Origin of the sequence: Gluconacetobacter dulcium, assembly GCF_014174165.1 — a bacterium.
GTDB classification, from domain to species: domain Bacteria; phylum Pseudomonadota; class Alphaproteobacteria; order Acetobacterales; family Acetobacteraceae; genus Gluconacetobacter; species Gluconacetobacter dulcium.
Map to the genome: position 1 here is coordinate 167213 of NZ_JABEQN010000004.1, position 89198 is coordinate 256410.

At 63.0% G+C, this 89198-nt stretch carries 73 protein-coding genes and 2 pseudogenes (1 of these 75 cut by a window edge); 41 read left to right on the forward strand and 34 right to left on the reverse strand.

Annotated elements, in window-relative coordinates:
- From HLH25_RS04930 to HLH25_RS05000, 15 genes are all read left to right on the forward strand, one after another.
- A protein-coding gene (locus HLH25_RS04930) for a lytic murein transglycosylase (RefSeq protein WP_182973015.1) crosses the window boundary here: on the forward strand, nucleotides 1–404 show its 3' end. The gene continues 565 nt to the left of window position 1, outside the view; the window shows 404 of its 969 coding nt (coding positions 566–969); its start codon lies off the left edge, out of view; its stop codon occupies nucleotides 402–404.
- Entirely contained in the window at nucleotides 401–1273 is an 873-nt protein-coding gene (locus HLH25_RS04935; RefSeq protein ID WP_310889045.1) for a septal ring lytic transglycosylase RlpA family protein, read from the forward strand. Before HLH25_RS04930 ends, HLH25_RS04935 begins: the two co-directional genes overlap by 4 nt.
- Before the next feature lie 2 nt (nucleotides 1274–1275).
- Nucleotides 1276–2532 carry a D-alanyl-D-alanine carboxypeptidase family protein gene (locus HLH25_RS04940; protein WP_182973016.1) on the forward strand — a complete coding sequence of 419 codons (1257 nt, stop codon included), beginning with the start codon at nucleotides 1276–1278 and terminating at the stop codon, nucleotides 2530–2532.
- Between the two features lie 5 nt (nucleotides 2533–2537).
- A complete protein-coding gene (gene tmk, locus HLH25_RS04945) occupies nucleotides 2538–3173 on the forward strand; it encodes a dTMP kinase (RefSeq protein ID WP_182973017.1) in 636 nt (211 codons plus the stop codon).
- Nucleotides 3174–4151 carry a DNA polymerase III subunit delta' gene (locus HLH25_RS04950; RefSeq protein ID WP_182973018.1) on the forward strand — a complete coding sequence of 326 codons (978 nt, stop codon included), beginning with the start codon at nucleotides 3174–3176 and terminating at the stop codon, nucleotides 4149–4151.
- A complete protein-coding gene (gene metG, locus HLH25_RS04955) occupies nucleotides 4148–5686 on the forward strand; it encodes a methionine--tRNA ligase (protein ID WP_182973019.1) in 1539 nt (512 codons plus the stop codon). Before HLH25_RS04950 ends, metG begins: the two co-directional genes overlap by 4 nt.
- On the forward strand, nucleotides 5683–6486 hold the full coding sequence (locus HLH25_RS04960) for a TatD family hydrolase (protein ID WP_182973020.1): 804 nt from the start codon (nucleotides 5683–5685) through the stop codon (nucleotides 6484–6486). The genes metG and HLH25_RS04960 overlap by 4 nt, the downstream gene beginning before the upstream one ends.
- Before the next feature lie 3 nt (nucleotides 6487–6489).
- Nucleotides 6490–7293 carry an MBL fold metallo-hydrolase gene (locus tag HLH25_RS04965; RefSeq protein ID WP_182973021.1) on the forward strand — a complete coding sequence of 268 codons (804 nt, stop codon included), beginning with the start codon at nucleotides 6490–6492 and terminating at the stop codon, nucleotides 7291–7293.
- Nucleotides 7294–7666: 373 nt separating this feature from the next.
- Nucleotides 7667–9613: a PrkA family serine protein kinase gene (locus HLH25_RS04970; RefSeq protein ID WP_182973022.1), complete on the forward strand. Its 1947-nt coding sequence runs from the start codon at nucleotides 7667–7669 to the stop codon at nucleotides 9611–9613.
- Nucleotides 9614–9804: 191 nt separating this feature from the next.
- Entirely contained in the window at nucleotides 9805–11112 is a 1308-nt protein-coding gene (locus HLH25_RS04975; protein ID WP_182973023.1) for a YeaH/YhbH family protein, read from the forward strand.
- Nucleotides 11112–12671, forward strand: a complete 1560-nt coding sequence (locus tag HLH25_RS04980) for a SpoVR family protein (protein ID WP_182973024.1) — start codon at nucleotides 11112–11114, stop codon at nucleotides 12669–12671. The genes HLH25_RS04975 and HLH25_RS04980 overlap by 1 nt, the downstream gene beginning before the upstream one ends.
- Before the next feature lie 312 nt (nucleotides 12672–12983).
- Nucleotides 12984–14195, forward strand: a complete 1212-nt coding sequence (locus HLH25_RS04985) for an amine dehydrogenase large subunit (RefSeq protein ID WP_182973025.1) — start codon at nucleotides 12984–12986, stop codon at nucleotides 14193–14195.
- 24 nt (nucleotides 14196–14219) lie between these two features.
- Entirely contained in the window at nucleotides 14220–14792 is a 573-nt protein-coding gene (locus HLH25_RS04990) for a methylamine dehydrogenase light chain (RefSeq protein ID WP_182973026.1), read from the forward strand.
- The gene (locus tag HLH25_RS04995) at nucleotides 14789–15244 is read left to right on the forward strand and encodes a c-type cytochrome (RefSeq protein ID WP_182973027.1); all 456 of its coding nucleotides are present in this window, start codon (nucleotides 14789–14791) and stop codon (nucleotides 15242–15244) included. The genes HLH25_RS04990 and HLH25_RS04995 overlap by 4 nt, the downstream gene beginning before the upstream one ends.
- 205 nt (nucleotides 15245–15449) lie before the next feature.
- Nucleotides 15450–15872 carry a cystathionine beta-lyase gene (locus HLH25_RS05000; RefSeq protein ID WP_246401367.1) on the forward strand — a complete coding sequence of 141 codons (423 nt, stop codon included), beginning with the start codon at nucleotides 15450–15452 and terminating at the stop codon, nucleotides 15870–15872.
- Nucleotides 15873–15890: 18 nt separating this feature from the next.
- On the opposite strand, the gene HLH25_RS05005 is transcribed toward HLH25_RS05000, so the two are convergent.
- A complete protein-coding gene (locus HLH25_RS05005) occupies nucleotides 15891–16487 on the reverse strand; it encodes a nucleoside 2-deoxyribosyltransferase (RefSeq protein ID WP_182973029.1) in 597 nt (198 codons plus the stop codon).
- A 117-nt stretch (nucleotides 16488–16604) separates the two neighbouring features.
- Here HLH25_RS05005 and guaB point away from each other — a divergent pair, with 117 nt between their 5' ends.
- The 3 genes from guaB to HLH25_RS05020 all read left to right on the forward strand — a co-directional run bounded on the left by guaB (nucleotide 16605) and on the right by HLH25_RS05020 (nucleotide 21376).
- On the forward strand, nucleotides 16605–18107 hold the full coding sequence (gene guaB / locus HLH25_RS05010; RefSeq protein ID WP_182973030.1) for an IMP dehydrogenase: 1503 nt from the start codon (nucleotides 16605–16607) through the stop codon (nucleotides 18105–18107).
- A 38-nt stretch (nucleotides 18108–18145) separates the two neighbouring features.
- On the forward strand, nucleotides 18146–19438 hold the full coding sequence (locus HLH25_RS05015; protein WP_182973031.1) for an RsmB/NOP family class I SAM-dependent RNA methyltransferase: 1293 nt from the start codon (nucleotides 18146–18148) through the stop codon (nucleotides 19436–19438).
- Nucleotides 19439–19537: 99 nt separating this feature from the next.
- Nucleotides 19538–21376: a cation:proton antiporter gene (locus HLH25_RS05020; protein ID WP_182973032.1), complete on the forward strand. Its 1839-nt coding sequence runs from the start codon at nucleotides 19538–19540 to the stop codon at nucleotides 21374–21376.
- Nucleotides 21377–21468: 92 nt separating this feature from the next.
- Here the strand turns inward: HLH25_RS05020 and HLH25_RS05025 are convergent, their stop codons facing one another.
- A complete protein-coding gene (locus HLH25_RS05025) occupies nucleotides 21469–21927 on the reverse strand; it encodes a L,D-transpeptidase family protein (RefSeq protein ID WP_182973033.1) in 459 nt (152 codons plus the stop codon).
- A 258-nt stretch (nucleotides 21928–22185) separates the two neighbouring features.
- Here HLH25_RS05025 and HLH25_RS05030 point away from each other — a divergent pair, with 258 nt between their 5' ends.
- The 3 genes from HLH25_RS05030 to HLH25_RS05040 all read left to right on the forward strand — a co-directional run bounded on the left by HLH25_RS05030 (nucleotide 22186) and on the right by HLH25_RS05040 (nucleotide 25904).
- A complete protein-coding gene (locus HLH25_RS05030; RefSeq protein WP_182973034.1) occupies nucleotides 22186–22902 on the forward strand; it encodes a response regulator transcription factor in 717 nt (238 codons plus the stop codon).
- Between the two features lie 234 nt (nucleotides 22903–23136).
- Entirely contained in the window at nucleotides 23137–24480 is a 1344-nt protein-coding gene (locus tag HLH25_RS05035) for an AGE family epimerase/isomerase (protein WP_310889044.1), read from the forward strand.
- Between the two features lie 101 nt (nucleotides 24481–24581).
- Nucleotides 24582–25904 carry a glycosyltransferase family 4 protein gene (locus tag HLH25_RS05040; protein ID WP_182973095.1) on the forward strand — a complete coding sequence of 441 codons (1323 nt, stop codon included), beginning with the start codon at nucleotides 24582–24584 and terminating at the stop codon, nucleotides 25902–25904.
- 577 nt (nucleotides 25905–26481) lie between these two features.
- Here HLH25_RS05040 and HLH25_RS05045 read toward each other — a convergent pair.
- Nucleotides 26482–27939: a mannose-1-phosphate guanylyltransferase/mannose-6-phosphate isomerase gene (locus HLH25_RS05045; protein ID WP_182973035.1), complete on the reverse strand. Its 1458-nt coding sequence runs from the start codon at nucleotides 27937–27939 to the stop codon at nucleotides 26482–26484.
- Nucleotides 27940–28604: 665 nt separating this feature from the next.
- Here HLH25_RS05045 and HLH25_RS05050 point away from each other — a divergent pair.
- The 3 genes from HLH25_RS05050 to HLH25_RS05060 all read left to right on the forward strand — a co-directional run bounded on the left by HLH25_RS05050 (nucleotide 28605) and on the right by HLH25_RS05060 (nucleotide 34052).
- A complete protein-coding gene (locus HLH25_RS05050) occupies nucleotides 28605–30437 on the forward strand; it encodes a glycosyltransferase (protein WP_182973036.1) in 1833 nt (610 codons plus the stop codon).
- 61 nt (nucleotides 30438–30498) lie between these two features.
- Nucleotides 30499–32835, forward strand: a complete 2337-nt coding sequence (locus HLH25_RS05055; protein ID WP_182973037.1) for a glycosyltransferase — start codon at nucleotides 30499–30501, stop codon at nucleotides 32833–32835.
- 272 nt (nucleotides 32836–33107) lie between these two features.
- Complete coding sequence (locus HLH25_RS05060) at nucleotides 33108–34052, forward strand: hypothetical protein (protein WP_182973038.1); 945 nt, start codon at nucleotides 33108–33110, stop codon at nucleotides 34050–34052.
- 378 nt (nucleotides 34053–34430) lie between these two features.
- On the opposite strand, the gene HLH25_RS05065 is transcribed toward HLH25_RS05060, so the two are convergent.
- The 6 genes from HLH25_RS05065 to HLH25_RS05095 all read right to left on the reverse strand — a co-directional run bounded on the left by HLH25_RS05065 (nucleotide 34431) and on the right by HLH25_RS05095 (nucleotide 42123).
- Entirely contained in the window at nucleotides 34431–36134 is a 1704-nt protein-coding gene (locus HLH25_RS05065) for a pectate lyase family protein (RefSeq protein ID WP_182973039.1), read from the reverse strand.
- 964 nt (nucleotides 36135–37098) lie between these two features.
- Nucleotides 37099–37698 carry an ABC transporter ATP-binding protein gene (locus tag HLH25_RS05075; RefSeq protein ID WP_375288954.1) on the reverse strand — a complete coding sequence of 200 codons (600 nt, stop codon included), beginning with the start codon at nucleotides 37696–37698 and terminating at the stop codon, nucleotides 37099–37101.
- Between the two features lie 60 nt (nucleotides 37699–37758).
- On the reverse strand, nucleotides 37759–38565 hold the full coding sequence (locus HLH25_RS05080) for an ABC transporter permease (RefSeq protein ID WP_182973041.1): 807 nt from the start codon (nucleotides 38563–38565) through the stop codon (nucleotides 37759–37761).
- Nucleotides 38562–39752: a capsule biosynthesis protein gene (locus tag HLH25_RS05085; RefSeq protein WP_182973042.1), complete on the reverse strand. Its 1191-nt coding sequence runs from the start codon at nucleotides 39750–39752 to the stop codon at nucleotides 38562–38564. Before HLH25_RS05085 ends, HLH25_RS05080 begins: the two co-directional genes overlap by 4 nt.
- Nucleotides 39753–39829: 77 nt before the next feature.
- Nucleotides 39830–41128, reverse strand: a complete 1299-nt coding sequence (locus HLH25_RS05090; RefSeq protein WP_246401439.1) for a polysaccharide biosynthesis/export family protein — start codon at nucleotides 41126–41128, stop codon at nucleotides 39830–39832.
- Between the two features lie 179 nt (nucleotides 41129–41307).
- A complete protein-coding gene (locus HLH25_RS05095; protein WP_182973043.1) occupies nucleotides 41308–42123 on the reverse strand; it encodes an exodeoxyribonuclease III in 816 nt (271 codons plus the stop codon).
- Nucleotides 42124–42403: 280 nt separating this feature from the next.
- Here HLH25_RS05095 and uvrC point away from each other — a divergent pair, with 280 nt between their 5' ends.
- The 7 genes from uvrC to HLH25_RS05130 all read left to right on the forward strand — a co-directional run bounded on the left by uvrC (nucleotide 42404) and on the right by HLH25_RS05130 (nucleotide 49662).
- Nucleotides 42404–44284, forward strand: a complete 1881-nt coding sequence (gene uvrC / locus HLH25_RS05100; protein ID WP_182973044.1) for an excinuclease ABC subunit UvrC — start codon at nucleotides 42404–42406, stop codon at nucleotides 44282–44284.
- Nucleotides 44285–44383: 99 nt separating this feature from the next.
- Nucleotides 44384–44980: a CDP-diacylglycerol--glycerol-3-phosphate 3-phosphatidyltransferase gene (gene pgsA, locus HLH25_RS05105; RefSeq protein WP_182973045.1), complete on the forward strand. Its 597-nt coding sequence runs from the start codon at nucleotides 44384–44386 to the stop codon at nucleotides 44978–44980.
- A 92-nt stretch (nucleotides 44981–45072) separates the two neighbouring features.
- Nucleotides 45073–45606 (forward strand): hypothetical protein, encoded by a 534-nt coding sequence (locus HLH25_RS05110; protein ID WP_246401370.1) that lies wholly within the window; start codon nucleotides 45073–45075, stop codon nucleotides 45604–45606.
- A gap of 58 nt (nucleotides 45607–45664) precedes the next feature.
- Nucleotides 45665–45925: a MoaD/ThiS family protein gene (locus HLH25_RS05115; RefSeq protein ID WP_182973047.1), complete on the forward strand. Its 261-nt coding sequence runs from the start codon at nucleotides 45665–45667 to the stop codon at nucleotides 45923–45925.
- Nucleotides 45926–45928: 3 nt separating this feature from the next.
- Nucleotides 45929–46399 carry a molybdenum cofactor biosynthesis protein MoaE gene (locus HLH25_RS05120; RefSeq protein ID WP_182973048.1) on the forward strand — a complete coding sequence of 157 codons (471 nt, stop codon included), beginning with the start codon at nucleotides 45929–45931 and terminating at the stop codon, nucleotides 46397–46399.
- Between the two features lie 230 nt (nucleotides 46400–46629).
- Nucleotides 46630–48564, forward strand: a complete 1935-nt coding sequence (locus HLH25_RS05125; protein WP_182973049.1) for a ribonucleoside-diphosphate reductase subunit alpha — start codon at nucleotides 46630–46632, stop codon at nucleotides 48562–48564.
- 69 nt (nucleotides 48565–48633) lie between these two features.
- The gene (locus HLH25_RS05130; protein WP_182973050.1) at nucleotides 48634–49662 is read left to right on the forward strand and encodes a ribonucleotide-diphosphate reductase subunit beta; all 1029 of its coding nucleotides are present in this window, start codon (nucleotides 48634–48636) and stop codon (nucleotides 49660–49662) included.
- Between the two features lies 1 nt (nucleotide 49663).
- Here HLH25_RS05130 and HLH25_RS05135 read toward each other — a convergent pair whose 3' ends face one another.
- Entirely contained in the window at nucleotides 49664–50503 is an 840-nt protein-coding gene (locus HLH25_RS05135; protein WP_246401373.1) for a tRNA1(Val) (adenine(37)-N6)-methyltransferase, read from the reverse strand.
- A gap of 43 nt (nucleotides 50504–50546) precedes the next feature.
- Here HLH25_RS05135 and HLH25_RS05140 point away from each other — a divergent pair, with 43 nt between their 5' ends.
- Nucleotides 50547–51623, forward strand: a complete 1077-nt coding sequence (locus HLH25_RS05140; protein ID WP_246401376.1) for a polyprenyl synthetase family protein — start codon at nucleotides 50547–50549, stop codon at nucleotides 51621–51623.
- A gap of 137 nt (nucleotides 51624–51760) precedes the next feature.
- Here HLH25_RS05140 and HLH25_RS05145 read toward each other — a convergent pair whose 3' ends face one another.
- Both HLH25_RS05145 and HLH25_RS05150 read right to left on the reverse strand, forming a co-directional pair.
- On the reverse strand, nucleotides 51761–52585 hold the full coding sequence (locus HLH25_RS05145) for a glutamate racemase (protein WP_182973051.1): 825 nt from the start codon (nucleotides 52583–52585) through the stop codon (nucleotides 51761–51763).
- A gap of 10 nt (nucleotides 52586–52595) precedes the next feature.
- Nucleotides 52596–53354 (reverse strand): orotate phosphoribosyltransferase, encoded by a 759-nt coding sequence (locus HLH25_RS05150; protein ID WP_182973052.1) that lies wholly within the window; start codon nucleotides 53352–53354, stop codon nucleotides 52596–52598.
- A 233-nt stretch (nucleotides 53355–53587) separates the two neighbouring features.
- Between HLH25_RS05150 and HLH25_RS05155 the strand changes: the two genes are divergently transcribed.
- On the forward strand, nucleotides 53588–53827 hold the full coding sequence (locus HLH25_RS05155; protein WP_182973053.1) for a hypothetical protein: 240 nt from the start codon (nucleotides 53588–53590) through the stop codon (nucleotides 53825–53827).
- A 178-nt stretch (nucleotides 53828–54005) separates the two neighbouring features.
- On the opposite strand, the gene gltA is transcribed toward HLH25_RS05155, so the two are convergent.
- The 5 genes from gltA to HLH25_RS05180 form a co-directional block, all read right to left on the reverse strand.
- A complete protein-coding gene (gene gltA, locus HLH25_RS05160; protein ID WP_182973054.1) occupies nucleotides 54006–55304 on the reverse strand; it encodes a citrate synthase in 1299 nt (432 codons plus the stop codon).
- 188 nt (nucleotides 55305–55492) lie between these two features.
- Entirely contained in the window at nucleotides 55493–56050 is a 558-nt protein-coding gene (locus HLH25_RS05165; RefSeq protein ID WP_182973055.1) for a SixA phosphatase family protein, read from the reverse strand.
- A complete protein-coding gene (locus HLH25_RS05170; RefSeq protein ID WP_375272488.1) occupies nucleotides 56050–56394 on the reverse strand; it encodes a chorismate mutase in 345 nt (114 codons plus the stop codon). Before HLH25_RS05170 ends, HLH25_RS05165 begins: the two co-directional genes overlap by 1 nt.
- Before the next feature lie 43 nt (nucleotides 56395–56437).
- On the reverse strand, nucleotides 56438–57244 hold the full coding sequence (locus HLH25_RS05175; RefSeq protein WP_182973056.1) for a metallophosphoesterase: 807 nt from the start codon (nucleotides 57242–57244) through the stop codon (nucleotides 56438–56440).
- Nucleotides 57245–57371: 127 nt separating this feature from the next.
- Entirely contained in the window at nucleotides 57372–57683 is a 312-nt protein-coding gene (locus tag HLH25_RS05180; protein WP_182973100.1) for a hypothetical protein, read from the reverse strand.
- 169 nt (nucleotides 57684–57852) lie between these two features.
- On the opposite strand from HLH25_RS05180, the gene HLH25_RS05185 reads away from it, so the two are divergent.
- Complete coding sequence (locus HLH25_RS05185; RefSeq protein ID WP_182973057.1) at nucleotides 57853–59373, forward strand: acetyl-CoA hydrolase/transferase family protein; 1521 nt, start codon at nucleotides 57853–57855, stop codon at nucleotides 59371–59373.
- A gap of 288 nt (nucleotides 59374–59661) precedes the next feature.
- Here the strand turns inward: HLH25_RS05185 and HLH25_RS05190 are convergent, their stop codons facing one another.
- The 7 genes from HLH25_RS05190 to miaB form a co-directional block, all read right to left on the reverse strand.
- On the reverse strand, nucleotides 59662–64209 hold the full coding sequence (locus tag HLH25_RS05190; RefSeq protein WP_182973058.1) for an AAA family ATPase: 4548 nt from the start codon (nucleotides 64207–64209) through the stop codon (nucleotides 59662–59664).
- 16 nt (nucleotides 64210–64225) lie between these two features.
- Nucleotides 64226–64846 (reverse strand): thioredoxin domain-containing protein, encoded by a 621-nt coding sequence (locus tag HLH25_RS05195; protein WP_182973059.1) that lies wholly within the window; start codon nucleotides 64844–64846, stop codon nucleotides 64226–64228.
- 73 nt (nucleotides 64847–64919) lie between these two features.
- Nucleotides 64920–65858, reverse strand: a complete 939-nt coding sequence (gene panS / locus HLH25_RS05200) for a ketopantoate/pantoate/pantothenate transporter PanS (RefSeq protein ID WP_182973060.1) — start codon at nucleotides 65856–65858, stop codon at nucleotides 64920–64922.
- A gap of 5 nt (nucleotides 65859–65863) precedes the next feature.
- The gene (locus HLH25_RS05205) at nucleotides 65864–66799 is read right to left on the reverse strand and encodes a hemolysin family protein (protein WP_375272493.1); all 936 of its coding nucleotides are present in this window, start codon (nucleotides 66797–66799) and stop codon (nucleotides 65864–65866) included.
- Nucleotides 66796–67311 (reverse strand): rRNA maturation RNase YbeY, encoded by a 516-nt coding sequence (gene ybeY, locus HLH25_RS05210; protein ID WP_246401393.1) that lies wholly within the window; start codon nucleotides 67309–67311, stop codon nucleotides 66796–66798. Before ybeY ends, HLH25_RS05205 begins: the two co-directional genes overlap by 4 nt.
- 52 nt (nucleotides 67312–67363) lie before the next feature.
- A complete protein-coding gene (locus HLH25_RS05215) occupies nucleotides 67364–68452 on the reverse strand; it encodes a PhoH family protein (RefSeq protein WP_182973101.1) in 1089 nt (362 codons plus the stop codon).
- A gap of 83 nt (nucleotides 68453–68535) precedes the next feature.
- Complete coding sequence (gene miaB / locus HLH25_RS05220) at nucleotides 68536–69969, reverse strand: tRNA (N6-isopentenyl adenosine(37)-C2)-methylthiotransferase MiaB (RefSeq protein WP_182973063.1); 1434 nt, start codon at nucleotides 69967–69969, stop codon at nucleotides 68536–68538.
- Between the two features lie 496 nt (nucleotides 69970–70465).
- Here miaB and HLH25_RS05225 point away from each other — a divergent pair, with 496 nt between their 5' ends.
- The 4 genes from HLH25_RS05225 (at nucleotide 70466) to HLH25_RS05240 (ending at nucleotide 79081) form a co-directional block, all read left to right on the forward strand.
- A complete protein-coding gene (locus tag HLH25_RS05225; RefSeq protein ID WP_182973102.1) occupies nucleotides 70466–72355 on the forward strand; it encodes an autotransporter assembly complex protein TamA in 1890 nt (629 codons plus the stop codon).
- Entirely contained in the window at nucleotides 72355–76596 is a 4242-nt protein-coding gene (locus HLH25_RS05230) for a translocation/assembly module TamB domain-containing protein (RefSeq protein WP_182973064.1), read from the forward strand. Before HLH25_RS05225 ends, HLH25_RS05230 begins: the two co-directional genes overlap by 1 nt.
- Before the next feature lie 180 nt (nucleotides 76597–76776).
- A complete protein-coding gene (locus HLH25_RS05235) occupies nucleotides 76777–77943 on the forward strand; it encodes a nucleotide sugar dehydrogenase (RefSeq protein WP_182973065.1) in 1167 nt (388 codons plus the stop codon).
- Nucleotides 77944–78100: 157 nt separating this feature from the next.
- Nucleotides 78101–79081: a sterol desaturase family protein gene (locus HLH25_RS05240; RefSeq protein ID WP_182973066.1), complete on the forward strand. Its 981-nt coding sequence runs from the start codon at nucleotides 78101–78103 to the stop codon at nucleotides 79079–79081.
- A 57-nt stretch (nucleotides 79082–79138) separates the two neighbouring features.
- Here the strand turns inward: HLH25_RS05240 and HLH25_RS05245 are convergent, their stop codons facing one another.
- Entirely contained in the window at nucleotides 79139–79729 is a 591-nt protein-coding gene (locus HLH25_RS05245) for a CarD family transcriptional regulator (RefSeq protein ID WP_114727028.1), read from the reverse strand.
- Between the two features lie 168 nt (nucleotides 79730–79897).
- Entirely contained in the window at nucleotides 79898–80773 is an 876-nt protein-coding gene (locus HLH25_RS05250) for a bestrophin family protein (RefSeq protein ID WP_182973067.1), read from the reverse strand.
- Nucleotides 80774–81026: 253 nt separating this feature from the next.
- Between HLH25_RS05250 and HLH25_RS05255 the strand changes: the two are divergent.
- The 3 genes and pseudogenes from HLH25_RS05255 to HLH25_RS05265 all read left to right on the forward strand — a co-directional run.
- Nucleotides 81027–81281 (forward strand): annotated as a pseudogene (locus tag HLH25_RS05255) (S-(hydroxymethyl)glutathione dehydrogenase); the annotation flags it as partial.
- Nucleotides 81282–81283: 2 nt separating this feature from the next.
- Nucleotides 81284–82132, forward strand: a complete 849-nt coding sequence (gene fghA / locus HLH25_RS05260) for an S-formylglutathione hydrolase (RefSeq protein ID WP_182973068.1) — start codon at nucleotides 81284–81286, stop codon at nucleotides 82130–82132.
- Nucleotides 82133–82146: 14 nt separating this feature from the next.
- Nucleotides 82147–82944: a ribonuclease T2 family protein gene (locus HLH25_RS05265; RefSeq protein ID WP_182973069.1), complete on the forward strand. Its 798-nt coding sequence runs from the start codon at nucleotides 82147–82149 to the stop codon at nucleotides 82942–82944.
- Between the two features lie 73 nt (nucleotides 82945–83017).
- Here the strand turns inward: HLH25_RS05265 and HLH25_RS05270 are convergent, their stop codons facing one another.
- The 8 genes and pseudogenes from HLH25_RS05270 to HLH25_RS05305 form a co-directional block, all read right to left on the reverse strand.
- Nucleotides 83018–83437, reverse strand: a complete 420-nt coding sequence (locus HLH25_RS05270) for a secondary thiamine-phosphate synthase enzyme YjbQ (protein ID WP_182973070.1) — start codon at nucleotides 83435–83437, stop codon at nucleotides 83018–83020.
- A gap of 12 nt (nucleotides 83438–83449) precedes the next feature.
- Complete coding sequence (gene trpS, locus HLH25_RS05275) at nucleotides 83450–84445, reverse strand: tryptophan--tRNA ligase (RefSeq protein WP_182973071.1); 996 nt, start codon at nucleotides 84443–84445, stop codon at nucleotides 83450–83452.
- A gap of 65 nt (nucleotides 84446–84510) precedes the next feature.
- Nucleotides 84511–84987, reverse strand: coding sequence for a c-type cytochrome (locus HLH25_RS05280; protein WP_182973103.1), 477 nt, complete (start codon nucleotides 84985–84987; stop codon nucleotides 84511–84513).
- 23 nt (nucleotides 84988–85010) lie between these two features.
- Nucleotides 85011–85502 carry an FKBP-type peptidyl-prolyl cis-trans isomerase gene (locus HLH25_RS05285; RefSeq protein WP_182973072.1) on the reverse strand — a complete coding sequence of 164 codons (492 nt, stop codon included), beginning with the start codon at nucleotides 85500–85502 and terminating at the stop codon, nucleotides 85011–85013.
- 48 nt (nucleotides 85503–85550) lie between these two features.
- Nucleotides 85551–86780: an argininosuccinate synthase gene (locus HLH25_RS05290; protein WP_114727037.1), complete on the reverse strand. Its 1230-nt coding sequence runs from the start codon at nucleotides 86778–86780 to the stop codon at nucleotides 85551–85553.
- A 142-nt stretch (nucleotides 86781–86922) separates the two neighbouring features.
- Nucleotides 86923–88140 carry a 23S rRNA (adenine(2503)-C(2))-methyltransferase RlmN gene (gene rlmN / locus HLH25_RS05295; RefSeq protein WP_114727038.1) on the reverse strand — a complete coding sequence of 406 codons (1218 nt, stop codon included), beginning with the start codon at nucleotides 88138–88140 and terminating at the stop codon, nucleotides 86923–86925.
- 94 nt (nucleotides 88141–88234) lie between these two features.
- Nucleotides 88235–88978 (reverse strand): TlyA family RNA methyltransferase, encoded by a 744-nt coding sequence (locus HLH25_RS05300; protein WP_182973073.1) that lies wholly within the window; start codon nucleotides 88976–88978, stop codon nucleotides 88235–88237.
- A 15-nt stretch (nucleotides 88979–88993) separates the two neighbouring features.
- Nucleotides 88994–89198: pseudogene (locus tag HLH25_RS05305) on the reverse strand (1-deoxy-D-xylulose-5-phosphate synthase); the annotation flags it as partial.

The following is an 89198-nucleotide window of genomic DNA, read 5'->3' on the forward strand; positions in this document are numbered from 1 at the left end:
CCAGCGCCTATCTGCGGTATGCCGTCGATTTTACCGGCAACGGCCGCCGGGACATCTGGAACAGCGAACCCGACGTGATGGCCTCGATCGCCAATTATCTGGCCCGGTGCGGCTGGGTGGCCGGCGAGCCCTGGGGGCAGGAGATCACGGTGCCGGCGACGCTGGCGCAAGCCGAACTGGGGCGCGGCAATGTCCGTACCCTGGAGGACTGGATGGGGCAGGGCGTGCGCCGGGCGGATGGGCGGGCGTTTTCGCGCGCCGATATTCGCGGGGCGGTGATCCGCCCGGATGGGCCGGGGGGGGAAGCCTTCATGGTCTATCGCAACTTCTCCGTCATCCGGCGCTATAATCCTTCGGATTTCTACGCGCTGGCCGTCGGGCTGCTGGGGCGCGACGTGACGTGACGCGCGCGTGCCGTACCCTGCCCGCGACGCTGGCCGTGCTGGGGCTGGCGAGCTGTCATCGGGCCGAACCGCCGCTGCCGCCCGCGCACCCGCATTACGTGGTGGGCGCGCCCTATGAGATGGGCGGGGTGTGGCAATATCCGCGCGAGGATTTCGGCTATCGCCAGACCGGGCTGGCGGTAGCCGACCCCGACCAGACGCCGTACATCACCGCCGACGGCGAGCAGTACGATCCGCAATCCCTGACCGGCCGCCATGCCACCCTGCAACTGCCGGCGATCGTGACCGTGCGCAATATGGAGAACGGGCGGGAACTGACCATCCGCCTGAACGATCGTGGCCCGGAGGAACGCGGACGGCTGGTCGGCCTGACGCCCCGCGTCGCGGCCCTGCTGGGGATTGGTGCCAATCCGGTGCAGGTCGAGATCATCGGGCACGAGGCCGAGAACGAGCAACTGGCCGAGGCGTTGCCGGGCGGCCAGCATCTGGATGTCTCGGCCGCGCCGGTTGACCAGATTCGCGCGGAATCGCTCGATCGTCCGGGAAGTGGCGGGACGGTCGTCTCGGCGCCCGCTGGTGCGGTCGGGACCACCGATGTCTCGGCCCTGATGCGCGACCTGCCGCCTGACGTGCGGCAGGGATATGTTCAGGGCGGCATGTTGTGGGTCGATGCGGGAACGTTTTCCACCCAGCGTTACGCTCACGTCGCCGCCGCGCGGACCGGTGGGCGGGTGATCCCGGTGCAGGAGCGCGGGCGGGCACTCTGGAGGGTCCATGTGGGGCCATTCACGAATGTCGCCGGGGCGGACAGGGCGCTGGACCAGCTTTTGGGCGACGGAATGACCGGCGCCCGGATCGTCGTCGAATAAGGATGAACGTGCAAACCCGAAGGTTTCTTCTGGCCGGGACGGCCTCGTTGGCCGCTACCGGTTCTCTGGCGGCCGCCGCGCCGCGCCGGCATCATCCGCATGGCGCCGCCGGTGCCCCGTCCGCCGCGCAATCGGACGATGAATCCGGCCCGGATCAGGCCACGGCCCCCGCCGGGCCGCCGGCTGCCAGCCTGATCGGGCCGGTCGATACCCTCGCCCGCTGGGCCTGCATCGTCGATGTCACGACCGGTACGGTGCTGCTGGAGAAGGCGGCCGACGAACGCATGCCGCCGTCGTCGCTGACCAAGATGATGACGGCCTATATCGTCTTCGGCATGCTGAAATCGGGCCGGCTGAAGCTGGATCAGGCGCTCCCGGTCAGCGAGAAGGCCTGGCGCATGCAGGGTTCGAAGATGTTCGTGCCCCTCGGTGAGAGCATTCCGGTGCAGGATCTGATCCAGGGCATGGTCATCCAGTCCGGCAACGATGCGTGCATCGTGCTGGCGGAAGGTATTTCCGGCTCCGAGGAACAGTTCGTCGCCCTGATGAACGAAACCGCGGGCAAGATCGGGCTGACCAATTCGCACTTCATGAATGCGACCGGCTGGCCGGCCGACAACCACTATATGTCCGCCCGCGACGTGGCGACCGTGGCGGTGCGGCTGATCCGCGATTTTCCGGAATATTATCACTTCTTCTCGGAGAAGGATTTCCGCTTCAACAAGATATCGCAGGGCAACCGCAACGTACTGGTGGACAAGGGGCTGGCCGACGGGCTGAAGACCGGCCACACCGATGCCGGCGGGTTCGGGCTGTGTGCCAGCGCCGATCGGGGGGGCAACCGCGTGGTGCTGGCGCTGAACGGCATGCCGTCGAGCAATGCGCGCGCCCATGAGGGCGAGCGGCTGCTGGAATGGGCGTTCGCGAATTTCGAGAATGCGACGCTGTTCCGTCGGGGTGACGTGGTGGAGCAGGCAGCCGTCTGGCTGGGCACCCAGCCGACCGTGCCGCTGGTCGCGACCCGCGATGTGGTGATGACGCTGCCGCATGGGTGGCGCACCCGGGTGCATATCGGGGTGGATTATCAGGCGCCCGTCGCGGCGCCGGTGGCGGCGGGGCAGGTGCTGGGTGACCTGGTGCTGACGAATCCCGGCCTGCCGGACATCAGGATGCAGCTCGTGGCTGGGCAGGCCGTGCCGAGGCTGGGTCTGCTGGCGCGTGCCTCGACGGTGCTGGGCCAGAAACTGGGCCGGCACTGAGCGCGGTGCCGGGCCTGTTCATTACGTTCGAGGGCGGCGAAGGGGCCGGGAAATCCACCCAGGTCGGGCTGCTGGAGGCGCATCTGCGGGCCGGTGGCCATGATGTGGTGCGCACGCGCGAGCCGGGTGGCACGCCGGGGGCCGAGGCGTTGCGCGACTTCCTGCTGTTCGGCGGCCATGACCTGTCGCTGCGCGCCGAGATTCTGGCCCATTTCGCGGCGCGATGCGACCATGTGGACCGGCTGATCCGGCCGGCGCTGGCGCGTGGCGCGGTGGTGATCTGCGACCGGTTCGCGGATTCGACCATGGCTTATCAGGGATACGGGACCGGGCAGGGCGACCCGGCGACGATCGGGCTGATCGAGGTGCTGACCGGGCAGGTCGGGCTGACGCCGGACCTGACGCTGGTGCTGACGCTGAAGCGCGCGCGGGCCTTGCAGCGCCTGCATGCGCGGGGCGGCCGGGCTGACCGCTATGAAGCGGCGGATGAGGCGTTCCATGCCCGCGTGGCCGAGGGGTTTGCGGCGATCGCCGAGGCGCGGCCGGGGCGTTGCGTGTGCCTGGCCGCCGACCGGCCGGCGGAGGCGATCGCGGAAGAGGTTGCCCGACTGGTCGATGCGCGGCTGACGGGAGCCGCCTGAATGGCGGGCATTGCGCCACGGGACGGCCCGGAGCCGGTGGGGCATGACGATGCCCGCCGCGCGTTCGAGGAGGCATGGGGTGCCGGGCGGCTGCATCATGCCTGGCTGCTGACCGGCCCGGAAGGGATCGGCAAGGCGAGCTTCGCCTTCTGGATGGCGCGGGTGTTGCTGAAGGCGACGGCGGCGGACAGCACCGCCGCGCGGCGGATCGCGGCCGGCAGTCATGCCGACCTGCTCTATATCGCCCGTGGCATGGACGAGAAGCGCCAGCGGATGCGCGCCGAGATCGTGGCGGACGATGTGCGGCCGATCGGCCAGTTTCTGCACCGCACGGCCGCCGAGGACGGATGGCGCGTGGTGATCGTGGATGGCGCGGATTTCATGAATCGCAGCGCGGCCAATGCGATCCTGAAAATTCTCGAAGAGCCGCCGCCCCGCGCGATCCTGATCCTGACCTGCGCGGCGCCGGGCCGCCTGTTGCCGACCATCCGCAGCCGGTGCCGCACGCTGCGGCTGGAACCGTTGCAGCCGGAACGGATGCACGAGGTTCTGGCCCGCGTGGCGGCGGAGAGTGCGCCCGAAGAGATCGCGCGGGTGGCGCCGCTGGCCCATGGGTCGCCCGGTCGTGCCCTGGCGCTGCTGGCGGGAGACGGTGCCGTGCTGGGCGGGCTGGTGGCGCGCGTGCTCGAAACGCCGCCGGATGAAGGGGCGATGTACGAGATCGCCGAGAGCGTACTGAAGCGGGAAAATGGCTTTCCGGTCTTCTTCGATCTGTTGTGTGATGCCATATCGAAGCATGCGCGCGCCCTTGCCTTGCGCGAGGGGCGCGGCGGAGAACACGCGGACGGATCGCTGTCGGCGCGCCGCATGGCGGAGTTGTGGCGTCGGCTGACCGACCTTCGGGTCGAGACGGAACGGTTCAATCTGGATAAACAACAGGCCCTGCTGAGTGGCCTGACTTTGGTGAGTGGAAGATGACAGGGCGCTATTACGTCACGACACCGATCTATTATGTGAACGGGGCGCCGCATATCGGTCATGCCTATACCTCCGTCGCCGCCGACATCATGGCGCGCTTCAAGCGGCTGGCGGGCGATGATGTCTTCTTCCTGACCGGGACCGACGAGCATGGGCAGAAGGTGGAGCAGGCGGCGCAGGCCGCCGGCGTGGCGCCGATCGCTTTTGCCGATCAGGTTTCGGCCGATTTCCGCGCGATGTACGACGTGATGAATGTCTCGTACGATGATTTCATCCGCACGACGGAGCCCCGGCATATCGCCGGCGCCCAGGCATTGTGGGAGCGGATCGAGGCGAACGGGCATATCTATCTGGGCGCTTACGAAGGCTGGTACGCGCTGCGCGACGAGAGCTTCTATAACGAGGATGAACTGGTCACCCGCCCGGACGGCACGAAGGTGGCGCCGACGGGGGCGCCGGTCGAATGGGTGCGCGAGCCGTCCTACTTCTTCAAACTCTCGGAATTCGCCGATCGGCTGCTCGAACTGTACGAGACCCGGCCCGGCTTCATCGAACCCGCGTCGCGGCGCAATGAGGTGGCCAGTTTCGTGCGGCAGGGGCTGCGTGACCTGTCCATCAGCCGCACCAGCTTCCGCTGGGGCATTCCGGTGCCCGGCGATCCGGACCATGTGATGTATGTGTGGGTGGATGCGCTGGCTAACTACCTGTCGGCCATCGGCTTCCCCGATGTCGACAATCCCCGCGCCGGGTTCTGGCCCGCCAACCTGCATCTGGTCGGCAAGGATATCGTCCGCTTCCACGCGGTCTACTGGCCGGCGCTGCTGATGGCCGCCGGGCTGGACCTGCCGGATTGCGTGTTCTCGCATGGTTGGTGGACCATCGAGGGCGAGAAGATGAGCAAGTCGCTGGGCAACGTCGTGGACCCGCGCGACCTGGTTGCGCAGTTCGGCGTTGACCCGGTGCGATTCTTCCTGATGCGCGAAATGCCGTTCGGCGGCGATAGCGACCTCAGCCGGCGGGCCATCATCAACCGGCTGAATGTCGAACTGGCGAACGATCTGGGCAATCTGGCCCAGCGGACCCTGACGCAGGTGGCGCGCAATTGCGGCGGCGTGCTGCCCGCGCAGGGCGTGCGGACCGAGGCCGATGATGCGTTGCTGGCGCAGGCGGTACTGCTGCCCACGCTGATGCACGGCCATATCGACCGCCACGCCTTGACCGACGCGCTGGAGGATGTGTGGCGGGTAATCCGGGCCTGCAACGCCTATATCGACCATCAGGCCCCCTGGGCGCTGCGCAAGACCGACCCGGAGCGGATGGCGGTGGTGCTGCGTGTGCTGGTGGATGTGCTGCGCGTGATCGGCACCATGCTCCAGCCTTACATGCCCGGCAGCATGGGCGCGATGCTGACCCAGTTGGGCGCGGCGGAGGACGAGCGCGATTTCGCGTCTCTGGACCGGCCGCTGCCCGAGGGCCGTGTTCTTCCGGCGCCGCAGGGGGTTTTCCCGCGTTATGTGGAGGACGCGGCGCAATGAACGGGGCCGCGACCGGGCTGATCGATTCGCACTGTCATCTCGACCATTTCACCGATGATGAAATCCCGGACCTGCTGGACCGGGCGCGTGCGGCCGGGGTGGAGGGGATGGTGACGATCGGCACCCGCCTGTCGCGGGCGCAGCAGCAGAAGGATCTGACCCGCTTCGACCGGCCGGACGTGCGGGTGTGGTGCACGGTCGGCACCCATCCCGACCATGTCGAGGAATGCGATGTGACCGACGCCGACGGCATCGTCGCGCTGGCCGACGATCCGCGCGTGGTCGGGATCGGAGAGAGCGGGCTGGATTATTTCCATGGCGCCGAAGCCGTGCGTCCGTTGCAGCAGGCGCGCTTCCGCGCGCATATCGCGGCGGCGCGGCGGATGGACCTGCCGCTGGTGATCCATGCGCGCGAGGCGGATGAGGACGTTGCGGCGATCCTGCGTGAGGAGGTGGAAGCGCATGGGCGGTTCCGTTTCCTGCTGCATTGCTTCTCTTCCGGCCCCGATCTGGCGCGGGTGGCGCTGGAACTGGGCGGGTATATCAGTTTCTCGGGAATCCTGACCTTTCCGCGCTCCGACGTGCTGCGGGCGATTGCGCGCGATATTCCCAAGGACCGGCTGCTGGTCGAAACCGACTCGCCTTACCTGGCGCCGGTGCCGCGTCGCGGCAAGCGTAACGAACCGGCTCTGGTCGCCCATACCGCGCTGCGCCTGGCCGAAGAACATGGCCTGGCGCCCGAGCAACTGGCGGATGTGACCACGGAAAATTTCCACCGCCTGTTCAGCCGGGCGGCCTGAGCGATGGAACTGGTCGTCCTGGGATGTGGCGGGTCTGCCGGCGTGCCGATGATCGGCGGGCCGGATGGCCGGGGCGACTGGGGGCTATGCGATCCTTCGGAACCGCGCAATGTACGCAGTCGGGCGTCGGTCCTGCTGCGGGGTGATGACGGGCGGGCGGTGCTGATCGATACCGGCCCCGACCTGCGCGCGCAGTTGCTGGCGCAGGGCATCGACCGGTTCGATGCGATTCTCTACACCCATGCCCATTCCGACCATATCGCGGGGCTGGACGAGGTCCGGGCGATCAACTGGGCGATCGGCCGTCCTTTGCCGGTCATGGCCACGCCGTCCGTGCTGGCGGAGCTGGAAACGCGGTTTGCGTACGCTTTCCGTCCTTGGGTGCCGCCCGGTTTCTATCGGCCGGTCGTGGTGTCGCGGGAGGTGCATGCCGGCCAGACATACGACGTTGCGGGGCTGAGTCTGACATTGTTCGAGCAGATTCATGGCCGCACGCTCTCCTTGGGTGTGCGGTGCGGGACGATCGCCTATTCCACCGACGTGGCGGACCTGTCCGAAGAGGCGTTTGCCGTTCTGGAGGGAGTCGAGACCTGGCTGGTGGATTGTTACCAGCGATCGGGCCCGCACAATGCCCATGCCTGGCTGGACCAGGTGCTGGCGTGGCGCGAGCGCGTGGCGCCGCGCCGGATGATCCTGACGCATATGGGTACCGACATGGATTGGGCCTGGATGCGCGACAACCTGCCGGAGGGGGTGGAGGCGGCTTTCGACGGTCTGCGGGTGCCTTTTTCGCAGAGCCGTGCGTAGCCGCAACGCGTCGGATCGTTTCGAAAAACTCTTGCTGTCCGGATGCGTGTTTACGCAGCGCGCGCGATTTAGGTTGAATCCCGAATGCGGGGAGCGATAGCCTCGGCGATGACGGCCCGGGATTTCGCAGCGCGATACATGACTGCGATTCCACCATTGCCAGTCGCCCTTGTCTGGGGCGGCAGCGTGCCTATCTGCCTGTAAATGGGCAAGACAGCAAGGGGGATTGTGTATTGACCACCCGATTGCAGACCGAACGGAACTGACGGTTCTTCCCGCTCCGGGGGCGGCTCCCCGGAGGCAATGCCTATCCATGGTGCATGGCGTCCAGACGCAATGACGGGTTCTGGCGCCGGTTCGGAGACTCCCCAGGATGGTTTCTGATTTCAACGTGTTTTCTCTGGCGACTGCGATGCGCGATCAGCGTCGCGAAATCGAGATGAGCCTGTCTGACTATCTTGAAGCCTGCCGCACCGATCCGTCCTGCTACGCAACCGCGGCGGAGCGGATGCTGAAGGCGATCGGCGAACCCAGGAGCGTCGATACCTCGCGCGATCCACGCCTGTCGCGCATCTTCATGAACCGTACCCTGCGGATCTATCCGGCCTTCTCGGATTTCTACGGCATGGAGGAGACGATCGAGCAGATCGTGGGCTTCTTCCGCCATGCGGCGCAGGGATTGGAGGAGCGCAAGCAGATTCTGTATCTGCTCGGCCCCGTCGGAGGTGGCAAATCGTCCCTGGGCGAGCGGCTGAAGGCCCTGATGGAGAAGGAGCCGATCTATGTGCTGAAGGCCGGGCGGCATGTCAGCCCCGTCTTCGAAAGCCCGCTGGGCCTGTTCGACCCCGACCGCATGGGCGCGGCGCTGGAGGAACAATATGGCATTCCCCGCCGGCTGCTGGGCGGTGTCGCCAGCCCGTGGGCGCTGAAGCGACTGGAGGAGTTCGACGGCGACCTGTCGCGCTTTTCCGTCATCAAGGTTCATCCATCACGCCTGCGCCAGATCGCGATCGCGAAGACCGAACCCGGCGACGACAACAATCAGGACGTGTCGGCGCTGGTGGGCAAGGTCGATATCCGGCAGCTCGAACATTTCAGCCAGAACGATCCCGATGCCTACAGCTTCTCGGGCGGGTTGAACCGCGCGAACCAGGGGCTGCTGGAGTTCGTCGAGATGTTCAAGGCGCCGATCAAGATGCTGCACCCGCTGCTGACGGCGACGCAGGAGGGCAATTACGTCGGCACCGAGAATATCGGCAGCATTCCCTTTACCGGCGTGATCCTGGCCCATTCGAACGAAGCGGAGTGGCAGACCTTCCGCAACAACCGCACCAACGAGGCCTTTCTGGACCGTGTCTGCGTCATCAAGGTGCCTTATTGCCTGCGGGTAGCGGAGGAGACGAAGATTTACGAGAAGCTGGTGCAGTCCTCCAGCCTGGCGAATGCGCCCTGCGCGCCCAACACATTGGAAATGCTGGCGCGTTTCGCGGTCCTGTCGCGCCTGAAGCCTCATCCGAACTCCACCCAGTTCGCCAAGATGCGGGTCTATGACGGCGAGAACATCCGCGAGACCGACCCCAAGGCACGCACGATGCAGGAATATCGCGATGCCGCCGGGGTGGATGAGGGGATGGATGGCGTGTCCACGCGCTTCGCCTACAAGGTGCTGTCCGCGACCTTCAACCATGATTCGGCCGAGATTTCCGCCGATCCGGTGCATCTGATGTATGTGCTGGAACAGGCGGTGCGGCGCGAGCAGTTTCCGGCGGATATCGAGGCGCATTATCTGGCGACCCTGAAATCGGAACTGGCGGGGCGGTATGCCGAATTCCTGGGTCACGAGATCCAGAAGGCCTATCTGGAGAGCTATAACGATTACGGCCAGAACCTGTTCGACCGCTATCTGGATTACGCCGATGCCTGGATCGAGGATCAGGATTTCAAGGACCCCGATACCGGACAGATGCTCAATCGCGAGTTGCTGAACGCGGAACTGACCAAGATCGAGAAGCCCGCTGGGATCGCGAACCCCAAGGATTTCCGGAACGAGGTGGTGAAGTTCTCGCTGCGCGCGCGGGCCGGCAATGGCGGGCGCAACCCGTCCTGGACCTCCTACGAGAAGATCCGCGACGTGATCGAGAAACGGATGTTCAGCCAGGTCGAGGATCTGCTGCCGGTGATCAGTTTCGGCTCCAAGAAGGACGGCGAGACCGAGCGCAAGCATGACGAGTTCGTCGAGCGGATGGTCTCGCGCGGTTATACGGAACGTCAGGTCCGCCGGCTCGTTGAATGGTACATGCGGGTGAAGCAATCCGCCTGAGGCGCTGTTGCCAGGGTGCCGCTGACGGCTGGTTCTGCGCGCGGTTTCCATACCGCGCGGCGACCGGCCGGCAAGGCCGGCTCCGCTGCGAGGTGCGACAGCCCGCGCGGGTTCGGCCGCAGGTGGCCCGCTATCGACGCAGCATCAGCATTATTTTCGAAACAGCCTCTGAACGGGAATGGTGCCGGCCAGTGGATATCATTGACAGACGTCCCAATCCCCATGGGAAAAATCTCGAGAACCGGCGGCGGGTGCTGCAACGCGCCCGCTCGGCCGTGCAGACAGCCGTGCGGGATGCGGTGGCGCGCGGCAAGATCCGGGAAGTGGGGCAGGGCAATGCGATTTCGGTCCCGGCGGATGCGCTGCACGAACCTTCGCTGCATCGCGTCTTCTCCGAGGGCACGCGCGAGATCGTGCTGACCGGAAACCGCGAATTTTCGCGCGGCGACCGGCTGCAACGTCCTCCGGGCGGCGGTGGCGGCCAGGGGTCTGGGGCCGGGCAGGCTGGCGAGCAGGGGGGCGGTGAGGATTCCTTCCGCTTCGTGCTGAGCAGGGACGAGTTCCTCGATCTGTTTTTCGACGATCTGGAATTGCCCGACCTGCTCAAGCGCGAGATCTCGACCACCGAAAACGGCGTGCCTGCCCGTTCGGGCCTCAGTAATGAAGGCGCGCCGTCGCATCTGGATCTGGGGCGTACGATGCGGCGCTCGATCGCGCGGCGCCTGGGGCTGGGGCGGCCCAAGCCGGCCGAGTTGCTGGAGGTGGAGGAACGGATCGCGGCGCTGGAAGCCCTGCGTCCGGCTTCGCCCGAGGAACTGGAGGAGCTTGAGGGCCTGCGCGAGCGGCGCGGGATGCTGCGGCAGCGGCTGGCGCGGATTCCGTGGGTCGATCCGGTCGATCTGCGGTTCCGGCGCTACACCATCATGCCGCAGCCGGCGACGCGGGCGGTGATGTTCTGCATCATGGACGTTTCGGGCTCGATGACCGAACGGATGAAGGATCTGGCGAAGCAGTTCTTCCTGCTGCTGCATGTGTTTCTGGAGCGGCGGTACAAGAAGGTCGAAATCGTCTTCATCCGCCATGCCGAGAGTGCCGAGGAGGTGGATGAGGATACGTTCTTCCACGATCCGCGCACCGGCGGCACCATCGTCTCGTCGGCGCTGGAACTGATGCGCACCATCCAGCGGGAGCGTTTTCCGTCAGCGAACTGGAACATCTATGTCGCCCAGGCGTCCGACGGCGACAATGCGTCGTCCGATACCACGCGGACGGCCAGCCTGCTGCGGGACGATATCCTGCCGGCGGTGCAGTATTATGCCTATATCGAAATTACGGGTTCGGGGGCGGTGATCCGTGGCGAGACCGACCTGTGGCGCAGTTATCGCGCCATCGCCGATGAGAACGATCATCTCGCGATCCGCCAGGTGGGCGACCGCAAGGAGATTTTCCCGGTTTTCCGCGACCTGTTTTCCCGTCAGCGCGATACGGCGGAGGCTTGATGGATCAGATCATATCAGGAGGCGGCACGCCGGCGCGGTCCGGGGGGCTGCTTTATTCGGGCAATGACTGGAATTTCCAGACCATCCGCGATTGCTACGACGCGATCGAGGAGATCGCGCATGGCGAACTGGGGTTGGAAACCTATACCAACCGCGTGGAAATCATCACGTCCGAGCAGATGCTGGATGTCTACACCGCGCACGGCATGCCGGTGGGCTACAAGCACTGGTCGTTCGGCAAGCGCTTCATCGGGCACGAGAATGCCTATCGGCGCGGGCTGATGGGGCTGGCCTATGAGGTCGTCATCAATTCCGATCCCTGCATCAGCTACCTGATGGAGGAGAATTCGGCGACGATGCAGGCGCTGGTGATCGCGCATGCGGCGTTCGGCCATAATCATTTTTTCCGCAATAACAGGCTGTTCCGGGAATGGACGGACCCGTCCGACATTCTGGATTATCTGGAATTCGCGCGTGGCTACATCGCCCGCTGCGAGGAGCGGCACGGCCAGCGGGCGGTGGAGCGGGTGCTGGATGCCGCCCACGCCTTGCAGAACCAGGGGGTCAATCGCCATTCCGGCGCCCGCAAGCTCGACCTGAAGGCCGAGCAGCAGCGCGCGAAAGAGCGACGGGCTTATGAGGACAGCATCTTCAACGATCTGTGGCGGACGCTTCCCACCGAGGCCGGTGGCGCCGACGGGGCGGCCGAAGGAGGGGATGCGCGTCGCCTGCTGGGGCTGCCCGAGGAAAATCTGCTCTATTTCCTGGAAAAGAATGCGCCGCGCCTGGCCCCGTGGGAGCGGGAGATCATCCGTATCGTGCGGATGATCGCGCAATATTTCTATCCGCAGCCCCAGGTGAAGATGATGAACGAGGGCTGCGCGACCTGGGTGCATGTCTACATCATGCGGCGGTTGCACGAACTGGGGCGGATCGACGATGCGGCCTATCTGGAGGTTATCCATTCGACGTCGAACGTGATCAACCAGCCGGGTTTCGACATGGGGGGAGGGGCGTCTTTCAACCCCTATGCGCTGGGTTATGCGATGATGACCGATATCGTGCGCATCTGCACCGAGCCGACCGCCGAGGACCGGGCATGGTTCCCCGACATCGCGGGCAATGGGGATGCGATCGGCACGCTGCGGCATGCCTGGGCGGAATATCGGGATGAGAGCTTCATCCAGCAATTTCTCTCGCCCAGGGTGATCCGCGATTTCCGCATGTTCCGTCTCAGCGATGACACCGCCCAGCCTTATCTGCTGGTCGATGCCATTCATGACGAGGCCGGGTATCGGGAAATCCGCCGCAGTCTGGCGCGCGTCTACGATCCCGGCACGTTCTATACCGAGATCGAGATCGTCGACGTGGACCTGCTGGGCGACCGTACCCTGAAGCTGGAGCATCGCACCCGGGCCGGCCAGTTGCTTCAGGCCCGCGATGCGCGCCAGACGCTCGATTACCTCGCCGCGCTGTGGGGGTATGGTGTGGTGCTGAATGAGGTGGATGACCAGACGGGGGCGGTCCTTGCGACCCATACCGCCGGGCCGGCCCAATAGCGGGGCATGGAAAGACACGCGCCGATAATGACGCGGGCGCGTGTTTTTGTTCGAAAACATACAAATATGTCCGTTTTCCCGTGAAACGCATACGAATGTTTCATTGGTGTCAGAAAAACTGAAATGCACTTGCGGTTTTTCGAAAGGGGAAGACTAGCCCTCCAGGCGAAAAATTTGTATCGAAAGAACATCAAATCAGGCGGCAAGCGCGCTCCGCTTCCGTGCTTCCGAAACGCGATTCGGAGGATGGTGTGGCGAACAACAGGGTTGGCGGGATGAAGATGATATTTCCTTCGTGGGTCCGACGGTCGCATGTTGGCTGAGCGGCGGTGTCGCGTTGCGCGGCGGATTGCGCGCTCCCTGCTGGCCGCCACCGTTTTGACGGCGGTCTCGACGTTTACGCCGGCGCATGCCGCCGAACCGATCCTGCAGACGGAGGAGAGTGACGTCGTCACCCTGCCGCCCGGCGGCCCGCATCGGGTCCTGGTCGAGGATGGAGTCTATCGCCACAGCAAGGACGGGCGGGTCTATGTCGTGGACCTCGATACCGGCCGGCTGCTGGGAATGGTGCAGGCGGCCTATAATGCCAACATGGTGGCCGACCCGGCGGGCAAGGCGTTCTATGTTGCCGAGACGACGTGGGAACGTGGCAATCGCGGCAAGCGTCACGACATGCTGGCGGCCTATGATCCGCGTACGCTGGAGATGGTCGCGGATATCGATCTGCCGGGGCGCGCGCTGATCACGCCGAAGAAGCCGGACATGGCGATCGGTGCGGATGGACATTATGTCTATGTCTACGATTCCAGCCCGACCAATGCGGTCCATGTCTATGACACCGCCCTGAAATCGGTCGTGCGGACGGTGGACGTGCCGGGGTGCGGGCTGGTTTATCCATGGGGCAATACCGGATTTTCGTCGATCTGCGGTGATGGGTCTCTGGCGAACGTGCAGATGGACGCGAAGGGCAAGCCGACCCTGACGCGGACTCCGCCGTTTTTCGTGCCCGATCGCGATCCGGTCTTCGAACATAGTCCGGAGGTCGGGGCCAATGGCCATGTCTGGTTCATTTCCTACAGTGGCCTGATCTACGAGACGACTCTGGGTACGCAATCCAGCGTGGCCAAACCCTGGTCGATCCAGGAAGCCGCCGGCCTGAAGGCGGCATCGGATGCCCGTGCCCCGTTCGAGGTGACGTGGCGGCCGGGCGGATGGCAGCTCGCGGCGCTGCGGGCGCGCGATTCGCATCTGTTCGTGCTGATGCACAAGGGGACTTTCTGGACGCACAAGGAAGCCGGGTCCGAATTGTGGGAGCTGGATCTGAAGACGCACCGGCTGGTGCGGCGTATCCCGCTGGCAGCCCACAGCATGATGGTCGGCGTGACCCAGGATGCGCAGTCGCGCATCATGCTGACGGACGAGGCCGGCGATCTGGTGGTGCTGGACGGTGCCGATGGCAAGCCCGTGCGCAAGATCGGGGCATTGGGCGATGCGCTGATCTTTACGGCTGCCCCCGGAGAATGAGGCCCCGCGTGACGGAGAAACGATATGCCCAATCCTGAAAACAGGGGGGCCGTCGGCGTGGCGCGGAACGGCCTCGACACGATGGCCGAACGGCTTGCCCGCTATCTCGCCGGCCGGTCCTCCCGCCGGAGCGCGCTTGCCCGGCTGGGTGGGTGGGCCGCCGCGATTCCGGCTTTTCCTCTGCTGCCGGTCTGGCGGCGCGATGCCCGCGCGGCGGCTCCCGCCGCGCCGTCGCCCTTCGCGGCGAAGGCGCAGGTGAAGGACGACACGAAGTGCGATTACTGGCGCTATTGCGCCATCGACGGCAATTTGTGCACCACCTGCGGCGGCGGGGTTCATAGCTGCCCACCGGGAACGCATCCGTCGCCGACCTCGTGGATCGGGACGTGTTTCAACCCGCAGGACCGCCGCTCGTACCTGATCGCCTATCGCGATTGCTGCGGGCAGGATGCCTGCAACGAACAGAACTGCCTGGGCATGGATGGTGATCTGCCGACTTATCGTCCGCAGGCCAATAACGACATCATCTGGTGTTTCGGTACCGGTTCGTTGCTTTATAATTGTTCGACTGCCGTAATTGTGGGAACTGCCGAATGAAGAAGATTCTTACCCTGGCCCTGTTTCTGGGCGCCGCGAGCCCGGCTTTCGCCGCGCCGGATGGCCAGGCGCTGTACGGTGCCAATTGCGGCATCTGCCACCAGGGGGGCGGAGTCGGTGCGCCGGGCCAGTTTCCGCCGCTTGCGAATCGGATCGACAAGATCGTTTCGACGCCCGAAGGCAAGAAATACGTGACCGAAGTGCTGATGAACGGTCTGGCCGGTTCGATCGACGCCGCTGGTGCGACCTATGTCGGTTTCATGCCCAGCTTCAAAAGCCTGTCCGATGACGATGTCGCCGCGATTCTGACCTATCTGTCGTCGCTGGGCGGCACCAAGCCCGCGCCGGTTGTTTCCGCAGCCGATGTGGCGGCCGCGCGTGCGGCGCCGATGTCTTCGTCCGCCGTTGCGGCGGCGCGGAAAGACCTCAACGCGGCGCATCCGCTGCCGTAAGACACTGACCGGACATGCGCGTCGGCTACGATTCGACGCGCATGTCCCGCGCCGCGATGTTGGCGGCGATGAGGGCCGCACGACTCCGATGCCTGAAAATACATGCCGGGCTTTTCGCTGCGAGGCACGCTTGTCTGGCAGGCTGCGGGTTCAAATGATCTCCGGGCTACGCGGGCGTCTTGCCCGCCTCACGGGGGCGGCTCTGATGATTGCCGCCCTGGTTGGCCCCGTGCTGTCGGGCCGGGCCGCGCTGGCGCTGGACCAGGTGCGTACCACCTATCTGGAAAAATGCGGCGGTTGCCACGGGATCGAGGGGCTGTCGGGGCAGACCTATATTCCGACCCTGCGGGACCGAATCGGCACGTTGAGCTGCACACCGGAGGGACGGGCGTATCTGCTCACGGTGCCCGGCGTTTCGATGTCGCTGATCCGCGATGACGCGCTGATGGCGCAGGTGATGAATTTCGTCCTGTTCGACCTCGGTGGCCGCAGCACGCCGGCTGGCACGCGGCCTTTCACGGCGGAGGAGGTCCGCACCCAGCGCGGCCACCCGTTGAGCACCACCGATCTGCCGGCGGTGCGGGCCGGGGTGTGGGCGCGGGCGGTCGCCTGCGCCAACCACCGGTAACGGGCGGCTGCATGGCCGTCAGGGCAGGCGACGCGCCAGATCGGCGGCGGCGATGGCGAAAGCCTGGTAGAAATCATCATGCACGGCGACCGTGCCGCCGGAGAGGCGGATGAAGCCCTCGGTCATGCCGTTCTGCACCATGCCATCCGAATGGGCGAGAATGCCGTCCGCGTCTTCCATCGCCCCCGATCCGACCGGCGCATCCGGGGTGATGCGCGGGCGCAGGGTGTCGTTCCATGCCGCGATTCGGTAGGCGGCGACTTTCTCGGGATAAGGGCGGCCGTCGGTGGTGTAGCCGGCGAGGGGCTTGCCCTGTGCCATCATGTAGCCGATTTCCACCGCTGTCCCTGGGTCCATGTCCGCGGCCCGGCGGAAGGGGTCGAGGCAGAAGATGCCGCCGGCGCAACGATCCATCAGGGCGCGGTCGGCGGTTACGATCTTGAGGATCGTGTCCAGCCCCGGCGGTAGCGATTCGATGCCGGCCTGGCCGTCAAAAGGGGCGAGGCCCTCCAGCCCAGCCTCCCGGCATAGCGCGCGCAACCGGTCGAAAATGGCGACCGCGCCGGGGCGGAAGACCAGATCGCCGGCCAGATAGACGGTTCTGTTCGCTGTCATGCCGCTTCTGCTCTCCTTTTTCTTGCCACGATCCGATTCGCATCTTATGTGGAAGCGCCAACGGTCGGGTACCCGAGGCTCTGGGACCCCTGCAACGGTAGATGAGGTTCCAGCACGATGTCTTCCCCCAGCCATCCGCTTTCCGTGTCTCGTGTCGAAGAGCGCATTCGCGAGGCCCTGGCATTCGACGATGTTCTGGTTGTTCCCGCGGAATCGCGGGTGCTGCCGGGACAGACATCCACCGGCAGCCGGCTGACGCGCCGGATCGGCCTGAACATTCCGCTGATCTCCGCGGCGATGGATACGGTGACCGAGGATGCGATGGCCATCGCCATGGCCCAGCAGGGCGGCATGGGCGTAATCCACAAGAATCTCACGATCGACGAACAGGCCGAGCATGTGCGGCGTGTGAAGCGCTACGAATCGGGCATGGTCGTCAATCCGGTGACCGTGTGGCCGGACCAGACCCTGGCGGATGTCAACGCCATCATGACCCGTCATGGCATCAGTGGCCTGCCGGTGATCGAGCGTGAGACCAAGCGGCTGGTGGGCGTGCTGACCAATCGCGACGTGCGCTTCGCCACCGATCCGAACCAGCGGGTCGATGCACTGATGACGCGCGACAATCTCGTGACCGTTCGCGCCGATGTGGGCCGGGACGAGGCGCGCCAGCTTCTGCACCGCCGCCGGATCGAGAAACTGCTGGTGGTCGATGACGAGAATCGCTGCATCGGGCTGATCACCGTCAAGGACATGGAAAAGGCGGTGCTCTATCCGCTGGCCAACAAGGACGAGATGGGGCGCCTGCGCTGCGCGGCCGCGACCGGCGTGGGCGAGGATGGTTTCAACCGCGCCCGTGCGCTGATCGAGGCTGGCGTGGATGTCGTCGTGGTCGACACCGCGCATGGTCATTCGGCCGGCGTGATGGAGGCCGTGGCGCGGGTCAAGGCGTTTGACGACCGTATCCAGGTGGTCGCCGGCAATGTCGCGACGCCCGAGGCGGCCATCGCCCTGATCGAGGCGGGCGCCGATTGCGTGAAGGTCGGTATCGGTCCGGGGTCGATCTGCACCACCCGCGTCGTGGCCGGCGTGGGCGTGCCGCAGTTTACCGCGGTGATGGAGACGGCGGTGGCGTGCCATGAACGCGATATTCCGGTGATTGCCGATGGCGGCATCCGCACCTCGGGCGATATCGTCAAGGCGATCGGCGCCGGTGCCGATGTGGTGATGGTCGGCTCGCTGCTGGCCGGCACCGCCGAAGCGCCGGGTGAGGTGTTCCTGTATGAAGGGCGGTCGTATAAATCCTATCGCGGCATGGGCAGCCTCGGCGCCATGGCGCGCGGCTCGGCCGACCGCTATTTCCAGCAGGAAATCAAGGAAACCCACAAGATGGTCCCCGAGGGGATCGAAGGGCGCGTGGCCTTCAAGGGCGGGATGGATGCCGTGGTGCATCAGCTCGTCGGCGGGCTGCGGGCCGGCATGGGCTATACCGGCTCGGCAACGGTCGCCGATCTTCAGGTGCGCGCGCGCTTCCGCCGGATTACGGGGGCGGGCCTGCGCGAGAGCCATGTCCATGACGTGGCGATCACGCGCGAGGCGCCGAATTATCGGCGCGACTGACCCAACCCTGATCGCCATCTCCGACTGACAGGACGATTATGACGCCCAGCGCGCGGCTTGCTGCCGCCATTGATCTGCTGTCGGAGATGGAGGCGACGCCGCGTCGTCCCGCCGACGCCGTTGCCAACGCCTTCTTTCGCGAGCGCCGCTATATCGGCGGTGGGGACCGCCGCGCGGTGTCCGAGCGGGTCTGGACCGTGCTGCGGCACTGGCGCCATCTCGGCTGGTGGTTGGAGCAGGCGGGCGTGCCGGCCACGCCCCGCACGCGCCTGATCGCCGCGATGCAATTGCTGCCCCGGCCGGGTGAGGCGCCGGGGGTTCTGTTTGCGGGCGACCGGTACGGACCCGCGCCGCTGACAGCGGGCGAGCAGGAACTGGCGGCGCGACTGCGCGGCCAGGCGCTGGCCGATCCCGCAATGCCGCAGGCGGTCCGGCTGGAAGTGCCGGACTGGCTGCTGCCCCGGCTGGCGGAAACCTTCGGTACCGCGCTGGAGGCCGAGGTTTCCGCCCTGGCGGGCGAGGCAACGCTGGATCTGAGGGTCAATCTGCTGAAGACGACGCGCCAGGAAGCGGCGCGCCTGCTGGCGGAAGGGGGTATCCACGCCGAGGAAACGACCCTCTCTCCATGGGGGTTGCGCGTACCGGGGCGGCAGCCGGTAACGGCGACGGCGGCCTTCAAGGCGGGTCTGGTGGAAATTCAGGACGAAGGAAGTCAGATCGTCGTGGCGGCGGTCGATGCGCGGCCGGGCATGCGCGTGCTGGATTACTGCGCGGGTGCCGCCGGCAAGACGCTGGGCATGGCCATGACCATGGAGAATCGCGGCCACATCGTGGCGTGCGATGTCTCCGAGCCCAGGCTGGAGGGGGCGGTGCGCCGGTTGCGCCGGGCAGGGGTACATAATGCGGAACGGCATCTGCTGGTGCCGGGCGATCGCTGGGCACGGCGGCGGGCCGGCAGTTTCGATCGGGTGCTGGTCGATGCGCCCTGCACCGGAACCGGCACCTGGCGCCGTAATCCGGACGCGCGGCTGCGCCTGACGGAACGGGATCTGGAAGAACTGACGGCCAAGCAGGCCGAGATCCTCTCGACCGCCGCCACGCTGGTCCGGCCGGGCGGGAGGCTGATCTACGCCACCTGTTCGGTACTGCGCGAGGAAAATCAGGACCGGATCGCGTCGTTTCTGGCGTCGTCGCCGCAGTTTCGGCGTGCCGGACCCGAACCCGGCTGTGGCCTGCCCCCCGATCTGGCGCAGGACGGGATGATCGCGCTGTCGCCCCTGCGCCACGGCACGGACGGCTTTTTCGCGGCCATTCTGGAACGGGTCGCCTGAATTTCGGCGCCGCGTCCATGCGGCGTTCTATCCTGCTCACGCAGCACGACATATTCTGGTACCCTGCGGTTCTTCGAACCAATAGTCCGGGATAGGTGTATGCAGGAAAATCTGGCCATCGGGATCTTGTGCGTTCTGGGCGGTGGTATTGGTGCCCAGTGGATTGCGTGGCGGTTTCGCCTGCCTGCTATCGTCCTGCTGTTCACTCTGGGGCTGATCTATGGTCCCGGACTGAACCTGCTGCATCCGTCGGAGACGATCGGGCGCTATTTCCATCCGATGGTCTCCCTGGCCGTTGCCTTCATCGTGTTCGAGGGCGGGCTGGGGCTGGATTTCCGCCAGTGGCGCGCCGCGGGCGAGGGGGTGCTTCGCCTGACGGTGGTGGCGCTGCCAATCAATCTGGTCCTGGGGAGTCTGGCGGCCCATTTTGTCGGGCATCTCCATTGGGGCGCGTCCTGGCTGTTCGGCGCCATCATCGTGGTCACCGGGCCTACCGTGGTCCTGCCGCTGCTGCGCCATACCAAGCTGCGCCCCCGCGTGGCGGCCTTCCTGCGGTGGGAGGCGATCCTGAACGACCCGGTCGGGGCCATTCTGGCGACGTTTGTGCTGGAGTTCCTGATGATTCAGGGCAACCGGCATTCCGGAATGTTCGTTGCGGAAATCATACCGCACCTGCTGTTCGCCACCATGATGGGGCTGTGTTGCGGCGTCTTTCCGGCGGTGCTGGTGCGGTTTATGTCCCGGCGTGACCTGATCCCGGAAATTCTGCGGATTCCCATCATCCTGACCCTGGCGATGAGCGTGTTCGCCATCTGCAACTTCTTCATGGAAGGTGCGGGGCTGATGGCGGCTACCGTCTTCGGCATGGCGCTGGCGAACCTGCATGTGCTGGGCATGAGCGAATTGCGGCGCATCAAGGAATCGCTGGGCGTGCTGGTCGTGTCCTGCCTGTTCGTCATGCTGACGGCCGACCTGCATCGCGAGGTGCTGGCCCGCCTGTCGCTGCCGATCGTGGCCATGACCCTGACGGTATTGTTCGTGGTGCGGCCGGTCGGCATCCTGCTGTCCACCATGCGTTCGGGTCTGACGTGGCAGGAACGGCTGTTCGTCGGGTGGATCGCGCCGCGCGGTATCGTCGCCGCCGCCGTGGCGGGAGCCGCCGGCCTGCAACTGCGCGATGCCGGTTATCCCAGCGCGGACCTGGTGATGCCCGGTGTGTTCGCCCTGATCGCAACGACCATGATCCTGCATGGTTTTTCCCTGCGCCCGATTGCCCGTGCCCTGCGTCTGACCCTGTCGGACGATCCCACGCTGGCGATCGTGGGCGCGAGTGCCTGGTCCACCGACCTGGCGGGGGCGGTGCATCGTCTGGGCTGCCCGGTTGTGCTGGTGGATACCTACGCCGGCGCGCTGGCGGCGGCGGCGCGGGCGGGCATTCCGACCCTGCGGGCCGAGTTGCTGTCCGACGAAGGGATGGAGAGCCTGGAGGAACGCCCGGCCGACTATCTGATCGCCGCCACGCCGGATGCGATCTATAACGGACTGGTCTGCGCCCGGCTGGCCCCCGATTTCGGGCGCCAGCGCGTGTTTCAGGTCAGTCCCGGGGTGGCCCGGTTGGATCTCTATCGCGGGTTGAGCCGCGATTCGCGCGGGCGGGTCATGGGGGAGCCGGCGTGGAATTTCACTCTGTTTGAAACCTTGTTCGAACGCGGATGGCGTTTTCGCGCCATGCCTCCCGTTTCGGCACCCTCGGGCAGCGCACCCGCCGCGCCGTCGGGTTCGGCTGACGGGAACCGCCTGATGATCATGACCATACGCAAGGGGAGCGCGATCCTGGTCTGTTCGGCCGAGGACGCAACGCCGGTGGAACCGATGGCCGGAGACATCGGCGTGGTCATGGAGCCGCCTGCACCGCCGGAACAGACCGGGCAGGCATAGGAATGCGGTCGGGAATGCGTGCGGGCGGTGATCGCTCGCCAGCCCGCATTTTCAACCCGATTCATAAGTGACATGCCCGCGGCGAGATACCTTCAGGCGGGCGGAAGGACCTCGATTTCCGAGAGGCCGGCCGCCAGCAGGCGGCGCAAATCGGCCTCGGTCAGGGCGATGCAGCCTTCGGTCGGTTTCCGGTCAGGCGATTGCAGGTGCAGGAAGATCGCCGATCCACGGTCGGGGACCGGCGGCGAATCGTTGTAACCCAGGACGATCACGATATTGTAAACGTCGTCTTCACGCCACATGCGCTCATGGCGGGCGGGGTGTGGCAGTGTCACAGGACGGTTATAATCCGCATGGGTGGGGTCGTCGCACCAGCCGTCATTGGGTGCCAGCGGTTCGATGGGAAGAGAACTGGCGGGTGCGGAGACCCGGTCCGCGCGATAGAGAATCCGCCGTAGCGTCAGCAGGCCGACCGGAGTGGCATGATCGCCTTCCTGCTTGTGGACGCGGACGCCGGCCGCACCGATGACGGCCGGAATTTCCTCGCCCATGCAATGCAGACGTGCACCGTGCCCTGTATTCGTTTTTAGTAACGTGCGTATCATGAATCGCTCCAACCTGGATCGCTTTTTGCTCTGAATCGGTTCTAAACTGTCGGGCCTGTGGTCTGGATATGGCGACGTGACCGGAATGGTGAGTATGGTGTCATGTCGGCTGACCCGGATGCTGCCGTTTCCATCCCGGGAATGATATAGGATAAGGATGCAGGCCCCGCGTGAATGGGGTTTGGTCAAAATAAAGAGGGTTCGATGGCAGGTGCGCGTCCCATTCTGATAGTGGATGACGATCAGACGTTACGTCATATGCTCGTCGAACAATTGCAGCTGGAGGGAGAATTCCAGGCGATCGAGGCCGAATCGGTGGCCGATGCCTGGGAAAAGCTGAACGCACCCGGCGCCCGATTCGATGCCATCATTCTGGATGTGTCTCTGCCCGACGGCGACGGTCGCGATTTCTGTGCCGAGCTGCGGCGGCAGGGAAAGCGGATACCGATCATCATCCTGACCGGTTCCGACGAAGAGACGGACGTGGTGCGCGGGCTTGATGCCGGCGCGAACGACTATGTCGCCAAGCCGTTCCGCATCGCCGAGCTACTGGCCCGCCTGCGTGCTCAGATGCGCATCTTCGAAAACAGCGAGGATGCTGTTTTCTCGATCGGGCCTTATGTCTTCCGTCCCTCGGCCAAGCTGTTGCAGGAGCCTGCCCGCAACCGCCGCATCCGCCTGACGGAGAAGGAAGCGGCGATCCTGAAGTTCCTCTATCGTGCCGGTACGCGCCCGGTGCCTCGTCAGGTTCTACTGAACGAGGTGTGGGGTTATAACGCGGCAGTCACCACCCATACGCTGGAAACGCACATCTACCGGCTGCGGCAGAAAATCGAACCCGATCCGACGAATGCGTCGCTGCTGGTGACCGAGGGCGGTGGGTATCGTCTCGATCCGGAAGGGGGGCTGCGCGCCTCCTGATTGTCTGCTTGTGTAGCGTCGGAAAGGCTTTTTGGCGCATGCGGGTCTGGCCCTCGCGGAGAGGGCCATCTGTTTTTCTGTTTTGAGACCGTCTTCATGTGATTAGGTGATGCCATCTAACCACAGAGTGTGGGGGCGATCGGCGCCCCTGGATCGCCTTCGTCATGCCGGGGCCATTCCTGGGTCTGCCCTGGCCCGAACCCCGTGCGATCGTCTGCGGCGTGTGAAGGTGTCGTGAACGCCGCGACCGTGGGTTGCGATGTGATCGTCCATGGCGTCGACTGCCCGCTTGTAATAAAGGGTTCCGTTAAATTCCTGCGGAAAGATGATCGTGCTCACGAATCTCGTTTTGGGACGCCGGAAAACGCCCGGGGCGGGAAGATCGAGGTGCGCTCCATGAGCAGGCGGGCAGAGAATGATGCACCGTTGCCGTATGCACTCGTGGCAAGGTGGCATGAATGGCTGGTGACCCAGGCCTTGCCCTTATGGAGCGAGCGCGGATTCGACCCTCGGCGACGGCTTTATCATGAGCGGCTGACATGGAGTGGCACGGCTGCTCCATTGCCTCAACTCAGGTTGATGGTGCAGGCGCGGCAGGTCGCGGTCTACTGCCGGGCAGGGTTGGACGGGCTGTACGATCATTCGGCCCCGGCGCTTGATCATGCATTGCTTTGCCTGGATACCGTCGAGCGACTTTACCGACACGCTGATGGTGGGACGGGCTGGGTCTTCTCGCTGGCGCCGGATGGCACGCCAGCCAGCGGCGTGCGTGATCTTTACGCCCATGCCTTCATCCTGTTCGCCTATGCCTGGGCCTACCGCCTGACCGGTGCCCCGCGCTATCGGCGGATTGCCCGTGAAACGGCGGAGGAAATCTGGCAATTATTTGCCTTGGATGAGGGTTTCCGCGACTGTGTGCCCTCGACAAATGCCGTACGTCGCCAGAATCCGCACATGCACCTGCTGGAAGCCTGTCTGGCCTTGTTCGAGGCAACAGATGAGGGTTTTTATCTTGATCAGGCGGAGCGTCTGGTGACCCTGGCATCTTGTCGGTTCATGGATCCCCGTTCAGGCGCGGTGCTTGAGGAATTCGATGCAGCCTGGGTCCCGCTTGAGCCAGCGGGACGTAATCGCGTCGAGCCAGGGCATCTGTTCGAATGGGCATGGTTACTGGGCGAATATCGCAGGCTGGCACCTGACACGCAGGCGGAGGACCATCTGCATGCAATGGCCGAACGGTTGTTTGCCTTCGGAAGCACAGAAGGGTGCGCGCCAGATACGGGCCTTGTCTATGACGCCATGACGGAGGACGGCGTGGTGTCCGCGCATTCAACGCGCATCTGGCCACAGACCGAACTTCTGCGCCTGCTCTGTCGGCGCCGCAAGGAGGCAGGGGAGGGAGGAGAGGCGCTGCTGTCTTCCATCAGTGAGCTTTTTTTTGCGCGCTATGCGCCTGCGCAACTTGCTGGTGGATGGATTGATCGTCTTGATGAGGGGCTGGTCCCGATGGTGGACCATATGCCGGCCAGTTCACTCTACCATATCTATGGCGCGGCGAGAGAGATTGTCTGTGCGTGACGATTTGCTGAGAAACGTGGGGCCGCCCCACTGTTTTTGACAGCAGACGATTTTTTGTAGATTCAACTGTTTAATTCGTGAGACTTCTTTTTTGTGAGGCAATGTTGGCTCGAGATTTTCCTCTTCATGTCGGTGTGGATGGGTTCAATCTGGCGCTCCCGCGTGGAACGGGCATTGCAACCTATGCGCGGACACTGACGCATTGCCTCAAGGCGATGGGGTGTACCGTGGATGTCGTCTATGGCATGGACATTTCGCCTCACATGTCAGCTGATCTGCGCGAAGTCATGTTCTTCGATATTCTGGGTCAGACCGCGACGAAGAAGGCTTCCAAATCCATCATCCCGCGTTGGGTACGGAATTTCGTAGCCGATAAGGTTACGGGGGCGCCTAAAGCGGTCGAGGTACCCATGAGTGGTCGGGTCGAGGCGCGTGGATTTGCTCAAAGGTTGCCGGCGTTCGACCGGGTGTTGAATGTGCAGAATCTCTATGACGTTGCTGGTCGGCACTTTCGCTCGACGGGTCGTTTCATGACGATCTCCGTTCCCCAACCTCCGGCGATCATGCACTGGACCTATCCTCTGCCGATCCGGATCAAAGGCGCGCGAAATATCTATACTATTCACGACCTTGTGCCACTGAGACTGCCCCAGACGACGCTCGACAACAAAAAATTCCATTTCGAATTGATCAGCAAGATCGTGCAGAGTGCAGATGCGATTTGCACTGTGTCTGAGGCGTCCAGAAAGGAAATTTTGTCGTTTTTTCCAGAGGTGGAAAGTCGACTGCATAATACATATCAGTCATTCGAGCCGAATACGTCGATTGATGCTTCGCGTGAAGAGGGTATTAATCGAGAAATCAGGGAATTGTTCGGATTGCAGCCGGGGGAGTTCTTTTTGTTTTTTGGCTCTCTGGAGCCGAAGAAAAATATCGGCCGTCTGATCGAAGCATTCCTTATGGCACGGACAGAGCGCAAACTCGTCATTGTCGGGGCCATGAGTTGGAAGGCGGATGACGAGCTTCGCTTTTTGGAGCGCGGGATCGCAGCAGGACGTATTCAGAAACTGGAATATCTGCCTGCGCCGCTTCTCGGCGCATTGATCCGTGGAGCACGCGCGGTTCTTTTTCCGTCGCTCTCTGAAGGTTTTGGGCTGCCCGTGCTGGAAGCTCTGTCCTGGGGAACGCCGGTGATGACCTCGCGCGAAGGGGCATTGCCCGAAGTCGCTGGAGAAGCGGCCTTGTTTGTCGATGCATATGACCCGTCTTCTATCTGCGCGGGGATCGAGGAACTCGACAGCAACGATGTACTGCGCGCCAGCCTGAGAGAACGGGGACCAAGGCAGGCCGCATGTTTCGATATGAAAAAATACGAAGAACGGTTACGGGAAATGTACCTATCCGTTGTTCCTCTTGAAAATTGACGCTGTTGACGTCTCTGCCCGGTGGAAGAGACTTCATGTCGGATGTGACGCGAATATGGACGGGCAAGTTGCCAGCGGTGCGACGTCGATGGTCTCCGACTTGTGGGGCTGACCGGAAAACGCGGCTTGCCGGCGATCCGATGCACCCAGCCCCATCAAGGCCGCTTCCGCTTCGTGCTTCGAATGGCCTTACCGCTGCGCGGCACTCTCGCTTAGCAGCCCACGTTTTCGGCCAGACTTCAGGTGGCGTGGCGCATTGGTACCGAAGCAGTATGCCCGGAACGGGGTGAGTCGATGGACGCGAACGGGGGAACTCGAGAAGGCTCACATAAAAGCCTACGCGCAGATCTCACCCAGTGTCTTATTGACCAGATATTGGCGGCGAGTGGTGGTGCGCCCCCGACCCTTGCATCTACGCAGCCATCCTTGGGCGTATTTCTCTCGAAATAGGCGTCGCTTACGGCTTGCGCCATGTATGTTCATGGCAACGTTGGTGTGAGGCGAGAGTTCGACCCATCTGTGGAGCGGACCTATTGGCGGCATCCGTGCCAACAGGCCCGCATCCATTCAGACGACGTTATGCCCGGGCGTAGACGTCTTCGATGCGCACGATATCGTCTTCACCCAGATAGGGGCCGGACTGGACCTCGATCAGCGTCAACGGAATCCGGCCGGGATTTTCCAGGCGATGGACGGCACCGAGCGGCAGATAGACGCTTTCATTCTCGCGCACCATGATCAGGTCGGCATCGCGGGTAACCATAGCGGTGCCGGCGACCACAACCCAATGCTCGGCACGGTGGAAGTGCTTCTGGAGCGAAAGCTTCTGGCCGGGATCGACCGAGATGCGCTTGACCTGGAAGCGATCACCCTGGATCAGGCTTTCATAGAAGCCCCAGGGCCGATAAACCCGATTATGGCTCAGTGCCTCGGGACGCCCGGCTGCCGTGAGGCGGGCGACCATCTTCTTCACGTCCTGCGCCCGGTCGCGATGCGACACCATAACGGCGTCCTTCGTCACCACGACGATCAGATCTTCGACGCCCGTGACTGTCGCGACGATGCCGTCTGACCGGACATAGCAATTCTTTGCGCCATCGAGAAAAACATCTCCCGAGGTTGCGTTGCCGTCCGCGTCTTTCGGGGTCAGTTCCCACAGGGCATCCCAACTACCGATATCCGACCAGCCGAAATCCCCAGGCACGACCGCTGCTTTTTTGGTGCGTTCGGCAACGGCATAGTCAATTGAAATGTCGGGAGATTGGGCGAAATGCTCCACGGAAAGACGCACGAAGTCCGAATCGGTTGTCCGCTCCGAGACTGCATTCCTGACCGAGGAATAAACCAGTGGCTCGAACGCCTCGATTTCTTTGAGCAGGGTGCTGGCACGGGCTACGAACATGCCGGAATTCCACAGATAATGTTCGTCGCGGATTAATTCCGCCGCCTGCTCTCGGTCCGGCTTTTCCATGAACTTCGCGGCACGATAGGCGCCGGGCACCTCGGCGAGTTCACTGCCGCGCTCGATATAGCCGTAGCCGGTTTCCGGCTTTGTTGGCTTCATGCCGAAGGTAACGATATAATCCTGACGGGCAGCATCGACTGCCACGGCGAGTGCGGCATTCAAGGCCGATTGGTCCTTGATCGCGGCATCCGCCGCCATGACCCACATGACTGCCTCTGGGTTTTCCTCCGCGATCAAAAGCGCAGCAGCGGCGATCGCAGGCGCGGAATTTCGCCCCATCGGCTCCAGCACAATGCGGGCATCGGTGATGCCCACTTCACGTAACTGTTCAGCGATAATGAAACGATGATCCGCATTGCACACGATGACCGGGCGCCCAAATCCAGGCTGCTCGCCACGAAGAGCTGTTTCCTGCAATAGCGTTTTATCTGAAAGTAAAGGCCAAAACTGTTTCGGAAAACTTCCGCGCGATACCGGCCAAAGGCGGCTGCCCGATCCACCGGACAGGATAACCGGGACGACTGTTCGATTGTTTATTGCCGCATTAGGTGTATAATCAGACGGTTTCATTTGCGGTTACGTGCTCCGATTAGACATAATTGTTTGATCTCCTAATCAAAAGAGATTGCCTTGAACAGGCATAAAATCGTGTGAATGCCGATTTTCAAAGGTCTATCTTGCTTGAGTGTGGCAAATATTGCGGCCTCATATGCGCAAATAGCTATCTATCTGGCCGATCGTTAGGTGCAGAGAAGTCCTGCCATATTCGGGCTCGAAGCGTGAGACGGGTCAAGGGTCATATCCGAATATGAGATTTAAAGATTATCAGAGCCCGTTTGGAAATGTCGGGTGGTGAACGAGGGCGACCAGCGAGAGGCGCGTCCATCGCGTGCATGCCGAAGCCCAGCGGCCCTGATGGTCATTGCTGTCGAGGCGCAGGAAATGCGCGTCGCATCGGTTGCCTCTTAAATCTTTCTGAGAAATTCGTGTCTCTTTCGAGGCGGGGAGCCTATCAGACTGTTCTTTTTTTCAAGGCCGTAGTCTGCAATGGCGGGATTCGGGGACGTGAAAAAATCAGGAGTGACATGGACGTGCCATCTTTTATTCGTGATAATGGAGGAAGCAAAAAGACAGGTTTCGAGATCAGGATTGGCGGTGGCAGGGACGAGAGAAGGTTATGATGCAGATTTACTTCGGCGCTGACATCTCCAACATCTTCCTGAAACTCGAATTGAGTGGAAAACGATATCGTGGGTAGTGACGTGAAGAAATTTCAAAGAAAAATTTGGTTCGATGTCTCTGATCTTCTTGGTTATTTTCCCGACAATCGGACTCCTACAGGGATCCAGCGGGTTCAGATCAGTATTATCCAGTCGCTTCTCTCGGGAAGCGAGGGCGAGAAAATAGCGCTCTGTCAATTCCTCGAGGACGAGAATGGGTGGTTTTTAGTCGATCCCGACCGCTTTGTGAAGGTATCTACGCTCAGCTTGATGGGCTCAGACGCGCGGGATCTGGTGTGGCGTCGGGAGGTATCGATGCTACGACAGGAAGCGATGGCAGAAAGGATCGACGCTTTTCCGCTGAGGTCTGTTCTGATTAATATCGGTACATCCTGGTGGCTTCCCAATTACTTCATGCATATCCGTGAGGCAAAAAAGAAGAGCGATATTTATTATATTCCTTTCATTCATGATGTGATTCCCGCGGTTGCGCCACGTTTTTGTGCGCATGCACTCGTGCATGAATTCATTGATTGGTTTATGGGCGTCGTACAGCATTCGGACCGATATTTCGCCGTCTCGGAAGCAAGCAAAAAGGATTTTCTGGCGCTTGCAACGGAACTGAATGCGGGCATTCCCTCCGCTGATGTGCGCGTCGTGCACCTTGCCGCCGAAAAGAAAACTGTTTCCGTGCCAACCGCTGCGGCCACCAGCCTTTTCAGGCGAGAGGGAATTGAACCTGGGAAATTCGTTTTCTTTGTTTCGACCGTTGAATCGCGCAAGAATCAGGCCGGAGCACTGGATGCCTGGCAAAACCTGATTCGTAACAACCCGAAGCTGCCGATTCCCAAGTTGGTCATCGTTGGCAAACGCGGTTTCGAGAGTCATTTTTTCCTGGAGAAACTCGCCACATTTATCGAGGCCGAAAAACATATCGTCTATATCGAGAGTGTCAGCGATGACGAACTCGCAGCGCTCTATTCATCCTGCCTTTTTACGATCTATCCGAGCTATTATGAGGGTTGGGGACTGCCAATCACGGAATCGCTCGGTTACGGGAAGGTCTGTGTTACTGCGGACAACTCCTCGCTACCGGAAGCGGGGCAAGGATTGACTGTCACTTATCGCACCGGATCAAATCACGATTTCGAAGAAAAGCTTCTTTCTTTAATCAAGGACAGGGGCCATCTATCCGCGTTGGAACAACGCATTGCGGAAAATTTTCAGTCTCGTCACTGGGAGACGATCGCCCAGGAGGTCTTGGCATTCGCCCACGCCGTCCAGGAAGGGGCGCAGCAGACCAAGAAGATCGCTCCCGTGCTTGAGGCTGCCTATTATCCGCTCAATCGTAACAGACAGTTAAAGATTTCAAGTGATCTCACTTCCGCAGAAGTGCTGCGTGACGGTTCGGGCTGGCATCGTCTTGAGGATTTCGGCAGTTGGACACGAGGCACAGGCGCACGCCTGACCTTCACCGTGGCGCAACCATGCAACCGGATTGCGATCCAACTCAAGGGAATTCCATCGTCTCACTGCGAAGTAACGGTTTCAGCCAATCTGGCTGGATCTTCCACGAAGCTTCGCCTCAATCCAGATGAGGAAGCATGGTGTTTCCTCGACTTTGATGGGGATATTGCAGGAAAAAATCTAAACATAGACGTTTATTCTCGTGAAGTGGAAACGACTACCAATCCAGAGACAGGTCATTCTCGTGTCATTTCGGCGGGCGTGTGTGGTGTGTACCTTTTTGACAAGACCAATGCCAATGCACGGACCGATTTTATCGAGGCAAAGCTTTTCGATCTTCTGAAATACAAGAAGGTAAAAAAACTGCTTTGCACCCAATAAGTCTCACGAAAAAATTATTCGAAGGGACGTAAATGTGGGATCGATACAAGGTTGGCGAGACATGAAAGAGATTAGGCGCGAAGAGATCGTAAGTACTTTGCTGCGATTTCGGGCAGGGAAATTCTACAAATCGGGCGGTGTCTGGGTATCCAAAGCTCTATCTCGGACAATGAAGGGAGGCAATGCTGCGCGGGATAAGGCGGACTGGGACGCTGCGGCTCGGCATTTCAGGGAAGCTGTGGCGATCGATGGAACGATCCCGCATATCTGGATTCAACTCGGGCATGCGTTGAACGAGCTCGGCGATCATAAGCAGGGGCTTGAGGCTTACCGAACAGCCCTCTTGCTCGATCCTTCAAAGGGCGAATGTTACCTGCACATTGGACGCCGGCTGGCGGAGGATGGGGATGTCGAAAAGGCGATAGAGGCCTACAAATCGGCCCTTCCGTTTGAAGATGTGTCGGCTTCCGCAGAACAGGAAATCATCGCTCTACGTCCATCTTTTGCTGCATTCCTGCGGCAGAAAGAGACAGTAAAGGCGATCGCGGCTGACATTCGCCCCGGCACGGTGGAAGCGCGATACAAGATTGCTTCGGAGGAGGCGACTCTCTGTTTTGACGTCAGTGATCTGATTGCGCATTTTCGGCATAACAAATTTCCGACTGGCATTCAGCGTGTTCAAATTGAGGTCGTGGCAGAAGCTGTGGCGACTTGTGCCGATCGCGTTGAGATTTTTTTCTTCGTCGATGGCGTCGAGCATTTCATTGATGTTGATCATCCAACATTCACCTTGCTGGCAACGCTATGCAAAAATGATGATCAGGAGGCTTGGACGGCGGCACGAGACGGATTTTTTGCGCGTATTCCATTTTCACAGCCTTATTTACCCCCACATGGCGCGATAGTTGTGAATCTTGGTACATCGTGGTGGATGTACAATTATTTTCTTGCGATACGTAATCTCAAGCGCGAGCGCGATATTACTTTCGTTCCCTATGTTCATGATCTTATTCCCGCAATAAAACCTCAATATTGTGTAGAAGGCGTGACAATTGACTACAATACATGGCTCGTAGGCGTATTTTTTCATGCTGATGCTTTTATTACCAACTCAACGTCGACGACACGCGATCTGATTTATGCCGCGCGCGTCATGGGCCATCCATTGAACGAGCGGAATGTCGCGACGATCCCTCTTAGTGCGCGTTTTTCCGGGGATGATGAGGGGCGCGCGCTTCCGAGTGAGGCGCTTATCAGAAGGTGGGGCCTACAGGCTGAAGGTTATGTTCTATTCGTCTCGACGATCGAGGCGCGTAAGAACCACGAAGCTGCATTCCTGGCCTGGCAGGCGCTTCTGCAAAAAAATGGTGCGGACGCGGTTCCTCCACTCGTGTGTGTCGGAAAATTCGGCTGGCTAAATGATCGGGCTATGTCCGTCATTGCGGCTGACCCTTCACTCAGCAGCAAGATCGTCTTTATTCAACGGGCGAGCGATCTTGAGCTTAAAAGCCTTTATAGATTGAGTCTTTTCACCGTCTATCCGAGTCATTACGAAGGGTGGGGATTGCCGATTACGGAATCTCTCTCTTATGGGCGCGTGCCGTTGGTCGCGGATAACTCTTCCCTGGTGGAGGCTGCGGCCGGGTATGGCGTGGTATTTGAGAGCGGCAACGTCACCGATTTTGTTGAGAAGGCAGAGAAGTTGCTCTTCGATACGAAATTCCGGGCGGAACGGGAGCGGCAGATCACCGAGCATTATCATCTGACGACCTGGCGGACGATGACGCATGAGATCGTCGCTTTTTCGGATAGCGTAAAGACCAGTAAAGGGTCGCTTTACGAGGGTTTTCCCAAGCTTCTTGGTGGGCGCTATGTCCCACTCAATCTACATCGTGACCGCAGTATCTGGCGCGGCATTGCCAGCGGTGAGATGTATCGTGTCGGCGAGGGGTGGCTCTGGCCCGATCCGAGCGGCTGCCGCATCAAGCCTGGTTCGGCACAGCTCTGTATTCCGAATCTTGGATTCCCCATTGCGCGTATCTTCCTGCACATGCGCGGACTGGGTTCAAAGTCATCGACTTTTTCGATCCACACCCAATCGGGGCTTGTTTTTTCCAGCACGATGAATGCGGGGCAGGGTATGTGGGCAGTGTTCGATGTGGAAGTCGACAGGGAAGGCTGCGTGTGTTTCGATATTCGCTCTGCCGACTACGAAGCTATTGTGATGGATCACGGCGGCAGCCCCAAGCGCTATGCAGCCGGGATCTCGGTCTTGGGTTTCTGTGTCTCTAACAAAGATGATCATCGTGACAGGCTCGATTTTCTCGAGGCTGCGGCGAATAATAAAGTCGAGTATGTCGGTGCGTTTGCGAAGAATTGCACTCAGCACTGGACCTGACTGGTTCGTGATCATATTTCATGGTTCCGTACGTTTGCTCTCGCTGTAGTTTGTGGCAGCGAGAGCAAACTCTTTTAGGTGATTTTCTCTGGTATTCGTTATCTGCGTCGTGAGGAACCTATGCGATCTCGCCGCTTTGTTAGCTAATTCGTGCATCCTTGCGGAAACAATCCACAAACATTGTTTTCCTTTTTCTATTTAAAGATATTAAGAAATTTGATAGAAGGCTAATTGATTAGAAATCCGAAGAATGTGGATATTGGTGATTTGCTATGGTGAACATAAGAAATTTTTTTGATAAAGCCCACGAGGATGCTGTGGCGGTGGCTTATATGTCGATATTGGGACGTCAGCCAGAAAGCGAAGATATTATCAGAGACAACGCACGCGAGGGGAAAAGCATTAAAAACATCATAGATGAATTGAAATCGAGTAATGAATATAAATACAACAAAAAAATGTCTCTTATGGATGAGATAATAAAAGTAAAAAAAGAAAATATTTCTAAAATTGTAACGACTGAAAGAGCGCAAGATGATGTTATAATGGTGCAGACATCAGATAATGTAAGATATTCTAAAATTCTTAATGTCTCATCGAAATATAACGAAGAGTATTGTTACAAACATAAAATAAATTATCAGAAATACAAGGGAATATGTAAAGGGGTTCATCCTCATCACGCCACATTTAATAGAATATTTATGCTGAAAGAAATAGTTGATAGGGGATTTTCCGGGTGGGTTTGTTATGTTGATGCTGATGCTATTGTTCGAAACAATTCATTCTCTTTGAAAGAAAATCTTTCCGCATTGAGAAAAAAAAATAAACACATGTGGCTACATTCTGTATTTAATGTTGGGGAAGATAATTACAACTGGTGGGATATTAATGCCGGATGTTTTGCGATAGACCTTTCTTTTGGGATTTGTAAGGAAATAATCAATGTGTGGTATGAAATATATAGTAATCTATACAGTATAAAAGAATATGAAGCTGCAACACGGTGGGATGATATTATTGATGATCAGATTAGTTTTCAGCACATATTAAAAATATTTGATGTCGAAGTTTTTTGTGAAATTGGAAAAATGCAAGACGAATTTTTTTTCCAAGCTTTAAGATCGGTTTCACATGATGTTTCTCCCGAGGCGGAATTGCTCATGAGAATGACGCGTTTAGAAGAAGAAGGACGAAGAATTTTTGGTGATTGCTAGAGTTCGTCCACATTAATCTGGCTCATACCCTGCGCCGGTGAAGAAGTTGGCGCACTCGGTCGGCGTGAGGCGTCGAGCACTGATCCGAGGGCGTCCTAAGGGCCGTGATGATTCGCCATTTCGATCGGATTGAATTCGGCCCTGTAGGGCGGCAGGAACAGCATGGATGCCCCGGACTGCTCGACTCCGCGGCGCGTCCGCGCGGTAACGTTCACCACGCAAGGCGCGACCACGCCGTCGGGTCATCTTCGTTGATGAACACCAGCCGCTTCGGGGCGAAATCAGATTGCGACTATCAACGGCTTGTCCAAGACGGATGAGGTCCATAGAAGCGACCCATGAAATTCTTGACTGTTCCTTCAATGTGTATTCTTGCTTCTACCAAGCTGGGATAAATCGCTGTATTCCCCGCGCATCATAAAAGATGACGCACCCTATCGAACCCGGAAGATTACCGCATCTGCTCTTGTCAGTCGTCCATGCTCCGGTCGTTGTCAAAGCAATCGTCGGATTTGAAATAGGATTTCCAAGAGTAAGCTTTACTGGGTTTCCGTTACGTTGGCTGAAACTGAATGCCGCGTTGTCACTTCCCCCCGCCCCGGAGTTATCAGGACCTGGAGCGATCACAGACTCTTGCTTACTGTCCGGAATCATATAAACGTGAGATCCAATCGCTACGCCGCCAAAAGCTGCGCCCCACTTCTGGAGACTTTGTGTGATTCCATGGGTTGCGCCGCTGCGATTATTTGTAAAGTTGTTACCTATAAGCGTAATCTTTGGGACGTTTGAGGTTGTAATGAGTCCAAACCCGTGGTCACCTTGATTCCCGTTCTGACGGAACAGCGTTCCAACATATGATTGGGACATATTAGAGTTATCATCAAAAACACCATTGATGAGTGCATTAAAAATTGTTCCGCCAGTGAAGAGAAGTTGCCCTCTTACTCCTTGATCGATCTGAATGTTGTTCGTATGCGATGACGCAACCCAGCCGCCCGAAAAATTGATATAGAGGTCGCCATCTTGGCTCAACTTATCATTGACCTCAACACCGGCACCTTTTTTTGAACTGTCGATGCTACACATGGGACCAAAGAAAAATTCACGGTTCGTTGCGGGAGTGAATGCATTATCGATCAAGACATTAATGCCGTTACCGATAATATCGGTGCCCCCGTCGCAGTCAAAACCGCCGAAACCACCACCAATGTGAACTCCGATCTTTGGTGTGACACCAGTATCTGTCGGTGCTACTTTCCACGCCATGAAGCCAAGATCGGCAGATCCCAAGGGACCGCCATTGATTTGAACGGCTTCATTTTGCGCAACTGCGTAATTGTGACCATAACTCATAACGTGATCAATCTGGTCAAACCATACGCCGTTCCATAAATATCCATTGCCTTCCTGGCCATCCAAAATAATATTTCCAATTACTGACCTGCTTATGCCGCGTAGGTGCAACCCTGCTCCGGTTGTCATCTTCGTATTCGATGCAATTCTGAAATCATGAATATACCAATTATTTTGTGGGTTCTTTCCGTCTCCAATTTTCATTAAATCTATATTTTTACGTTCTCCTGTGTATAAGAATGTGGTTGAGTAGGGGCCAGAGCCGTGCAGAGTAATGTGCGCTGCTTGGCTATTCTCCGGATTGGAGACGGTACTTTTGAATACGCACACCCCCGGAGGCGCTTCTAGTTCTACATTCGCAGGCGTATTGCCTGCTACATTTGTTGCATTGGCAAGCCACGCATTAATTGCAACTGTATCATCACTAACGCCGTCGCATTTCGCGCCATATGATAGAAGCGAAATTTTGCAATTTATATTGACACCGGTCGCTTTGTTCCCTTGTGTTATAGGGTTGCAGGTATGATTTTCATTACTTAGATTTTCAGTCCTGCGCGCCGTCTGCCTTATTGTGTGGCCTTTAGAAGCAAAATGTTCTGGGGACGGCTGATCCTTGGTTTCTCTGTCGAATGGCGGCGTTCTGGCGCAATTCACCAATGCGCCGCAATTAGACGAGCGCGCAATGGCGGGTGAAAATACCAAAGCAAGAACGGCGAGAAGACGTATCATCAATAAGTCCTCCTATTCACTAAGAGTCCGGTCGAGATCATTTTGAACAATTTCAGAGTCTTATGAACGGGACGTGCCGCGTCCACCAAGTTCACAACAAATAAAACTCAGTGATTTCAAGGCGCAGTGAAAGCTCCCATGACCGTAAGCGATTGAAATATCGTAGAAAGATCTCGGCCAGACACTAACCGTTGCCCGGCATCCGGCTGGAACAGCTAACGAAACATCAATCGCTCAGGCCGTCCATGTTCACGCCGACAACTCTCCTAGCCGTTGCGGGGCATACCGGGCTGTAAGAAAAGCTTACACCACTTGCGCTTCTCGATGCCTTGGTTAGGCCCTGTTACAGCTGGAGGGTTATTCCTATATATCGGGAATAACTGAAAGCAATGTGACGCAGATTTTCACCGACACAGCCTGGGCAATTGGGGAGCCGCTGATCGGAGCGGCGGCCGCGCAGCAAGACCCCACCGAAGGATTTGCGGCGGACGATTTAGGCGGTGTTCTGGTGTCATTAGAATGGTGCGAAATGGCGCAACATCCCTATGGAACTGGGCCCATAGCGGCTGACGGTGCAGTTGTTCATCCGCTGGACCAAATGAGGAGTCTAGGAACGCCTGTTCGCCCGGGAGCATATTTGAGCCATGGGAGCGCGACCAGCGATCCCGCCCAAGCGTAGAGACGATGCCGCTAGCTGCCATAACGAGTTTATCGCAACCGGCAATCTGGTGGAAAACTTCTAGGCCCGTCTGAAGGAATGGCAGGCCGCCGCAATGCGATACGAAAAGACCGCCGCCTTGTTCCTCGCCATTCTTCACCTCGCCGCAGCCGCAGATTGGATCAAATCTAGAACGGCGTAGGCATGCTTCATTCTATTCTGTGCGGATATATTAAAAATATATATTATGGATTTCTCGGATTTTCATGGTGATCTGTACGAGTGACAGTTCTATCTAATATTATTCTAAAGGTTATTGTACATGTCCACACCTTCCTGTACGCTAGTACAGATAGTCATCTTGCCACCTTGTAAAACCATACTGTGATCACAGACGTCTTTTATGTAGTCCATACTATGAGAAACGATTACAAGAGCCCGATCTTGGCGCTTTTCAAAAAGCTCTCGGCGGCAGCGTTCCGTAAAGCGTGCATCGCCGACCATGATGACTTCGTCAATCAGATAGCAGTCGAACTCGATCGCAATGGATAGCGCGAAGGCAAGTCGGGCTTTCATGCCTGATGAATAGTTTTTCACCGGTTCGCGAAGATGTTGACCCAATTCCGCGAAATCGTCCACGAAACGACGCATCTCGTCGTAATTGCGATTATAGATGCGTGCGATGAACCTCAGATTATCCAGTCCGCTCAGGCTCCCTTGGAATGCGCCTGAAAATGCTAGTGGCCAGGAGACGGACATGTCCACTTCGACCCGTCCTGATGTCGGCACGTCGACGCCGCCGATAATCCGCAGCAATGTTGATTTGCCAGCTCCATTATGCCCCAGAATGCCCCATTTTTCGCTGCGTTGAATGGTACAATTCACACCGTTCAGCACGCGCTTCATGCCAGACGATGTGTGGAAGTCCTTGACGATGTCGACGCATCTTATCATGGCTTGGTGACTTTACCCTGTGATTTCCAGATGCTTTCTGACGCCTGCGGTCAGGAATATGCCGATAAGCAGCATCAGGGCAGTGCTCCAGGTATCGTAGAAAAGATCGTACCTAACGCTGGCTTCTATCCCGAACTCGCCGCCTCGGATCATCTCCACGTTGTTGGCCATAGGAGAAAGCATCAAGATCCATTGGTAACGGAGCGGAAGCCAGGCGACCATAACGAACGCTCCGCTCATCGGGAGCGATAGATAACCGAAGACGGTCACGGTTTTTTCGACAAGATCGGACATTTCGCTTAACGAGGCGGCCAGTAGGGCGGTCGCGAAAGAGAAAACGCATTGATAGGAGATGCCTAGTAAGAGGAGGCCGTAATCTTTTGGCGGGTTCATGTAGCCCAAGCCGATGGCACCCATCATGACGATGCCGCCGGCCATAATTGTTCCGATAATTTCCAGAAACGAGCGTGCCGTGATGACGTCGAAAGGTGTTACCTGTCGATGGAAAAAGAGGCTGCCATTGGACTCATACGCCTTGACGGCACGCCCCATGCAATGCCGCCACATCGTCAGGGGAATATAGCCTGTGACCACCATAGCTGTCATGGCCAGACCATGCTCGCGCGCCGGCCGGATAGCCGTCCATACGATTGCCACGCCGGCACAAAAAAGAATTGGTTCTCCGATCACCCAGAGGAAACCCAAATTTTCGCGCCCGTAGCGAGTGTGCAGTTCCCGAAGGATGAGCGCATGAATGACCTTGTATTGAATAACGAAGCAGGAGAGCAGCGTATCGCGTCGCTGAGGTTGTGGCGTCATGTGATCCTGTGCTCCCTCGCGCCCGCAATCAGAAGCCGCCCCATGATATAAGCGCCGTAGAAAGAGACGAGAGAAATTGCCATCACTTCGAGGGTAGGCGGATATGCGGGATAATCAGGCTTGTCTGGGCGGGAGACTTCTTCCAGGAAGACCATTTGATGGTCTGCTCGGGCCTTGGCGCTTTGCAGGGATGCCACCTCTGACGCCAATACCTGCTGCAGGATCTGCCGCTGGATGGTCAGGTTGTCAAACTCGGTCAGTGTCGGCACCAGGGAATGGGTATCACCCGTCAGCCGGGCGGATGCGGTGTTCAGTTGTTTGCGCAGGATATTGATCTGCTGCTCGTAGACGGCGATGGACGGACTGTCGGGCGACGTCTGGCGGGTCTGGTCCAGGCGCATCTGCGTGGCGGTGAGCAGCGATTGCAGCGCGTATTGCGTGGAAACCAGGGGCTCGCTCTGCTTCTCCGGGTCGATCATCGCGCTGGTATTGCGGAAGGCTGCAAGGCGGGTTTGCAGGTCGCGGATCTGGTCGAGCGTTGTATCGACCTCTCGCTGTGCGGCATCCACCAGATTCGCGCGCTGCCGGCGGTTGATCTCGTTCACCAGGTCTTCTGCGGCCGCGATGAGCGCCTTGGCAATGCGCTGTGAATCCTCCGCGCTGAAGGTGCGGACGGTCAGGACAGACAGGGAAGTCTCTGCATCGATCTGTGCCTTAACGTGTTTCTTGTAGTATTTGTAGAAGCTTTCCAGATCGCGCCGCGAATACCAGTTGGGGAAGCGGGACATGAAATCTGCGCTCGGGTGCGAGAAGACCTGGGCCAGTCCGTCTTTGTGGAGCAGGAGTGCCATGGCGTCACGCGACATGAGATAGTCTTGCACGGCGAACGTATCATCGCTGGTGACGGACTCATTCATGCCGGTTTGCATCATCATGGAAAGCGGCGCACTCCCCATGCTGTGTTCGCCGCGCACCATGAAATGGGATTCGGAAATATATTGCGGGCTGGCGATAAGGGTCAGATAGAGAAAGAGGAAAATATTCGGAACGATAACAGTTAAAAAAAGTCCGGACCCGATCTTGTTTCTTACAAAAGCAAAGCCGGCCGCAAGCGGCGCTGCCGCATGGGCCGGCTGGGATGCGGGCGCTAAGGCTAATGAAGGGTGTTCTTGAAACTCATCTGACATCGAAAGACTTTCCTGCTCCAACCTCGATCGAAAAACTGCACATATCCTGTTTCGTTGCGGGCATCCTGGCTTATGCGCTAGCGCGCCACCATGTAGCCGGCCGTAATGCCCGGTTGGATGATCGTGCTGATAAGGCCGAACAGTTTGTAGAAATTATTCGCCTTCGCGTTGGAGTAATACAGCATGTCCTTGTCTCTCATGGCGAAATGCTGCCCCAGGAAATAATTGCCCGGATTCATCATGTCGATTTGGTACACGATCGGCGTGACCGGCTTGCCTTCGGCCACAGGAAGACCCAGCCGCCTCACGACGTCGTTGTCTTCATAGCGCAGAAGGAAAATACCGTTGGGATCGGACTGCTGGTCCAGAGGGCCTCCCGTCCTGGCAAGGGCTTCGGACAAGGAGAGTTCAGGTACCGCAAACGGGACCTCCGACACCTTGCCGGTGGCACCGAAAACGGTAAAGGTTCTGGGTTTGTAGATAACCTCGATCCGGTCGCCGGGATGAATCTCGATGTTCTGCGACGGGTCGTTTTCCGGAACGCTCATCGCCACGCGCGCCACGTGGTTGCCTCGCGTCAACTGGATGATGGAATCCTCCGGCGGATGGGGACTGCCCTGCGCCAGGGCGATGACATCCATGAGACGCTCGCGCGCGGGGGTGAGGAATACGCGTCCAGGGCGGGTGACGTTTCCATAGACGATGGCGGAGTTGGTCACGCTCTCTGCGACATGGACGACGACCTGAGGCGCCTGCGATTTTCGCGCTAATGCCTGGCGTATTGTCGCGGCCGCCTGATCCACCGTCTGTCCTGCCACATGCAGCGTGCCTGCATAGGGGACGGTGACGGTTCCTTCTGCACTGACCTTCAGTGGCGGCAGATTGCTGAGCATGGCCTTGGCGCCCTGAGAGTCCTGCCCGGTGCCGCCGGACGACAGGATGCTGCCGGTATTCTGGGTAGTTGTAGAGCCGCCCGCCATGGCGGCGGCCATCGATGTGCCGCTGGCATTGCTTCCACCGCCGCCGAACAGGCCATTACCGATTTCATAGATCGAAATCTGAATCGTATCACCGGGGCCGATCATGTCGTTGCTCGTCGGCCGATCGGTTATTTTGTCCAGAGACGAAAGGGGGGCGGGGGAATCGCTGGCAAGAATCGTCAGGAGATCGGAACTGATCTGTACGAGACCGAACCCCAACTTGTTTTTCTGCGGGTCTTTTTGAGCGCTGAGGAACTGTGATTCCGTGGGGCCGCTGCTTGGCAGGGAACTGCAACCGGACAGAAAGATCAGGCCACTCGCCAGCACGCCGGATACCTGCGCTGCCATACGGTATGTGGCGGTGCCGGCACGCAGGCGGGAGTGTTGAGGAATCATATGAACCACGCGACATACCACCAAGAAAAATTTGTCTCTGGTCAGACTGCCAAAGCTCTATGTCAAAGGTTGGACAGATTGACAAGAAAGTGCTCGGGCACACATCGGCTCGTGCCGATAGTCGGTCTGAAGGGGGGGAGATCGCTTCCGATCCCTATACTTGCGGTGCCCGCGCGCCTTCAATCTCGGAAATCAACCACGACCGGAACATGATCCGACGTTGTCGGCCAGTCACGTGCGTCTCGCAGCACCGTCATGTCGACGAGGCGATCCGTGAGGTCGGGTGTGACCCAGATATGGTCCAGGCGGCGTCCGCGGTTGGATGCTTTCCAGTCCCGGTTGCGATAGGACCACCACGTATAGAGTTTTTCCTGCGGCGGCACGAAATGCCGCATCGCATCGACGAAGCCGTTTTCCTGCCACGCCAGGAGCCGGCTGGTCTCCGGCGGTGTATGGCTGACCACGGTCAGCAATTGCCTGTGGCTCCAGACATCCTGTTCAAGCGGGGCGATGTTCAGGTCGCCGACCAGAATGGTCCGGCGGTTGGGCCGGTTGGCGAACCATGTCGTTGCCTCGTCCACGAACGCCAGCTTGTGCGCGAATTTCGGGTTGGCATCCGGGTCGGGAATGTCGCCGCCGGCCGGGACATAGAAATTGTGCAGTTCGACCGCTTCGCCATCAAGGGGGAAGGATGCCGCGATATGCCGGCAATCACTCCGCGCGCACCAGTCAGGTGTATCGTCGAGCGACGTCAACTGCACGCGCGAGAGGATCGCGACGCCGTTATAGGATTTCATACCGCGATAAAGGACGTGGGCGTATCCAAGGTCGCGCACCGCATCGGCCGGGAACAGATCGTCCGGAACCTTGGTTTCCTGCAGGCAGATAATGTCGGGTCGGAGAGCCTCGCCGAGCCGGGCGAGCAGGGGCAGCCGAAGGCGGAGCGAATTGATATTCCATGTGACGATGCGCATATCGGTGACATTGCCCATCATGCTCAGGCTGACAAGAGCGATTCCCGTTCTGACGAATAGAATGGAATCGCATGAAAGGTGACCGGGTTGGCGATGCGGAAGTTTGGTTCATGGGGAGACGAGCGATCCTCGGCTTTTGGGCGGATCGGAATAAATTTATAATAATCAGAGAGTTATTTTTCTGTGCTGCTTTTTTATGCAATCCAAGTCGGGGGCAGGAAAACCGCCCGTCCCACGATTCTGCCCGTGCCTGCTCCACAGACTTATCCACATGATCGGTGGATGAATGGGAAACGGCTTGATGGACGGTGAGGCGGTCGGCGCCCCGCGCATCCGGGGCGTCGAAGCGATCCAGCAGGCGTTGCAGACCATGCCGCTCTCGCCCGGTGTCTATCGCATGATCGGCGAGAAGGGAGAGGTACTGTACGTCGGCAAGGCGCGACTGCTGAAGCGGCGGGTGACATCGTACACGCACCTGGGCAAGCTGCCCGAGCGGCTGCGGCGGATGGTGTCCGAGACGGTGACGATGGAGATCGTCACCACGCATACCGAGGCCGAGGCGCTGCTGCTGGAAGCCAATTATATCAAGCGCATGAAGCCGCGCTTCAATATCCTGCTGCGCGACGACAAGAGCTATCCGTGGATCATGATGAGCGATGGCGATGCGTTTCCGCAGATCGCGAAACATCGTGGCAAGCTGGTCAAGGGCGCCTCCTATTGGGGGCCGTTTGCCTCGGCCTGGGCGGTCAACCAGACGCTGAACCTGCTCCAGCGCGTGTTCCTGCTGCGGTCGTGCTCGGACGCCGTGTTCAACGCACGCACGCGGCCTTGCCTGCTATTTCAGATCAAGCGCTGCTCGGCGCCCTGCGTCGGGCGCATCGAGCAGGCGGATTATGCCCATCTGGTGGAGCAGGCGCGGGCCTTTCTGTCCGGCCAGCGCAACGGCCTGCGCGATGAACTGGTTCGGGAGATGGAGGAGGCGGCGGCCAGCCTGGCGTTCGAGCGCGCGGCCACCATTCGCGACCGCATTCGCGGATTCGCGGCGATGCAGGATTCGTCGGTCATCAATCCCGCGTCGCTGGACGATGCGGATATTGTGGCGATCGCCCAGGTGGCGGGACAATCCTGCATTCAGGTCTTTTTCATCCGCGGCGGCCGCAACAACGGCAATCGCGCCTTCTTTCCCATCCATGCCCGTGACGAGGCGCCGGGCGATGTGCTGGGTGCGTTCCTGTCGCAATTCTATGACGACAAGCCGCCGCCGGCGCAGATCCTGCTGAACTGCGAGATCGCGGAACACGATCTGATGGCCGACGCGCTGGGTATCAAGCGTGGCCGCAAGGTCGAGATCCTCGTGCCGCAACGGGGTGAGAAGCGTGCGGTCGTCGAGCATGCGGAGACGAACGCGCGCGAGGCGATGGAACGCAAGATGGCCGAAAGCACGGCCCAGGCGAAGCTGCTGGACGGCGTGGCGGACCTGTTCGGGCTCGATACCGCGCCGCGCCGGATCGAGATCTACGACAACAGCCATATTATGGGTAGCAATGCCTATGGTGTCATGGTGGTGGCCGGGCCGGAAGGATTCGACCGCCGGAGTTACCGCAAGTTCGCGATTCGCGGGCCGATCACGCCGGGGGACGATTTTGCGATGATGCGCGAGGTGCTGGAGCGCCGCTTCAGCCGCGCCCTGCGCGAGCGCGAGGCGGAAGGAGGCGTGGCCGACTGGCCGGATATCGTCCTGATCGACGGCGGAGCAGGCCAGTATTCCGCGGTGCGGACGATCCTGGATGAACTCGGCGTGTCGGACGTGACGCTTGTGGCGATCGCCAAGGGACCCGATCGGGATGCTGGACGGGAATGGTTCCATGTGGCCGACCGTCCGGCCTTCCAACTGCCACTACGCGATCCGGTACTATATTATCTACAGCGGCTGCGTGACGAATCTCACCGTTTCGCCATTTCCACCCATCGCGCCGGCCGGTCCAAGGCACTGGTGAAGTCCGAACTCGACGAGATTCCGGGCGTTGGCGCGGCGCGCAAGCGCGCGCTGCTCAACCAGTTCGGTTCGGCGCGTGGGGTAAGGCAGGCGGGACTGGCCGAACTCGAGGCGACGCCGGGGATCAACCGCGAGACCGCGCGTGTCGTCTATGGCCATTTCCACCCCGGCTGGAGCGGCGCATAGCGCCTATGACCGACGTTGAGGCAGGTGTGAGCGTTTTCTTCATCAGACCGGCGTGAAGTACCGTTCCTGTTCGCCATGTCTTGTTGTACGGTGCGTCCGATGCTGACCGACCTGCCCAATGTCCTGACCCTGTCGCGGATTGGGGCGATTCCCGTCCTGGTTGCCCTTGTGGCGATGGGGGGGGCGATCACGGATTGTGCGGCCTGCCTGCTGTTTATCGCGGCTGCGATCACCGATTATCTGGACGGTCGGCTGGCGCGCGCGCGGCAGCAATATTCCGAACTGGGCCGGATGCTCGATCCGATCGCCGACAAGCTGCTGGTCGGCGCGTCGCTGATGATGCTGGCCGGAACCGATCATCTGCCGTTCGGCGCATTGTATCCGGCCATCATTATCCTGGCACGGGAGATCCTGATCAGCGGCATGCGCGAGTTCCTGGCCGCGACGCGGATCAGCCTGCCGGTGACGAGGCTGGCCAAATGGAAGACCGGTATCCAGATGACGGCGATCGGTTTCCTGCTGGCCGGCGACGGGACGGGGCGACTGTTGCAGATGCCATGGCTTCCGGTCGGGCTGATCGGGTCGGTCCTGCTCTGGATCGCGGCCGTTCTGACGGTCATGACCGGATGGGATTACCTCATGACAGCCCTGCGGCATATCGGCCGCCACGATGGCGCGTCAAAAATCGCGTCCTGATTGTATCGTTGCATTTCATGCCACTTGTGGTTGTGGAGACGAATGGGCAGACTTCCAATCGCTGGCGGAGCACGCGCGGGCGGAGGGGCAGGATGATACGCAGGGCGGCGGTGCTTTCACTGCTGGTATTACAGGCGGGTTGTGCCGGGTTCGGCAAGGTGATGGCCGATGACGCAACCTTTCCCGGAGTCAATCCAAACCTGCCTGGGGGGGATGCCGAGAACCTGCGTCGCGCCAAGGGGGAAGGGGTCGCGGAGCGGCCGATCCTGCCCCAGGGCGGCAATATGTGGCCGGGCCCACCCGCGCCGCTGCCGACCCTGGGCGATGCGACGCGGGAACGTCATGGGGCTGACGATGACGGCCTGCCGGCTGATGCGGCCACAGGGCCGGAACTGCCCGAGGGTGGCACGCTGAGCGCGGGCGAACAGGCGGAGATCCGGGGCGGGGTGCAGAATTCCTCGGTTCGGACCCCGGGCCCTTCGGCGGGGCAGGAGGATGCTGCACTTGCCCGATCCGGCCAGACGGCCTCGACCATCGTTATTCCCAATGGGGATGGCACCAGCACGGTCATTACCCCGAATGGCACCGTGAAGACGGTGCGGGACACGCAGGGCGTTTCCAGATAGGAACAGCCGCGCGGCCGGGCCGGAGGGCGGACACGGCGATGACGGGGAGGCGGTGAGCATGGTGGAAATTCTGTATTTCGCCTGGCTTCGGGATCGGCTGGGCCGGTCGCGGGAGACGTTCGTGCTGCCGCGTGATGGGGGGCTTTCGGTTCGTGACATCATGGACGGGCTGCGTCGGCGCGGTGCGGCTTATGAAGAGATATTCGCCGAAGGCGGCGGGCCGATCCGCTGTGCCGTCAACCAGGAATTCGCCGCACTCGATTCGCCCGTGCGAGCGGGCGACGAACTGGCTTTCTTTCCGCCTGTGACGGGGGGATAGACCGTGCTGGTCGATATCCGGGTGCAGGAAGAGACCTTCTCGTTGGACGCCGAGATCGCGCGGCTGGCCGCAACGGGATTCGATGTCGGCGGGATCGGTGCCTTCATCGGGCTGGTGCGCGGTGATGCGGGACTGGCCGCGCTGGCCCTGGAACATTATCCGGGCATGACCGAATCCATGATCGCGCGAATCGTGGCGCAGGCCGGCACCCGATTCGACCTGCTGGCCTGCACCGTGATCCACCGGGTAGGGCGGCTGCCGGTCGGGGCGCCGATCGTGCTGGTACTGTGCGCGGCGGCCCATCGGGGGGCGGCGCTTGAGGCGACGGGCTTCGTGATCGACTGGCTGAAGACGCAGGCACCGTTCTGGAAACGCGAGGATTATCCGGACGGGCAGGCGAGGTGGGTCGCCGCGCGCGAAAGCGACGAAGCCGCCGCGGCCCGATGGGACGCCGGAGACCCGTCGGAGGCGTAACGATTTCCGCCTCGGCCCGCCGTGGGGCACCCCTGATGGACGGCGAAGAAAAAAAACTTTTTGCTTGACGCGGAAAGTCCTGACTTCGGGTCGAGCGGCCCCCTTGCCGTCTCGGCATCTTCATATATCTAGTGCGTTCTTGGTTGCCCTGACGCGATATGTAGCGTCATAATGCCGCCCCGGACATACGCACAAACGCCGTGTCCCGGCGATTTTCACGGAGATGATGGATGAGCCTGGATGACGTATCCGGAACCGTGTCTGATCGTCCGGTCGATGAACGTGGCCCGTTTCAGGACCATGAATCCGGCCAGACGCCCGACATGTTCGATGATGTCGTCCAGCTACCCGGCCACCATCCCGTGCGGGTCAATCGGTCGCGCGACGCGCTGCTGACGCCGTTCGGCAAGGCGACGCTGGATAACCGTTATCTGCTGGACGGCGAAAGCTATCAGGACCTGTTCGGGCGCGTCGCATCCTATTACGGCGCCGATCCGGGACATGCCCAGCGGCTGTATGACTATATCTCGCGCCACTGGTTCATGCCGGCGACGCCCGTGCTGTCCAATGGCGGGACGACGCGCGGCCTGCCGATCTCCTGCTTCCTGAACGAGGCCAACGATAGCCTGCGCGGCATCGTCGATCTGTGGAACGAGAATGTCTGGCTGGCCAGCAAGGGTGGCGGCATCGGCTCCTATTGGGGCAATCTGCGCTCGATCGGCGAGAATGTCGGCCGTAACGGCAAGACGTCGGGCGTGATCCCTTTCATCCGCGTGATGGACAGCCTGACGCTGGCGATCAGCCAGGGATCGCTGCGCCGGGGATCGGCCGCCGTGTATCTGCCGGTCTGGCATCCCGAGATCGAGGAATTCATCGAGATCCGCCGCCCGACCGGCGGCGATCCGAACCGCAAGGCGCTGAACCTGCATCATGGCGTGCTGGTGTCGGACGCCTTCATGCGTGCCGTGGCCGAGGATGCGGAATGGGCGCTGCTGTCGCCCAAGGATGGCGCGCATATCCGCCACGTCTCCGCGCGGTCGCTGTGGATTCGGATCCTGACGGCGCGGATGGAGCAGGGCGAGCCCTACATCATCTATTCCGATCATGTGAATAACGCGCGGCCCGAGCACCACAAGCTGGCGGGGCTGGAGGTCAAGACCTCGAATCTGTGCGCCGAGATCACGCTGCCGACCGGCATCGACCATCACGGTCAGGAACGGACGGCTGTCTGCTGCCTGTCCTCCCTCAACCTGGAAACCTGGGAAGAGTGGAAGGACGATCCGCAGTTCATCGAGGACGTGATGCTGTTCCTCGACAACGTGCTGCAGGATTTCATCGACCGGGCGCCGGACGACATGGCGCGCGCCAAATATGCGGCCTCGCGCGAGCGATCGGTCGGGCTGGGGGTGATGGGCTTCCATTCCTTCCTGCAGGCGAACAACGTGCCGTTCGAAAGCGTGATCGCGAAGGTCTGGAACAAACGGATTTTCAAGCATATTCGCGAGCAGGCCGACAAGGCGTCGCGCAAGCTGGCCGAACTGCGCGGGGCGTGCCCGGACGCGGCGGAATATGGCGTGATGGAGCGCTTCTCCAACAAGATGGCGATTGCGCCGACGGCGTCGATTTCCATCATCGCCGGCAATTCCAGCCCCGGAATCGAGCCGATCGCCGCCAACGTCTTCCTGCAAAAGACGCTTTCCGGCTCGTTTACGGTGCGCAACCGGCATCTGACCAAGCTGCTGATCGACAAGGGCCAGAACACCGACGAGGTGTGGTCGTCGATCACCCTGACCCAGGGCAGCGTCCAGCATCTGGATTTCCTGACCCAGCAGGAAAAGGATGTCTTCAAGACCGCGTTCGAACTCGACCAGCGCTGGGTGGTGGAGCACGCGGCCGATCGCGCCGGTTATATCTGCCAGGCGCAGTCGATCAATCTGTTCCTGCCCGCGAACGTGCATAAGCGCGACCTGCACCAGATCCATTACCTGGCATGGAAGCGGGGCGTGAAATCGCTGTATTATTGCCGTTCGCTGTCGATCCAGCGGGCGGATACCGTCAGCAACGTGCTGGACAAGAGCGACGTCCTGGTTCCGGAGCCGGCAGCGGCCGCGCCGGCCACGCCGACGTCATCCACCAATTACGATGAATGCCTGGCCTGCCAGTAAGCGGGTAAGGCGGCGCGACCGCCTGCCCCTACAGGCTGTTTGCCGCATTGCTGTCGCGGAGAAGACGACATGACCGACTCCCTCAACGCGCCTCAGCCCGAGGGCGAAGCCCATTTCGACCTGCTGACGGCAAATCCGGTCTACAAGCCGTTCCGCTATCCGTGGGCTTATGATGCGTGGCTGACGCAGCAGCGCGTCCATTGGTTGCCGGAAGAAGTGCCGCTGGCCGATGACGTGAAGGATTGGCACCGCACCCTGACCGAGAGCGAGCGGCATCTGGTCACCCAGATCTTCCGCTTCTTCACGCAGTCGGACGTGGAAGTGAATAATTGCTACATGAAGCATTACAGCCGGGTGTTCAAACCGACTGAAGTGCTGATGATGCTGTCGGCTTTCTCGAATATCGAGACGATTCATATCGCCGCGTACAGTCATCTGCTCGATACGATCGGCATGCCCGAGTCCGAGTATTCCGCTTTCCTTAAATATAAGGAAATGAAGGATAAATATGACTATATGCAGGGCTTCTCGGTCGACAGCAAATACGACATCGCGCGCACGCTCGCGGCGTTCGGCGCGTTTACCGAGGGGCTTCAGCTTTTTGCGTCCTTCGCCATCCTGCTGAATTTCCCACGCTTCAACAAGCTGAAGGGCATGGGCCAGATCGTGTCATGGTCGGTGCGGGACGAGACCCTGCACTGTCTGTCCATGGCGCGGCTGTTCCGCACCTTCATCCATGAAAATCCGGAAATCTGGACCGAGAAGCTGCGCGAGGACATCCGCCAGGTCTGCCGCGACATCGTCGATCATGAAGACGCATTCATCGATCTCTGCTTCGAGATGGGGCCGGTCGAGGGCCTCGATGCCGATCTGGTCAAGACCTATATCCGTTTCGTGGCCGATCGTCGCCTGAGCCTGCTGGGGCTGGACGGGATGTACCATGTCCCGGCGAACCCGTTGCCGTGGCTGGACGACATGCTGAACGCCGTCGAGCATACGAATTTCTTCGAGAACCGCGCGACGGAATACAGCCGGGCTTCGACCTCCGGTACCTGGGAAGAGGCGTTCGAGGAGAGCATCTTCCAGTCGGACGGCTGATTTATCCGGCGTCCAATGGCGCGCCGTCGCGCAGGATGGCGTCTGCCTCCGGCGTAAAATGCCCGTCTGCCCGGTGCAGTGTCATGCCGGGCAGGAGGGCGGCATCCCCCCGACCGCCGACGCGGCCCTGAACCAGCACGATTCTTGCCGGCCGGCCAGCCTTGGGCCAGAACGGGATCAGGCGGATCGACCCGATGCCGTGCGCCCGCATGGACGCGATCGCCGCGTCGAGCGAGGCGGCGGGCAGGGCGAGGGTCAGCGTGCCATGATGGCGCACCTGCCGCCCCAGACTGCGGACCCAGACATTCAGCATGTCGTTCGCCACGACGCGCCGCGCGATATCGCGGCGTGGATCGGGTGAGGCGCTGGCATCCGTGCGATGCCAGGGCGGATTGGCGAAGGCGTGGTCGAATCCGCCCCCCTGGAGCGGGAAGTCGGCGATGGCAGGCAGATCGGGCAGCGTCGCGCACGCTGCGCGCAACCGGTCGAGGCCATTGTCGTTGAAATTGGTCTGGGCCAGGGCTGCGGTGCGGGCGTCGCGTTCCACGCCGATGCCGGTGATGCCAGCCACCCGCCAGGCCAGGCACATCAATCCCGCGCCAGCCCCGCATCCACCTTCCAGGATGCGCTGGCCGGGGCGGGCAGGGACGGAGGCCGCCATCAGGACCGGCTCCAGTCCCGTGCGGTAGCCCTGGCGGAATTGCCGGTAACGGAGCCGGCCGTCGAGCAGCGTTCCGTGGCTCAGGACCTCGATGGATGCGTCGTCCGCGGCACATGCCAGATGCGGCGTCGGCTCATGTATGATGTCCTTCGGCTTGACCGTCATTCTCACGCCGCTCATATGTTCTACAGACCAATCCAACGGGGTCGGGGAGTTTAACCTTTTGGGCGTTGCAGTCACTCTGCCGGAATCCGAGAAAACGGCAACCGCGAAGCATTCCGGCTCCGGCGCCTCGGCGCAGGAGGGGGCCGAAGCTGCTCTGCAGGAGTTGTCGAGCTATCTCGCCGACGACATGGCCGCGTGCAATCGCGCCATCATCGAGCGGATGGATAGTCCGGTCGCCCTGATCCCCCAGTTGGCGGCGCATCTGGTGGCGGCCGGTGGCAAGCGGCTGCGGCCGTTGCTGACGCTGGCTTCGGCGCGCCTGTGCGACTATCCGGCCGGGCCGGACCATCAGCGCCATGTCGCATTGGCCGCGTGCGTGGAATTCATCCATACCGCGACCCTGCTGCATGACGATGTGGTGGATGAGAGCCAGTTGCGGCGCGGGCTGGCCAGCGCCAACGCCGTGTTCGGCAACAAGGCATCGGTGCTGGTGGGCGATTTCCTGTTCGCCCGCTCGTTTCAGTTGATGACGGATGACGGGTCGCTAAAGGTGATGGCGATCCTGTCCTCGGCGTCGGCGACGATCGCCGAGGGCGAGGTTCTGCAGATGTCGACGCAGAACGACCTGTCCACCTCGGTCGATCAGTATCTGACGGTCATCCATGGCAAGACGGCGGCTCTGTTTGCCGCCGCCTGTCGCGTCGGGGCGGTGGTGGCCAAGCGACCGGAGGCCGAGGAACAGGCGCTGGAAGCGTTCGGCACCAATCTGGGCATGGCCTTCCAACTGGTTGACGACGCGCTGGACTACGCGGCGGACCAAGCCGTGCTGGGCAAGACCGTGGGCGACGATTTCCGCGAAGGCAAGATCACGCTTCCGGTCCTGGCGGCGTATGCCGCTGGAAGCGAGGAGGATCGCCGGTTCTGGCGGCGGGTCATCGAGGAGAGCGAACAGGCGCCCGAGGACCTCGACCACGCCATGGCCCTGATCGCCCAGACCGATGCCATCGGTGTGACGCTGGACCGTGCCGCCGCCTATGCCCGCGCGGCATGTGAGGCACTGAATATCTTCCCCGATACCCGTTTGCGCCGTCTGCTGCAGGATACCGCGTCCTACACCGTCAGCCGGGCCAGATGAGATGAGAGCCTGATCGGGAAAGGCCCCCGGCAGACGCCGGCGAGCCTTTCCCGTTCTTTCGCTGCGCGTGGCCGATGGCATGGCACTTGCCTGTGCTTGTCCGACTTTTTTCAGCCAGCCCAAGACGACCGCATCGGTCAGATCGCCGTGATCGCCGGAGCAAAGAGGGCTGGTGCGCCATAGCCCAGCGCGACCATGGCTGTCGTCATGCGCATGGGCTCGGCCGGCATGGCGGTAAAGAAGGCCCGATCCCGATCGTGATGACGGAGGGCTTCGGACCGAGGCGGAAGCCCCCGCAAGACCGTCGCCGCCTGACGCGCCACGGCATCCGCCGGGTCCAGCCAGATCATCCCTGGTGGCGAGGCCGCGCGAAAGGCATCCATCAGGAATGTGTAATGGGTGCAACCGATGCCGACCACGTCGATCCGGTCGCCGCCGGGCTGTTCGAACAGGGCCGCCAGTTCCCGCTGGACGATGTCGGGCGCCACCGCATGGCCGCGAAAGACACGTTCGGCCAGATCGGCGAGCCCGCGCGCACCGTGGGCCAGCAGAGTGCAATCCGGGGCGTAGCGTTGTTGCAGGGCACGCAGATAGGGACGGCGGACAGTCGCCCGCGTCGCCAGCAGCCCGATGGTACGGGTGCGGCTCAACTGGGCAGCCCATTTGATCGGCGGGACGCACCCGACGAACGGGATGGCGTATCGGTCCCGCAACGCCCCCAGCGCCAATGTGCTGGCGGTGTTGCAGGCGATGACGACGAGATCGGGCGCGAGGCTGGCGATGGCCTCGCCCATCAGGGTGACCACGCGCGCGATCAGCGTGGCGTCTTCCTGCTCGCCATACGGATAGATCGCCGTGTCGGCCAGATAATCGACCGGTATGCCGGGGAGGCGGGCGCGAAGTGCCCGAACGATTCCGAAACCGCCGATCCCCGAATCGAACGCGAGAATCCGCTGCGTCATGGCAGGGCGATCAGCCCTGGCCCTGCGCGCTCTTGAAGGCCAGCGCCTCCTCCAGGCTGGACACGCCGCCGTGCCTGCCCGACCAGCCGCACGGATCTTCAAGGAAGCGCCGGACCTCGGAGGCGTCCTTCTCCGAGAAATAGGGCTGGCCGGCGCAGGCTTCCAGCACATCCCACCAGGTGCAGAGCGCATGCAGCGAGATGTTCATATCCGCCAGCGTGCGCAGCGAACCGGGAAACACGCCATAGAAGAACACGACGAACGTGTGATCGACGATTGCCCCCGCGTCGCGCAGGGCGCGGGCGAATCGGATCTTGGAGGAGCCGTCGGTCGTCAGGTCCTCGACCAGCAGGGTGCGCATGCCGTCGGGCACATCGCCTTCGATCTGCGCATTGCGGCCGAAACCCTTGGGCTTCTTACGGACATAGGCCATCGGCGCCATCATGCGGTCGGCGATCCAGGCGGCGAAGGGGATGCCTGCGGTTTCGCCGCCCACGACGGCGTCGATGCTTTCGTAGCCGATATGCCGGCCGATCTTCTCCACGCCCAGTTCGACGATCTTGGCGCGGGCGCGGGGGAAGAAGATGATGCGGCGGCAGTCGATATAGACGGGCGATTTCCAGCCCGATGTCAGCGTGTAGGGGTCCTCGGGCCGGAAATTGACCGCCTTGATTTCCAGCAGCAGCTTGGCGGTCGTCAGCGCGGCATCGCGGTCCCAGGCGGATGAGCCCGACGAGGCGCCTGTGCCGTAGCCTGTTGAATCGTTCATCTGGTGTGTCTTTCCGGTCCGATAGCGTAGGAAAACGAGGTGGAAAAGCCTTAGCGGGATCGTCCGGGAAAATCCATCGCGCGACCGACATCATTCCATCGGAATCCCGCCTGTGCCGCGCCACGCGAGGGGCTGGATCGCGTTCGGCCGGGGGGCGGTTTCTCTTGCCGGAGACGGAGATACTCGTTAGTATAACTGTAATTGCAAATCGTTCGCAATAAGGATTTAATACTGTGGCGCCAGAAAACGGCCGGATTACACGAAACTGCGAACGGGCGGTCGTGACCGCGTACCGGGAGTTGCGGGATGTCGGGACGGGCGATGTTTCGGCGTTCCACGCCTGCACCACCTTGTATCGTATCCATCATCCCGAGGCATCGCTGAACGAAGCGCGGCGTCTGGTCTCCGAATGGATCGACCACCATGTGGTGCGTGAGGCCGAAGGGCCGACACCGGGTTGCGACTGTCCCTGACAGTTTTGCCACATTGATGCGCGGGTAACGCAAAAGCCCGGCGGCCCATCGGCCGCCGGGCTTTTGCGTAATGCGGACGGGGCATCGCGCGGGGAAGGAACGTTCCCGAGCCCTGAGGGGCTTGCGCGACTCAGCCGATCCGTCCGGGGGTTCCACCCGGACGGATCGGTGCCGGACCTTAGCCGCGCTGGGCGAACGGTACGAAGTCGCGTTCCGGCGAGCCGGTATAGAGCTGGCGCGGACGGCTGATACGCTGACCCGGCTCCTCGATCATTTCCTTCCACTGGCTGATCCAGCCGGTGGTACGGGCGAGGGCAAACAGCACGGTGAACATGCTGGTGGGGATGCCCATGGCCTTCAGGATGATGCCCGAATAGAAATCGACGTTCGGATACAGGCTGCGCTTGACGAAATATTCGTCGCTGATCGCGATCTTTTCCAGTTCCACCGCCAGGTCCAGCAGCGGATCGTCCTTGATCCCCAGTTCGCCCAGAACCTCGTGGCAGGTCGCCTGCATGATCTTCGCCCGCGGGTCGAAGTTCTTGTAGACGCGATGGCCGAAGCCCATAAGGCGCACGCCGCTGTTCTTGTCCTTCACCTGGGCGATGAACTCGGGGATGTTGTCCTTGCTGCCGATCTTGGCCAGCATCTTCAGCACCGCCTCGTTCGCGCCGCCATGGGCGGGCCCCCACAGGGCGGCGATGCCGGCGGCGACGCAGGCGAACGGATTGGCGCCCGTCGAGCCCGCCATGCGGACCGTCGAGGTCGAGGCATTCTGCTCGTGGTCCGCATGCAGGATCAGGATGCGGTCCATCGCCCGCGCCAGGATCGGGTTGACCTTGTACGGCTCCGACGGATGCGCGAACATCATCGAGAGGAAATTTTCCGCGTAGGTCAGGTTGTTGCTCGGGTAAACGAACGCTTCGCCCTGCGTATATTTGTAGGCCCAGGCGGCGATGGTCGGCAGCTTGGCGATCAGGCGCACGGCCGACAGGTTGCGGCTGGCCTCGTTCGAGATGTCGATGGCGTCGTGATAGAAGGCCGACAGCGCGCCGACCGTGCCGCACAGGATCGCCATCGGATGAGCATCGCGGCGGAAGCCATTGAAGAAATTGCGGATCTGTTCGTGCAGCAGCGTGTGCGAATTCAGGGTCGCGACGAAGGCATCATGCTCCGCGGTGGTCGGCAGTTCACCGTTCAGCAGCAGGTAGGCGACCTCGGTGAAGGTGGCCTGTTCGGCCAACTGCGCGATCGGATAACCCCGATGCAGCAGGACGCCCTTCTCGCCGTCGATGAAGGTGATCTTGCTGGTGCACGACGCGGTTTCGCCGTAGCCGGGGTCGAAGGTGAAGACACCCAGATCGGCGGTGATCTTGCGGATGTCCAGCACGTCGGGACCCAGCGTTCCGGAATGGACCGGCAGACTGGCTGTTTTGCCCTCTAGCGAGACGGTGGCCACTTTTTCTGGCTCGGTCATCAAACTCTCCTCTTGGTCGTTCGCCGCCGTGCGAGCGGCCATTCTCATCCCCAACCTGCGGACACCCGTCCTCTGCGTGACAGTTTGCGACGTATCGATCCGCCGCTGTGTCCTCATGCAGGCATGCGCCGAGATAAGGACGAAACGGCTATCGTGGCAACTCCGCCGGCAGGGGGGCGCTTACCCCCTTAATTGCATAGCGCACGGGTCAGAACGGCCTGTTTGCGTGCCAGTGCATGCCAGGGGCCATGCACCGTGAAACAGGCAAGGGAGGCGACCGGAAAGCCCCGAATCAGGATCGTCTTGTCCGGGTCGTCGATGGCATGTCCGGCCAGGTCCATCACCAGCTGATACAAATCCGGATTGTGCCCTATCACAATGATATTATTGATATTTTCTGGCGTTTCCTGAAGGATTTCCAGGATGCTTTCGCTGCCGCATTCATAGAGCCGGGCCTCCTGGCGAACCTGCGGCGCGACGGTGGTGGAAAACGGCCCGAGTGCCGCATAGGTCTCGCCCGAACGCATCGCCGGACTGATCACGGCCAGCTCCGGGACGAAGCCGATCTCGCGCAGTTGTGTTCCGCGTTGGTGCGCCTGGCGGCGTCCGGCGGGGGTCAGGGGGCGCCCGAGGTCGCTGGATGGGCTGGGATCGCCATAGGGGCCGGGGAAGGCTTCCGCGTGGCGCATCAGTACCAGCGTCCGCGCGGGAGGAGCCATGGCGGCGGGGTCTGACGCGGTGACCATCAGACGGCGCCGGGCCCGGTGGATTTGCGCGCGATGGCTTCGTGATGGCGGATGACCTCCTTGATGATGAAGGCCAGGAACTTCTCGGCAAAATCGGGGTCCAGCCGCGCGGCCCCGGCCAGCTCGCGCAGCCGCGCGACCTGCCGGGCCTCGCGGGCCGGATCGGCGGGAGGCATGTTGTGGCGCGCTTTCAGTTCGCCCACGGCCTGGGTATGGCGGAAACGCTCGGCCAGCATGTAGATCAGCGCGGCATCGATATTGTCGATGCTCTGGCGGAGCCCCAGAAGCATCTCCTGGGCGCCAGGCGCCTGACTTGTCTGGTCGATGGCCACGGTATCGTTCACGTCAACATGCTCCTGTCTGTCGATCGTGCGGTTATACCGTGTTTCAGTCCTCGGCGGGCAGATCGATCCATGCCAGGTGGCCGCCTTTTCCGGCACCTGTGTCGGTAAAGACCGATCGGCCGCCGGCGCGTCCGTCGCGCACCCATGGGCGGCCGTCGGTCGACCGGCGGTCATGCCCGCAATAGACGGTGTAGCCGGGCGGAATATGGTCGACCCAGTTCAGCCTGCGTTCCGGGTAGCCGTCCTTGCGCGTGCGGCTCGTGGTTTCACCGAACAAGGCGCGCGACAGCAGCGGGGTCACGTCTCCAAGGCCCGGCGGCGGAGGTTCGGAAAGCATCCGGGAGTGGAAGCCGCCATGCACGAAAATCCGCCGGCCCAGCACGATCCACGGGGGCGCCTGCGCGATGTCCTGCACCGCCCGGTGATGGACATCGTCGTTATCCGGTGCCTGGAACTGGCGGACAGTCTCGCTCAGCGCGGCGTCGAACCGCAATTTGTGGCCGGCCAGGGCGCGCGCCAGCTTGCGGTCGTGATTGCCCAGGATGAACAGGCCGCGACCGTCATCCAGCAGGCGCTGCATCAGCCGGAAGGTGCCGACGCTATCGGGTCCGTGGTCCACCAGATCGCCGAGCTGGATGACGAATCGGTCGGTCGCCACCGCGTGTTCGAACGCCCGCAGATCGCCATGCACGTCGCCGACCACCCGAATCGGGCGCCCGGCAATCAGCGCTTCCAGCGCCGGCAGGTCGCGCCAGAATTCAGCTCCATCGGCCGGCAGCGAACCCGGCGTGGGGAGATGGTGTGGCGTCCAGGCTGTGTCATCGGTTGAGGGCGTGTGATTCGGCTGCATGGGGGCTTCGGTCACGATGAGGGGAGTGATAGGCCTTTCGTCGAATATGGGGTCACGGTCGTCATCTTGCCATGTGTCCGCCGTCGATGCGCCAGAATGTGGGCGCGCGCATGGCAGGTAGTCGTTTTTACCTGGATGCCGCCAGCCAGCCGGGATAACGGCGTTCGATCCTGAGGATGAGGGCGTCCACGCCACGGCGCAGCAGCGCCACGTCCTCGGCCAGCAGGATCAGTCCGAGCGGGAGCATCCACAGGCCCAGGATCGGCAGAAAGGACAGCAATCCCCCCAGGATCAGCAGCAGACTCGCCAGAAACCGTGCCGGGCGGCGCGATGGAACCCGCAGCCAGTCGATCGCCCCGCGCAGGCGGGACGGCACGCGGGTCAACGCCAGCCGCACCAGCCGCTCATGATCGTTTTCCGGGTCGGTCACGGGGCACATGCTCAAGGATAACACTCTTTTGTTGTGACGGGTCTGCCAGGAAAGAGAACAGATGGCGTGTCGGCCGGCCTGGTATCCGATACGGTAACCTGTCTCCATGGCAGGATCGGGGCGGCCCGACCCGCGCAGTACAAGACCAAGATAACGAAAAGACACGAGGAAAGGTTCCATGATCGATCATAGCCGAATCCGGAACGCCGCCTTCCGGGCAAAAGTGACCACCGCCGAGGAGGCCGCCAAATATATCCGTCCGGGCAGCATGGTCGGCATGAGCGGCTTTACCGGGTCGGGTTATCCGAAAGCCGTTCCGCAGGCCCTGGCCGCGATCATCGAAGGGGAAAAGGCGAAGGGGAACGATTTCCGCATCCGCCTCTTCACCGGCGCCTCCACCGGCCCGGAACTGGACGGCGCGCTGGCCAAGGTGAACGGCATCTCGTTCCGTATGCCCTACAATTCGGACCCGATCCTGCGCGGCCTCATCAACAGCGGCGAGACCGAATATCTCGACATGCATCTGAGCCACGTAGCCCCGATGACGTGGCAGGGCTTCTTCGGCGAGATGGATACGGCCGTCATCGAGGCCGTCGCGATTCGCGAAGACGGCACCATCGTTCCGTCGTCGTCGGTCGGCAACAACAAGACGTGGGTCGAATCCGCCCGCCAGGTGATCATCGAGGTCAATAGCTGGCAGCACTCGGCGCTCGAGGGCATGCACGACATCTGGTACGGTACCGCCCTGCCGCCGCACCGCGTCGCCATTCCGCTGCTGCGCCCCGATGACCGGATCGGCCAGGCCACGCTGAAGGTCGACCCGTCGAAGGTCGTCGCGATCGTCGAAACCCATGCACCGGACCGCAACGCGCCCTTCTCGCCGCCCGATGCGTCGGCCAAGGCTATTGCCGGGCATCTGATGGAGTTCTTCCGTCATGAAGTGGCGAAGGGCCGTCTGCCGCAATCGCTTCTGCCGTTGCAGTCGGGCGTGGGCAACGTCGCTAACGCCGTGATGAGCAGTCTGGAAGACGGCCCGTTCGAGGACCTGACCGCCTTTACCGAGGTGATTCAGGACGGCATGCTGGGGATGCTGGAATCGGGCAAGATGCGTGTCGCCTCGGCGACCGCCTTCTCCCTGAGCCCGGAAGCCGCGGAATCGCTGAACGACCGCATGGCCGAGTTCCGCTCCAAGATCATTCTGCGTCCGCAGGATGTCAGCAACCATCCCGAGCTGATCCGTCGCCTGGGCTGTATCGCGATGAACGGGCTGATCGAGTCCGACATCTACGGCAACGTCAATTCGACCCAGGTCATGGGCTCGCGCATCCAGAACGGCATTGGCGGTTCGGGCGATTTCGCGCGCAATGCCTACATCTCGGTCTTCATGACGCCGTCGACCGCCAAGGGTGGCAAGATTTCGGCGATCGTGCCGATGGCCTCGCATGTCGATCACATCACCCAGGATTCGCAGGTGCTGGTGACTGAACAGGGCCTGGCCGACCTGCGCGGCCTGTCGCCCAAGCAGCGGGCCGAGACGATCATCCGCAACTGCGCGCATCCGGACTATCGTCCGATGCTCCAGGATTACTACAAGCGGGCGCGGGAAGGCTCCTACGGCCAGCAATCCCCACATCTGCTCAAGGAATCGCTGTCCTGGCATCAGCGCTTCATCGAGACCGGCACGATGCTGCCGGGCTGACATCCGTCAGGCCGCGCTCCCAGGGCAACCCCTGGGGCGCGGCGTTCGCGGATGGAATGCAGATGACCAGATAGATATTTGTTTATAAAAGATATCATTCGTCAGCGATCATGTCGCCGCGAAGGTATGGCATGTAATGGATTGTCTCCATTTCATGTCATATCTTTCTGTTTTTAAAAGATTTATGGTACGACTTCGCGGGTCGCGGGCTATTTGGAAAGCACGGCGCGATGATGTGATGCCGTCACACCATTCTTTTCTGTTTTGTTTTTAAAGCAGATATTCGTGTTATTCGCCTTGGTGCGCCGCGTCGGTCCTGGGGTGGCCGACCATGCTCGCCGCGTGGTCGAGATCGACCGACAGCACACGGCTGACGCCGCGCTCCTGCATCGTCACCCCATAGAGCCGGTCCATATGCGCCATGGTCAGTTGATGATGCGTCACGACCAGGAAGCGCGTGCCCGCTTCGGCAACCATATCGGCCAGCAGGGCACAGAAGCGCCCGACATTGGCATCGTCCAGCGGCGCGTCGACTTCGTCCAGCACGCAGATCGGCGCGGGATTGCAGCGGAATACCGCGAAGATCAGCGACAGGGCGGTCAGGGCCTGTTCGCCGCCCGAGAGCAGCGACAGCGTGGCCAGCTTCTTGCCCGGCGGCTGGGCATAGATTTCCAGCCCCGCCTGCAACGGGTCGTCACTTCCCACCATGCCCAGATGTGCCCGCCCGCCATTGAACATGCGGGCGAACAGCGATTGGAAATGCCTGTCGACTTCGGTGAACACCGCCAGCAGGCGCTCGCGCCCCTCGCGGTTCAGGGCGCCGATCGAGCCGCGTAGCCGGGCGATGGCCGTGTCCAGTTCGTCCTTTTCGCGCTGGATGGTCGTGATCCGCGTCTCGGCCTCGTCGGCTTCCAGTTCGGCGCGCAGATTGACCGGCCCCATATCCTCGCGCTCGCGGGTCAGGCGGGCGATCTTTCGGCGCAGGCTGGTTTCCGCCGCTTCGGTCAGGTCGGGGGGAACGATGCCGGGTGGCTCCGGCGTCTCGGTCAGCAATTGGGCCAGGATGGCTTCGGCCTGCTCGTGCCGGCCCTCGGCGCGCAGCACGGCTTCACGCCCGGCCGCCAGGGCGGCCTCGGCATCGCGCCGCGCGGTCTGGGCGTTCACCAAAGCGTCTTCGGCTTCGGCCAACTGGCGGGCGGCTTCCGCGTGGTCGGCCTCGGCCTTGTCCATCGCCGCGCGTGTGCTCTCGCGGGTGCGGGTGACTTCTTCCGGCATGGCGGCCAGGCGTGCATGGTCCGACCGTGCGGCATCCAGGCGGGTTGTGGTGCCGAGCAGTTCGGCGGCGGCGGCGGCCTGACGGGCGGTCCAGTCGGACAGGGCGGCGGCAATGCCGGTCAGGCGGGCCTGGATGGTCTGGTCCTCGCCGGCCAGGGTGACGCGATGCTGGCGGGCCTCGTCCTCGGCCTGCCGGGCGGCGGCCACGGCCTCGCGTGCTTCGCGGACGCGGGCTGCGATCGCCTCCAGGTCGGGCAGGGCCTGCTGCTCGGCAGTGATGCGGGCCAGCCGTTCCGCCGCTTCGTCCCGTTCCTGGCGCAGGGCGTCCAGGCGCGGCGCCTGCGCGTCCAGCACGCTGCGGGTCTCGATCAGCGTGGCCTGTCGGGCCGCGTGGGCGGTCTGGGCCTGTTCCAGCGCCCGTTCGGCCTCCTGCTGAAGCTGTCGCCCGGCCTCGTGGGCCGCTGCGGCATCACGAGCCCGGATTTCAGCGGCGGCCAGGGCGGAATCGGTCTCGGCGCTGGGAGGCAGGGCCGCGAGAGTGGCTTCGGCCTCCTGCCGGGCGGCCTCGGCCTGCTCGGCCTCACGGGCAATGCGGTGCAATTCGGGGAGGATCGTCGCCAGTCGCGCTTCGGCCTCGTTATTGCGGGCGGCGGTGGCGTCGTCCTCCCGCCTGGCGGCTTCCAGCGCGGTTTCGGCGCGCTTGCGGGCGTCGCGGCATGCTGTCTCAGCGGTCTGCGCGGCCTGTTCCTGCTGGCGGGCGGCTTCATGCCGCCGGGCCAGTTCGGCGGCATCCGGCAGGTCGGCCGCTGCCTGCCGGGCGGCACTCAGCGCGGTTTCGGCCTCCGCAAGGGTCTGCGTCGCCTGATCGTGCTGGGGCTGGACCGTCTCCAGCCGGGCGCGCGCGGTGGCGTCCAGCCGGCTGATTTCGGCTTCATCGGTGCGGGCCTGACGCAGTGTCGCTTCGATCGCCGCGCGGGCGGTGCGGGCGGCGCCAACCGACGCGGTCGCCGCCGATCGGGCGTGCTCGGCAGCAGCCACAGCGGCTTCGACGGTCGGAAGATCGGCCAGACGGGTCTGGCGCGCGGCTTCGGTTTCGCGCAGGAGGTTGCGCTGTCGCAGCAGCAGCGCCGCCCGGCTGGGCTGGCCGGCCGCTACGCGATAGCCATCCCAGCGCCATAACGCACCGTCGCGTGCCACCAGGCTCTGGCCGGGCAGCAGGTCGTTCTGCAAGGCCGCGCCGTCGGCCCCGTCTTCCAGAAGGCCGATCGCGGCCAGGGCGCGGGCCATGGCTGGCGGGGCTGTCACCAGCGTGGCCAGGGCAACCGTGCCCGCGCCCGGCAGCGGTGACGTGCTCAGGGGCGAGAGGGTGTGCCACAGGCGCGGCGCGTCCGGTGCGACGGAGGCATCCAGCCCATCGGTCAGGGCGGCGGCAAGGGCGGCCTCCAACCCGTCGGGCACCGTGATGTCATCGACGACCGGCCGGAAATGCGTCTCGCTCTGTCCGGTTTTCAGCGCCTGGGTCAAACCTTCGGCCTGCGCGTTCAGGCGCGAAAGGTCGGCCTTCAGGTCGCTCAGGCGGTGCGTCGCGGCGTCGCGGTCGGTGGCGGCGTCGGCCAGGGCGGCTTCCGCCCCTTCCAATGCCTGGCCGGCCTCGGCGAGGCGTTGTTCCGCATCCTCGCGCGCCGTTCTGGCGGCGGTCAGCCGTTCCGGCGCGATGGCGGCGGACTGGGCAAGTGCCAGATCTTCGGCCAGGGCACGCAGCCGCGCGACCGCGCGCTGATGCGCCGTATCCGCCGATTGCAGGGCGGCCTGGGTGGTGGTGCGCCGGTTCGTGCCCTCCTGAAGGCGGGCATAGGCGTCGATCCGGCCGGCAGTGGCCGCCTGACGGTCCAGTTCCGCCTGTTCCAGCGCGGCACGGGCGGCATCGAGGGTGGATTGCGCCGCGACGAGGCCCGCGCGCAACGCATCCCGATGCTCGGCGGCGACCCGCTGGCCATGGGCCTCGTCATGCCGGCGCTGCAAGCCCTGCTGTTCGGACCGCAAGGCCTCGGCGCGCTCCGTGGCCTGGGACAGAGCCCGGCGGGCCGCGTCATGGCGTCGGTGGGCTTCGTCCGCCCGGCCGCGTGCGAGGCTGGCCGCCAGCGTGGCGTCTGACTGTTCCTGCGCCGCCTGCTCCAGCGTGATGCGGGATTCCGCAAGCCGCGTGGTCGCGGCCGCCAGTTCGGCGGCCTGGGCTTCCAGCACCGAGGTTTCGGGCAGGGTGCCGCGCAAGGTTTCCAGTTCGGCGGCCAGGGCGGTATATTGGGCTTCGAGGCGCGCGTGGCGGGCCTGCGCCTCGGTGAGCGCCGCCGCGACCTGCGTTGCCTGGGCCTGGGCGGCGTTGGCTTCGGCGCCGGCCTGTTCCAGCGCCTGCTCGCGGGCCTGCACCATGGCGGTGGCATCGGTCTGGGCCTGTGCGGCCTGCGCCATCTCATCGGGCAGGGCGGCGAGGCGCTCGGAGAGGCTGGTTTGTTCGGCTTGCAGGCGGGCGACGTTTTCGGCGGCGTCGGTCTCGCGCGCCTGGGCGGCCTGATGGTCGCTTTCGGCCTGGCCCAGCCGCGCGGTCGCGGCCTGCGCGGCCTCGGTCGCGCGCTGTTCCTCGCGGGCCATGCCTTCGGCCAGGATCTTCTGGCGTTCCAGAAGCGTGCGGCTCTCATCCGCGCGGGCGCGCAGCGCGGGCAGGTCGCGATTGGCCTCGAATTCCGCGATCACGCTGGTTTCGGCGGCCTCCTCCGCCTGCACCAGCGCCTGCCGGGCCTGCCGGGCCGTCTGGCCGGCGCGCTCCACCGCCAGACGCGCGCGGGCATGCAGCAGGGCCAGAAGGGTGGTCTCGGATTCACGGAGCGCGCTGGAAATCTCGCGATAGCGCTTCGCCTGCTGCGACTGATCACGCAGGCTGCCCAGATGGCCTTCCAACTGGATGCGCAGATCCTCGGCACGGGCCAGATTGCCTTCGGTGGCGCGCAGTTTTAGTTCGGCTTCATGCCGTCTGGCATGCAGGCCGGTGATGCCGGCGGCTTCCTCCAGGATGCTCCGCCGTTCCTCGGGCCGGGCATTGACCAGGGCCGAGACGCGGCCCTGGCTGACCATGGCCGACGAGCGCGCGCCCGAGGCGAGGTCGGCGAACAGGGTCTGCACGTCGCGGGCGCGGATCGGCTTGCTGTTGACACGATAATCGCTGCCGGAGCCGCGCTCGGCGCGCCTGGTGATCTGCAATTCGTCCTGATCGTGCAGCGGAGGGGCCGCGATCCCCTCCGTGCCTTCCAGCGTCAGCGTCACCTCGGCCAGATTGCGCGCCGGGCGGGCGGCGGTGCCGGCGAAGATCAGGTCGTCCATCTCGCCGCCGCGCAGGGAGCGCGCGGAGCTTTCGCCCATCGCCCAGCGCAGGGCCTCGACCACATTGGATTTGCCGCAGCCGTTCGGTCCGACGATCCCGGTCAGGCCGGGCAGGATATCGACCGAAACCGGGTCGGCAAAGCTCTTGAAGCCGCCGATGCGCAGGCGGACAAAACGGGCAGCCATGGAAGAAGGGACCTGATCAGCTCAGCGAGGCGACCTTTTTGGCAAAGTCTTCGTAAGTCATCTCCTGACCGACCTGCTCCTTGTCGTTGAAGCGGAAGGTCGGGGTGCCCTCGATCTTGTATTCGGCCTGGGCGCGGTTTTCCTCGTCCATGATGGCCTGGCGCAACGTGTCGTCGGCCAGCGTCTTCTGGAACATTTCGGCGGGCATGCCGGCCAGCGCGGCCATTTTCTGCAATTCGTCCTGCAGGTTGACGTCGCGGGCGAAGGCCCAGCGGTCCTGGCTGGCCAGCAGGGACAGCACGAAGGGCTCGTAGCGTTCCGGCGGCAAGGCGCGGGCGATCATCGCCGCCGCCAGCGCGATCTGGTCCAGCGGAAAATCGCGGAAGATGTAATAGACCTTGCCGGTGTCGATCAGATTGCTGCGGATCTTGGGGAAGACTTCGGCTGCGAAGCGCGCGCAGTGGGTGCAGGTCAGCGAAAACCATTCCTCGACATGCACCTTGGCCGCCGGATTGCCGGCCGCGCGGACGGCCATGCGCGGGTCGGCGGCGGCCCGTGCGGCGCGGATGGACAGGGCCTGTCCGAACAGGAGGGCAGGGGTCGCGGTCGCGATCAGGGTGCGGCGGGTAACGGGCATGGCTGAACGGTCTCCGGCAGGCTGAAGGGGGCGAACGGTAAAAGGGGGACAGAGCCCGCAAAGCGGGCAGGCGTCAAGATGCCGGCGAACCGGTGGAGGGGGGCGTGGGCACCGGGCGGGCCGACCACCAGGCCGAGAGCGCCGAGCCCGAGATATTGTGCCAGATCGAGAACAGCGCCCCCGGCAGGGCCGCCAGCGGGCCGAAATAAACCCGGCCCAGCGTGGCGGCGAGCCCGGAATTCTGCATCCCGACCTCGATCGCCAGCGTTCGGCAGGCGCTTTCCTCCAGCCCCAGCAATCGTCCGCCCCAATAGCCGCCCAGCAGGCCGATCCCGTTATGCAGCACCACCCCGAGCAGGACCAGCGGCCCTGCCGCCGCCAGTGACGGCCGCACCGAGGCGACGATGGCCCCGATGATCGTCATGATGGCGATCATGGCCACCAGCGGCAGGGCGGGTTCCACCCGGCGCACCAGACGCGGGGCCAGCATGTTGACGGCCAGCCCCGCCGCGACCGGCAGCGCGACCAGCATGACGATGCTGCGCAGCAGGGCCAGCACATCGACCTGCACGTCGGCCGCCACGTACAGCCGCGTCAGCAGCGGCGTGGCAACGATCCCGACCAGGGTGGAGAGCGTGCTGATGCTGACCGACAGGGCCACGTCGCCCCGTGCCAGATAGATCATGACATTCGATGCCGTGCCGCTGGACACGCTGCCGACCAGGATCATGCCGACCCGCAGGGCCGGCGGCATGCCCAGCAGCCGCCCGATCAGCCATGCCGCCAGCGGCATGATGGCGTAATGCAGCACGATCCCCGCCACGACCGGCGCGGGGCGGCGGGCGATACGCCGGAAATCCGCCAGCGTCAGTGTTACGCCCATGGTGAACATCACCAGGGCCAGCAGCGGCGTGATCGCCGGCGTCAGGACCATGAAGGCCCCCGGCCGCCCGATGGCGGCGACCGAGACCAGGATGGCCCATAGCGGGAAGAGGCGGGTCAGGACGGACAAGTCGGTCAGGCGGCAGGCGGCGCCGGCGGTGGCCGCACGCGTACCTTGCGGATATGCAGGGCATCCGCGTCGAGCACGCGGAAGACCAGCCCGCTGTCATGGGTCAGCACCTCGCCGCGTGCCGGCACATGGCCCGCCAGCCGGAAGACCAGCCCGCCCACCGTTTCGATCTCGGCCTCCCGCTCGGCCTCGGTCAGCAGCGTGCCCAGCCGGGCCTCGAATTCCCCGACCGGCAGGCGGGCATCGACGTCGAACGTGCCGTCCGGTCGTTCCTGGATCAGGACCGCCGTCGGTTCGTCATGCTCGTCGGAAATGTCGCCGACGATGGTCTCCACCAGATCCTCGATCGTCACCAGCCCGTCGATGCCGCCATATTCGTCGATCACCAGCGCCAGATGGAGATGGCGCTGGCGCATCTGCAACAGCAGGTCCAGCACCGGCATCTGCGGGGCCACCATCAGGGGCTGGCGCAGCAGCGTCTCCACGTTGAAGGCTTCGCTGGTGCCGGCATAGGCGATCAGGTCCTTCACATGGATCATGCCCACGATGTCGTCGAGTTGCTCGCGATAGACCGGCATGCGCGAATGGTTCTCGCGGCGCATCAGGGCCAGGGCCTCGTCCTGGCTCAGCGATACCGACATGGCGACGATATCGGCGCGCGGAATCATCACGTCGTCGGCGGTGATGCCGCGCAGCCGCAGGACGTTCGCGATCAGCGCGCGTTCCTGGCGGTCGAGCTCCGAATTGGCGTCGGTCCCGTCGCCTTCGGCCTCGTTGGCTTCCTGCACCAGGGCGGCGATGGAATGGCGCAGCCCATGTTCGCCGCGCCGGCGGCTGAACAGCGAGAGCAGGCCCCGGCCGCGTGGACGCGGCGCATGGGCATCGTCAACCCGGCTCGGCGCGCCCTCGGGCGACGCGGGCTCGGGCAGGGGGCGGTTCACTGCGCGTCCTCCATGCGGCCGGACGGCGCGCCGGGGCGGAATTTCCATGGATTGGGGACGGACAGGCGGCCCAGGATGCGGGCCTCCTCCATTTCCATCCGCCGTGCCTCGCCGGCCTGGTGATGGTCGTGGCCGCGCAGGTGCAGGATGCCATGAACGACCAGATGCATCAGGTGATGCCGGATCGGCCGCCCGGCCGCTTGCGCCTCGCGCCGGACGGTTTCAAGCGCGATCATGATGTCGCCGCCCGGTATGCCGTCGGGGTAATCGAAGGTCAGGACGTTCGTGGGCTTGTTGCGGTCGCGGTGGCGCGCGTTCAGCCGGCGGATCGTGCGGTCGCAATCCAGCGCGATCGTAACCGGCGCCGGCTCTTCGCCGGCCCAGGCGGCGCGCGCGGTGCGGCGCACCAGGGCCGCGATTCCCGGGACGGCGCCATGCCAGCGCGCGTCCGCGACGATCACGTCGCAATCCGGGCTGTCCTGTGCCATGGTGGAGTGAGGGCCGGCGGCCATTTCGGCCGCCGACGGTCTTATAACGTCCCCGTCCGTTTCGGCGGGGCGTTTGCTACTTCGCGGTTCCATTGTTCTCCCGGCGCGCCCTGCTGCGGGACATGTCCCGTTCGGCCGCCGCTCGCTGATCATAGGCGTCCACGATGCGCGCGACCAGCGGGTGTCGCACCACGTCGTGGGACTCGAAACGCATGATACCGATTCCCGGCAATCCTTCCAGCGTGTCCACCGCGTCACGCAGACCAGATGTCACGCCATTGGGCAGGTCGACCTGACTCAGGTCGCCGGTCACCACCATGCGGGTGCCGCTGCCCATGCGGGTCAGGAACATCTTCATCTGCGCGGCGGTGGTGTTCTGCGCCTCGTCGAGGATGACGAAGCTGTGCGCCAGCGTGCGGCCGCGCATGAAGGCCAGCGGCGCAACCTCGATCTCGCCCGTGCCCATGCGGCGCACCACCTGGTCGCCGGGCATCATGTCGTGCAGCGCGTCGTAGAGCGGGCGCAGATAGGGGTCGATCTTCTCCTTGAGGTCGCCGGGCAGGAAGCCCAGCCGCTCGCCCGCCTCGACCGCCGGGCGCGAAAGCACGATCCGGTCGACCTGGCCGGCCTGGAGCATCGCCACGGCCTGCGCGACCGCCAGATAGGTCTTGCCGGTGCCGGCAGGCCCGATGCCGAAGACCATTTCGGTCTGTGCCAGCATTTCCATATAGCTCGCCTGGCCCGCCGAACGGGGCGCGATGGCTCCCCGTTTGGTGCGGATGGCCGGCAGTTCCGCCAGCGGTACGCGCGGCGCCTCGGACAGAGACTTTGGTGTGCCGTGGGGCGCGGTGGCTTGGGTCATCCTGGTCCGTCCTTCGGCTGCCGGGCGGGGCATGGTGTGGTGGGCGGCGGCCATGCGGATCGCCGCGTCGATATCGGCGCTATCCAGTTCGCCCCCGCCCCCTTGCAGGCGCTGATAGAGGCTGGCCAGGGCCGCCTGGGCGATTTCCACGCGGTCGGGGCTGCCATTGAGGGCGATACGGTTGCCCCGGCAGGACAGGCGGATACCGAATCCACGTTCGAGATGAAGCAGGTGACGGTCATGATCACCGACGAGCTGTGCCAGCAGGGCATTGTCGTCGAATTGCAGCGTGACCGTCCGCATCGCGGCGATGTCGGACGGGGCTTGATGATCGCGCGTCCGGGCGGGGCGCCGGCCGGGCAGAATCGCTGATACCGTCTGTTCTCTCAAGCGAAGGCTCTCTCCTGTATGAGGGTTCCACTCAGTGAGTTGGTGTATCGCTCCCGGATTTCGACCTGTGCGATCTGCCCGATCAGCGCATCGGGCCCATCCACATGCACGGCTTGCAGATAGGGCGACCGGCCGGACAACTGTCCCGGTTTGCGCCCATGTCCGGTAAACAGCACCGGAACCACGCGCCCCACCGTCCCGTCATTGAAGGCATCCTGCTGCGTGCGCAGCAGGGCCTGCAAGGCCTGAAGCCGTGCGTCCTTCACGTCCTCGGGCACCTGGAGCGGCGCGCCGGCGGCCGGGGTGCCCGGACGGGGGGAATATTTGAACGAGAACGCCTGCGCGAACCCGACATCGCGGATCAACTGCATCGTCGCCTCGAAATCCGCATCGCTCTCCCCGGGATGACCGACGATGAAATCCGACGACAGGGCGATGTCCGGCCGCGCATCACGCAGGCGCAGGACGATGTCGCGATAGTCGGCGGCGGTATGCCCCCGATTCATCGCCGCCAGGATCCGGTCCGACCCCGACTGCACCGGCAGGTGCAGGAACGGCATCAGCGCCGGCAGGTCGCGATGGGCGGCGATCAGCGCGTCGTCCATGTCGCGGGGATGCGACGTGGTATAACGGATGCGCGCCAACCCAGGAATCGCCGCCAGGGCTTCGGCCAGGCCCGCCAGCCCCCAGACCCGGCCATCCGGCCCTTCGCCGTGATAGCCGTTGACGTTCTGGCCCAGCAGCGTGATCTCGCGCGCGCCCGTTTCGACCAGGCGGCGGGCCTCGCGCAGCACGGACTCGACCGGGCGGCTGGATTCGGCTCCGCGCGTATAGGGCACGACGCAGAACGAGCAGAATTTGTCGCACCCTTCCTGGATGGTCAGGAAGGCCGTCAGGCCGCCCGGCGTCTGCGGGGCCTGGGCATCGGGCAGGAAATCGAATTTCTGCTCGGCCGGGAAATCGGTGTCGATGACGGCACCGGCCGCCCGTGCCGCCCGTGCGACCATCTCCGGCAGCCGGTGGTATGTCTGCGGGCCGAGCACGATATCGACGTAGGGCGCGCGGGCGAGGATTTCAGCGCCTTCGGCCTGGGCCACGCACCCGGCGACGGCCAGGATGGTGCGCTGCCCTTCGGCGGCACGGGTCTCCTTGACCAGGCGCAGGCGACCGAGTTCGGAGAAGACCTTTTCCGCCGCCCGATCACGGATATGGCAGGTGTTCAGGATCACCATGTCGGCGGCGTCGGGCGCATCGACCGCCTGGTATCCCAGCGGACGCAGTACGTCGGTCATGCGCGCGCTGTCATACACATTCATCTGGCAACCCCACGTGATGACATGGAGGCCCTTTACCTCCCGGTCGGACTCCGTGGGGGGGCAGACAGAATGCTGGGTCACGATTGAAACTTCCTGGGCGCGCCGCCGGACCATCCCGCGCGGTCGCGGGAACACATCATATGCGCGGGGCGCCCGGTCAAGGGCACGAGCCGGAGCACTCGGGGCGTGACAGCGTCATCGTGCGGCAAACCTCCCTCACGCGGGGCGGGACGCGGCGGCGTCGTTACCTGTGCAATCAGGTAAAAATATGGGGCCTTTTGTCAAGGCAAGTTTCCGATTCCCGGACAAAACGCTTTGTGCTGGCTGCCGCGGGCGGCCTGACATTGTTTTTTATCGTCTCGTCAAACGATCGCCTTATAAATGGGTTAGACGTGCCGCTCGGGGCGATGCGGCGTGTGAACGATGGAGCAGCCGGACCGTTGGATGGGATGCAGTACAGGAACGGGACAGGGATACATTGGCAGCGGTGCGGCGACGTCGGGTGATTGCACGGCGAAGAGCGGAGAGAGCGGATCGGCCGGAGCATCAGGGCTGGACCGCATGGAATGGCGCCCGCACGCGGCGGAGCGGCTTCGCCGTTGCCGGGGGTATGCTCGCGATTGCATTGTGCTGGCCGACCGACACCGTTCTCGGCGCCGACCCGCAGACCTACACCACCACCATCACGCCAACGGGTGAAGCGGAACTGGATGCCGCGATCAGCGCGTCATCCAGTCTGGTGTCTCTTCAGAAGACCCATGCCGTCAGCCCGTTCGCCCTGGCCGGCCGGATCCGCAACGATTACGGCCGTCTGCGCACCGCGCTGGAAAGCTACGGCTACTACGCCCCGGCGATCAAAATCACCGTAAGGTCGCGTGGCGACAAGAACGCGGCGACCGCTGCCCCGATGGACGGGGCCGATCCGCAACTGCCGGAATGGCTGCAGGCGATCCCCAAGGGGCAGGCCGTGCTGGTGACGATTACCCCGACCAGGGGCGAGATATTCCGCCTCGGCCGCGTGACGCTGGTGCGTGCGTCCGGCGACGGAACCGGACCGGTGGTCCTGAACCCGCTCGAGACCAAGGCCCTGGGTGTGAAGTCCGGCCAGCCGGCCATCGCTTCCGACGTGCTGGCGGCGGCGGCGAGCCTGCAAACGGAGATGAAGGAGGAGGGGCACGCGCTGGCGCAGGTCGCCCCGCCGAAAGCGTGGCTGCGGCCGGAGACCCACACGCTGGATGTGGAATATACGGTGCGCAGCGGCCCGGTGGTGACCATCGGCGCGATCGGCCTTTCCGGCATGAGGCGCACACATCCGGCCTATATCGCACGGCGGATGACCATGCATCCTAACGACCTGTACCAGCCCTCGCGGATCGAAGCCGCCCGGCAGGATCTGGCCGGGCTGGGGGTGTTTTCCGATGTTCAGGTCAATGACGCGCCGCCGCTTTCAGCAGGCAACCAGATGCCGCTGTCGCTGGATTTCAAGGAAGGCAAGGTGCGGACCGTGGCCGTGCAGGGCGGCTATTCCACCGATCTGGGCGGACGCGGCGGCGTAAGCTGGACGCATCGCAACATCTTCGGCAATGCCGAGCGCCTGCGCCTGACGGCACTGGTGACGGGCCTGGGCGGATCGGCCCAGCAGGGGCTGGGCTACGATGTCTATGCCGACCTGATGAAGCCGGATTTCGGCTCCCGAGACCAGAATCTCAGCGTGCGGGTCGAGGGCATCCGCCAGCTTCTCTATTCCTACCGACAGACGGCGCTGCTGGTGCGGGCGGGCGTGGTGCGCAGGCTGGGCCAGCGCTGGACCGTCTCGTTCGAAGGGCAGGCGGAACAGGAACAGATCGAACAGATGGGGTTGGTGAACGATTACACGATCATTTCGCTCCCCCTGGGGGCGACCTATGACAGCACCGGCCTGAGCAACCCGATCGACCCGGCCACGCATGGTGTGCGGCTGGCCGCCAGCGTGACGCCATCGGCATCGCTGATCAATGGAACATCGTTCTTCACCATCATGCAGGCGAACGCCTCGACCTATTTCGACCTGACGCATCTCGGCATTTCACGTCCCGGCCGCAGCATCATCGCGGTGCGGGGGATCGTTGGCAGCGTGCAGGGAGCCTCGACCTTCGATATCCCACCCGACCAGCGTCTGTATGCCGGCGGCAGCGCCACCGTACGCGGGTTCCGTTACCAGGGTGTCGGGCCGCAATTCCCGGGCAGCAAATATGCCATCGGCGGCACCTCGATGGATGCGGGATCGGTCGAATTCCGCCAGCGCTTCTTCCGCAGCTTCGGCGGGGCGCTGTTTGCCGATGCGGGGCAGGTCGGCACCGGCAGCCGGCCGTTTCAGGGCACGCTGCGGGTCGGGGCGGGTGCCGGCGTGCGGTACTATACGCCCATCGGTCCGGTGCGCGTGGATATCGCCGTGCCGCTCAATCGGCCGAAGCGCGGCGATACGTGGGAACTCTATCTCGGTCTGGGGGAAACCTTCTGATGGCACAGGAGACTCCGTCCCCCTCCGCCGGGCGCGGACGGCGCTGGCCCCGGATCGTCGCCTGGACTCTTGGCCTGCTGATCGGCGTGCCGCTGGCGGTGGTTGTGCTGGGCGTGGTGGCCATCCTGATCGTGGCCAATACGGGCTGGGGCCGCCATACCATTGCCCGCCAGACGGCCGAACTGACGGACGGTGCCGTGACGCTGGACGGCATTTCGGGCCGTTTCCCCGACGCGCTGCGCATTGCCCGGATCAACCTCAACGATCGCAAGGGAACGTGGCTCTCGATCGAGGGGCTGGAACTGGACTGGCGGCCGACCCATCTGCTGGCCCGACAGGCGCGTGTCGATCGGCTGTCGATCGCGCGGCTGGCCATTCCGCGCCTCCAGGCGGAAAGCGGTACGAAGTCCACCGAGAGCAGCAATGGCAGCAGTTTCGACCTGGGGATCGACCTGCGCGCCGTCCATGTCGGACGGATCGAGGTCGGTGCCGCCATCGCGGGCAGCGATGCCGCATTCTCGCTCGACGGCAATGCGCGTCTTTCTCATCTCGCACCGGTGCTGGATGGGCTCAGCGTGGCGACGCTCCCCACGGCCGCGATCGACCTGAACCTGAAGCGTCTGGATCGCGTCGGGGCTCTGGCCCTGCGGACGCAGATCGTGCCGGGGCGCCTCGGATTGCACCTGACGGCGGACGAAGGGCCGGGCGGCTTCGCCAGCGCATCGGGCCTGGAAACGCTTGATCCATTGCATCTGGCGCTCGACCTCGATGGCCCGAGGAACGCGAACACCCTGGCGTTCACGCTGAAATCTGGGAGTATATCTTCCAATATCAATGGAATAATTGATTTTATAAATGTAAGATCGAAACTCTCCATCACGGCGCGTGCGCCCCATATGACCGTGCGTGACGGGATCGGCTGGCAGGCTCTCGCCTTGGACGCGCATCTCTCGGGCGATGTGCATCATCCGGTCGGCGAAGGCCATCTGACGCTCGACCAGCCGATGGCGGCAGGGGTGACAGCCGACCGGATCGCGGTCGATTTCGAGGGACATGAGGCGACCGGCGGCCAGCCGTCGGATGCCCACCTGCATGCCGCGGTCAACGCGCTGTCGATCCCAGGCAGTCATCCCGCCCTGTTCGCCGCCGCGCCGCTGACGCTGGATCTGTCCCTGCATCCCGACGACGCGGGTTGGCCGCTGGATGTGCGACTGGATCACACGCTGCTGCATCTGGCGGGGCAGGTGATGACGGCAACGCCATCGCATGGAACATTCGATCTCGACGTGCCGGCGCTGGCGCCCCTCGCGCGTGCGGGCGGGACCGATCTGGAGGGCCACCTTGGCCTGCATGGCGCGTTTGCGATGCCCGTACGGCCCGGCGACGCGATGACGCTGGCGCTGGATGGCCCGCTGGCGATTACCGGGGGCCTTCGGCAGGCGGTGTCGCTGATCGGAGCCGATGGCAAACTCTCTCTGCGCGCGTCCATGCTGAGCGCGGTGGGCGACCATCCCGGTCTTCTGCGGATCGACCGGCTGGCGCTGGACGGGCAGGCCGTGCATCTGGCGGTGTCGGGCAGCCGGTCGGCCGCTCCGGCGGCGGACCCGGTCACGGGCGGAAAGACCGGCGCCGCGATCGATGCGACCGCGAAACTGGCGATCGACGATATGCAGCGTGCGTCACCGGCCATGCGGGGGCAGGCGGGGCTGACGCTGGCGATCAACGGGCCGATGACCGACTTCTCGGCCACCGCGCATCTCGAAGGGCAACTGGGCACGAAAGATATGCCGCCCGGACCGCTCATGCTGGACGCCGTCTTTCATCATCTGCCCACCCATCCGCAGGGCACCCTCATGGCCAAGGGGACCGTGGACGCCGCCCCGCTGTCGATCGCCGCCGATCTGGAACAGGACCCGCAGGGGCGGCGAACCATCGACCTGGCGCGCCTGGACTGGAAAAGCCTGTCGGGCAGCGGGCATCTGGTGCTGAACCCGCATCGGGTCACGCCGCTCGGCACGCTGGACGTAAAGATGGACCGGCTGGCCGATCTGTCGCGTCTGGCGGGCCAGCCGGTATCCGGCTCGCTGAAGGCGTCGATCCGCACATCCGATCCTGCCTCCGACGACGGACCGAACGCGAAGCCGCCGGTCGTGACGGTGGCGGTCGACGGCACGCTGGCCAGTGCGCAGGCGCGGCTGCGCAACCTGTCTCTGGCCGGAACCGTGACCGACCCGCTGGGAACGACGCTGACCGACATGACATTGCGGCTGGACGGGGTATCGGCGCCCAATGTGGCGGGTGATGTCCGGCTGACGGCGCGCGGACCGCGCGATGCAATGGCGATCGGCGCCAATGCGACGTTCCAGGCCCTGGCCGGTGCTCCGGCGGCGCTGGCCACCACCCTGGTCGTGGATACGCCGGCGCAGTCGGTCGCCATCCGCTCGCTGGAAGCCAATGCCAGGGGAGAGGCGGTCCGGCTGACGGCGCCGGCGCGGATCGGGTTCGGCAAGGCGATCGGCGTCGATCACCTGCGCCTGACGCTGGCGCCCCCCGGCGTGGTGCCGGCCCGCATCGACGTGGCGGGTACCGTGAAACCGGCACTGGACCTGACGGCGACGGTTGATAATCTGACGCCCGCCATCGCCCGACCTTTCATGCCGTCGCTCAGGGCAGACGGGACGATCAGTGCCCGGGCCAAGCTGCGCGGTACAACGGCCAGACCCGAGGGTACGGTCAGCGTCACGGCGCGGGGACTGACCTATCACAGCGATTTCAGCGGCGCGCTGCCACCGCTGAACCTGGACGCGACGGCGCAATTGTCGGGCGCTCAGGCACGGGTCGATGCCACGGCGCATGCCGGATCTCTGCTCGACCTTGCGGTGAAGGGAACGGTGCCCACCGGCTCGGCCGGCACCATGGGGGTGCAGGCCGACGGCCATGTCGATCTTTCAGCGGCCAATGCCTATCTCGGCGCGCAGGGGCGGCAGGTCGAGGGGATCGCTCGCCTGTCCATCGCCCTTCGCGGTACGCTGTCGGCGCCGAAGGCGTCGGGAACCGTGACCCTGACCGGCGGTCAGGTGCATGATTATGCTCAGGGAATCCAGCTTTCGAACATGAAGGGAACGATCATCGCGCAGGATGATCGGCTGACGATCGACAATCTGTCGGCCACGGCCGGGCCGGGCAGTATCGGTGTCAGCGGAACGCTGGGGGCCTTCCAGCCGGGCCTGCCCATCGATCTGCGGATCACGGCGAAGAACGCCCGCCCTCTGGCCAGCGATCTGGTCACGGCGCAAATCAACGCGGACATGACCGTCAAGGGCGCGCTGGCTTCCCGTATCGACGTGGCGGGGCAGGTCGTCATCCCGCATGCCGAGATCAATATTCCCAGTTCATTGCCGCCATCGATCGCGACCCTGGATGTGATCCGCCCCGGCGACAAGCCGCCGCCATCCGATGCCGAGAAGGCCGACAGGTTCATGGTCGGGCTCGATGTCACCGCATCCTCGCCGGGCCGGATGTTCGTACGGGGGCATGGGCTGGACGCCGAAATGAGCGGCCGGCTGCATGTCGGCGGAACGGCCGATGCCCCCGACATCGCCGGTGGGTTTACGATGCGGCGCGGCAGTTTCAACCTGGGCGGAGTGTCGCTGGAATTCACGAAGGGCCGGGTGGCCTTCAACGGTTCGGGCGTGACTCAGGCGATCGACCCCACGCTGGATTTCGAAGCCGAACGTGCGACCGCCGCCGGCACGGCGAAGCTGATCGTCGGCGGCTACGCCAGCGCGCCCAAGATCAGTTTTTCCTCCACGCCGCCGCTGTCGCAGGACCAGATCATGGCGATCCTGCTGTTCGGCACCGATGCGCAATCGCTTTCGACCACACAGATGGCCGAGATGGCGGCGGCCGTCGCGACCCTGACCGGCGGATCGGCCTTCGATCCGCTGGGCAAGGTGCGCAGCACGCTGGGGCTGGACCGGCTGCAACTGACCGGCGGATCGGGCGTCGGCAAGGGCAACGGCACCAGCGTGGAGGCGGGCAAATATGTGATGCGCGGCGTTTATGTCGGTGCGAAACAGGCCACCAGCGGGTCGGGCACGCAGGCGCAGGTCCAGGTCGACCTGACACGCCGCCTGAAGCTGAACACCACCGTGGGCACCGGCGGCAACGTCACCGGCTTTACCACCCCGGAGAATGATCCCGGCAGCAGCATCGGCCTGTCCTATCAGTTCAATTATTGAGGGTATGGACCCGTCGGGACATCGGCATCGCGGGTCGTCCGTCATGCCGGTCGATGAGCCGCGCCTGGGCATCACCGACCGAAAGCCCTATTCCGAGGCGCGTCGGCAAGAGTACTATGGCCGAAAGACAGGATTCGTCTGCCCCGGCAATTCTCATGATTGCTATGAATTGAGGACTTGATGAAAATAGCGGTTGCGGGTCTCGGCTATGTCGGTTTGTCGAACGCCATTCTCCTCGCGCAACACCATGACGTAACGGCGGTCGATATCAGTTCCGCGCGCGTCGAGAAGGTGAACGCGCGCATTTCGCCGCTCATCGACAAGGAAATCGAGGATTTCCTCACCAATGCACGGCTTTCGCTGAAGGCGACGTCTGATCCGGTCGCGGCGTATCGCGATGCGGATTTCGTCATCGTCGCCACCCCCACGAATTACGATATAGAGACCAGCCACTTCGACACGTCCTCCGTGGAGGCTGTGGTCTCGGATGTCATCGCGCTGAACAGATCCGCGACGATCGTCATCAAATCGACGATCCCGGTGGGCTTCATCGAGGGCCTTCGCGCGCGAATGGAGACCGACCAGGTGATCTTTTCGCCCGAATTCCTGCGGGAAGGCCGTGCGCTATACGATAATCTGCATCCCTCGCGAATCATCGTGGGCGAGCGTAGCGAACGCGCCCGCGTCTTCGCGGATCTGCTGATCGAAGGAGCCGTGGAGAAGGATATCCCCGTCCTCCTGACCGACCCCTCCGAAGCCGAGGCCATCAAGCTCTTCGCGAATACCTATCTCGCGTTGCGCGTGGCCTTCTTTAACGAACTCGACAGCTATGCTCTCGCCCGTGCCCTGGACCCGCGCCAGATCATCGACGGTGTCTGCCTCGATCCACGGATCGGGCAGCATTACAACAATCCCTCCCTGGGTTATGGCGGCTACTGCCTGCCCAAGGATACCAAGCAGCTTCTCGCCAATTACGATCAGGTCCCGCAGAACCTGATCTCGGCGGTGGTCGATGCGAACCGTACCCGCAAGGACTTCCTCGCAGAGCGGATCATCGCGATGAAGCCCACCATTGTCGGTATCTATCGGCTGGTGATGAAGGCCGGCTCGGACAATTTCCGGCAGAGTTCGATCCAGGGGATCATGAAACGCATCAAGGCCAAGGGGATCGAAGTCATCGTCTACGAACCCAGTATGCAGGATGACCGCTTTTTCGGTTCGCGCGTTGTACACGATCTTGCAGAGTTCAAGGCGCTGAGCGACGTGATCGTGGCGAATCGCCGCACCAGGGACCTCGCCGATGTCGATGGCAAGGTTTTCACACGCGATGTCTTCGGTGCGGACTGAACCGCGCGGGAAGGACTATCGAGGGAACGGGACCGCGTCTTTCGCCCGTGAGCCGGCCGGGATTCGGCGCCAGGCAGGCTTGCTGTTTTAAGGACGGAGTTGTTGTGTCTGTTGTAACAGACTATGCGAGGTCGCCTATGACGACAGGGGGATGGAGATGATCGATCCGTTTTCATGGCTTGCCGGATGGATCCAGGAAAACTGGCTGATCCCGATCCTGTACCATTTCGGGTGGATGGAGTGGGAGGACACATCCTTCCTCTGGGCGATGTTTGCGATCTACGGCGTATTGCAGGTCGTGCTGAACCTTGCGATCTGCATGCCGCTGGAACGGTTCTGGCCCCTGCGGCAATGGGAGAACCGCGACAATGTGACCATGGACATCGTCTATACCCTGATCGCGCGCATCGGCCTGTTTCCGCTGGTGACGTTCTTCGGCTTCTACGAAATCCAGACCTGGTTGAACGGGATCCTGACCGACCATGGCTATATTCCGCCGACGCTGGAAAGCGTGTTTCCACGCCTGATGGACTGGCCGATCGTCACGTTCTTCCTGTACGCGGTGATCCTGGATTTCGCCGAATATGTTCGCCACCGATTGTCGCATGTCTTCGGCTGGTGGTACGGGTTGCACGCCCTGCATCACGCCCAGACGCAGATGACCTTCTGGTCGGATGACCGGAATCATCTGCTCGACGATGTCACGTCCTATGTCTGGGCGATTGCCGTCGGGCTGCTGATCGGCGTGCCGCCGCTGCAATTCCCGCTGCTGATCCTGTTCCTGCGTCTGGTCGAAAGCCTGTCGCATGCCAATACGCGGGTCGGGTTCGGCTGGCTGGGTGAGCGGGTCCTGGTCTCTCCGCATTTCCACCGTGTGCATCACGGCCTGCGCTCCGCCGGCCGGCGCTCATGCAATTACGGCGCGGTCTTTCCCTGGTGGGACATGATGCTGGGAACGGCGAATTTCTCGCACAATGTGGTGGAAACCGGTGACCCGAAGGCCGAACCGGCACTGGTCAGCGGTGGCTGGCTGGCACAGCAGAAAGCGGGGCTGCTTCTGTCATGGCGTCTGGCGACCCGCCGCTGGCGGCGGGCCGAAACACGCTCGCCCGCAACCACGGGGCCGGGCGGAGCATGAACGGACAGTCTTGAAGGTTCCGGCCCCGACGGATGATGTCATCGGGGCCGGGTAGGATCAGGCAGCCTTCATCGCCGCCGTCAGGGATTCCAGGACCGCAGTCGGTTCCTTGCCTTCCAGCACGGCGACTTCGGCCACAAAGCGCTCCTGCGCCGCTTCGAACAGCTTGCGTTCGCTGAAGCTGCCATCCAGGCTGTCGACATTGCGGCGCAGGTCGCGCAGCACTTCGGCGATCTGGACCAGATCACCGGAATTGATCTTTTCCTGGTAAGCCACGGCGCGACGGGCCCACATGCCGCGGCTGACATGCGGCTTGCCCTTGATGATCGCCATGGCCTTGTCCACGATCTCGCGCGAGACGATCTTGCGCAGGCCGGCCTTGCGCGCCTTGGTCAGCGGAATGCGCAGCGTCATCTGGTTGCCGGGGAACGAAATCTGGATCATTTCCAGCTTGGTGCCCGCGATCTCGTCGATGCCGATGCGATCCACCCGTCCGACACCGTGGGCGGCGTAGACGATAGCATCGCCCTCGCGGAAGGGGTCTTCGTCCTTGACCTTGGTCTTCGCCTGTGCGGCAGTTGTAGCAGCGGCAGTGCGAGCCATTGCGTCGGTCACACCGCCCTTGGGGGTCGTTCTGAACATGCTCATTTGACTGGTTATATCACATTTTTCCCATTCTGTCTCGATCCTCGGATTGGGGTCGCCCTGCGAAACGCTCGGAGCCTGGCCGGAAATGCGGGCTGCGGAGCGGCCGTGAACACCGACGCGCGGCAAACGCGCGTCGGATCACCACCAGCGGCGGTTTCGGTCGTGCTCTCAGGATAGCACGCCACGCACCGGCGAGATCGGGCCTTCGACGGGGATATTGACCGGTTGCAGCAGGTCGATTTCGATCGTTCGGGCCATTGTCCGCATCGGCATGGCGTGGGGCGAATTGTCGAACGGATCCTGCAGGTCGCTGCCGATCTTGTCCAGCGCGACGAACAGCAGCCCGACCAGCGATGAGCCCAGTGGCGTGATCCACCCCAGGGTCTGCACCATCGACAGCGGCAGGAGGACGCAGAATATGTTGGCCACCAGCCGGGGAATCAGCGAAAACTGAATGGCCAGCGGCGTATTGCGAATGCGCTCCAGCCCCCCCTGGGCATTGGCCAGATCGGACAGGATACGGTCGATCTGGCCATGCACGGCACCGTCGATCTTCTGTCGCGCCACTTCCTCGTTCACCGCCAGTCCGATCTCGTAAAGGATGGCATTCGGCTGATTGTTCCGGCCGGCGATGGCTTTGCGCATCTCGGGGGGCAGCAGCCGCGCGATATCGCCCGAATCCTCCAGCCGGCCGAGTGCGCTGCGCAATGCGTAAGGATAGGCCGCCATGGCGCAGGCCAGATCTGGCCGACCGCCCAGCAGCGACCCGGCCTGCCGGCCGAACGAGCGGCAATTGTTCGTAATCGCGCCCCATAGCGTCCGTGCTTCCCACCACCGTCCGTAGGCCGCATTGTTACGCACGCTGAGAAACAGCACGACGGCCGAGCCGAGCAGGGACACCGGCAGGGTCGGCTGTTCCATCCAGTCCTGATGGAAGACCTGGAACATGACGACGACAAAAACGTCCCATGCCCCAAGGAACGCCAATGTCAGCAGGCTTTCGCGCATCAGGATGAATAATCCGATCCGCCGGTCGACGATCATTGATGTTTTCCCCCTCAGGACATGCTGAATGCGTGGCGCCGAATGCAGCCAACCAATCCCATACTGACCGCACGGCCGGGAAAGACAACAGTCTGAACGGAATGATGGATTTTGTGACAGTCAGGACATTCTCTGTCGCAAATCCGACGGGCGGCATTGACCCTTTTAGGGATGCCACCCTTTATGATGCGATAATTCCCATGCGCGATTCTGGAGAGGCACGATCATGGACGAAAGGGCGGCGATCGCGTCCGAGGCCGGTGCGGGGCAGGAAGTCAGCACCCGTCCATTCCAGCTTGCAACCGGCCGCCGCTGGATCGGCTCGGCCTTCGGCGGGGCGCATGGGCGCACCGAGGTGTCGAAGATCGCGGACTGGTACACGGACGGCAGGATCGACATCGACAGCCTGATCGCCCACACCCCGCCGCTGGCGAAGATCAACCAGGGCTTCGACATGATGACGGGCGGCGAGAGCATCCGCACCGTCGTCGCGTTCGTCGCGTTCTGAGCGTGGCGATCACCACCCGCGCCACCCATGCCTGCTGTGGCGGCACGCTCGGCTTCTACAGCCATCCCTCCGAGAGCCTGGGGCTGGAGGCGCGTTTCGCGGTCTTCGTGCCCGATGGCGCATCGGCGGCGGCCTCGGTGCCGGTCATCCACCTGCTGGCCGGACTGACCTGCACCGAGGAAACCTTCCTGATCAAGGCCAACGCGGTGCGTTTCGCGGCGGAATACCGGCTCGCACTGGTCGCGACGGACACGTCGCCCCGAGGGGCCGACATCGCCGGAGAGGACGACAGCTACGATTTCGGCAGCGGCGCGGGGTTCTACCTGGACGCGACGCAGGCGCCGTGGGCCGCCCATTACCGGATGGGCACCTACGTGGCCGAGGAACTGCCCGCGCTGACCGAGGCCAAACTCCCGCTGGACGGCTCGCGGCGTGGCATCATGGGGCATTCGATGGGTGGACACGGCGCGCTGGTGCATGCGCTGGGCGCGCCAGATCGCTGGAAATCGGTTTCGGCCTTCGCGCCGATCGTCCATCCGGCGGCGGTCCCGTGGGGTGAGAAGGCTTTCGCCGGTTATCTGGGGCCGGACCGCGCGACCTGGGCCGCCCATGATGCGACCCTCCTGCTGCAAGCGGGCCACACCCATCCGACGACCATCCTGGTGGACCAGGGCGAGGCGGACCAGTTCCTCGATGCGCAATTGCAGCCCTGGCATCTGGAGCAGGCCGCCAGGGCCGCCGGCCAGGAACTGATCCTGCGCCGTCACCCCGGTTACGATCATTCCTACTGGTTCATCCAGTCCTTCATCCAGGACCATCTGACCCACCACGCGGCGATCCTGCGCCGATAAAGCGAAAGAATGACATGACAATGGTCCATCGTGCGGCAAGCCACGCGCGCCTTGCGTTCGGCGGTTTCGTTCTGGCGGCCGGCATGGCCGCCTGCGCGCCGACGCCGGTTCCACCGACGCCCATGCCGGTGGCGGCCAGCGTGATCAGCCCGCCCGCGCACGGTGATTTCGGCCATTATACGCTGGCGCTGACCTGGCAGCCCGGCTTCTGCGCCAGCGGGCCAGGCTGCCAGCCCGACCAGCCGAAAGCGCCGCTGATCGGCCTGCATGGCCTGTGGGCATCACGCCCTCAGCCGCTCATAGCCCAGGGCGTGCCCCCGCAGCGCTGGTGGGCAGCCGGATGCGACATCTACCCCGAGCATGAGGCCGCCACCCCTCTGGCGGTCAGCAGCGAGACGAAGCAGGCGCTGGACCAGACCGTAGCGCATCTGCCGCATAGTCTGGTCGACCACGAATATCACAAGCATGTCCAATGTTTCGGCATCCCCGCCGAAACGTTTTTCCATACCGCGCTGGAAATGCGCACCGAGGTCGCGCAGTCCGATTTCGGCACCGCCCTGCGGGCGTGGCAGGGGCAGGTCGTGACCAGGGACGCGGTGATGCAGGCATTTCGTGGTGCGTTCCACACCGAAACGGACCGAGCCCTTCAGTTGCGCTGCGAGCATGACCATGCCGGCCGTGAGGTGCTGACCCAGCTCTGGTTCACCCTGAAACGCGAGCGGGTGGCCGATTTCCCACGGGCCAGCGCGTTCTTCCGTGCGCCCGAAGCGCAGGACAATTGCCCCGCGCGGTTCCTCGTTCCGGGCTGGTGAGGCCGCGCGGCTGACCGAAAACTGCCGCTACCGGGCCAAGGGCGGCCCGGTAGCGGCACTGTGCAACCAGCCTCTATTCGCCGATCAGGTGCAGGACAATCCGCCGGCGATGGGGCTGGCGGCGGTGCTCGAACAGATAGAGCCCCTGCCACAGGCCCAACACCGGTTGCCCATCGGCAACCGGAATTGAAAGCTGGGTCTGGGTCAGCATGCTCCGCAGGTGGGCGGGCATGTCATCCGGGCCTTCATCGTCATGGATGTAACGGCCCGGCGCCTCGGGGACGAGCGCCTCGAAGAAGCGCCTGATATCCTCGCGTACCGTCGGGTCGGCGTTTTCCTGCACCGTCAGCGATGCCGACGTATGCTGGCACCAGATCGTCAGCAGGCCGGTCTCGATCCCGGTCTCCGCCACCCATTGCCGCACCGTATCGGTAAACATTACCAGCCCCTTGCCACGGGTCGGGATGTCGACGCGATGCAGGGCCTGGCGCATGGTAGCGTGTTCCTATTTCAGAAAGCCCACGAGACGCTCGGCCTCGCTGACGATCGGCTCGGCGATCTGCGCCGCCCGCGCGGCCCCGTCGCGCAGCACCGCGCGCAGATGGTCCGGTGCTTCCAGCAGGCGCCGGGTCTCGTCGGCAATCGGCACGATGTTCTGCACCAGCACTTCGGTCAGCGCCGTCTTGAACGGGCCGAAGCCCTTGCCGCCATGGCGCGCCAGCACGTCGGCCGCCGTGATGCCGGCGAGGGCCGCGTAGATATCGACCAGATTGCGGGCTTCGGGCCGGTCCTGCAAGCCGGCCGGCTCGGAGGGCAGGGGCTCGGGATCGGTCTTGGCGCGACGGATCTTCAGCGCGATCGCGTCGGCATCGTCGGTCATCTCGATCCGGCTTTGGGCCGACGGATCGGATTTGGACATCTTCTTCGTCCCGTCGCGCAGGCTCATGATCCGTGCGGCGGCGGGCGGGATCAGCGGTTCGATCGCCGGGAAGAAATCCACACCGTAATCATGGTTGAATTTCTGCGCGATGTCGTTGGCGAGTTCCAGATGCTGGCGCTGGTCGTCACCGACTGGCACCCGCGTCGCCTTGTAGGCCAGAATGTCGGCGGCCATCAGGTTGGGATAGACATAGAGGCCGGCCGAGTGGTTCTCGCGGTCCTTGCCGGCCTTGTCCTTGAACTGGGTCATGCGGTTGAGCCAGCCGAGGCGTGATACGCAATCGAAGATCCAGCCCAGCCGCGCATGGGCGCTGACGGCGGACTGATTGAACAGGATATGGGCCTTCGGGTCGATGCCGGCGGCCAGCAGCACGGCGGTCTGGGCCAGCGTCTGCTGGCGCAGGACCTCCGGGTCCTGCCACACCGTGATGGCATGCAGGTCCACGAGGCAGAAGATGCACTCGTGATCGGCCTGCAAGCCGACCCAGTTGCGGATCGCGCCCAGATAATTGCCCAACTGCGGAATACCGGTCGGCTGAATGCCGGAGAATATGCGTTGCATGAAGGTTCTTTTCAGGCGTCGGACCCGCTCCGGTCAAGCCGGTCGTCGATCACGACATCCGGGTTTCAGGGCAATGGGTGGATATGGTCCAGCGCCCGCCGTTCGTCCGCCACGCGGGACGGCCCGAGGGACTGCGCACGCTGCGCCGCGACATCGCTGGCGGCGAAGGCGGGCGGATCTGCCTGCCCGCCACTGGCGGAGAGATAGGTCAGGATCGCCGCGATCTCGGTATCGGAAAGACGACGGAAGGACGGCATGGAGAAATTATAGCGTCCGCCATTGGCGAGCAGCGGCCCGTTCAGGCCGTTCAGCAGCACATCGACCAGATAATGCCGTCCCTCCGGCGTACGGGCGATCCGGTCGATCCGCCCGGTCAAAGGCGGAATTTCCCCCAGCATGCCTTCACCGCCATGATGGCAGATTCCGCAATTGGTCCGATAGCGCGCCTGGCCGAGATTATGGCGCGACGAACACCCCGCCAACGCCAGCAGGCCCAGAAGACCCGCGACGAATGGGGCGAGGGGACGTTCCCGCCGTATCATGCGCACTGGCGCGGCTCCTGCGCTTACTGTTTCGAGACGCCCAGAAGCTGGATCTTGAAGATCAGCGGGCTGTCGGCAGGGATGATGCCCATCGCACGATGGCCGTAGCCCAATTCGGGCGGCACATAGAGCATCCAGGTATCGCCCACATGCATCATCGGCAGGGCTTCCATCCAGCCTTTGATGACGCCGTCCAGCGGCATCTGCATATAGGCCCCCTTGCCGTGCTGATCGGAACTGTCGAAGATTCCGCCCTCGGGCAGGCGACCTTCGTAGATCACCATCATGCCGTCGCCGACCGCGGGGCTCTGCCCGTCCTTGGGACCGCTCTCCAGCACCTTGTAGGCCAGTCCGTCGGGCAGGCTCTTCACGCCCGGCTCGGCGCGGATCTTGGCCATGAACTGCTCGGGCGTCATGTCCGGCTTGGATTCCTCGGGGCGTGCGCCGCACGCCGCCAGCGACAGGGCCGTCGCGGAAGCCAGAAGGAGGGAAGTGACGCGGGACAGACGTTTCATGACACCTCGGTTTGGCGGAAATGAAAAGGCAGGAAAGGGACGCCGCGCTTACAGCGCGCCGCCCCGGCGGCCGATCTGCGCCCCCAGGCGCAGGCGGAGCGCGTTCAGCTTGATGAAGCCCTGGGCATCGGCCTGGTTGTAGGCACCCTCGTCATCCTCGAAGGTCACGACGCGGGTGTCGTACAGGCTGTTGGGGCTTTCGCGGCCGACGCAGATCACGTTGCCCTTGTAGAGCTTCAGCCGCACGCGCCCGGTCACCGAATGCTGGCTCTCGTCGATCAGGGCCTGAAGCATCCGGCGCTCGGGCGAGAACCAGAAGCCGTTATAGATGATTTCGGCATAGCGGGGCATCAGGCTGTCCTTCAGGTGCCCGGCCTCGCGGTCCAGCGTGATGGATTCCATGCTGCGATGCGCCGCCAGCAGGATGGTGCCGCCCGGCGTCTCGTAGATGCCGCGCGACTTCATGCCGACGAAGCGGTTCTCCACCAGGTCCAGCCGGCCGATGCCGTTGGCCTTGCCCAGTTCGTTCAGCCGCGTCAGCAGCGTGGCCGGGGACAGGGTCACCCCATTCAGCGCCACCGGATCGCCGGAGACGAAATCGATCGCGATCTCGGTCGCCACATCCGGCGCGGCCTCGGGCGAAATGGTGCGCTGGAACACGATCTCGTCCGGTCCCACGGCCGGGTCTTCCAGCAGCTTGCCTTCGGAGGACGAATGCAGGAGGTTCGCATCGACCGAGAACGGCGCTTCGCCGCGCTTGTCCTTGGCGATGGGAATCTGATGTTCCTCGGCGAAGGCCAGCAGGCGGGTGCGCGAGGTCAGGTCCCACTCCCGCCACGGCGCGATCACCGTCACGTCGGGCTTCAGCGCGTAATAGGCCAGTTCGAAACGTACCTGATCGTTGCCCTTGCCGGTCGCGCCATGGGCGACGGCGTCGGCCCCGACCGCTTCGGCGATCTCGATCTGGCGCTGGGCGATCAACGGGCGGGCGATCGAAGTGCCCAGCAGATACTGGCCCTCGTACAGCGTGTTGGCGCGGAACATCGGAAAGACGAAGTCCTTCACGAAGGTCTCGCGCAGATCCTCGACGAAGATTTCCTTCACGCCGAACATTTCGGCCTTCTTGCGCGCCGGCTCCAGTTCCTCGCCCTGGCCCAGGTCGGCCGTGAAGGTCACGACCTCGCAGCCATAGGTGGTCTGCAACCAGCGCAGAATCACGGACGTATCGAGACCACCCGAATAGGCGAGCACGACCTTCTTGACGTCCTTTGCGGCCATGGAACGGGATCTCCTGTCGTCGAATCTGAAAAGGTGAAAAGAGTGCGGGCGCCAGAGCGCCTGATCCCCGCGTCCTAGCATTGGATGGACGATGGTGCCAGCGGGGGAACCGCCCGAAATGCAGGGCTCCCCTGCCGCGATGTCAGGCCGGCAGGCTGCGGCGTTCGCGTTGGCTTTCGGTGCGTAATTGTCCGCACGCGGCCAGGATATCGCGCCCGCGCGGCATGCGGATGGGCGAGGCGAAGCCGGCATCCATCACGATCTGGGCGAATTTGGCCAGTTGCTCGCGCGTCGAGGGCCGGTAGTCGCTGCCGGGCCAGGGGTTGAACGGGATCAGGTTGACCTTGGCCGGAATACCGGCGATCAGCCGCACCAGTTCGCGGGCGTCGGCCTCGCTGTCATTCACGCCGCGTAGCATGATGTATTCAAACGTGATGCGCCGGGCATTGCTGGCGGCGGGGTAGCGCCGGCAGGCGGCGATCAGTTCCTCGATGGGATATTTGCGGTTCAGCGGCACGATCTCGTCGCGCAGGTCGTTGCGCACGGCATGGAGCGAGATCGCGAGATTGATCCCCAGTTCCGATCCGCACTGGTCCATCATCGGCACCACGCCGGAGGTGGAGAGCGTGATGCGACGCCGCGACAGGCCGATGCCCTCGCCATCCATGACGATCTTCATCGCCTTGGCGACGTTTTCGTAATTATACAGCGGCTCGCCCATGCCCATCAGCACGATGGTCGAGAGCAGGCGCGGGGTCTCGCCCCTGGGGCTGGGCCATTCGCCATAGCTGTCGCGCGCCGCCATGAACTGGCCGACGATTTCGGCCGCGCCCAGATTGCGCACCAGCTTCTGCGTGCCCGTGTGGCAGAACGTGCAGGAGAGCGTGCACCCGACCTGCGACGAGATGCAGACCGCGCCGCGATCCTCGCGCCGGTCGGGGATATAGACGGTCTCGGCCTCCTGCCCGTCGCGGAAACGGAAGAGAAATTTGCGGGTCTCGTCGTTCGAGGTCTGGACCGTGGTGGCTTCCGGCCGGCCGATGACGAAGCGTTCGGCCAGCTTGGCCTGCAACGGCTTGGCGATCGAACTCATCCGCGCGAAATCCGTCACGCCCTGATGATAAAGCCAGTGCCAGATCTGCTTGGTGCGGAAGGGCTTCTCGCCGATCGCGACCAGCGCATCGGTCAGTTCCTCACGCGACAGGCCGACCAGGTCGCGCCGTCCGTCCGGCAACATGCCGGTCGGCGGGGCGAACAGGGCCGATTTCGCCAGGATACGCTGGCGCTCGACCTCGGTGAGCGAGGCGGCGAGGCCGGTCTCGGCGGGGGGCTGGGGCGCGTGAGCGGAAACGGCGGTCATGAACGGCTACTCATCGGACAGGCGCCGCGCGTATTCGCGGCACGAATTGGGCTGAATCCGCGCTGCCTAACACATTCCAACGGAAAAAGGGGAATTACTCTGCGTCGCGCCGCGCCGCGATCAGAAATTCGCGGTTGCCCTCGGGGCCGGTGATCGGGCTGGGCTCGACCCCCAGCACGGTCCAGCCGGGCAGGGCGGACCACCATTCCTCGATCATGGCGCAGACCGCATCATGCACCGCAGGATCGCGCACCACGCCCTTGGCGCCCACGGCCTCGCGTCCGGCCTCGAACTGCGGCTTGATCAGCGCCACGGCCCATGCACCCGGCCGGCACAATGCCAGCCCGGCGGGCAGGACCGTGCGCAGGCCGATGAAGCTGGCATCGCAGACAAGCACGTCGATCGGGTCGGGGATGGTCGCGGTGTCCAGCGTGCGGGCATTGCATTTTTCCAGCACCACCACGCGCGGGTCACTGCGCAGCTTCCATGCCAGTTGTCCATGCCCGACATCGACGGCGAAGACCTTCGCGGCCCCGTGCGTGAGCAGCACATCGGTAAAACCGCCGGTGGAGGCCCCGACATCCAGCGCCACGGCGCCCGCCGGGTCCAGGCCGAAATGCTCCAGCGCATGGGCCAGCTTCACGCCCCCGCGCGAGACCCAAGGATGATCCTGCCCCTTCAGCAGCAGCGGGGCATCCTCGGGCAATTGCTCGCCGGCCTTGGCCACGCGCCGGTCGCCCGTATAGACGACCCCGGCCAGAATCAGAGCCTGGGCGCGAGCACGGCTTTCCACCATGCCCCGATCGACCAGCATCTGGTCCGCACGCTGCTTGGCCATGTCGTCGCTGCCGGATCAGGCCGTCTGCTGCGACGATGCAACACCCAGGGCGTGCAGGGCGGTGGCTGCGATGGCGGTGGCGTCGAGCCCGGCCTCGCGATACTGGGCATCCTGCGTGTTGTGGTCGATGAAGCGGTCGGGGAGCGTCATCGGGCGGAAGCGGACGCTGTCGAGCAGGCCGGTGCGCGCCAGATGGTGCATGACATAGGCCCCGAACCCG

Bases quoted from the DNA above. Each gene is read 5' to 3' on its own strand.
- HLH25_RS04940 (WP_182973016.1), top strand. From the start codon at position 1,276: ATGAACGTGCAAACCCGAAGGTTTCTTCTGGCCGGGACGGCCTCGTTG.
- guaB (WP_182973030.1), top strand. From the start codon at position 16,605: ATGTCTTCCCCCAGCCATCCGCTTTCCGTGTCTCGTGTCGAAGAGCGC.
- HLH25_RS05000 (WP_246401367.1), top strand. From the start codon at position 15,450: ATGATTGCCGCCCTGGTTGGCCCCGTGCTGTCGGGCCGGGCCGCGCTG.
- HLH25_RS05190 (WP_182973058.1), bottom strand. From the start codon at position 64,209: ATGGCTGCCCGTTTTGTCCGCCTGCGCATCGGCGGCTTCAAGAGCTTT.
- HLH25_RS05060 (WP_182973038.1), top strand. From the start codon at position 33,108: ATGGTGAACATAAGAAATTTTTTTGATAAAGCCCACGAGGATGCTGTG.
- HLH25_RS05280 (WP_182973103.1), bottom strand. From the start codon at position 84,987: ATGATACGGCGGGAACGTCCCCTCGCCCCATTCGTCGCGGGTCTTCTG.
- HLH25_RS05040 (WP_182973095.1), top strand. From the start codon at position 24,582: ATGTTGGCTCGAGATTTTCCTCTTCATGTCGGTGTGGATGGGTTCAAT.
- HLH25_RS05215 (WP_182973101.1), bottom strand. From the start codon at position 68,452: ATGCGGACGGTCACGCTGCAATTCGACGACAATGCCCTGCTGGCACAG.
- rlmN (WP_114727038.1), bottom strand. From the start codon at position 88,140: ATGACCGCCGTTTCCGCTCACGCGCCCCAGCCCCCCGCCGAGACCGGC.
- HLH25_RS05165 (WP_182973055.1), bottom strand. From the start codon at position 56,050: ATGGTCACCGCGTCAGACCCCGCCGCCATGGCTCCTCCCGCGCGGACG.
- HLH25_RS05085 (WP_182973042.1), bottom strand. From the start codon at position 39,752: ATGTCAGATGAGTTTCAAGAACACCCTTCATTAGCCTTAGCGCCCGCA.
- HLH25_RS05045 (WP_182973035.1), bottom strand. From the start codon at position 27,939: ATGAAACCGTCTGATTATACACCTAATGCGGCAATAAACAATCGAACA.
- HLH25_RS05150 (WP_182973052.1), bottom strand. From the start codon at position 53,354: ATGAACGATTCAACAGGCTACGGCACAGGCGCCTCGTCGGGCTCATCC.
- HLH25_RS05270 (WP_182973070.1), bottom strand. From the start codon at position 83,437: ATGCGCCAGGCCCTGCATCGCGTCGACATCCCGACCCGTGGCAAGGGG.
- HLH25_RS05145 (WP_182973051.1), bottom strand. From the start codon at position 52,585: ATGACGCAGCGGATTCTCGCGTTCGATTCGGGGATCGGCGGTTTCGGA.
- HLH25_RS04995 (WP_182973027.1), top strand. From the start codon at position 14,789: ATGAAGAAGATTCTTACCCTGGCCCTGTTTCTGGGCGCCGCGAGCCCG.
- HLH25_RS05080 (WP_182973041.1), bottom strand. From the start codon at position 38,565: ATGACGCCACAACCTCAGCGACGCGATACGCTGCTCTCCTGCTTCGTT.
- HLH25_RS05225 (WP_182973102.1), top strand. From the start codon at position 70,466: ATGCTCGCGATTGCATTGTGCTGGCCGACCGACACCGTTCTCGGCGCC.
- HLH25_RS05090 (WP_246401439.1), bottom strand. From the start codon at position 41,128: ATGATTCCTCAACACTCCCGCCTGCGTGCCGGCACCGCCACATACCGT.
- HLH25_RS05075 (WP_375288954.1), bottom strand. From the start codon at position 37,698: ATGAAGCGCGTGCTGAACGGTGTGAATTGTACCATTCAACGCAGCGAA.
- HLH25_RS05175 (WP_182973056.1), bottom strand. From the start codon at position 57,244: ATGCAGCCGAATCACACGCCCTCAACCGATGACACAGCCTGGACGCCA.
- HLH25_RS05130 (WP_182973050.1), top strand. From the start codon at position 48,634: ATGACCGACTCCCTCAACGCGCCTCAGCCCGAGGGCGAAGCCCATTTC.
- HLH25_RS05240 (WP_182973066.1), top strand. From the start codon at position 78,101: ATGATCGATCCGTTTTCATGGCTTGCCGGATGGATCCAGGAAAACTGG.
- HLH25_RS05005 (WP_182973029.1), bottom strand. From the start codon at position 16,487: ATGACAGCGAACAGAACCGTCTATCTGGCCGGCGATCTGGTCTTCCGC.
- ybeY (WP_246401393.1), bottom strand. From the start codon at position 67,311: ATGGCCGCCGGCCCTCACTCCACCATGGCACAGGACAGCCCGGATTGC.
- HLH25_RS04965 (WP_182973021.1), top strand. From the start codon at position 6,490: ATGGAACTGGTCGTCCTGGGATGTGGCGGGTCTGCCGGCGTGCCGATG.
- HLH25_RS05185 (WP_182973057.1), top strand. From the start codon at position 57,853: ATGATCGATCATAGCCGAATCCGGAACGCCGCCTTCCGGGCAAAAGTG.
- miaB (WP_182973063.1), bottom strand. From the start codon at position 69,969: ATGGTCCGGCGGCGCGCCCAGGAAGTTTCAATCGTGACCCAGCATTCT.
- HLH25_RS05300 (WP_182973073.1), bottom strand. From the start codon at position 88,978: ATGGCCAAGCAGCGTGCGGACCAGATGCTGGTCGATCGGGGCATGGTG.
- HLH25_RS05065 (WP_182973039.1), bottom strand. From the start codon at position 36,134: ATGATACGTCTTCTCGCCGTTCTTGCTTTGGTATTTTCACCCGCCATT.
- HLH25_RS05115 (WP_182973047.1), top strand. From the start codon at position 45,665: ATGGTGGAAATTCTGTATTTCGCCTGGCTTCGGGATCGGCTGGGCCGG.
- HLH25_RS05245 (WP_114727028.1), bottom strand. From the start codon at position 79,729: ATGAGCATGTTCAGAACGACCCCCAAGGGCGGTGTGACCGACGCAATG.
- metG (WP_182973019.1), top strand. From the start codon at position 4,148: ATGACAGGGCGCTATTACGTCACGACACCGATCTATTATGTGAACGGG.
- HLH25_RS05020 (WP_182973032.1), top strand. From the start codon at position 19,538: ATGCAGGAAAATCTGGCCATCGGGATCTTGTGCGTTCTGGGCGGTGGT.
- gltA (WP_182973054.1), bottom strand. From the start codon at position 55,304: ATGACCGAGCCAGAAAAAGTGGCCACCGTCTCGCTAGAGGGCAAAACA.
- HLH25_RS05055 (WP_182973037.1), top strand. From the start codon at position 30,499: ATGAAAGAGATTAGGCGCGAAGAGATCGTAAGTACTTTGCTGCGATTT.
- HLH25_RS04980 (WP_182973024.1), top strand. From the start codon at position 11,112: ATGGATCAGATCATATCAGGAGGCGGCACGCCGGCGCGGTCCGGGGGG.
- HLH25_RS05235 (WP_182973065.1), top strand. From the start codon at position 76,777: ATGAAAATAGCGGTTGCGGGTCTCGGCTATGTCGGTTTGTCGAACGCC.
- HLH25_RS05030 (WP_182973034.1), top strand. From the start codon at position 22,186: ATGGCAGGTGCGCGTCCCATTCTGATAGTGGATGACGATCAGACGTTA.
- HLH25_RS04985 (WP_182973025.1), top strand. From the start codon at position 12,984: ATGTTGGCTGAGCGGCGGTGTCGCGTTGCGCGGCGGATTGCGCGCTCC.
- HLH25_RS05250 (WP_182973067.1), bottom strand. From the start codon at position 80,773: ATGATCGTCGACCGGCGGATCGGATTATTCATCCTGATGCGCGAAAGC.
- HLH25_RS05180 (WP_182973100.1), bottom strand. From the start codon at position 57,683: ATGTGCCCCGTGACCGACCCGGAAAACGATCATGAGCGGCTGGTGCGG.
- HLH25_RS04990 (WP_182973026.1), top strand. From the start codon at position 14,220: ATGCCCAATCCTGAAAACAGGGGGGCCGTCGGCGTGGCGCGGAACGGC.
- HLH25_RS05290 (WP_114727037.1), bottom strand. From the start codon at position 86,780: ATGGCCGCAAAGGACGTCAAGAAGGTCGTGCTCGCCTATTCGGGTGGT.
- HLH25_RS05110 (WP_246401370.1), top strand. From the start codon at position 45,073: ATGATACGCAGGGCGGCGGTGCTTTCACTGCTGGTATTACAGGCGGGT.
- HLH25_RS04960 (WP_182973020.1), top strand. From the start codon at position 5,683: ATGAACGGGGCCGCGACCGGGCTGATCGATTCGCACTGTCATCTCGAC.
- HLH25_RS05285 (WP_182973072.1), bottom strand. From the start codon at position 85,502: ATGAAACGTCTGTCCCGCGTCACTTCCCTCCTTCTGGCTTCCGCGACG.
- pgsA (WP_182973045.1), top strand. From the start codon at position 44,384: ATGCTGACCGACCTGCCCAATGTCCTGACCCTGTCGCGGATTGGGGCG.
- HLH25_RS05195 (WP_182973059.1), bottom strand. From the start codon at position 64,846: ATGCCCGTTACCCGCCGCACCCTGATCGCGACCGCGACCCCTGCCCTC.
- HLH25_RS05135 (WP_246401373.1), bottom strand. From the start codon at position 50,503: ATGAGCGGCGTGAGAATGACGGTCAAGCCGAAGGACATCATACATGAG.
- HLH25_RS05025 (WP_182973033.1), bottom strand. From the start codon at position 21,927: ATGGGCGAGGAAATTCCGGCCGTCATCGGTGCGGCCGGCGTCCGCGTC.
- HLH25_RS05125 (WP_182973049.1), top strand. From the start codon at position 46,630: ATGAGCCTGGATGACGTATCCGGAACCGTGTCTGATCGTCCGGTCGAT.
- trpS (WP_182973071.1), bottom strand. From the start codon at position 84,445: ATGCAACGCATATTCTCCGGCATTCAGCCGACCGGTATTCCGCAGTTG.
- HLH25_RS05015 (WP_182973031.1), top strand. From the start codon at position 18,146: ATGACGCCCAGCGCGCGGCTTGCTGCCGCCATTGATCTGCTGTCGGAG.
- HLH25_RS04970 (WP_182973022.1), top strand. From the start codon at position 7,667: ATGGTTTCTGATTTCAACGTGTTTTCTCTGGCGACTGCGATGCGCGAT.
- uvrC (WP_182973044.1), top strand. From the start codon at position 42,404: ATGGACGGTGAGGCGGTCGGCGCCCCGCGCATCCGGGGCGTCGAAGCG.
- HLH25_RS05095 (WP_182973043.1), bottom strand. From the start codon at position 42,123: ATGATGGGCAATGTCACCGATATGCGCATCGTCACATGGAATATCAAT.
- HLH25_RS05230 (WP_182973064.1), top strand. From the start codon at position 72,355: ATGGCACAGGAGACTCCGTCCCCCTCCGCCGGGCGCGGACGGCGCTGG.
- HLH25_RS04950 (WP_182973018.1), top strand. From the start codon at position 3,174: ATGGCGGGCATTGCGCCACGGGACGGCCCGGAGCCGGTGGGGCATGAC.
- HLH25_RS05265 (WP_182973069.1), top strand. From the start codon at position 82,147: ATGACAATGGTCCATCGTGCGGCAAGCCACGCGCGCCTTGCGTTCGGC.